General features: G+C 66.5%; 120 protein-coding genes, 1 tRNA gene and 1 riboswitch (2 of these 122 running past the window's edge). Of the genes, 38 read left to right on the top strand and 83 right to left on the bottom strand.

Annotated elements, in window-relative coordinates; all coding sequences use genetic code 11:
* Together ACZ6IE_RS04680 and ACZ6IE_RS04675 are read left to right on the top strand one after the other, a co-directional pair.
* A protein-coding gene (locus tag ACZ6IE_RS04680; protein WP_464606994.1) for an immunoglobulin-like domain-containing protein crosses the window boundary here: on the top strand, positions 1 to 1,612 show its 3' portion. Its footprint begins 1,115 nt before the window's first position; 1,612 of the gene's 2,727 nt are visible here — the last part of the coding sequence; the start codon falls outside the window, past its left edge; the stop codon is at positions 1,610 to 1,612.
* Between the two features lie 148 nt (positions 1,613 to 1,760).
* Positions 1,761 to 2,447, top strand: coding sequence for a BMP family ABC transporter substrate-binding protein (locus tag ACZ6IE_RS04675; protein WP_464606993.1), 687 nt, complete (start codon positions 1,761 to 1,763; stop codon positions 2,445 to 2,447).
* A gap of 52 nt (positions 2,448 to 2,499) precedes the next feature.
* On the opposite strand, the gene ACZ6IE_RS04670 is transcribed toward ACZ6IE_RS04675, so the two are convergent.
* The 4 genes from ACZ6IE_RS04670 to ACZ6IE_RS04655 all read right to left on the bottom strand — a co-directional run bounded on the left by ACZ6IE_RS04670 (position 2,500) and on the right by ACZ6IE_RS04655 (position 5,937).
* On the bottom strand, positions 2,500 to 2,700 hold the full coding sequence (locus ACZ6IE_RS04670) for a hypothetical protein (protein WP_464606992.1): 201 nt from the start codon (positions 2,698 to 2,700) through the stop codon (positions 2,500 to 2,502).
* Positions 2,701 to 2,766: 66 nt separating this feature from the next.
* Positions 2,767 to 3,171 carry an arsenate reductase ArsC gene (locus ACZ6IE_RS04665; RefSeq protein ID WP_464606991.1) on the bottom strand — a complete coding sequence of 135 codons (405 nt, stop codon included), beginning with the start codon at positions 3,169 to 3,171 and terminating at the stop codon, positions 2,767 to 2,769.
* Between the two features lie 9 nt (positions 3,172 to 3,180).
* Positions 3,181 to 5,484, bottom strand: coding sequence for a maltose alpha-D-glucosyltransferase (gene treS, locus ACZ6IE_RS04660; protein WP_464606990.1), 2,304 nt, complete (start codon positions 5,482 to 5,484; stop codon positions 3,181 to 3,183).
* 132 nt (positions 5,485 to 5,616) lie between these two features.
* Complete coding sequence (locus ACZ6IE_RS04655) at positions 5,617 to 5,937, bottom strand: DMT family transporter (RefSeq protein ID WP_464606989.1); 321 nt, start codon at positions 5,935 to 5,937, stop codon at positions 5,617 to 5,619.
* 17 nt (positions 5,938 to 5,954) lie between these two features.
* Positions 5,955 to 6,021: riboswitch (guanidine-III (ykkC-III) riboswitch) on the bottom strand.
* Positions 6,022 to 6,175: 154 nt separating this feature from the next.
* Between ACZ6IE_RS04655 and ACZ6IE_RS04650 the strand changes: the two genes are divergently transcribed.
* The 3 genes from ACZ6IE_RS04650 (at position 6,176) to ACZ6IE_RS04640 (ending at position 9,615) form a co-directional block, all read left to right on the top strand.
* Positions 6,176 to 7,465 (top strand): O-acetylhomoserine aminocarboxypropyltransferase/cysteine synthase family protein, encoded by a 1,290-nt coding sequence (locus tag ACZ6IE_RS04650; protein ID WP_464606988.1) that lies wholly within the window; start codon positions 6,176 to 6,178, stop codon positions 7,463 to 7,465.
* A gap of 173 nt (positions 7,466 to 7,638) precedes the next feature.
* Positions 7,639 to 8,130 carry a CoA-binding protein gene (locus ACZ6IE_RS04645; RefSeq protein ID WP_445997603.1) on the top strand — a complete coding sequence of 164 codons (492 nt, stop codon included), beginning with the start codon at positions 7,639 to 7,641 and terminating at the stop codon, positions 8,128 to 8,130.
* Between the two features lie 156 nt (positions 8,131 to 8,286).
* Positions 8,287 to 9,615 carry an NAD(P)/FAD-dependent oxidoreductase gene (locus ACZ6IE_RS04640; RefSeq protein WP_464606987.1) on the top strand — a complete coding sequence of 443 codons (1,329 nt, stop codon included), beginning with the start codon at positions 8,287 to 8,289 and terminating at the stop codon, positions 9,613 to 9,615.
* Positions 9,616 to 9,627: 12 nt separating this feature from the next.
* On the opposite strand, the gene ACZ6IE_RS04635 is transcribed toward ACZ6IE_RS04640, so the two are convergent.
* Entirely contained in the window at positions 9,628 to 10,113 is a 486-nt protein-coding gene (locus ACZ6IE_RS04635; RefSeq protein WP_464606986.1) for a glutathione peroxidase, read from the bottom strand.
* A gap of 194 nt (positions 10,114 to 10,307) precedes the next feature.
* Here ACZ6IE_RS04635 and ACZ6IE_RS04630 point away from each other — a divergent pair, with 194 nt between their 5' ends.
* From ACZ6IE_RS04630 to ACZ6IE_RS04620, 3 genes are all read left to right on the top strand, one after another.
* On the top strand, positions 10,308 to 11,912 hold the full coding sequence (locus tag ACZ6IE_RS04630) for an MFS transporter (protein ID WP_464606985.1): 1,605 nt from the start codon (positions 10,308 to 10,310) through the stop codon (positions 11,910 to 11,912).
* A gap of 254 nt (positions 11,913 to 12,166) precedes the next feature.
* Positions 12,167 to 12,538: a Cd(II)/Pb(II)-sensing metalloregulatory transcriptional regulator CmtR gene (cmtR, locus tag ACZ6IE_RS04625; RefSeq protein ID WP_464606984.1), complete on the top strand. Its 372-nt coding sequence runs from the start codon at positions 12,167 to 12,169 to the stop codon at positions 12,536 to 12,538.
* The gene (locus ACZ6IE_RS04620; RefSeq protein WP_464606983.1) at positions 12,535 to 13,212 is read left to right on the top strand and encodes a cation efflux transmembrane domain-containing protein; all 678 of its coding nucleotides are present in this window, start codon (positions 12,535 to 12,537) and stop codon (positions 13,210 to 13,212) included. Before cmtR ends, ACZ6IE_RS04620 begins: the two co-directional genes overlap by 4 nt.
* 19 nt (positions 13,213 to 13,231) lie before the next feature.
* On the opposite strand, the gene ACZ6IE_RS04615 is transcribed toward ACZ6IE_RS04620, so the two are convergent.
* The 3 genes from ACZ6IE_RS04615 to ACZ6IE_RS04605 are packed head-to-tail and all read right to left on the bottom strand — an operon-like array spanning position 13,232 to position 16,514.
* The gene (locus ACZ6IE_RS04615) at positions 13,232 to 14,542 is read right to left on the bottom strand and encodes a glycosyltransferase family 2 protein (protein ID WP_464606982.1); all 1,311 of its coding nucleotides are present in this window, start codon (positions 14,540 to 14,542) and stop codon (positions 13,232 to 13,234) included.
* Positions 14,543 to 14,595: 53 nt separating this feature from the next.
* Entirely contained in the window at positions 14,596 to 15,570 is a 975-nt protein-coding gene (locus ACZ6IE_RS04610) for a glycosyltransferase family protein (protein ID WP_464606981.1), read from the bottom strand.
* Positions 15,567 to 16,514 carry a WcbI family polysaccharide biosynthesis putative acetyltransferase gene (locus tag ACZ6IE_RS04605; RefSeq protein WP_464606980.1) on the bottom strand — a complete coding sequence of 316 codons (948 nt, stop codon included), beginning with the start codon at positions 16,512 to 16,514 and terminating at the stop codon, positions 15,567 to 15,569. The genes ACZ6IE_RS04610 and ACZ6IE_RS04605 overlap by 4 nt, the downstream gene beginning before the upstream one ends.
* Before the next feature lie 194 nt (positions 16,515 to 16,708).
* Between ACZ6IE_RS04605 and ACZ6IE_RS04600 the strand changes: the two genes are divergently transcribed.
* Both ACZ6IE_RS04600 and ACZ6IE_RS04595 read left to right on the top strand, forming a co-directional pair.
* Complete coding sequence (locus tag ACZ6IE_RS04600; protein ID WP_464606979.1) at positions 16,709 to 17,788, top strand: glycosyltransferase; 1,080 nt, start codon at positions 16,709 to 16,711, stop codon at positions 17,786 to 17,788.
* A gap of 143 nt (positions 17,789 to 17,931) precedes the next feature.
* Complete coding sequence (locus ACZ6IE_RS04595; protein WP_464606978.1) at positions 17,932 to 19,305, top strand: L-serine ammonia-lyase; 1,374 nt, start codon at positions 17,932 to 17,934, stop codon at positions 19,303 to 19,305.
* Position 19,306: 1 nt separating this feature from the next.
* On the opposite strand, the gene ACZ6IE_RS04590 is transcribed toward ACZ6IE_RS04595, so the two are convergent.
* Genes ACZ6IE_RS04590 through ACZ6IE_RS04580 form a run of 3 tightly spaced genes read right to left on the bottom strand, consistent with a single transcriptional unit; the run spans position 19,307 to position 23,342 of the window.
* Positions 19,307 to 21,292 carry a thioredoxin domain-containing protein gene (locus ACZ6IE_RS04590; protein WP_464606977.1) on the bottom strand — a complete coding sequence of 662 codons (1,986 nt, stop codon included), beginning with the start codon at positions 21,290 to 21,292 and terminating at the stop codon, positions 19,307 to 19,309.
* Positions 21,289 to 22,299 (bottom strand): citrulline utilization hydrolase CtlX, encoded by a 1,011-nt coding sequence (gene ctlX / locus ACZ6IE_RS04585; RefSeq protein ID WP_464606976.1) that lies wholly within the window; start codon positions 22,297 to 22,299, stop codon positions 21,289 to 21,291. The genes ACZ6IE_RS04590 and ctlX overlap by 4 nt, the downstream gene beginning before the upstream one ends.
* Positions 22,300 to 22,313: 14 nt before the next feature.
* On the bottom strand, positions 22,314 to 23,342 hold the full coding sequence (locus tag ACZ6IE_RS04580; protein WP_464606975.1) for an ornithine cyclodeaminase: 1,029 nt from the start codon (positions 23,340 to 23,342) through the stop codon (positions 22,314 to 22,316).
* Between the two features lie 143 nt (positions 23,343 to 23,485).
* Between ACZ6IE_RS04580 and ACZ6IE_RS04575 the strand changes: the two genes are divergently transcribed.
* Positions 23,486 to 23,917, top strand: a complete 432-nt coding sequence (locus ACZ6IE_RS04575) for an Lrp/AsnC family transcriptional regulator (RefSeq protein WP_077053663.1) — start codon at positions 23,486 to 23,488, stop codon at positions 23,915 to 23,917.
* Between the two features lie 19 nt (positions 23,918 to 23,936).
* Here the strand turns inward: ACZ6IE_RS04575 and ACZ6IE_RS04570 are convergent, their stop codons facing one another.
* A complete protein-coding gene (locus ACZ6IE_RS04570; protein WP_464606974.1) occupies positions 23,937 to 24,680 on the bottom strand; it encodes an NADPH-dependent F420 reductase in 744 nt (247 codons plus the stop codon).
* Positions 24,681 to 24,884: 204 nt separating this feature from the next.
* Between ACZ6IE_RS04570 and ACZ6IE_RS04565 the strand changes: the two genes are divergently transcribed.
* From ACZ6IE_RS04565 to ACZ6IE_RS04555, 3 genes are all read left to right on the top strand, one after another.
* Entirely contained in the window at positions 24,885 to 25,223 is a 339-nt protein-coding gene (locus tag ACZ6IE_RS04565) for an ArsR/SmtB family transcription factor (RefSeq protein ID WP_464606973.1), read from the top strand.
* A 102-nt stretch (positions 25,224 to 25,325) separates the two neighbouring features.
* The gene (locus ACZ6IE_RS04560) at positions 25,326 to 25,880 is read left to right on the top strand and encodes a hypothetical protein (protein ID WP_464606972.1); all 555 of its coding nucleotides are present in this window, start codon (positions 25,326 to 25,328) and stop codon (positions 25,878 to 25,880) included.
* 57 nt (positions 25,881 to 25,937) lie between these two features.
* Positions 25,938 to 26,213 carry a hypothetical protein gene (locus ACZ6IE_RS04555; RefSeq protein ID WP_464606971.1) on the top strand — a complete coding sequence of 92 codons (276 nt, stop codon included), beginning with the start codon at positions 25,938 to 25,940 and terminating at the stop codon, positions 26,211 to 26,213.
* Between the two features lie 105 nt (positions 26,214 to 26,318).
* On the opposite strand, the gene ACZ6IE_RS04550 is transcribed toward ACZ6IE_RS04555, so the two are convergent.
* The 6 genes from ACZ6IE_RS04550 to ACZ6IE_RS04525 all read right to left on the bottom strand — a co-directional run bounded on the left by ACZ6IE_RS04550 (position 26,319) and on the right by ACZ6IE_RS04525 (position 31,395).
* Positions 26,319 to 27,110 carry a hypothetical protein gene (locus ACZ6IE_RS04550; RefSeq protein WP_464606970.1) on the bottom strand — a complete coding sequence of 264 codons (792 nt, stop codon included), beginning with the start codon at positions 27,108 to 27,110 and terminating at the stop codon, positions 26,319 to 26,321.
* 12 nt (positions 27,111 to 27,122) lie between these two features.
* Positions 27,123 to 27,635: a hypothetical protein gene (locus ACZ6IE_RS04545; protein ID WP_464606969.1), complete on the bottom strand. Its 513-nt coding sequence runs from the start codon at positions 27,633 to 27,635 to the stop codon at positions 27,123 to 27,125.
* Between the two features lie 48 nt (positions 27,636 to 27,683).
* Entirely contained in the window at positions 27,684 to 28,277 is a 594-nt protein-coding gene (msuE, locus tag ACZ6IE_RS04540; protein WP_234990966.1) for an FMN reductase, read from the bottom strand.
* Between the two features lie 220 nt (positions 28,278 to 28,497).
* Entirely contained in the window at positions 28,498 to 29,337 is an 840-nt protein-coding gene (locus ACZ6IE_RS04535; protein ID WP_464606968.1) for a DUF1684 domain-containing protein, read from the bottom strand.
* A 109-nt stretch (positions 29,338 to 29,446) separates the two neighbouring features.
* Positions 29,447 to 30,370: an NADP-dependent oxidoreductase gene (locus ACZ6IE_RS04530; RefSeq protein ID WP_464606967.1), complete on the bottom strand. Its 924-nt coding sequence runs from the start codon at positions 30,368 to 30,370 to the stop codon at positions 29,447 to 29,449.
* A 185-nt stretch (positions 30,371 to 30,555) separates the two neighbouring features.
* A complete protein-coding gene (locus ACZ6IE_RS04525; RefSeq protein ID WP_077053674.1) occupies positions 30,556 to 31,395 on the bottom strand; it encodes an aldo/keto reductase in 840 nt (279 codons plus the stop codon).
* A 314-nt stretch (positions 31,396 to 31,709) separates the two neighbouring features.
* Between ACZ6IE_RS04525 and ACZ6IE_RS04520 the strand changes: the two genes are divergently transcribed.
* Complete coding sequence (locus ACZ6IE_RS04520; protein ID WP_464606966.1) at positions 31,710 to 33,230, top strand: LPXTG cell wall anchor domain-containing protein; 1,521 nt, start codon at positions 31,710 to 31,712, stop codon at positions 33,228 to 33,230.
* 114 nt (positions 33,231 to 33,344) lie between these two features.
* On the opposite strand, the gene ACZ6IE_RS04515 is transcribed toward ACZ6IE_RS04520, so the two are convergent.
* Both ACZ6IE_RS04515 and ACZ6IE_RS04510 read right to left on the bottom strand, forming a co-directional pair.
* Positions 33,345 to 33,641: a transcriptional regulator gene (locus tag ACZ6IE_RS04515; RefSeq protein WP_464606965.1), complete on the bottom strand. Its 297-nt coding sequence runs from the start codon at positions 33,639 to 33,641 to the stop codon at positions 33,345 to 33,347.
* A complete protein-coding gene (locus tag ACZ6IE_RS04510; protein ID WP_464606964.1) occupies positions 33,641 to 34,333 on the bottom strand; it encodes a hypothetical protein in 693 nt (230 codons plus the stop codon). The genes ACZ6IE_RS04515 and ACZ6IE_RS04510 overlap by 1 nt, the downstream gene beginning before the upstream one ends.
* 105 nt (positions 34,334 to 34,438) lie before the next feature.
* On the opposite strand from ACZ6IE_RS04510, the gene hrpA reads away from it, so the two are divergent.
* Together hrpA and ACZ6IE_RS04500 are read left to right on the top strand one after the other, a co-directional pair.
* The gene (gene hrpA / locus ACZ6IE_RS04505) at positions 34,439 to 38,359 is read left to right on the top strand and encodes an ATP-dependent RNA helicase HrpA (protein WP_464606963.1); all 3,921 of its coding nucleotides are present in this window, start codon (positions 34,439 to 34,441) and stop codon (positions 38,357 to 38,359) included.
* A 52-nt stretch (positions 38,360 to 38,411) separates the two neighbouring features.
* On the top strand, positions 38,412 to 39,530 hold the full coding sequence (locus ACZ6IE_RS04500; protein ID WP_464606962.1) for an SDR family oxidoreductase: 1,119 nt from the start codon (positions 38,412 to 38,414) through the stop codon (positions 39,528 to 39,530).
* Between the two features lie 160 nt (positions 39,531 to 39,690).
* On the opposite strand, the gene ACZ6IE_RS04495 is transcribed toward ACZ6IE_RS04500, so the two are convergent.
* On the bottom strand, positions 39,691 to 40,542 hold the full coding sequence (locus ACZ6IE_RS04495) for an NAD-dependent epimerase/dehydratase family protein (protein ID WP_464606961.1): 852 nt from the start codon (positions 40,540 to 40,542) through the stop codon (positions 39,691 to 39,693).
* A 391-nt stretch (positions 40,543 to 40,933) separates the two neighbouring features.
* On the opposite strand from ACZ6IE_RS04495, the gene ACZ6IE_RS04490 reads away from it, so the two are divergent.
* From ACZ6IE_RS04490 to ACZ6IE_RS04480, 3 genes are read left to right on the top strand one after another with little or no spacing between them, the layout of a single operon-like run.
* Complete coding sequence (locus ACZ6IE_RS04490; RefSeq protein WP_464606960.1) at positions 40,934 to 41,242, top strand: hypothetical protein; 309 nt, start codon at positions 40,934 to 40,936, stop codon at positions 41,240 to 41,242.
* A gap of 55 nt (positions 41,243 to 41,297) precedes the next feature.
* Positions 41,298 to 41,636, top strand: coding sequence for a hypothetical protein (locus ACZ6IE_RS04485; protein WP_464606959.1), 339 nt, complete (start codon positions 41,298 to 41,300; stop codon positions 41,634 to 41,636).
* Between the two features lie 25 nt (positions 41,637 to 41,661).
* The gene (locus ACZ6IE_RS04480) at positions 41,662 to 41,826 is read left to right on the top strand and encodes a hypothetical protein (protein ID WP_464606958.1); all 165 of its coding nucleotides are present in this window, start codon (positions 41,662 to 41,664) and stop codon (positions 41,824 to 41,826) included.
* On the opposite strand, the gene ACZ6IE_RS04475 is transcribed toward ACZ6IE_RS04480, so the two are convergent.
* Entirely contained in the window at positions 41,811 to 42,059 is a 249-nt protein-coding gene (locus ACZ6IE_RS04475; RefSeq protein ID WP_464606957.1) for a DUF3263 domain-containing protein, read from the bottom strand. The two genes, ACZ6IE_RS04480 and ACZ6IE_RS04475, sit on opposite strands and share 16 nt — an antisense overlap.
* Positions 42,060 to 42,201: 142 nt before the next feature.
* Between ACZ6IE_RS04475 and ACZ6IE_RS04470 the strand changes: the two genes are divergently transcribed.
* Both ACZ6IE_RS04470 and ACZ6IE_RS04465 read left to right on the top strand, forming a co-directional pair.
* Positions 42,202 to 42,915, top strand: coding sequence for a hypothetical protein (locus ACZ6IE_RS04470; protein ID WP_464606956.1), 714 nt, complete (start codon positions 42,202 to 42,204; stop codon positions 42,913 to 42,915).
* 155 nt (positions 42,916 to 43,070) lie between these two features.
* Positions 43,071 to 43,268, top strand: coding sequence for a hypothetical protein (locus ACZ6IE_RS04465; protein ID WP_464606955.1), 198 nt, complete (start codon positions 43,071 to 43,073; stop codon positions 43,266 to 43,268).
* Here ACZ6IE_RS04465 and ACZ6IE_RS04460 read toward each other — a convergent pair whose 3' ends face one another.
* The 26 genes from ACZ6IE_RS04460 to ACZ6IE_RS04335 form a co-directional block, all read right to left on the bottom strand.
* A complete protein-coding gene (locus ACZ6IE_RS04460) occupies positions 43,269 to 45,242 on the bottom strand; it encodes a GDSL-type esterase/lipase family protein (protein WP_464606954.1) in 1,974 nt (657 codons plus the stop codon).
* Positions 45,242 to 45,676, bottom strand: coding sequence for a hypothetical protein (locus ACZ6IE_RS04455; RefSeq protein WP_464606953.1), 435 nt, complete (start codon positions 45,674 to 45,676; stop codon positions 45,242 to 45,244). Before ACZ6IE_RS04455 ends, ACZ6IE_RS04460 begins: the two co-directional genes overlap by 1 nt.
* Positions 45,677 to 45,985, bottom strand: a complete 309-nt coding sequence (locus tag ACZ6IE_RS04450) for a hypothetical protein (RefSeq protein ID WP_464606952.1) — start codon at positions 45,983 to 45,985, stop codon at positions 45,677 to 45,679.
* Positions 45,978 to 46,385, bottom strand: a complete 408-nt coding sequence (locus tag ACZ6IE_RS04445; protein WP_464606951.1) for a hypothetical protein — start codon at positions 46,383 to 46,385, stop codon at positions 45,978 to 45,980. Before ACZ6IE_RS04445 ends, ACZ6IE_RS04450 begins: the two co-directional genes overlap by 8 nt.
* Positions 46,385 to 46,849 carry a hypothetical protein gene (locus ACZ6IE_RS04440; protein WP_464606950.1) on the bottom strand — a complete coding sequence of 155 codons (465 nt, stop codon included), beginning with the start codon at positions 46,847 to 46,849 and terminating at the stop codon, positions 46,385 to 46,387. Before ACZ6IE_RS04440 ends, ACZ6IE_RS04445 begins: the two co-directional genes overlap by 1 nt.
* 29 nt (positions 46,850 to 46,878) lie before the next feature.
* A complete protein-coding gene (locus ACZ6IE_RS04435) occupies positions 46,879 to 47,619 on the bottom strand; it encodes a hypothetical protein (protein ID WP_464606949.1) in 741 nt (246 codons plus the stop codon).
* Positions 47,620 to 47,629: 10 nt separating this feature from the next.
* Positions 47,630 to 48,574 carry a hypothetical protein gene (locus ACZ6IE_RS04430; RefSeq protein ID WP_464606948.1) on the bottom strand — a complete coding sequence of 315 codons (945 nt, stop codon included), beginning with the start codon at positions 48,572 to 48,574 and terminating at the stop codon, positions 47,630 to 47,632.
* Positions 48,574 to 49,293, bottom strand: coding sequence for a tail fiber domain-containing protein (locus tag ACZ6IE_RS04425; protein ID WP_464606947.1), 720 nt, complete (start codon positions 49,291 to 49,293; stop codon positions 48,574 to 48,576). The genes ACZ6IE_RS04430 and ACZ6IE_RS04425 overlap by 1 nt, the downstream gene beginning before the upstream one ends.
* Positions 49,286 to 50,413 (bottom strand): hypothetical protein, encoded by a 1,128-nt coding sequence (locus tag ACZ6IE_RS04420; RefSeq protein WP_464606946.1) that lies wholly within the window; start codon positions 50,411 to 50,413, stop codon positions 49,286 to 49,288. Before ACZ6IE_RS04420 ends, ACZ6IE_RS04425 begins: the two co-directional genes overlap by 8 nt.
* Before the next feature lie 2 nt (positions 50,414 to 50,415).
* Complete coding sequence (locus tag ACZ6IE_RS04415; RefSeq protein WP_464606945.1) at positions 50,416 to 51,249, bottom strand: hypothetical protein; 834 nt, start codon at positions 51,247 to 51,249, stop codon at positions 50,416 to 50,418.
* Positions 51,246 to 54,065, bottom strand: coding sequence for a phage tail protein (locus ACZ6IE_RS04410; RefSeq protein ID WP_464606944.1), 2,820 nt, complete (start codon positions 54,063 to 54,065; stop codon positions 51,246 to 51,248). Before ACZ6IE_RS04410 ends, ACZ6IE_RS04415 begins: the two co-directional genes overlap by 4 nt.
* Positions 54,066 to 54,080: 15 nt before the next feature.
* Positions 54,081 to 54,260, bottom strand: coding sequence for a hypothetical protein (locus tag ACZ6IE_RS04405; RefSeq protein ID WP_464606943.1), 180 nt, complete (start codon positions 54,258 to 54,260; stop codon positions 54,081 to 54,083).
* Between the two features lie 110 nt (positions 54,261 to 54,370).
* Positions 54,371 to 54,775, bottom strand: coding sequence for a hypothetical protein (locus ACZ6IE_RS04400; protein ID WP_464606942.1), 405 nt, complete (start codon positions 54,773 to 54,775; stop codon positions 54,371 to 54,373).
* 97 nt (positions 54,776 to 54,872) lie between these two features.
* Positions 54,873 to 55,451, bottom strand: coding sequence for a hypothetical protein (locus ACZ6IE_RS04395; RefSeq protein WP_464606941.1), 579 nt, complete (start codon positions 55,449 to 55,451; stop codon positions 54,873 to 54,875).
* A gap of 65 nt (positions 55,452 to 55,516) precedes the next feature.
* Positions 55,517 to 55,981, bottom strand: coding sequence for a hypothetical protein (locus tag ACZ6IE_RS04390; protein ID WP_464606940.1), 465 nt, complete (start codon positions 55,979 to 55,981; stop codon positions 55,517 to 55,519).
* 1 nt (position 55,982) lies between these two features.
* Positions 55,983 to 56,258: an HK97 gp10 family phage protein gene (locus ACZ6IE_RS04385; protein ID WP_464606939.1), complete on the bottom strand. Its 276-nt coding sequence runs from the start codon at positions 56,256 to 56,258 to the stop codon at positions 55,983 to 55,985.
* 3 nt (positions 56,259 to 56,261) lie between these two features.
* A complete protein-coding gene (locus ACZ6IE_RS04380; RefSeq protein WP_464606938.1) occupies positions 56,262 to 56,609 on the bottom strand; it encodes a hypothetical protein in 348 nt (115 codons plus the stop codon).
* Entirely contained in the window at positions 56,609 to 57,004 is a 396-nt protein-coding gene (locus ACZ6IE_RS04375) for a hypothetical protein (RefSeq protein WP_464606937.1), read from the bottom strand. Before ACZ6IE_RS04375 ends, ACZ6IE_RS04380 begins: the two co-directional genes overlap by 1 nt.
* Positions 57,005 to 57,070: 66 nt before the next feature.
* On the bottom strand, positions 57,071 to 57,361 hold the full coding sequence (locus ACZ6IE_RS04370; RefSeq protein ID WP_464606936.1) for a hypothetical protein: 291 nt from the start codon (positions 57,359 to 57,361) through the stop codon (positions 57,071 to 57,073).
* A 12-nt stretch (positions 57,362 to 57,373) separates the two neighbouring features.
* Positions 57,374 to 58,306: a phage major capsid protein gene (locus ACZ6IE_RS04365; RefSeq protein WP_464606935.1), complete on the bottom strand. Its 933-nt coding sequence runs from the start codon at positions 58,304 to 58,306 to the stop codon at positions 57,374 to 57,376.
* Positions 58,307 to 58,347: 41 nt separating this feature from the next.
* Complete coding sequence (locus ACZ6IE_RS04360) at positions 58,348 to 58,920, bottom strand: hypothetical protein (RefSeq protein ID WP_464606934.1); 573 nt, start codon at positions 58,918 to 58,920, stop codon at positions 58,348 to 58,350.
* Between the two features lie 81 nt (positions 58,921 to 59,001).
* On the bottom strand, positions 59,002 to 60,096 hold the full coding sequence (locus ACZ6IE_RS04355) for a phage portal protein (protein WP_464606933.1): 1,095 nt from the start codon (positions 60,094 to 60,096) through the stop codon (positions 59,002 to 59,004).
* A 203-nt stretch (positions 60,097 to 60,299) separates the two neighbouring features.
* Complete coding sequence (locus ACZ6IE_RS04350; RefSeq protein ID WP_464606932.1) at positions 60,300 to 61,688, bottom strand: hypothetical protein; 1,389 nt, start codon at positions 61,686 to 61,688, stop codon at positions 60,300 to 60,302.
* Between the two features lie 52 nt (positions 61,689 to 61,740).
* The gene (locus ACZ6IE_RS04345) at positions 61,741 to 62,049 is read right to left on the bottom strand and encodes a hypothetical protein (protein ID WP_464606931.1); all 309 of its coding nucleotides are present in this window, start codon (positions 62,047 to 62,049) and stop codon (positions 61,741 to 61,743) included.
* Positions 62,050 to 62,980: 931 nt separating this feature from the next.
* On the bottom strand, positions 62,981 to 63,196 hold the full coding sequence (locus ACZ6IE_RS04340) for a hypothetical protein (RefSeq protein ID WP_464606930.1): 216 nt from the start codon (positions 63,194 to 63,196) through the stop codon (positions 62,981 to 62,983).
* A 25-nt stretch (positions 63,197 to 63,221) separates the two neighbouring features.
* A complete protein-coding gene (locus ACZ6IE_RS04335; protein ID WP_464606929.1) occupies positions 63,222 to 63,521 on the bottom strand; it encodes an HNH endonuclease in 300 nt (99 codons plus the stop codon).
* A 28-nt stretch (positions 63,522 to 63,549) separates the two neighbouring features.
* On the opposite strand from ACZ6IE_RS04335, the gene ACZ6IE_RS04330 reads away from it, so the two are divergent.
* Positions 63,550 to 63,714, top strand: coding sequence for a hypothetical protein (locus ACZ6IE_RS04330; RefSeq protein WP_464606928.1), 165 nt, complete (start codon positions 63,550 to 63,552; stop codon positions 63,712 to 63,714).
* A 301-nt stretch (positions 63,715 to 64,015) separates the two neighbouring features.
* Here ACZ6IE_RS04330 and ACZ6IE_RS04325 read toward each other — a convergent pair whose 3' ends face one another.
* The 6 genes from ACZ6IE_RS04325 to ACZ6IE_RS04300 all read right to left on the bottom strand — a co-directional run bounded on the left by ACZ6IE_RS04325 (position 64,016) and on the right by ACZ6IE_RS04300 (position 68,900).
* Positions 64,016 to 64,213, bottom strand: a complete 198-nt coding sequence (locus tag ACZ6IE_RS04325; RefSeq protein ID WP_464606927.1) for a helix-turn-helix domain-containing protein — start codon at positions 64,211 to 64,213, stop codon at positions 64,016 to 64,018.
* Entirely contained in the window at positions 64,210 to 65,631 is a 1,422-nt protein-coding gene (locus tag ACZ6IE_RS04320; protein WP_464606926.1) for a DNA-methyltransferase, read from the bottom strand. Before ACZ6IE_RS04320 ends, ACZ6IE_RS04325 begins: the two co-directional genes overlap by 4 nt.
* Positions 65,628 to 66,338, bottom strand: coding sequence for a hypothetical protein (locus ACZ6IE_RS04315; RefSeq protein WP_464606925.1), 711 nt, complete (start codon positions 66,336 to 66,338; stop codon positions 65,628 to 65,630). The genes ACZ6IE_RS04320 and ACZ6IE_RS04315 overlap by 4 nt, the downstream gene beginning before the upstream one ends.
* A 223-nt stretch (positions 66,339 to 66,561) precedes the next feature.
* The gene (locus ACZ6IE_RS04310) at positions 66,562 to 66,939 is read right to left on the bottom strand and encodes a hypothetical protein (RefSeq protein ID WP_464606924.1); all 378 of its coding nucleotides are present in this window, start codon (positions 66,937 to 66,939) and stop codon (positions 66,562 to 66,564) included.
* Positions 66,940 to 66,951: 12 nt separating this feature from the next.
* Positions 66,952 to 68,127: an AAA family ATPase gene (locus ACZ6IE_RS04305; RefSeq protein WP_464606923.1), complete on the bottom strand. Its 1,176-nt coding sequence runs from the start codon at positions 68,125 to 68,127 to the stop codon at positions 66,952 to 66,954.
* Positions 68,124 to 68,900 (bottom strand): hypothetical protein, encoded by a 777-nt coding sequence (locus ACZ6IE_RS04300; protein ID WP_464606922.1) that lies wholly within the window; start codon positions 68,898 to 68,900, stop codon positions 68,124 to 68,126. Before ACZ6IE_RS04300 ends, ACZ6IE_RS04305 begins: the two co-directional genes overlap by 4 nt.
* 370 nt (positions 68,901 to 69,270) lie before the next feature.
* Between ACZ6IE_RS04300 and ACZ6IE_RS04295 the strand changes: the two genes are divergently transcribed.
* The gene (locus ACZ6IE_RS04295; protein ID WP_464606921.1) at positions 69,271 to 69,591 is read left to right on the top strand and encodes a hypothetical protein; all 321 of its coding nucleotides are present in this window, start codon (positions 69,271 to 69,273) and stop codon (positions 69,589 to 69,591) included.
* Between the two features lie 11 nt (positions 69,592 to 69,602).
* On the opposite strand, the gene ACZ6IE_RS04290 is transcribed toward ACZ6IE_RS04295, so the two are convergent.
* The 13 genes from ACZ6IE_RS04290 to ACZ6IE_RS04230 form a co-directional block, all read right to left on the bottom strand.
* Positions 69,603 to 70,079: a hypothetical protein gene (locus ACZ6IE_RS04290; protein WP_464606920.1), complete on the bottom strand. Its 477-nt coding sequence runs from the start codon at positions 70,077 to 70,079 to the stop codon at positions 69,603 to 69,605.
* Positions 70,076 to 70,411 (bottom strand): hypothetical protein, encoded by a 336-nt coding sequence (locus ACZ6IE_RS04285; RefSeq protein ID WP_464606919.1) that lies wholly within the window; start codon positions 70,409 to 70,411, stop codon positions 70,076 to 70,078. The genes ACZ6IE_RS04290 and ACZ6IE_RS04285 overlap by 4 nt, the downstream gene beginning before the upstream one ends.
* Positions 70,408 to 71,397, bottom strand: coding sequence for a phage recombination protein Bet (bet, locus tag ACZ6IE_RS04280; RefSeq protein WP_464606918.1), 990 nt, complete (start codon positions 71,395 to 71,397; stop codon positions 70,408 to 70,410). The genes ACZ6IE_RS04285 and bet overlap by 4 nt, the downstream gene beginning before the upstream one ends.
* Entirely contained in the window at positions 71,394 to 72,491 is a 1,098-nt protein-coding gene (locus ACZ6IE_RS04275; protein WP_464606917.1) for a YqaJ viral recombinase family protein, read from the bottom strand. Before ACZ6IE_RS04275 ends, bet begins: the two co-directional genes overlap by 4 nt.
* Complete coding sequence (locus tag ACZ6IE_RS04270) at positions 72,488 to 72,829, bottom strand: hypothetical protein (protein ID WP_464606916.1); 342 nt, start codon at positions 72,827 to 72,829, stop codon at positions 72,488 to 72,490. Before ACZ6IE_RS04270 ends, ACZ6IE_RS04275 begins: the two co-directional genes overlap by 4 nt.
* On the bottom strand, positions 72,826 to 73,377 hold the full coding sequence (locus ACZ6IE_RS04265) for a hypothetical protein (RefSeq protein WP_464606915.1): 552 nt from the start codon (positions 73,375 to 73,377) through the stop codon (positions 72,826 to 72,828). The genes ACZ6IE_RS04270 and ACZ6IE_RS04265 overlap by 4 nt, the downstream gene beginning before the upstream one ends.
* Positions 73,377 to 73,769 carry a hypothetical protein gene (locus ACZ6IE_RS04260; RefSeq protein ID WP_464606914.1) on the bottom strand — a complete coding sequence of 131 codons (393 nt, stop codon included), beginning with the start codon at positions 73,767 to 73,769 and terminating at the stop codon, positions 73,377 to 73,379. Before ACZ6IE_RS04260 ends, ACZ6IE_RS04265 begins: the two co-directional genes overlap by 1 nt.
* Positions 73,762 to 73,899 (bottom strand): hypothetical protein, encoded by a 138-nt coding sequence (locus ACZ6IE_RS04255; RefSeq protein WP_464606913.1) that lies wholly within the window; start codon positions 73,897 to 73,899, stop codon positions 73,762 to 73,764. Before ACZ6IE_RS04255 ends, ACZ6IE_RS04260 begins: the two co-directional genes overlap by 8 nt.
* Before the next feature lie 11 nt (positions 73,900 to 73,910).
* The gene (locus tag ACZ6IE_RS04250; protein ID WP_464606912.1) at positions 73,911 to 74,507 is read right to left on the bottom strand and encodes a hypothetical protein; all 597 of its coding nucleotides are present in this window, start codon (positions 74,505 to 74,507) and stop codon (positions 73,911 to 73,913) included.
* Positions 74,508 to 74,510: 3 nt separating this feature from the next.
* Positions 74,511 to 75,020: an HNH endonuclease signature motif containing protein gene (locus ACZ6IE_RS04245; RefSeq protein ID WP_464606911.1), complete on the bottom strand. Its 510-nt coding sequence runs from the start codon at positions 75,018 to 75,020 to the stop codon at positions 74,511 to 74,513.
* 46 nt (positions 75,021 to 75,066) lie between these two features.
* Positions 75,067 to 75,216 carry a hypothetical protein gene (locus tag ACZ6IE_RS04240; protein WP_464606910.1) on the bottom strand — a complete coding sequence of 50 codons (150 nt, stop codon included), beginning with the start codon at positions 75,214 to 75,216 and terminating at the stop codon, positions 75,067 to 75,069.
* Positions 75,213 to 75,704 carry a hypothetical protein gene (locus ACZ6IE_RS04235; protein WP_464606909.1) on the bottom strand — a complete coding sequence of 164 codons (492 nt, stop codon included), beginning with the start codon at positions 75,702 to 75,704 and terminating at the stop codon, positions 75,213 to 75,215. The genes ACZ6IE_RS04240 and ACZ6IE_RS04235 overlap by 4 nt, the downstream gene beginning before the upstream one ends.
* Positions 75,705 to 75,882: 178 nt before the next feature.
* Positions 75,883 to 76,158 (bottom strand): helix-turn-helix transcriptional regulator, encoded by a 276-nt coding sequence (locus ACZ6IE_RS04230; RefSeq protein ID WP_464606908.1) that lies wholly within the window; start codon positions 76,156 to 76,158, stop codon positions 75,883 to 75,885.
* A 136-nt stretch (positions 76,159 to 76,294) separates the two neighbouring features.
* Between ACZ6IE_RS04230 and ACZ6IE_RS04225 the strand changes: the two genes are divergently transcribed.
* Genes ACZ6IE_RS04225 through ACZ6IE_RS04215 form a run of 3 tightly spaced genes read left to right on the top strand, consistent with a single transcriptional unit; the run spans position 76,295 to position 78,213 of the window.
* Positions 76,295 to 76,741, top strand: a complete 447-nt coding sequence (locus ACZ6IE_RS04225) for a helix-turn-helix domain-containing protein (protein ID WP_464606907.1) — start codon at positions 76,295 to 76,297, stop codon at positions 76,739 to 76,741.
* A complete protein-coding gene (locus ACZ6IE_RS04220) occupies positions 76,738 to 77,115 on the top strand; it encodes an ImmA/IrrE family metallo-endopeptidase (protein ID WP_464606906.1) in 378 nt (125 codons plus the stop codon). The genes ACZ6IE_RS04225 and ACZ6IE_RS04220 overlap by 4 nt, the downstream gene beginning before the upstream one ends.
* Positions 77,116 to 77,124: 9 nt before the next feature.
* Positions 77,125 to 78,213: a tyrosine-type recombinase/integrase gene (locus tag ACZ6IE_RS04215; RefSeq protein ID WP_464606905.1), complete on the top strand. Its 1,089-nt coding sequence runs from the start codon at positions 77,125 to 77,127 to the stop codon at positions 78,211 to 78,213.
* Between the two features lie 110 nt (positions 78,214 to 78,323).
* Here ACZ6IE_RS04215 and nrdF read toward each other — a convergent pair whose 3' ends face one another.
* The 4 genes from nrdF to nrdH form a co-directional block, all read right to left on the bottom strand.
* Entirely contained in the window at positions 78,324 to 79,343 is a 1,020-nt protein-coding gene (nrdF, locus tag ACZ6IE_RS04210; protein WP_077053680.1) for a class 1b ribonucleoside-diphosphate reductase subunit beta, read from the bottom strand.
* 74 nt (positions 79,344 to 79,417) lie between these two features.
* Complete coding sequence (gene nrdE, locus ACZ6IE_RS04205) at positions 79,418 to 81,562, bottom strand: class 1b ribonucleoside-diphosphate reductase subunit alpha (RefSeq protein ID WP_077053681.1); 2,145 nt, start codon at positions 81,560 to 81,562, stop codon at positions 79,418 to 79,420.
* Entirely contained in the window at positions 81,547 to 81,948 is a 402-nt protein-coding gene (nrdI, locus tag ACZ6IE_RS04200; RefSeq protein WP_077053682.1) for a class Ib ribonucleoside-diphosphate reductase assembly flavoprotein NrdI, read from the bottom strand. The genes nrdE and nrdI overlap by 16 nt, the downstream gene beginning before the upstream one ends.
* Positions 81,949 to 82,048: 100 nt before the next feature.
* Positions 82,049 to 82,282 carry a glutaredoxin-like protein NrdH gene (nrdH, locus tag ACZ6IE_RS04195; protein WP_077053683.1) on the bottom strand — a complete coding sequence of 78 codons (234 nt, stop codon included), beginning with the start codon at positions 82,280 to 82,282 and terminating at the stop codon, positions 82,049 to 82,051.
* A 388-nt stretch (positions 82,283 to 82,670) separates the two neighbouring features.
* Here nrdH and ACZ6IE_RS04190 point away from each other — a divergent pair, with 388 nt between their 5' ends.
* Entirely contained in the window at positions 82,671 to 83,891 is a 1,221-nt protein-coding gene (locus ACZ6IE_RS04190) for an MFS transporter (RefSeq protein WP_464606904.1), read from the top strand.
* Between the two features lie 74 nt (positions 83,892 to 83,965).
* Complete coding sequence (locus ACZ6IE_RS04185; protein ID WP_464606903.1) at positions 83,966 to 85,180, top strand: acyl-CoA dehydrogenase family protein; 1,215 nt, start codon at positions 83,966 to 83,968, stop codon at positions 85,178 to 85,180.
* A gap of 132 nt (positions 85,181 to 85,312) precedes the next feature.
* Here ACZ6IE_RS04185 and ACZ6IE_RS04180 read toward each other — a convergent pair whose 3' ends face one another.
* Together ACZ6IE_RS04180 and ACZ6IE_RS04175 are read right to left on the bottom strand one after the other, a co-directional pair.
* Entirely contained in the window at positions 85,313 to 87,652 is a 2,340-nt protein-coding gene (locus ACZ6IE_RS04180) for a heavy metal translocating P-type ATPase (RefSeq protein ID WP_464606902.1), read from the bottom strand.
* Between the two features lie 39 nt (positions 87,653 to 87,691).
* Positions 87,692 to 87,970, bottom strand: coding sequence for a metal-sensitive transcriptional regulator (locus ACZ6IE_RS04175; protein WP_464606901.1), 279 nt, complete (start codon positions 87,968 to 87,970; stop codon positions 87,692 to 87,694).
* A gap of 140 nt (positions 87,971 to 88,110) precedes the next feature.
* Here ACZ6IE_RS04175 and ACZ6IE_RS04170 point away from each other — a divergent pair, with 140 nt between their 5' ends.
* Positions 88,111 to 88,536 (top strand): organic hydroperoxide resistance protein, encoded by a 426-nt coding sequence (locus tag ACZ6IE_RS04170; protein ID WP_464606900.1) that lies wholly within the window; start codon positions 88,111 to 88,113, stop codon positions 88,534 to 88,536.
* Positions 88,537 to 88,760: 224 nt separating this feature from the next.
* Positions 88,761 to 90,128, top strand: a complete 1,368-nt coding sequence (locus ACZ6IE_RS04165) for a GntR family transcriptional regulator (protein WP_464606899.1) — start codon at positions 88,761 to 88,763, stop codon at positions 90,126 to 90,128.
* Here the strand turns inward: ACZ6IE_RS04165 and ACZ6IE_RS04160 are convergent.
* On the bottom strand, positions 90,118 to 90,855 hold the full coding sequence (locus ACZ6IE_RS04160; RefSeq protein ID WP_464606898.1) for a hypothetical protein: 738 nt from the start codon (positions 90,853 to 90,855) through the stop codon (positions 90,118 to 90,120). The two genes, ACZ6IE_RS04165 and ACZ6IE_RS04160, sit on opposite strands and share 11 nt — an antisense overlap.
* 361 nt (positions 90,856 to 91,216) lie before the next feature.
* On the opposite strand from ACZ6IE_RS04160, the gene ACZ6IE_RS04155 reads away from it, so the two are divergent.
* Positions 91,217 to 91,456 (top strand): response regulator, encoded by a 240-nt coding sequence (locus ACZ6IE_RS04155; RefSeq protein ID WP_464606897.1) that lies wholly within the window; start codon positions 91,217 to 91,219, stop codon positions 91,454 to 91,456.
* Positions 91,457 to 91,582: 126 nt separating this feature from the next.
* Here ACZ6IE_RS04155 and ku read toward each other — a convergent pair whose 3' ends face one another.
* A complete protein-coding gene (gene ku / locus ACZ6IE_RS04150) occupies positions 91,583 to 92,629 on the bottom strand; it encodes a non-homologous end joining protein Ku (RefSeq protein ID WP_464606896.1) in 1,047 nt (348 codons plus the stop codon).
* Positions 92,630 to 92,729: 100 nt separating this feature from the next.
* Here ku and ACZ6IE_RS04145 point away from each other — a divergent pair, with 100 nt between their 5' ends.
* On the top strand, positions 92,730 to 95,441 hold the full coding sequence (locus ACZ6IE_RS04145; RefSeq protein WP_464606895.1) for an ATP-dependent DNA ligase: 2,712 nt from the start codon (positions 92,730 to 92,732) through the stop codon (positions 95,439 to 95,441).
* A 214-nt stretch (positions 95,442 to 95,655) separates the two neighbouring features.
* Here ACZ6IE_RS04145 and ACZ6IE_RS04140 read toward each other — a convergent pair whose 3' ends face one another.
* A complete protein-coding gene (locus ACZ6IE_RS04140; RefSeq protein WP_077053694.1) occupies positions 95,656 to 96,174 on the bottom strand; it encodes a VOC family protein in 519 nt (172 codons plus the stop codon).
* A gap of 285 nt (positions 96,175 to 96,459) precedes the next feature.
* Between ACZ6IE_RS04140 and ACZ6IE_RS04135 the strand changes: the two genes are divergently transcribed.
* Positions 96,460 to 97,620, top strand: coding sequence for a PQQ-dependent sugar dehydrogenase (locus ACZ6IE_RS04135; protein ID WP_464606894.1), 1,161 nt, complete (start codon positions 96,460 to 96,462; stop codon positions 97,618 to 97,620).
* A 46-nt stretch (positions 97,621 to 97,666) separates the two neighbouring features.
* On the opposite strand, the gene ACZ6IE_RS04130 is transcribed toward ACZ6IE_RS04135, so the two are convergent.
* The 5 genes from ACZ6IE_RS04130 to galU all read right to left on the bottom strand — a co-directional run bounded on the left by ACZ6IE_RS04130 (position 97,667) and on the right by galU (position 101,473).
* Positions 97,667 to 98,416, bottom strand: a complete 750-nt coding sequence (locus ACZ6IE_RS04130) for a DUF429 domain-containing protein (RefSeq protein ID WP_464606893.1) — start codon at positions 98,414 to 98,416, stop codon at positions 97,667 to 97,669.
* A gap of 125 nt (positions 98,417 to 98,541) precedes the next feature.
* Positions 98,542 to 98,617: transfer RNA gene (locus tag ACZ6IE_RS04125), tRNA-Ala, on the bottom strand.
* Between the two features lie 35 nt (positions 98,618 to 98,652).
* Positions 98,653 to 99,642 (bottom strand): hypothetical protein, encoded by a 990-nt coding sequence (locus ACZ6IE_RS04120; protein ID WP_464606892.1) that lies wholly within the window; start codon positions 99,640 to 99,642, stop codon positions 98,653 to 98,655.
* A gap of 172 nt (positions 99,643 to 99,814) precedes the next feature.
* Entirely contained in the window at positions 99,815 to 100,474 is a 660-nt protein-coding gene (locus ACZ6IE_RS04115; RefSeq protein WP_464606891.1) for a GNAT family N-acetyltransferase, read from the bottom strand.
* Between the two features lie 105 nt (positions 100,475 to 100,579).
* A complete protein-coding gene (galU, locus tag ACZ6IE_RS04110) occupies positions 100,580 to 101,473 on the bottom strand; it encodes a UTP--glucose-1-phosphate uridylyltransferase GalU (RefSeq protein ID WP_079727075.1) in 894 nt (297 codons plus the stop codon).
* Between the two features lie 105 nt (positions 101,474 to 101,578).
* On the opposite strand from galU, the gene ACZ6IE_RS04105 reads away from it, so the two are divergent.
* The 4 genes from ACZ6IE_RS04105 (at position 101,579) to ACZ6IE_RS04090 (ending at position 104,635) form a co-directional block, all read left to right on the top strand.
* Positions 101,579 to 102,157 (top strand): 5-formyltetrahydrofolate cyclo-ligase, encoded by a 579-nt coding sequence (locus ACZ6IE_RS04105; protein WP_464606890.1) that lies wholly within the window; start codon positions 101,579 to 101,581, stop codon positions 102,155 to 102,157.
* Between the two features lie 62 nt (positions 102,158 to 102,219).
* Positions 102,220 to 102,627 carry an FmdB family zinc ribbon protein gene (locus ACZ6IE_RS04100; RefSeq protein ID WP_464606889.1) on the top strand — a complete coding sequence of 136 codons (408 nt, stop codon included), beginning with the start codon at positions 102,220 to 102,222 and terminating at the stop codon, positions 102,625 to 102,627.
* A gap of 142 nt (positions 102,628 to 102,769) precedes the next feature.
* Positions 102,770 to 103,231 carry a large conductance mechanosensitive channel protein MscL gene (gene mscL / locus ACZ6IE_RS04095; RefSeq protein ID WP_464606888.1) on the top strand — a complete coding sequence of 154 codons (462 nt, stop codon included), beginning with the start codon at positions 102,770 to 102,772 and terminating at the stop codon, positions 103,229 to 103,231.
* A gap of 6 nt (positions 103,232 to 103,237) precedes the next feature.
* A complete protein-coding gene (locus ACZ6IE_RS04090; protein ID WP_464606887.1) occupies positions 103,238 to 104,635 on the top strand; it encodes an MFS transporter in 1,398 nt (465 codons plus the stop codon).
* A 15-nt stretch (positions 104,636 to 104,650) separates the two neighbouring features.
* Here ACZ6IE_RS04090 and ACZ6IE_RS04085 read toward each other — a convergent pair whose 3' ends face one another.
* Positions 104,651 to 104,884 (bottom strand): hypothetical protein, encoded by a 234-nt coding sequence (locus tag ACZ6IE_RS04085; protein WP_464606886.1) that lies wholly within the window; start codon positions 104,882 to 104,884, stop codon positions 104,651 to 104,653.
* A gap of 14 nt (positions 104,885 to 104,898) precedes the next feature.
* A protein-coding gene (locus ACZ6IE_RS04080) for a hypothetical protein (protein ID WP_464606885.1) crosses the window boundary here: on the bottom strand, positions 104,899 to 109,137 show its 3' portion. It continues 102 nt past the right edge of the window; only the last 4,239 of its 4,341 coding nucleotides appear in the window; its start codon lies off the right edge, out of view — the gene reads right to left on this strand; it ends in the stop codon at positions 104,899 to 104,901.

Here is a 109,137-nt window from a genome sequence, read left to right as displayed (position 1 = left end):
CTGGACCGACACCCTGAAGGTCGCCCAGGAGACCCGCCCCGACGCCGAAATGCTGTTCTCGGCCGGTGACCAGGTCGAGAGCGCCGGCAACGAGGCGCACTACCAGGCGTTCCTCGCCCCCGACGCCCTGCGCGAGCTTCCCCTCGTGCCCGTCAACGGCAACCACGACGTGGGCTCGAAGGCCTACGAGCAGCACTACAACGTGCCGAACTTCGACCCCAACTCCGGCGCGGCCGGTTCCGCCTCCTCCTCCGGCGGCGACTACTGGTTCATGTACAAGGACGTTCTGTACATGGTGCTGAACTCCAACAGCCAGGACACCGCCAGCCACAAGGCGTTCCTCGAGAAGGTCGTCGCCGAACAGGGCGCCAAGGCCAAGTGGAAGGTGCTCGCGTTCCACCACTCGATCTACTCCGTCGCATCGCACGTCGACGACGCCGACATCGAGGCGCGCCGCGCCGTGCTGCCGCAGATCATCTCGGGCCTCGACATCGACCTCGTGCTGATGGGCCACGACCACAACTACACCCGCACCTACCTGATCAAGGACGGTGTGGTCGCCAACCCCGACGAGGCCGCCGCCCAGGGCACCGTCGAAGCCAAGGATGGTGAGGTGCTCTACGTGACCGCCAACTCCGCCAGCGGTTCGAAGTACTACAACACCAACGAGACTTACCCGCACCCGTGGGCATCCGTCATCAACCAGGAGAAGGTGCGCAACTACTCCACCATCGACGTGACCGACGAGTCGATCACCGTCACCACCATGCGCAGCCAGCAGTCGGGTGCCGACAAGCCCGTGAACAGCGTCGTCGACAAGGTCACCCTCGAACGTGCGGATGTCACACCGCCCGTTCTGACGGTGCCCGCGGCCTCGTCCATCCAGACCGGTTCGACCTTCGACCCCGCCACGGGCGTCACCGCCACCGACGACAAGGATGGCGACCTGACGTCGGCCGTCACCGTCGCAGGCACCGTCGACACCGCCGCCGAGGGCACCTACACTCTCACCTACAGCGTGACGGATGCCGCCGGCAACACCGCGACGGCAACTCGCCAGGTCACCGTGGCCGACGGCGCGTTCACCCAGCGCGGGCTGCCCACCATCACGGGTGACGCCCGCGTCGGCGAGACCCTCACGGCTTCGGCCGGCGAGTGGACCCCTGCACCGACGGGTGTGGCCTACCAGTGGCTGCGTGCCGGTCAGCCGATCGACGGCGCCACCTCGGCCACCTACACCCCGGTTGCCGCGGATCTCGCCTCGGCGCTCTCGGTGCGCGTGACCGTCTCGGCAGCGAACTACGCCGACGCGGTGGCCACCTCCGCCGCCGTCGCTGTGGCACCCGCTATCGAGCCGACGCCTGCGCCGACCCCGGCGCCCACGACGGCTCCGACCGACGCACCGACCGCTGCTCCGACGGCCGCGCCCACCGCGCAGCCGACCGGCACTCCGGCCGCCGACCCGACGGCTACCCCGCTGCCGGGTGCGTCGAACGGCGCGCTGCCCTCGACCGGTAGCGAGACCGCTGCGGGCCTGAGCCTGTTGGCCGTGTTGCTTCTCGTCGCCGGCGGATCGTTCGTCGCCCTGCGTCGCACGCGTCGCCACAGCTAATCACCCGGGCGGTGGCCGGCCGGTGAGAACCGAGCCGGGCCACCGCCCTCCTGCACTACGCATCACGCACTTCGCTTCATCCGCATCATGCGCGGTGTCACCGGCCGATACGACCGGGGCACCGCGCCGCACTCGTTCTGAGGAAATCATGTCGATGTCTCCCCGCCCCTTCCCGCTTACCGTCGCCGGGACAATCGGCCTCGCCGGACTCCTCTTAGCGGCTACGACGGCTTGTACCAGCGCCGCGCCCTCGGACGGCGGCTCGCAGGCATCCACCTCTCTGAGCACCGAAGATAGCGCCGACGCGTCGGCCACTCGCCCCTCTCCCGGTGCGACGTTGCCGCCGGTCGCAGCGCCCCCCGCATCCGCCGACCGCCTCGCAAGTTTCACCGTGCGCATCGTCGCCGCCGACGACGCCCTCTCGGCATCCGGAACCGCGGCGGCCATCGCCTTCGCCGAACAGAACGGCGCGGATGTCGAAGCCTCCGTCTCGGCCGCGGGCGACGACGACGCCTTCGCCGCCCACCTCGAGGAAGCCGTCGCCGCGGCCCCGAGCGTGATCCTCACGGTCGGCCCGAACGCCGTCGACCTGGTCGACTCCGCTTCGGCCAACAACCTCGGCCAGCTCTTCCTGCTCGTCGGCGCTCAGCTGCCCGAACCGACCGCCAACGTCACCGCGGCGGTATGGCCGGGTGCCGACTCTCGGGGCACGGTGTCGATGGCTGAGACATCCCCCGATGCTTTCGCGGCCCACGTCGACGCGGGACTCGAGGCGGGTTTCGCCGCCATCCTCGCGGACGAGACGGGCTACGTCTACGAACTCCCCGTCCAGTAGCGCGACGGGCAACGACTCGGTCGTCTCCGTCAGGCGACCCGGGAGCGAGCAGCTACATCAAGCGGCGCACACCGTGCTGCGAGCGCTCGGCGTCGCGGTCGAGAAGGTCCTGCCGCAACTGCGGGTCGTCGTGGAGCTCCTGCTCGGTGCGACCCGCGCGACCCGTGCGGCGGCGCAGCCAGACGCCCAATCCGACGAGCAGGATGAATCCCACTAGGGCGAGCACGCCGGTCACGATCACTTCGATGGTCATTGTGCCTCCTCCCCACCCAGCCTAGACAGCGCGACTCCTCTTGAGAAGGGCCGACGAGAGCATGAACTAGGCGGGCAGGATCTCGGTCAGCAGCTGCTCGATGCGGCCCTTGATGTCGTCGCGGATCGGCCGGACAGACTCGATGCCCTGGCCCGCCGGGTCGTCGAGTTGCCAGTCCTCGTAGCGTTTGCCGGGGAAGATCGGGCACGCGTCGCCGCAGCCCATGGTGATGACCACGTCGGCCTGTTTGACGGCATCCACGGTCAGGATCTTGGGCACATTGCCCGCGATGTCGATGCCCTCTTCGGCCATGGCCTCGATGGCGACAGGGTTGATCTCGTCCTTCGGTTCGCTGCCGGCGCTGAAGACGTCGACGCGATCGCCCGCGAGGGCGCCCAGGTAGCCGGCCGCCATCTGCGAACGGCCGGCGTTGTGCACGCACACGAAGAGTACTGCGGGTTTGTTGGTCATGTGCTCGTTTTACTCGTCGTCCGAGACGGATTCGTCGTTGTCGAGCGCCTCTTCGTCGGGACCCATCAGCAGGAACAGGCCAGCGTAGGGCTCGAGGCGCACGCCGAAGGTCTGCAGGTCGTCGACCCGCCCGATCTCGAGACCGGATGCCGCATCGAAGACGGCGCGGCGCGGGATGAGCTCACTCGACCGCACGCTGCCCTCGATGGGCTGGTCGGTGAAGTTCAGCACCGTGACCTGCAAGGGTGCGTCATCCCAATCGGCCTTGCCACCGTCGAGACGATGCACCATGACGAGCATGCCGGGGTGCGAGACATCCGGAACGTCTACCTGCGTGCCGATGGCGATATCGTTGGCGTCGCGAATGGCGAGCAACTCTTTCAGCTGAGAGGCGAACGAGTCGGGGCGCTGCAGCTGGTCGGGCAAGTTGCCGTAGAGCGAGCGACCGCGGGGCATGCCGGATGCCGACGCCACCGCCTCCTCGTCGAAGCCCATCAGGTCGTGGGCGGCGCGTTCGATCCACCGCGTGTCACCCTCGGCGATGAGCTCGGAGACCTGTTCGGAGGGCAGCGGCAGCGCGCCCACGAGGTCCCAGGCGGAGAGCGCGAAGACGCCCGGCTGCCATGCGTTGAAACGCGCGAGCAGCAGGTGGGCGCGGGCGATCATGTCGACGTCGTCCTCGCGGATCTTGTCGAGCTCGTTGAAGCCCTGGGCCGCAGCGATGACCGAGGCCGTGGTGCAGGCGATGCCGTTGGTCGTGAACACACGGTTGTAGGGCGCGTTCTCGCCCGTGAGGCGTTCGATCATGTCGGCGCGGATCGTCTCGGCGAGGTCGCCGCCCGCCATCTGCTGGTCGCGGAACGTGTACTCGTCGGCGCAGTGCAGCGTGGCCCAGTGCACGAGCTCGTAGGTGAGCTCGTCGTGGTTCTGCAGGGCGTGCACGAGTTGAACGGGTTGCACATCGGTCTCGAGCGACGTGCGCAGCGTGAGGCGCAGGAACTCGGTGTCGCCCATGGCCAGCGCGTGCTGGTAGGCGGGCCGGTTGATGAAGTCGTAGGACAGGTCGGCACCCACACGGCCGGTGTTGCGGATGTCCTCGACCGTGAGGTTGAGCTCCTGGAACGTGAAGCCGCCCACCTTGCGCACCATGCTGGCGATGAGGTGGTTGGCGGCCTCGGACAGTGGGTGACCCTCTGACCAGGCCGGCATGCCCTCTGCGCTCTTCTCCACGCCGAGGAACCCGTTGGCGTCGAGGCGCAGGGCCGTCGAGCCGAGGTCGCCGAGCGAGTGCAGGGCGTCACCGATGACGAGGCGCATGCCCGCGAAGGTGGGGTCGAGCCAGTTGATGGAGGGCTGACCCTGCTTGAAGTAGTGCAGGTAGACCCAGCGGCGGGTGCGACCGTCGACGCCCAACACGGGTGCCGTGGCGCTCCAGTTGGTCTCCTTCACGCCGGGCGCATAGAAGATGACGCGCTGCAGGGCGCCGATGATGTAACCCTGGTCGGCCAGGCTCTGCTCGGCCGCGGCGTCGAGGTTGACGGCATCCCGGCCCTCGGGCACGTCGGGCAGCAGGGGCCAGTCCGCCTCGGGGATTTCGATCATGTGGTAGATGCCGGGGAAGTCTTTATAGGCCATCTCGGCGAGGCGGAAGTCGGCGCCCTTGCCCGTGTGACCGGGCACGATGTCGTCGATAACGCTGCCCGAGTACTGGTCGGCCACGTCGCACAGCGAACGGAACTCGTCTTCGGTGCCGAACGCCGGGTCGATCTGCGTGGAGATGCGGTCGAAGTGACCGTCGACGCTGGCCGTCTGGCGCCAGCCGGTCAGGCCGCCGGCGCGCTTGACGGGGCCGGTGTGCACGGCGTCGATGCCGATGCGCTCGAACGCGCGCCACAGGTCTTCGTCACCGAGGGCGCCGAGGTAGGACTGCCCGGGGCGCGTGATGAGCGAGATCGGGTAGGCGGTGAACCACACCGAAGCCGACTGGATGGCGCGGCGCGCGTCAGGCCGGGCATACGGGTTGCGCCACATGCTGGGCTGACCGGAGTGCTGGCGGCTGAGGACATCGGCGTCGCCGAGCATCGACTGACGCACCAACCAGGCCACGTAGGCGGGGTTCGAGCCGTCGGGTTCGCGGGGGTCGAGCTTCGACCGCGTGATGCCCGAGGTGCGCAGGTGGGCGCTCGGGCGCAGGCGCTTCGGGCGGGCCGGATAGCGCTCCTCGTCGTACGAAATCTCTGCCGCTTCCGGCACCGTGTCGGGCGTCGTCTCGGGGGTGACGTCAGTGCTGTCGTACTCGGGGGTTTCCGTCATGGTCTTAGTAGATCACGCCCGGGAGAACGCCCGCACCCCCTACCGGCCGCTGCCGCCGATGTGGTGGAATGCGGTGGCGGCGGCAGGGGCGGGGTGCGCGTCGTCAGCCGCCCACTTCGGATCGCTCGAGGCCTAGTGGCCGTCGACCATTTTGAGGCCGACGACGCAGCCGACGAGGCCCAGGATGAGGAGGATCTTGATGACCGAGATCGATTCGCCGCCGAACACCATGGCGTAGACGACCGTGAGGCTGGCGCCGATTCCGACCCAGACGGCGTAGGCCGTGCCGACCGAGATGTCGCGCATGGCGAAGGCGAGGCCGCCCATGCTGGCGATGAGGGCCACGCCGAAGATGATGGTCGGCCAGAGCTTCGTGAAGCCCTCCGACTTGCCGAGGGCCGTGGCCCAGACGGCCTCGAGGATGCCCGACACGATGAGGACGATCCAAGCCATGACTGTTACTCACTTTCGTGGTCAGTCTTGTCGCTTTCCGGGTACTGCGCCCTCGTCCGGATGCCGCTCTCGCTGCGGCACTCCCCCAGTATGCCAAACCGGCCTGATCACGGCCTGTGCAACCGGGTGCCCGCCAGCGTCGAGCGAAAAATAGGGCGTGGATGCGGCATCCCACCGTCTGTGACGGTGCGTTACGGCCGCGCCTCCACTGTCGGTGGCCACGACTAATCTGGGGCGTATGGCAGATCGCGAATACGGCTTCCGCACGCGTGCGATTCACGCGGGCAACATCCCCGACCAGGTGACGGGGGCGCGCGCGCTGCCCATTTACCAGTCGACCGCTTTCGTTTTCGATGACACGGCCGATGCCGCGGCTCGGTTTGCGCTGCAGAAGTACGGCAACATCTACTCGCGCCTGTCGAACCCCACGGTGGCGAGCTTCGAAGAGCGCGTGGCCAGCCTCGAGGGCGGGCTCGGCGCTGTGGCCACCGCATCCGGTCTTGCGGCCCAGTACATCGTGTTCGCCTCACTGGCGGGTGCCGGCGACCACATCGTCGCGTCGGCGAACCTCTACGGCGGATCGATCACGCAGTTGGATGTCACGCTGCGCCGTTTCGGGGTCGAGACCACGTTCGTGGGCTCCGCGAACGCCGAGGACTACGCCGCCGCCATCACGCCCCGCACCAAGGTGCTCTTCGCCGAGACCGTGGCCAACCCGTCGGGTGAGATCGCCGATATCGAGGCGCTCGCCGATGTGGCCCACGCCCATGGCATCCCGCTCGTCATCGACTCGACCATCGCCACGCCCTACCTCAACCGCCCGATCGAGTGGGGCGCCGACATCGTCACGCACTCGGCCACCAAGTTCTTGGGTGGGCACGGCACCACGGTGGGCGGCCTGGTCGTCGAGAGCGGTCGGTTCGACTACTCGGCCGACAAATTCCCCCTCTTCCACGAGCCCGTCGCCAGCTACGGCGGGCTGACGTGGGCCGGCAACTTCGGCGAATACGCCTTCCTCACGCGGCTGCGCGCCGAACAGCTGCGCGACATGGGACCCGTCTTGTCGGCCCAGTCCGCGTTCCAGCTGGCGCAGGGCGTCGAGACGTTGCCCTACCGGATCGACGCGCATGTGGCGAACGCCCGGGCCGTGGCCGAATGGCTCGACGCCGACCCGCGCATCGAGGCCGTCAACTGGGCGGGGCTGCCCGCGCATCCGCACCATGAGCGCGCCAACAAATACCTGCCGAAGGGGCCGGGCTCGGTCTTCACGTTCGAGGTCAAGGGCGGCCGTCCCGTCGGGCAGAAGCTCATCGAATCGGTCAACCTGGCCAGCCACCTCGCCAACATCGGCGACGCCAAGACGCTCATCATCCACCCGGCGTCCACCACGCACGCGCAGCTGACCGAGCAACAGCTGCTCGAGGCCGGCGTGCGACCCGGTGTCGTGCGTTTGAGCGTGGGCATCGAAGACCCCGACGACATCATCTACGACCTCGACCAGGCACTCGCCCAGGCAGTGGAGGCATGAGCATGAGCACCGCAACCAGCACCTCGAGCACCGACAACACCTCCAGCACCGTCGAGAGCACGTCGACCGGCATCGACGGCAGCGCCGCGGCATCCACCGGCGGCGACACCGTCAACGCCGTGCTCGCCAACGGCCTCAGCTGCCAGCTGCCCGCCGATTCGCCCCTCGCCCGCCTGCTGAAATCGCAGCGCACCTGGGAGGGCCCCGACGCCAAGAAGCGGCTCGGCATCCTGCGTCGCGCCAAGTCCATCGCCATCGTCGGCGCCTCGTCGAACCCGTCGCGCTCGAGCTACTTCGTCGGCACCTATCTGCTGCAGTCGACCGACTACCGCGTGTACTTCGTCAACCCGAACGCCACCGAGATCCTGGGCCAGAAGGCCTACCCCGACCTCGCGTCACTGCCCGAGGTGCCCGACATCGTCGACGTGTTCCGCAAGGCCAGCGATATCCCGTCGGTCGTCGACGAGGTCGCCGCGGTCGGCTCGCCCGTCATGTGGGTGCAGCTCGGCATCTGGAACGAGGATGCCGCCCGCGACGCCGAGGCCCGCGGCATCGAGGTCGTCATGGACCGCTGCGTGAAAATCGAACATGCCCGCTTCCACGGCGGCCTGCACCTCATGGGATTCGACACCGGACAGATCACGGCACGCAAGACGATTCGCTGAGCGCGGGCCCTCTCCTTCGCCTGCGATCGTGACGGGGGCTGGCCCACTTCGACCGCTGCGCCACAGGCCCAGGATGTCTTCCGGCCGATGATAACGGCAGGTCCAGCGGGAATCGAGCCCCTGGATTGCCGGATGCCTCGGGCGTAGGTTCGTAGGATGAGCCAAAGAATTCTGATCCTCGGCGGCGGATATGCCGGCCTCTACGCTGCGAAAAGCCTGCAGAACCAGAGCGATGCGCTCCTCGAGATCACCGTCGTCGACGCCAACCCCTACATGACCTACCAGCCGCTGCTGCCCGAAGTGGCCGGCGGACACGTCAACCCCGCCGACGTCACCATCGACCTGCGACGCACCCTGCGCCACTGCACCGTGCTGCGCGGCACCGTCACCGACCTCGACGTCGAACAGAAGACCGCGAACATCGACCTGCTCAACGATCAAGAAATCTCGATCGACTACGACCAGGTCATCCTGGCGCTCGGCGCCGTCACGCGCGTGTTCCCCACCCCCGGGCTGAAAGAAAACGCGGTCGGATTCAAGACCGTCGAAGAAGCCGTCTACACCCACAACCGGGTGCTCGAGCAGGTGGCACGCGCCGCCGAAACCACCGATGAGGCTGAGAAGCGCAAAGCCCTCACCTTCGTGTTCGTGGGCGGCGGCTACACCGGCGTCGAGGCGCTTAGCGAACTGTCCGACCTGTCGAAAAACGCCGTGCGCAATCATCCGTCGCTCGACGAATCAGACCTGCACTGGGTGCTCATCGAAGCGCTCGACCGCGTGGCGCCCGAAGTCGGCCCCGAGCTCTCGAAGTGGACACTGCAGGCGTTGCGCGACCGCGGGATCGACATCCGCCTCGAGACAACCATCGAGTCGTGCGAAAACGGCGACGTGGTCTTGAAGGGCGGCGAAGTCATCCCCGCGAACACCATCGTGTGGACCGCTGGCGTGCAGCCCAACCCGCTCTACAAGAGCACCAACGTGCCGCTCGGGCCCAAGGGTCACGTCATCGCCAACGCGCATTTGCAGGTCATGCGTGAGGATGGCTCGATCGTCGACGGCGCCTGGGCACTGGGCGACAATGCGCAGGTGCCCGACCTCACGGCCGCCAAGCAGCCCGCCTACTACCCGCCGAACGCGCAGAACGCCATGCGGCAGGCGCCCGTGGCCGCGAAGAACGTGGTGTCGAGCATCCTGTCGCGCCCGCTCGTCGAATACCGCCACGAGTCGCTCGGCACGATCGCCAGCTACGGCATCGGGCACGGCGCCGCGAACGTCAAGGGCATCAAGCTGAAGGAGCTTTCGGCCTGGCTGATGCACCGCGCCTATCACGGGGCCGTCATCCCGACCTTCAACCGCAAGATCCGCGTGTTCATCGGATGGTTCACCGAGGCGTTGACGTCCCGCGAAACGACGGCCATGACGGCGCTCGAGACGCCACGCAAGGCCTTCACGGCGGCGTTCGGAAAGTCGCGCGCGAAAAACTGACCGTGGCGGGGCTCAGGCGGGCAGCGACGACTCGATCAGCGAGACGATCTCGGGGGCGTCGGGCTCGACCGTGGGGCGGAAGCGGTGCACGCGACCGTCGGGCGTGATGACGAATTTTTCGAAGTTCCATTTCACGCGGCCCGCCTTGCCGTCGGCATCCTCGGCCTTCGTCAGCTCCTGGTAGAGCGGGTGAGCCGAGCGGCCGTTCACTTTGACCTTCTCGAACATGGGGAACGTGACGCCCCACGTCATCGAGCAGTACTCCTTGATCTTGTCCTCGTCGCTGAGCTCCTGCAGGAACTGGTTGCTCGGAAAACCGAGCACCGTGAAGCCGCGGTCGCCGTAGGTCTTCTGCAGCTGCTCGAGCTTCTCGTACTGTGGGGCGAGGCCGCACCGCGAGGCCACGTTGACGATGAGCTTCACGGGGGCGTAGTCGGCGAGGGTTGCCGCATCCCCGTCGATGGTGGTGAGTTCGATGGTGTCGAGGGCGTCGGTCACGGTGTCTTCTCTCTGAGTGGCGTCACGCGGTGAGCGTTGTTCGACTCTAACCCCGCGTGTTGCATGCCGAAGCGCACAGGGGTGTACAGTCGTGGCATCTGAGGTAAAAACGCAGGGTCTGGCCGATGGCCACTTGCGCAGGCACGCGGTATCGAGTGATCCGCCACTTCTTCGCCCAGAAGGAGTGTGCCCACATGTCATCCGAACTCTCACCCGTCGCCTCGAGCCCAGAGCGGGCAGCGAATCCCACGGGTTCCGGTCTACCGATCGTCGTGCACAGCGGTGCAGCCAACACCGGTGCCGGCACTCCGCCCGCAGCCGAGTCGCCCGCAGCCGAGTCGCTCGCAACCGAGCCACGCAAGGCGCCGGGGACGCTGCGCGAGGCGTGGGTCGCCATCGCCGGACTGTCGGCCGTGTTCCTCTTCGAGATGCTCGACAACTCGATCCTCAACGTCGCGTTGCCGACGATCGGGCGTGAACTGCACGCCTCGACAAGTGCGCTGCAACTCGTCACGAACTCGTATGCCATCGTCTTCGGTGGGCTCATGCTCGTGCTGAGCGCCCTCGCCGACCGGGTGGGGCGTCGCCGCATCATGCTCATCGGGCTGGTGCTCCTGGCGCTGGCGAGCCTGGCCACGGCCGTGGTGTCGACGCCCGAAGAGCTCATCGCCGTGCGCGCCGTGATGGGGGTTGCTGCGGCCATGACCACCCCGGGCTCGCTCGCGCTGGCGTTCCGGCTGTTCGAGGACGACACGTTGCGGGTGCGTGCAACGACCGTGATCTCGACGGTCGGGCTGGTCGGGCTGGCCATCGGGCCCACGGTCGGCGGCCTCGTGCTGGCGGTCGCGCCGTGGCAGGTGTTGCTGCTGATCAACGTTCCGATCGCGGCACTGGCCTTCATCGGCATCCGTCGCGGGGTGGTTGCGGACGATCCCGCGGGGCTGCACCGCGACCCCGTCGATATCGCGGGTGGCGTTCTCGGAACGGTCACGATCGTGGCCGCGCTCCTCGCCCCCACGCTCTTCGTCGAGGCGGGGTCGGCTTCGAGCTCGGGCGCTGGCTCGGATTCGGGAATTCGATCCTGGATGCCGTGGCTCACCCTCGCCGTGGCGGTCTGCGCCGGTGCACTCTTCGTTTGGCGCGAACGCACGGCCCAGCACCCGTTGCTCGACCTGCGACTGATCGCGCTCCCCCTCGTCTCGAGCGGCCTGGCCTTCAAGGCCGCATCCGGGCTCGCGACCGCGGGTCTCGGCTACCTCATCACCCTGCAGTTGCAGCTCGCGTGGGGCTGGTCGCCCGCCCAGGCGGCCCTCGGCATGTTGCCCCAGGTCGTCGTCCTGCTCGGCGGCGGTGTGCTCATCGGCCCGGTCGTCAAACGTGTGGGCCTCGCGAACGCCGCCTGGATGAGTGCCACCTCCGTCGTGGCGGGCTTGGCCGTCTTCGCCGCTTTCGGCCGCTTCGGCTATGGATGGGTGCTGCTCGCACTGGTTCTGGTCGCAGCCGGCATGCGGGTCGTCGGCATCGTCGCGGGCACGAATGTCATGCGAGGCCTCCCCTCGAACCGCACGACGATCGGAGCCGCGCTCGTCGATACGTCGAGCGAGGTGGCGACGGCCGTCGGGATCGCGGTGGCTGGCACCATCCTCGCGGCCCTCTTCACGGGTTCGATTACGGCCGGCGGATGGTCGGCTACCCAGGGGGTCGAGTTCGCGAACGCCGTCGAGATCGGCGGAGGTGTGCTGACGGTTCTGGCGGGGACGCTCGTCGTCGTCGGGATCGTGCGGGCTCGGCGAGCCTGAAGCGCGCGGGTGTCCGGGGGCTGCCAGCAGCGGCTCCCGGATTCCGGCTCCCGGCTTCCGGCTTCCGGCTTCCGGCTTCGGTTTCCGGTTTCCGGTTTCCGGTTTCGGTTTCCGGTTTCCGGTTTCCGGTTTCGGTTTCCGGTTTCCGGTTTTCGGTTTTCGGTTTTCGGTTTCGGTTTCCGGCGACGGGCTACCCACTACCGGGCGACCGCCTTCTCCTGTTCATTGGTCAGCGCACGCTGTATAGTCAGTGCATGCTGACCAGTGCTCCCCGACTCGACGTTCTCGGCCGCCTCGGGCGTGCGCTCGCCGACCCGACCCGCTCACGCATCCTCATGGCTCTGCTCGAACGGCCCGGATACCCCGCCCAGCTCGCGCGCGACCTCGACCTCACGCGGTCGAACGTGTCCAACCACCTGAGCTGCCTGCGCGGCTGCGGAATCGTCGTGGCACTTCCCGAGGGCCGGCAGACGCGCTACGAGATCTCGGACCCCCACCTGACTCGCGCGCTCGAGGCCCTCGTCGACGTCGTCCTGGCCGTCGACGACGGGCGCGACTGCGAAGACGATGCGTGCGATGTGCCGCTGTGCTGCGGAACCGGAGCCGCCGTGGAGTCGCGGCGATGAGCGCGGTGCTCGAGACATCGCGCCGCGACACGTTGCGTCGCCGCATCCGCTGGATTGTGGCAGGAACCATCGCCTACAACGTGGTCGAAGCGATCATCGCACTCGCGGCCGGATCGGTGGCGTCATCCGCTGCTCTGATCGGGTTCGGGCTGGATTCGATCGTCGAGGTGCTGTCGGCGGCGGCCGTGGCGTGGCAGTTCGCGGCCCCCGACCCCGAGCGGCGTGAGAAGACGGCCCTGCGCGTCATCGCCGTGTCGTTCTTCGGGCTCGCGGCATATGTGAGCGTCGACGCGGTCCTCTCGCTGGTGGGGATGCGCGAGGCCGATCACAGCCCCGTCGGCATCGTTCTCGCGGCCGTCAGCCTCGTCATCATGCCCGGCCTGAGCTGGCTCGAACGCCGCACGGGACGCGAGCTCGGCTCGGCATCCGCGATCGCCGATTCGAAACAGACACTCATCTGCAGCTACCTGTCGGCGGCCCTGCTCGTGGGCTTGCTGCTCAACGCGTTGCTCGGCTGGGCCTGGGCCGACTCGGTTGCGGCGCTCGTGATCGCCATCTTCGCGGTGCGCGAGGGGCTCGAGGCGTGGAAGGGCGAAAGTTGCACCGTGCCCGTCTCGGCACTCACGGGCGAACGCGAGGTCGAAGCCTGCGAGTGTTGCGCGCCGGCTCACTGATGGGCTCTGAGGGAACCGCCTAACCCCAGCCACCGAGGTAGCCGGCCACGCGAACGTCGGCGGCCACGGGGTGGATGTCGAGAGCCTCGACCCGCAGATCGCGCACGTGTGCGTCGGGGCCCCAGCGCTCGAGGCGCCGCTCGGACCGCTCAGAGACAACGCGCACCGTCGACCCGAGATGGACGGCCAGGATGCCCGAAGCCGACGCTTCTCGAAGTGCGCCGAGGAGGTCCAACGCGCGGCTGCTCGATTCCCCCTGCCGACCCGGCTCGACCCGCACGCACTCGTCCAGTTCGATACGCAAGCGACCGGTCGGCGCCTCCCCTGGGGCAACAACGCGCGGGTCGCCCGCACAGACGCTCGGCACCTCCGCGGGCACGACGACCCGGGCTTGCGGCAGCACCGCCAGAACGCTGTCGACGCACACGAAAGCAGAGGCGGCACTCGCGGCGGTCCGCAGAACCACGACGACGTCCGGCACGGCCGGCAAAAGCGCGCGCGGCCGCGATCCGTCCACCGCGATCACGCCACTCAGCAGCATGGCCTCGGCGTTCTCGGCGTCGCGGCGACGCCGATCGTTGTCGTCGCGGCCCGCCCAGTCGGCGCCGTCGTGCCACGCCACGGCGTCGGGCTCGTGGGCGAAGATGGCCCCGGCGAGCCAGGAGCGGTGCGCCCACTCCCAGTCCTCGCCGCCGTAGTTCGAGAAACCCTCGTCGAACCCGCCCGTTTCGGCGAAGAACCACGCCGTGCACGCGAAGACGGCGCCGATGATGTGACGGTAGGAGCGGTCGTCCGCGTCGAGGAGGTTGCGGGTGCGGCGGTATTCGTCGCGCAGCCACGCGGGTTCGGGCACCTCGCGGGCGGGCCCGGCCTGCTCCACGGGCGCCGAAACGGGGGTGTCGCCGAAGTCGGCGTGGAGGCGGTGGCCGGCAACCACGGTTTCGGGCAGCAGGGACGGGAGGCGCACCATCCGCTCGAGGTAGCGCGGTTCGGGCGAGGTGTCGGCGTCGAGGAAGCAGAGGATGTCGCCGGATGCGTGGGCGGCACCGAGGTTGCGGGCGGCGGCGGCCCTGAAACCCTGGTCCTCCTGCACGAGCAGGGTCACGCCCTCGGGGACGACGGGTGGCACGGGCGATCCGTCGTCGACGACGATGATCTCGACGAGCTCGGGGGCGAGCGTGTGGCGGGCGAGGGCGGCGAGCGTGCGGTCGAGTTCGCGCTGCTGATCGAAGTGCACCACGATCACCGAGACCGTGCGCGCGGGCGGCAGGACCCCATCCACGAGATCCCACCGATTGCCCGGAACGGTGCGGCCGAAGGGTGGCGGCATTACGGTTGGCGCGGCAGGGTCGGTCGACTCGGCAGGCGCGGTCGGTTTGGCGCTCACAGCGCGGCCCACCACTCGGCATACGCGCGAGCCGTGTCACTGATCGTCGGGGACGACGGCGTACCCGGTTCGACCCAGGTGGCGTCGGGGTCGTCGCGCAGCCCCGCTATGGCGGCGGCGAGCACCAGCGGATCGCCGTCGTCGAAGAGGGACAGGGTGCCGGGGCGCAGCTGCACCATCTCGGCGAAATAGGGCGAACGGATGGTGAGAGGACGCCGCCCGGCGCTGATCCAGTCGGTGAGCGAACCCGATGCCGAAACGTGTTGGTGCGCAATCACGGGCACGGCGACGGCCTGCACCAGGGCATCCCGGTCGGTGACGCTCAGGAAACCGGTGCTGCGGAAACGCACGCCCGAGGATGCGGCGTGCTCGGCCAACTCGGCGAGTTCGCGTTCGTGCCCGGGCGACGCGCCGCCCAGAGAGACGACCCCGGGACGACGATCGGCGGGAAGCAGCGCGACGGCGTCGACAACCTCGCGGTGACCCTTGCCGGGGTAGAAGAAGCCGAGAACGGCGACCTCGTCGAGCGGTTGCCAGGCGTCGGGGCGGGGCGCCGGGGGCTGAGCGGGCAACGGGATGATGTGGGCCACGACGGTCTCGCCGAGCGCCTGCTCGAGCAACCGCCGTTCGTGCTCGCTGTTGCAGACGACCCCGGATGCCGCGGCCACGACGCGCCCGTAGGATGCCGTGCGTCGGGCGAAACCCCGTGGCCCGTCGGAGGGCTGCGGCACGTCGTGCAACGTGACCGTCACGGGGCCCGATGCCGCGAGTCGCTCGATGCGGCTGGCAGCGTCCTCGGCGTCGACGCCCCAGAGGCGGTCGGTGAAGTGCACGTGCCGTGCGACCCTGTCGTCGGACACCTCGGGCGCGAGCTCGACGGGCACGCCGAGGGCATCCGCGATCGTGCGGGCATACTGGTCGACCCCGTGCAACGCGTCGCCGCGGTGCAGCAGGGCGGGCGGACCGCTCACAGGAGGCCCAGGGTGCTGAGCGCGGGGGCGTGCCGCGTGAGCCCGGATGTGACCGCGTCGGGGTGCTCGACATACCAAGCCAGGTGGGCCTCGCGCAGCTCGACGGGGTCGATGTCGAGGCCGCCGACGGTCCAGGTGGGTCGGGCTTCGGCATCCAGGCCCCAGGCGTCGATGACGGCTTGGTCGCGCGGTGCGTGGATGCTATTGAGCAGCTCGCGCGTGAGGGTGACGGAGACGTCGGCGAGACCGAGGCGCGCGCGCACCCGTTCGGCGAGCGCGGTCCAGACCGTGTTGCCCGGGTGGTTGATGGTGCGCATGAGCGAGAAGTCGGGCCGGAGGAAGAGGTCAGAGACGACGACCGTGTCATGGGCCTTCTCACGGGATCGCAGCTGGCGGATGGACTCGTTGGCGATCGCATGGATCTGAGGCGCCGTCACGCTGCCCGCCGAGAGAGCGACGAGACCCGCCCGCCGTGCAGCCTCGGCCACCAGTCGCAGGTCGTGGTAGGGCACGATGGGCGGCACGAGCGAGGTGTCGGAGGGCGGCCGGATGATCGCCTGGAACGGGTACAGCCCGGCGAAGCGGATGACCGGGACGGTTGTCGTCTTCGCCCCCGCCGGCAGGAGCGCCCGCATCTGCTCCGAGCCGAGCGGCAGCCCGCGGTAGTCGTCGCGGATGGGCTGCGTGATGAACACGTCGGTGCACGCCAGGATGCGTGCGAGGAGGGGCATGTCGTCCGCCTCGAGCTCGTGCACGGGCGGGACGCGGAGGAAGCGGACATCCTCGTCGCCGAGCGCCACCCGCAATGATTCGGCCTGACAGTTGCCCATGATGACGCCGATCGGACGGCCGTCGGCGGAACCGGAACCGGAACCGGATGTCTCGACCGACCCGGCACCGAAGAAGTCGTCGTAATGCGCGCGGTAGCCCTCGTCGTGGGACATCAGACCTGATCTTTCGTATCGAACAGCACGAAGTGTTCACCGCAAGGGGTACACCGCCGAGCTCTCGGTGTCGGGGGTGAGCACTACTGTGAATGGTATCCCGCTCACGTCTTCGGCCAGGAGTCCGCATCACCCATAACGCCCGCATTCGCACGCCCCTGCGCGTCGCGTCGGTCCCCGGCGCACACCCTTATATGGAGAGCCTTTTTCGGGCGCTTCCCGAGGTGATCCGGCTCGCCGACCCCATCCCCGACCCGTCGTTCCCGACGCGCTGGTGGCCGCCCGCGATGATCGACGCGGAATGGGTGCACCGGCACCACGACGACTTCGATGTGATGCACGTGCACTTCGGCCTCGAGTCGCTGCCCGCCGGCCGCCTGCTCGGCGCGCTCGACGCCCTCGACGCGGTCGGGCGTCCGCTCGTTTTCACGGTGCACGACCTCGAGAACCCCAACCTCGACGTGCAGACGGCGCATCTGCGCGACCTCGACGAGATCATCCCGCGGGCCGACGCCATCCTCACCCTGACCGGCACGGCCGCCGCCGAGATCACGCAGCGCTGGGGCCGCACGGCCATCGTCGCCCCGCACCCCGCCATCACCTCCGTCGGCGCATCCACCCCGCGCGGCCGCCTCTCCGCCGAGCGCATCGTCGGCATGCACCTGCGCGATGTGCGCCCCAACATCGATGCCATCGGCGCCGCCCGCACCCTGCTCGGCGCCCTCGACCTCCTGGCCGCCAATGGCACCCCCGTGCGCGGCCGCATCACGGTGCACGACCGCGTGCGCGACGCCCGTGCCCGCGATGCCGTTCTGGCGCTCGTCGTTGATCGCGCCGACGTCGACGTCGAGGTGGTCTCGCGGCCGAGCGATCAGGCCCTCGAGGCAGAGCTCGCCGGCCTCGACGTCGAGATCCTCCCCTACCGTCACGGCACACATTCGGGGTGGGTCGAGCTCTGTTACGACCTCGCCGTGCCCGTCGTGGGCACCTCGGCCGGGCACATGTCCGACCAGCATCCCGATGACTTCGAGTCCTACTCGCTGGGCGACAGCGCGTCGCTCGCCTCGGCCATCGACCGCTCCCTCGCGTCGGGCACCCGCCCGGGCACGGCCGAGCGGGGTCGAGCGATCGTCTCGCACGCTGCCCACCGCCGCAGGCAGCGCCAGCACGTGGCTGACGTGCACCTGGGTGTGTACCTGTCGGCGATCGCGGCGCGCCAATCGGTGGGCGACACGGTGTTCGCGGCGCTCGACGGCGACCAGCAGACGGCCTGACTCCAGCGCAACTCTGTGCGGTTAGCGCCCGTCGAACCGCGTCTTCGTTGTGCGCCACGACACAGTCTTGCGTCGTCGGGTCACACCCCTCTGCGCCCGGGAGCCCCCGCGTATAGTGGCAGCGGTACCAGGTAAGGAGCCCCATGGCGGTGTACGTTTCGGCGTTCGATCTCTTCTCGATCGGAATCGGCCCCTCGTCGTCGCACACGGTGGGCCCGATGCGGGCGGCCCTCGTTTTCGCCCAGCGACTGCGCGCCGCCGGCCTGCTCGAGAGTGTCGACCGCGTCACCTGCTCCCTCTACGGTTCGCTCGGCTCGACGGGAATCGGCCACGGCACGCCCGACGCCGTCGTCGCGGGCCTCGCCGGGTTCGCCCCCGAGACCTGCGACCCAGATGACGTCCGCGGCGCGTGGACCGCCCTCGGCGACGGCGGCCAGACCGTACTTCTCGCCGGCGAGCGCCCGGTCACGATGACCATGGGCGACGTGTCGTTCGAACCGCGAACGCGTCTGCCCGGTCATCCCAACGCCCTGGCCTTTCACGCCTGGCACGAGGGCGACGCACTGCCCCTCGTGAGCGAAACCTACTTCTCGGTCGGCGGCGGCTTCATCCATCGCGAGGGCGAAGACGGCGCGGATGCTGCAGAGCCCGTCTACCCGCACCCCTACCGCACGGCCGCCGAACTCCTGCAGATCTGCCGCGACACCGGGCTGAGCATCTGCCAGATCGCGCGCGCCAACGAAGAGGCCATCCGCCCGCGCGCCGAGGTGGACGCCGGGCTCGACGCCATCTGGTCCGCCATGGCGTCGTGCGTGGCGCACGGGCTCGAGACCGAGGGCGTGCTGCCCGGGGGCCTCAACGTGAAACGCCGAGCCAACCTCGTGAAGAAGCGCCTCGACGCCGTGACCAACCCGGCCGAACGCGACCTCGCGACCGAGTGGCTGCAGGCCTTCGCTCTGGCCGTCAACGAGGAGAACGCCTCGGGTGGGCGCGTGGTCACGGCTCCGACGAACGGGGCCGCGGGAATCATCCCGGCCGTCGCCAGCTACTACCTTCGTTTCGTGCCGGGCGCGTCGGCTGACGGCATCCGCCGCTTCCTGCTGACCGCCACGGCCATCGGCTCGCTGTTCAAGGCCAACGCCTCCATCTCGGGTGCCGAGGGCGGTTGCCAAGCCGAGGTCGGTTCGGCGTGCGCCATGGCCGCCGGAGCATTGTGCGCCGTGCTCGGCGGAACCCCCGCGCAGGTCGAGAACGCCGCCGAGATCGCCATGGAACACCACTTGGGCCTGACGTGCGATCCCGTCGCGGGCCTCGTGCAGATCCCCTGCATCGAGCGCAATGCCATCGCCTCGTCGACCGCCGTCAGTGCCGCGCGCCTCTCCCTGCACGGTGACGGAACGCACCTCGTGTCGCTCGACATGGTCATCGAGACCATGCGCCAGACCGGCATCGACATGTCGACGCGCTACAAGGAGACGAGCGAAGGCGGCCTCGCGGTCAACGTCACCGAGTGCTGATTCAGAGGGCGGACTCCAGCTCCTCGGGCGTGTGCACGGGCAGCCGGCAGACGAAGTCCTGGCAGAGGTAGGCCGTGGCGCGCGACTCCAGGGCCGTGCGGCCGGCGAAGAGTTCGAGGCCGATCAGGCCCAGCTCGATGGCCGCCGACTGACGCACCGCGATGCTGAGGCTCGTGGGCAGGCTGGCGAGGACGTCGAGGAACGGCGAGGCGTCGGCCGCGGCATCCGGAACCACCACCACCAGCTGCACGAGCGGCCGACGCAGGCGCTCGGCGAGTGCCAACGTCGCGCCGAACGACACGGGGTTGGCGAGGGCCAGCGGCGCGACCCGTCGCACGGTGCGCTCGGCCGCCTGCCGGTAGCGCTCTCCCGCGCCCAGTTCGTAGAGCCGCCAGCAGGCCTGTGCGATCGACGTCGGCCCCGACGGGTAGGCGCCCTCGGAGGGGTCGCCTGCCACCGCGAGCCCGTGCGCGCCGAGCAGCGGGTCGCCGCCCTCTGGCAGCACGAATGGGTCGTCGACATCGGCGGGCAACGTCGCATCGACAAGCCACCGGGCCGAGATGAAATAGACCGTCTGGCCGGTCGCGATGCCGAGCTCGAGCAGGCCGCCCGCGAGCATCCCATAGTCTTCGAGCGAGGCCGCCGCGTCGGATTTCTGCTCGGCCACCGAGGCGCGCACGAGCTTGCCGTTCAGTTGCACGTGGTTTTCGAGCAGATAGTCGGCGGCCCAGCGCGCCGACTCGATCCATTCGGGATGCCCGAGCAGACGCCCGGCGCGCGCCAGAGCCCCGATCGCCAAACCGTTCCAGCCCGTGAGCACCTTCTCGTCGAGCGCCGGTGCGGACTGGCTGGCCCGTTCGGCGGCGTCCAACGAGTAGTAGCCGCCCTCGACGCGCTGCCCGTCGACGTCGCTCTCCGAGTCCTGCGCGCTCGCGAAGCCTCCGGTCGGCAGCTGCATGACCTGCAGCAGGAATGCGCCGATGCCCTCGGCTGCCTCGCGGGCCCAGTCGGTGCCGCGCGTCGCATAGATGTCGAGCAGCAGCGCGTTGTCGTACAACATGCGCTCGTAGTGGGGGTCTGACCAGTCGCGCTGCGTGGCGTAGCGGAAGAAGCCGCCCTCGACGTCGTCGCGCAGGGGCGAGGATGCCATGGTGCGCAGCATGCGGTCGGCGAGCTCGCGGCCGTCGGCGCGCCCGGCGAGGAACCCGACGACGGGGGCGACGGGGAACTTGGCCTGCGTGCCCAGCCCGCCGAATTGCGGGTCTTCGTGGGCGGCGAGGGCGCGCACGGCCCGGGCGAGATCGTCGTCGCCGAGGGTTGGGTGCGACGCGTCGCCCGAGGCGTCCCCCGTCGGCAACCGCACGGCGCCGTCCGCCTCCGGACCGTCCGCGTGCGCCTCGCCCGCGTCCGCAGACGTTCCGGCACCCTCACCGGAGTCCGTGCCGCCGGCGGCGTTCGCGGCAGCCGTCTGCTCGGCGGGCATATCGGATGCCGCCTGAATCGCCTCGGTCAACTGCCGGGCGGTCTCTTCCACACCGTCGCGCCGCTCGGTCCACGCCTCGGTCACGGCCTGCAACACCTGCGAGAACGAAGGGTGCCCCTCGATGGGCACGGGCGGGTAGTAGGTGCCCGCGAAGAAAGGTCCGCCGTCGGGGGTCACGAAGACGGTGAGCGGCCAGCCGAGGTTGGGGGTGAAGGCACCGGCGGCGGCCAAGTAGCTGGCGTCGACATCCGGATGCTCTTCGCGGTCGACCTTCACGGCCACGAAGTTCTGGTCGAGGTAGGCCGCGATGCCCTCGTCCGAGAACGACTCGCGAGCCATGACGTGGCACCAGTGGCAGGTCGAATACCCGATCGAGACGAACAGCGGCACGTCACGCCGCTTGGCCTCGGCGAAGGCCTCCTCGCCCCACGGATACCAGTTGACCGGGTTCTCGGAGTGCTGGCGCAGGTACGGGCTGATGGCGGATGCGAGCCTGTTCGTCATACCCCCAGAGTAGGGACGGGCTCGGGTTGGGCCAAGGGACTTGCGTCGATCGAGTGAGCTTGCTTCAGGGCTGGCCGCGCCGGTCGCGCGTCGAGGTGGATGCCCGCCAACATGCAGCGCACCGACCCGCCCGCGAGCTCGATGGTGGGCACGTCGAGCGGCACCACGCGGCAGCTGCGTTCGATGACGGCGAGCTGGTCGGTCCGCAGGCTGCGATGCGCGCGCGCCGACAGGGCCAGGATGCGTTCGCCCGACGCCGTGCGCAACTCCATGGCGTTGCCCGCGAAGTCGCGCACCTGCTCGAAGTCGAGGGCTATGACATCCCGGCCGTGTGAGGTGATGCGCTCGGAGACGTCGGCCCGGCGCGCAACCGACGTGATGAGGTCGAGGCCGATGAGCGCGAAGTCGGTGGCGATGCACATCATGACGTTGGTGTGATAGATCGGCACACCCTCGGGGTCGGCCGCGTCGAAGACCATGGGCTCGTAGCCGAAATCGGCGCAGAACCGTTCGAGCGCGATCGGGTCGGCGCGGTGCGATCGGGCCACATAGGCGACCCGCGCGGCGTGGTCGAGCACCATGGCGCCCGTGCCCTCGAGGAACGTGTCGTCGTATTCGAGACCCGAATAATCGATCACGTTCTGCACGCGGTAGTCGCGCTTCAGCATCTCGACCACATCGCCGCGCCGCTCGCCGCGCCGGTTGGGCGCGTACATGGGGAACAGCCCGACGTGGCCGCCCGCGTGCGTCGACAACCAGTTGTTGGGGAACACGCTGTCGGGTCGGTCGGGTTGCGGGTCGTCGAACAGGTGCACGCGCACGCCGGCCGCCTCGAGGATGCCCGCGGCGCGCGTCACCTCGTCGTGCGCCGTGCTGGCGACGAGAGGTTCGGCCGCCTCGGGCACACCGCCCGTCACCTGGAACACGTTGTCGGCCGCGGTCAACGGGTTGGGTGTGAAGTGGTGCGGACGGATCATCACGACCGCCCGCGGAGCCTGGACGCTCACCGGTGTCGGCCGTTTCAGCCGACGGGCGAGAGCTGGCCGACGAGCCCGAACAGGTCCTTCGGGTCTTCGGGCGAGGCGACGAGGTCGATGTCCTCGAAGAACCGGGTGCCGTCGACGGCGTCGCGTAGGTAGCGCAGAGCCGAGAAGTCCTCGATAGCGAAGCCCACCGAGTCGAAGATCGTGATCTGCTCGGGCGACGTGCGGCCGGGGTGTTCGCCCGTGACGACGCGCCAGAACTCGGTCACCGGGAACGCGGGAGACATCTGCTGGATCTCGCCCTCGATGCGCGTCTGCGCCTCGAACTCGATGAACACGTCGCCGCGCTCGAGAATGGCGGGGTCGAGCTCGGTCTTGCCGGGGCAGTCGCCGCCGATGGCGTTGAGGTGCACGCCGGGGGCGACGAGGTCGTCGGTCAACACGGTCGCGAGGGCTTTGTCGGCCGTGCACGTGGTGATCACGTCGGCGCCATCGACCGCATCGGCGGCGCTCGTCGCGATGACGACGTCGAAGCCGAGGGGGGTCAGGTTGCGGGCGACCTTCTCCATGGCTGCGGGGTCGGTGTCCCAGAGGCGCACCTGCTCGATGCCGAGGGCCGCTCGCATGCCGAGCGCTTGGAATTCGGCCTGGCTGCCCGCGCCGATGAGGGCGAGGGTGCGCGAGTCGGGGCGCGCGAGGTGTTTTGCGAAGAAGCCGGATGTCGCGGCGGTGCGCAGCGCCGTGAGCAACGTCATCTCGGCCAGGAACGTGGGGTAGCCGTTGTGCACATCGGCGAGGACGCCGAAGGCGGTCACGGTCTGGAAGCCGCGCGCCGGGTTCGAGGGGTGTCCGTTGACGTACTTGAAGGCGTACGTTTCGCCGTCACTCGTCGGCATGAGTTCGATCACGCCGAAGGGCGTGTGACTGGCAACGCGCGGAGACTTGTCGAAGCTGTTCCAGCGCGCGAAGTCTACCTCTACATAGTCGATCATTCCTCGGATGATGCGTTCGGGCCCGGTGGTCGACACCCACCGCACCATGTTCTTCACGTCGACGAATCGGGTCATCGGGGTTCCCTTCTTCACGGCGGGGCCGGAGAACCCCGTCCCCTCGACGCTATTCCTAGGCGATATGCACGCTCAATATGCTGAGTGCGGTACATCTGCGCTATCACCGCGCACAATGCTCAGTGCCGACATACACTATGACAATGGCCCAGCTGGATGACCTCGACCGCCGCCTTCTCGCCGAACTCCGCGCCGACGGCCGAGCGCCCGTGGCCGAACTCGCGCGCACGCTGCATGTGGCCCGCGCGACCGTGACCAGCCGGCTCGATCGGCTCATCGCATCCGGAACCGTCGTCGGTTTCACCGTTCGGGTGCGCGACGAGGTCGAGGCGGGCAGCGTGCAGGCCGTGGCGTTCATCGAGGTCGAGGGTCGCTCGACCGATCACGTCATCCGCGAACTGCGCGGGTTTCCCGAGATCAGCTCGCTGCACACGACCAACGGCGGCTGGGACCTCGTGGCCGAACTGCGCGCCGAGACACTGCTCGACTTCGACCGCGTGCTGGGCGCCATCCGCCGCATCGAGGGCGTCATCAACAGCGAGACGAGCCTGCTGCTGAGCTCGGTGCTGCGCTGAACTCGCTCTCGCGGGAGGGCTAGAAGACGCGCTTCGACACGTCGACCGGGGTCGCCGCAGCGAGTGTCGACGAGACCTTGTCGGCCGTAGTGGCTCCGGGCACCGAGGACATCAGCTCGGAGTCGGGCGTGGCCGGGTCGGCGAGGTACATGCGCGTGTAAGCGGCCGACTCCGGTTCGAAGCGCCAGCTGTCGGCGATCGAGCCGGCATCCACCGTGTCGAAACCGAGCTCGTCGATGATGCGCGCCGCTTCGAGCTTGGCTTCGGCGTCATCCGACGCGATCGGCAGGGCTGAGCGATCTGCCGCGCCCTGCGGCCGAGCGAGCAGCGGGATGTGGTGGGCGAGGATGTTGTTGAACGCCTTCACGTAGCGCGCCTCCCCCAGCCATCCCCGCACGAGCTCACTCGTGGTCACATCGCCGGCGTCCAGTTCGGCAATCCGGCCGTCCCGCGAGGGGTAGTAGTTGCTGGTGTCGAGGACGATCTTGCCGCCGAGCACACCGTCGGCGAGGCCCCGCACCGCGGGAAGCGGGATCGAGAGGACGACGGCGTCGCCGACGCGGGCAGCCTCATCGACCTCGACGGCGCGGGCGAGCGGGCCGAGCTCGGCGATGAGGCCTGCGAGCGATTCGGGGCCCCGTGAGTTCGCGATGACGACGTTCATACCTGCCGCCACGGCGAGGCGCGCCACAGCCGATCCGATGTTGCCGCTTCCGATGATTGCCAGTGTCGACATGCGATCTTCCTTCTCCGTGGTGCGCATGATGCGCGCGGTGTGCGTTGGGTGCGTTTAGTGCGTTGGGCGTGTGGGGTGCGCGAGCCGTGCGACTCGGGGCACTGCGGCGTGCTGTCCAGTGGACGACATCCGCCTGATCGGGCAAGATGTACATGACCCCGCGTACATCAACCGTAACTCATGTACGCGACAATGTGTACATGTCTCCGGATGCTCGAGAAGGGAGCGTTGATGGCCAGCCGCTTGTCGAGCCCGCTCACGATCCCCGCCGAAGACGAGTTCGACCTCTTCGACGTCATGCGGGCGTTGAGCGATCCGGTGCGACGGGCCCTCGTCCTCAACATCGCCTCCACACCCGGCACGGCGTGCAGCACCTCCGATTTCGGGGTGTCGAAGTCGGCCCTCACCCGGCACTGGCGCATCCTCCGGGAGGCCGGCATCATCCGCCAGGAGGTCGACGGCACACGCCACCGCAACTGGCTGCGCGACGAAGAGCTCGACCGCCGCTTCCCCGGCCTGCTGACGCTCGTCCTGCAGGAACACGACGCTCAGGCAAATCGACCGAGCTAGCCGAGTGTCGGTTGGCATCGCATGCGGGCAGCCCTACCCATGTGCTCGGCGCGCGGGCCGCACTACGTTTGACCCAGTAGCCGCGAGCACGAGGAGCCGACAGTGACGAAGAACCGATCGGCCCTCGGCACCCTGGGCTGGGTGGCAGTCTTCCTCGGCGTCATCGGGATGCTCGGGGCCCTCGCCATCCTGGCCGCTCCCGGTTTGAGCACGGCCGCGCCCGTTGCCTTCGGCGAGCGCCTCACGGTCGACGTGTCGGCCGGCGGTCACGCCGTGTATGTCACACCGTCCGATGAGTGGGACTCGATCACCTGCACCGGCCGGGTCGGCGACGACGAACTCGGCCTGCGGCCGAGCATGACTCAGCAAGACCTCTGGATTCCGGCCCGGTGGGACGCCCAGGGCAGCTTCGACGCCCGGGCCGCCGGCACCGTCGTCCTCAGGTGCGACGGTCCCGTCGAGAGCGCGACCTTCACGATCGGCCCCGTCCTGTCGTTTTGGCATCTCGCGGCGGCAACCTTGATCGGCATCGCCTCCCTCATGGTGGCCCTGACGGGTATCGCACTCGTATTCAGCGACTCCGTAACACGCAGGCGCGCGCGGGCGTTGGACGCCTCGGTCACGCCCAAACAGGACCGAGCGAATTGGATCTCATGATTGACTTCTGCCTGGACGTGACGAGCGACAGCGCGCGCACGGTAAACGGGGTGGGCCATGTTCATGAGGCGCGGAAAGACCACGGACGGCTGGGCGATCATCGGATTCGGAATCTTCGCCATCATCTTTTCCGCCACCTGGTATGCCGGATGGTGGGGGTCACCGCCATCGGGCAGCCGCTCGCAGCTCTTCGCCTATCTCGGGCTTCCGCTCGGCATCGCTGCGATTATCGCCGGCATCGTGAGTCTCTACCGCGACGGCCGTCGTGCTCAAGAACAGCGCGAGCGCGAGGACGAGGATGAGCGGCCGTCCGGAGCGGCTGGCGGGCCCTGAGAGCCTGCCCAGTCGGTGGTCCCGCCGCCGAGAGCATCCGCCGCCCGGAGTCTGGTCGCAACCGCATCGCGCACGCGTGCACCGTCGGGCCGGCATCCGAGCGTGTCAGTGCACGTGTGCGGCGACGGGGTCGACGTGCCTGTCGGCCGTCAGGGCAACTGCTCGCCACCCGGCTGAGAAGTTCTGCGGCAGGTCGTCGTGACTCGGCCAATCCGGAAGGCGGGCGGCGAGGTCGAACCCGCAGTCGCGCCAGGTCACGTCCTTCCGGCGAAAACGCGTCACCGAGTAGATGAGCGGGCGGCGAGGCATGGATCGCGTCGCCGGCACCATGTGCGCGCTCAGACGACTCAGCACGGCGACAGTCGGCAGCTCGGGGCCCGACCAGTCCAGCCATTCGAGGCTGGGGGCGTCGCCGTATCGCGAACGCCGCACACCGGCCACGCGGAACAGGACCAGTCGGCCGTCCGCGGTCGTGTAGCTGAGCACGTCTCCGGCCGTCAGCTCGGTTTCGATGTGGCGCCAGGGGCGACGCAGGCGCTTCGGGGCCGGCTGCGGCCCGGTGAGCTGGGTCCGCAACTTCTGCAGGGCCGCCTGACGTCGAGCGAGTTCGGTGGTTCCCGCCTCGACCCAGACGTCGAGACCGTCGCCGCGATCGATGGCGGTCAGCGCGGCATCGCGCACGTCGTCATCCAAACGCCCCACCTGTGATTGCGCGGCGGCCAGGGCGATCCAGAACTCCCCCGCCGTGTCGTCGCCGACCAGGAGATACGAGAACAGTTCGAGGACTCGTTGCCGGGCCGCGTCATCCGGCAGCTCGTCTTCGAGCGCTTCCCGATACGCGCTCCGGATGTCGGCCGCCGTGTCGTTGGCGAAAACACCCGCACCCCATGCACCCATGGCGAGATTATGTCATCTCGGTCGGCGCCAGGACGTGCTCAGTAGCGCCAGCCCCGCCAGGCAGAACGCTAAACCGATGAAGGCCAGGAAGCCCGTGCTTCCGTTCAGAATGATGAGCGCCCCTCCGACGATGAGGGAGCCCGCGCCGACGCCGAGCTTCTGGGCTCGCAGCCTGCGCGAGTTGTCGGGGCGAGGAACCCCGGGTTCTTCATAGTCGACGCGACGCCCCAGCCCGGTTGGGGGCTCCACCGGCACATCGCCGATGACGGCATCGAGGTCGGAGCCGAAGTAGTCGATCCACGACCCGACACCCACCTCGGGGCAGGCCGCGTGCAGCTGCTTCTCGAAGACCGAATAGTCGGCCGGGTCGCGCTGGTACATGAGCGCGCTCGGGCTGATGTTCCGCTGCACCCAGCCGTTGGGCCAGAAGGCGTCGTAGTAACAGACGCGCCGGGGCCGACGCAGGATGAGCGACGGGCGAACGGATGCGATCGCGCGGATCGCCAGGGGCCGCGGCGAGGTCATCCCCACATCCTCGCAGAACCTCGAGCGGGCCTCACATCCAGAACGGATCTACCAGGCGCCGACGTAACTCGAGACGGGCTCGTCGAGCGACGCGCGCCTCGCGATGACCGGCAGACCGCGCGTGACGGCCAATTGGATGCGCTGGATGAGAGCCTCGGAGCGGATCTCGTAGCCGTCGAAGTCCGAGTTCGACGCATAGACGCCGATGGGCAATGTGAGCGCCTGGAAGAAACCGAAAAGTGGACGGAACGAGTGCTCGAGGATGAGGGCGTGCCGCTCTCCCCCGCCCGTCGCGGCCAGCAGGACGGGCGTGTCGACGAGCGCGTACTGGTCGACGAAATCGAAGAGGTGTTTGAAGAGGCCCGTGAACGAGCCGCGGTAGACGGGGCTGGCGACGACGAGCAGGTCGGCCTGCTCGATGCGCACCAGTTCCTGTTCCACGCTGTCGGGCAGTTGACCGCGGTTCAGGGCGCCCGCGAACTCGGGGCCGATCTTCGAGATCTCGATGAGGTGCACGTCGATGTCGATGCGTTCACCCAGCTCGGCGACGATGCGGCGAATCAGCGCCGTCGTCTTACTGGGCTCGTGCAGGCTTCCCGACACGGCAACGACTCGCAGGCGGGACGACACGTTTTCAGACATGTCTCGACGCTAGACCCGCCCGCCCCTGACCGCACGGCGGGCCGCAACACGGCGTAAAGAGCAGCTGTGCGGAGCACTGAGCGGTGCGTTGAAACGCCGATCTGCAATGCCCCCGACAGGATGACCGAGCGAAACGCTCAGACGACGACCCGAGCCTGCCTCGAAGTCGGGATGACCTGACCGCTTGTCGTTGTCACGGCTGTGCCGAGGAGCTGACTCGCTAGGCGGGCTGCTCGACCAGGTCGAGGCTCTTCTCGCCCGCGCGAATGGGCGTCGTCAGGCGGTTGCCGGCGGGCGGCAGCGGGCACACATAGAAGTCGCTGAACGCGCACGGCGGCAGGTAGAGCCGGTTGAAGTCCACACGCACACGGCCATCGGCACCCGGCGCGTCGATGCGCAGGAAGCGGAAACGGTAGGTCTCCGAGCCGCTCGTGCCGTCGGCCAACACGGCGCTGAAGCCGCGCGGCCCACCCGTGACCGTCAGTGACACGGCCTCACCGTTCAGGTCGAAGGACACGGTTCCGGCGGGGTGCTCCTCGGCCACGTGACCGTCGATGGCTTCGTTCCTGAAGCGGTGGTCGGCGTCGGCGGGGGTGAACTGTGCCTTGAACACCCAGTTCTCGTCGGGTTCGAAAGCGAGGATGTCGCGCACGGCGCTGCGAGTGGGGGCATCCGGGTCGATCAGGCGCAGGGCCAGCACGCCGTCGCGCTCGAAGTAGCGCAGCCGCTTGTCGCCCCAGGCGATCTCCTGGCCGGACCGCAGCGTCACGCCGTCGCCGCCCACGGTCGCATACGGCTCGCCGTCCTGCAGCACGGCCGAGCCGGTCAGCTCATCGGCCACACCACGCACGCCGTCGCGCGTCGCCGACCACACGCCGGGAACGCCGTCGTACGACGTCGGCTCGTTAGTCAGCCAGTGCGTGGCAGCGAGCGACGCCAGGCCGAGCGGTGACAGCGTGGCGCGCAGACGGGCCTGGTGCCAGGCCGCCCAGCTGCGCCGGAACGCGTCGTCGGTCGCCTCGCCCAAGAAGCTCTCGGTCTGTTCGATGCTGTCGCTCATGGCTGACTCCTCAAATCTCTGCGCCGGTCGGATCGCTGACCCGGCCACACTTCTCCGTCGACTTCCGCCGACCTCCTTATTCAACCCGATCCGGCCGGCGATTATGCCCTCAGGATGTCGTGAGCACGACCTTGCCGCGCACATGCCCGCCCTCGAGGAGACGGTAGGCCTCGCGCACGTCATCGAGCGCGAAGGCCCGCGCGATGGGCAGCACGAACGTTCCGTCGGCCAGGCGTTCGGCGATCTCGATCAGGTCGCCGGGTCCGGCGTCCGCGCCGCCAACGCCCTGCGCGCCGATGCGGGCGGCGTGCCCACGGTCGGCGATGGTGTTGATGCGGGCCGGGTTAACACCGAGCGCGATCCCGGCATCCTGCGTCTCGGCGCCCGCGTTGTCGAGCACGGCGTCGACGCCCTGCGGCGCCAGCTCGCGCACGCGCTCGACGAGACCCTCACCGTAGGCCACCGGGATGACCCCGATGGAACGCAGGAAGTCATGATTCGACGGGCTGGCCGTGCCGATGACCGTGGCGCCCCGCAGTCGAGCGACCTGGCAGGCCAGGATGCCGACGCCGCCGGCCGCAGCCGACACGAGCACCGTTTCGCCGCTGGCCACGCCTACCGCCCGAACGGATGCCTGAGCCGTGCGACCGGCTATCGCGAGCGTTCCCGCAACCTCATCGGGCAGCGCTTCGGGCGTTTCGTGCAATTCGTGTTCGGGCCCGACGATCACGTAGTCGGCCTGGGCGTAGAACCGGCGAGCGCCGAACACGCGTTGCCCGACCGTCCACTGCGTCACACCCTCTCCGACCGCGTCGACAACGCCGGCGAAGTCGTTCCCGTTGCCCGACGGCAGCTTCACACCGAAGGCTGCCGCGGCGGGCCCACCCTCGCGCAACTTGTAGTCCACGGGGTTGAGACCGGCGGCCGTCACCCGCACGCGCACCTCTCCGGCGGCGGGCTCGGGCTTCTCCACCTGGATCACCTCGAGGCGGTCGACGTCTCCATACTCGGTGAACTGAACGAAACGGGGCATGAGACTCCTTTCACGTACATGGCGGTTGTGTCGCAGGTCGAAGGTCGCGGTTCGCGGTTCGCGGTTCGCCGGTCGCGCGTCGTGCGGGAGCCGCGCGGACCCCGCCTGAAACAACCGAGGGCCGAAACATCCGGTCTGGATGCCTCGGCCCTCGTGAGGCAACCCTCGCGGGCCGCCGGATGAGACTAGTTGACCTCGTTGGGGTGAGCGCCCACGCGGCCGTCGCGCTCGAGCGCGTCGATCGCCGAAACCTCTTCAGGCGTCAGCTCGAAGTCGAAGATCTCAAAGTTCTGCTGGATGCGCTCGCGGCTGTTCGACTTGGGGAACACGATGTTGTCGTTCTGGATGTGCCAGCGCAGCACCACCTGGGCGGGCGACTTGCCGTGCGCCTCGGCGGCCGCGACGACGGCGTCCTCTTCGAACAAGGGGTACTTGCCCTGGCCGAGCGGACCCCAGGCCTCGATCTCGATGCCGTGCTGGCGCGCGAACTGCGTGAGTTCGAGCGACTGCAGGGCGGGGTGCAGCTCGATCTGGTTGACGGCCGGAACGGTGCCGCCGAGGTCGAGGATGTCTTGCAGGTGCTCGACGAGGAAGTTCGAGACGCCGATGGCGCGGGTCTTGCCGCTGGCCAGGATCTCTTCCATGGCCTTCCAGGTCTCGACGTAGAGACCCTTTTCGGGCGTCGGCCAGTGGATCAGGTAGAGGTCGACGTAGTCGAGGCCGAGCTTCTCGAGGCTCGTGTCGATGGCGGCGTGCGCCGACTCGGTGCCCTGGTCGCTGTTCCACAGCTTGGTGGTGATGAAGAGTTCGTCGCGCGGGATGCCGCTCTTGGCGATCGCGCGGCCGACACCCTCCTCGTTGCCATAGATGGCGGCGGTGTCGATGTGACGGTAGCCCACCTCGAGAGCGTCGGCGACGATGCGCTCGGTCTCGTCGGGGTCGACCTGGAAGACGCCGAACCCGAGCTGGGGAATGGTGGCTCCCGTGTTGAGCGTGAGCGTGGGGACAGTGGTCGATTCAGTCATGTTTCAAGCTAAGCACTCGCCCCACCGATTGATTCCGCGGATGTCTGAGAACCCGTCTTTTCTCGCTCTCAGCGAAAAGCGGCGACCTCCCTTGACAGGGCCGCACTCCCCCTCGGATGGGGTTCACATCGTGGCCGAGGATGATACGGTTCACACATACGATCCGCCAGTGCATCACTCGATCGAGCACCACATATCCCGGCACGTATAACTCGCATCCACCGACGGCTGCCGAGTGTCGGGAAGGGACAACAGTTTGCAATCCACAAGGGGAAACACTGTTGAGAACCACATCGTGGCGGAAACTCCTGGCCGTGCCGGCAGTTCTGTCCATCGCTTTCGGGGGCGCGCTCATCGCGACGACTCCCGCCAACGCAGCACCGGAGGACTTCTCCATCACCAGCCCGACGGCGAACCAGAAGGTCGCCTCGCGCGACTCGATCACGGTTTCGGGCACGGGCACCTCGGGCAGCATCGTCAACGTACTTCTGCCCGACGGTAGCCGCTTCGGCGGCAAGAACACCTCGGTACAGAACGGCCGCTGGTCGATCACCGGAAGCTACAGCGCTGATGCTGCGAGCTTCCAAACCTTGAACGCCAACCAGTCGACCGGTTTCTCGGGCGACGGCACGGCATCCATTCGATTCCAGCTGCCGAGCGTCGTGAACCTCAAGGTCGCGTCGCCCACCCAGGGCCAGGACTTCACCTCGCGCACCTTCCCGGTGTCGGGAACGGGTAACGCGGGCAACATTGTGACGGTCGTCGATGCGTCCGGCTCGAAGGTCACGCCCAACATCATCGTGGGCGAGAACGACTCGTGGTCGGGCACCGTCACACTGCCCGATACCGCTGCACGGAACCAGAAGCTCACGTTCTCGCAGATCGATGGCGGCGCTGGTCGTGGCCAGGTCACGGTGGATGTCACCATCCCGACGCCCGTGAACCTCGTCGTCACCTCGCCGAAGAACGGCGACACCACAGCCTCGAACACCGTCACCTTCACGGGCACCGGCAACCCGGGCAACATCGTCAACATCCTGGACGCCGACGGCAACAAGCTCGTCACGCCTTATGTGATCGTGGATGAGAACGGCAACTGGACCGCCGACGTCACGTTCGACGACGACGCTGCCCGCGCTCAGACCGTGCGCGTCACTCAGATCGACGGCGGCTCGGGCCGCGGCGACGTCCGTGTGACGTTCAACCTGCCCGCCGACGAGGTCGTTCCGCCCGTCACCCAGCTGGATGCCCCCGTCATCGTTCACCCCGAAGACGGCCAGACCATCCGTGAGGACACCGTCACGATCGACGGCACCGGAACCCCCGGAGCCTACGTCGTCGTCGCCGTCGCCACCGACAGCTTCTTCGACGAGTACAGCACCGACCTGCGTAATCTGCTGCTCGCCGCCGTCGAGGCATCGAACCCGGCCCTGGCCGACCAGATGAGCCTGCTCGCCGACGAGGACGCATCGGCAGCTGCCGAGCCGACCCCGCTCGACGAACCGATCCTCGTCGGTGCCGATGGAACGTGGACGGTCACGGTCGCGCTCGAAGACGGTTCCTACACCGCTGCAGCCCTGCAGGTTGCGGCCGACATGGAAGCCGGCACCGTGAGCGCCGTCTCCGGCTACTCCAACCAGGTCGACTTCATCGTCGCCCCGGCCCTGGTGCCTGCCCCCGCAGGCGCCGGAACCGTTCCGAGTAACGCCTCAGGCACCTCGGCTCTGCCCGAGACCGGCTCGAACGACGCTGGCCTGATCGGTCTCGCCGCCGCGCTCACCCTAGCGGGTGGCCTGCTCGTGGCCCTGCGCCGCAAGCGCGCGCTGAACAACTAACACGAACACCCCGATGGCCCGGCGCATGCACTGCGTCGGGCCATCGGTCTGTCTCCGGCGGTTCTTGGTCGCGCAGGCGGTCGCGCCCTCTGTCGTACCCGCGGCCGCGCTGGCTCAGGCGTGCGGGCCGAGCATTGCTCGCAGCGTCTCCATGTAGTCCTCGAACGCGCGCCGGCCCGTCTTGCTGAGCGCCAGGTAGGTCACGGGCGTGCGGCCGTGGTGGGTCTTCTCGACCGTCACATACTGGGCGTCTTCCAGCTTGCGCAGGTGAGTGGAGAGGTTGCCGGCCGTCATGTCGAGCAGCTCCTGCAGACGCGGGAAGGACAGGCTGCTGTCGGCGTCGAGGGCCGCGAGCGTCGACGTGATGCGCAGACGCGCCTGAGCGTGGATGACGGGATCGAGGTCGTCCATCAGTTGACCGCCGCTCGAGCATCCGTGCGGCTGTAGAGCGCCACACGACGGCGCTGGCGCAACACCAGCCACACGCCGTAGACGAGGAACGCGCCGCCGCCCAGCAACCCCATGACGAGATAGTTGGTGGGAGCGCCGAAGAAGGGTGCGCCGATGCCGACGACGATGATCCAGATGCCGACACCGAGCATGGGCTTGTCGTTCCAGAGCGCCGCGCCGGCCAGGTAGAGGATTCCCACGACGAGAGAATAGCCCGCCGGGTAGAAGAGTGCCGCGAGCTCGGGCGACATGCCGTTGGCGAGCAGGGCGCCGCCGAAGAAGGGGACGGCCATGCACGCGATGGCCCAGGAGATGCCGTAGACCGTGCCCTGGAACGCGACGGCACCGCGCATGCCGCGGCTCGTGCGCGAACCGACGACGGCCGAGACGATGATGCCAGCGACCATGAGCACCGTGAAGACGATGCCGGCCGGCACGATGGGCGTGCGGAACCAGGGGTTGCCCTCGGTGGCGGACCACAGGGTGAGGAAGCCGACGAACCAGGCGACCCCCCACGTGAGCACGATGATGGTGGTCGGGCGGTCGAAGACGAGGGACATCTTGTCGCTCTGTTGTTGGCTGAGCCGCAGCATCTCATGGATGTCGGCGGGGGCGTCATCGGCGCTCGAGGCGGCCGGTGTGCGGTTTGTCATGTCTACTTTGTATCGCAAACCACTTTGTTAAGTCAACAAGTTTGGGCTTCCGCATTTGCTCGGCCGGCCGCTCACTCCCCCGCCCGGCGCATAGAATGGAAGGCTATGTCTTCCACGATCACGTACCCGCCCGAGCTGCCCGTCAGCCAGATGCGCGAAGACATCCAGCGCGCCATCCGCGACAACCAGGTCATCATCATCGCGGGTGCCACGGGGTCGGGAAAGACCACGCAGCTGCCCAAGATGTGCCTCGAGCTGGGCCGCGAAAACATCGCGCACACGCAGCCGCGCCGTCTCGCCGCCCGCACCATCGCCGAGCGCATCGCCGACGAGATGGGCCAAGAGGTCGGCGAACTCGTGGGCTATCAGGTGCGCTTCACCGACAAGGTGTCGAAGAACACGCGCATCAAGCTCATGACCGACGGCATTCTGCTCAACGAGATCCACCGCGATCGCACGCTGTCGAAATACGACACCATCATCATCGACGAGGCGCACGAGCGCAGCCTCAACATCGACTTCCTGCTGGGCTATCTCAAGCAGCTGCTGCCCCAGCGGCCCGACCTCAAGCTCATCATCACGTCGGCCACCATCGACCCCGAGTCGTTCTCGAAGCACTTCGGCGGCGCCCCCATCGTCGAGGTGTCTGGCCGCACCTACCCGGTCGAGATCCGATATCGCCCGCTGGTCGCCGACGCGGATGCCGCAACCGACGACTCCTCGTCATCCGACGGCGAGGGCGGCACGCTCGACCCCGCGGATGCCTCGGCCACCGATGACCGCAACTACATCGACGGCATCGCCGACGCCCTCGACGAGCTCTCGCTCGAGTCATCCGGAGACGTGCTCGTCTTCCTGTCGGGCGAGGCAGAGATCCGCGACGCCGCCGACGCGCTCAACGCGAAATACAACGGGTCGCGCGTCGGGGCGACGGGCACCACCGAGATCCTGCCCCTCTATGGGCGCCTGTCGACCGCCGACCAGCAGAAGGTGTTCCAGCCGTCGAAGCGCGTCGGGGTGCGGCGCCGCGTCGTGCTCGCCACCAACGTGGCCGAGACGAGCATCACGGTTCCGGGCATCAAATACGTGATCGACGCGGGCACGGCGCGCATCTCGCGCTACAGCGTGCGGTCGAAGGTGCAGCGCCTGCCCATCGAGGCCATCTCGCAGGCCTCGGCGAATCAGCGCTCGGGGCGGTCGGGGCGCACGAGCGACGGCATCGCCATCCGGCTCTACAGCGAGCTGGACTTCGAGAAGCGGCCCGAGTTCACCGAACCCGAGATTCTGCGCACCAACCTGGCGGCCGTCATTTTGCAGATGGTATCGCTCAACCTGGGCGACCTCGAGGCGTTCCCCTTCTTGCAGCCGCCCGACTCGCGCGGTGTGAAGGACGGCGTCGACCTGCTGCTCGAGCTCGGCGCGCTGCAGAAGCCCGATTCGCCCAACGCCGCCGCCAGCGGCACGCGCGCGCACCGCCTGACGCGCGTGGGCCGCGACCTGGCCCGCCTGCCGATCGACCCGCGTTTCGCGCGCATGATCGTCGAGTCGAAGAAGCACAATACGTCGCGCGAGGTCATCGCGATCGTCGCGGCGCTCACCATCCAAGACCCGCGCGAACGCCCGCTCGAGAAGCGCCAGCAGGCCGATGAGCAGCACGCGCGGTTCGTCGACAAGACGAGCGACTTCCTCAGCTTGCTCAACCTCTGGAACTACCTCGAAGAGCAGCAGGCCGAGCTGTCGTCGAGCGCCTTCCGGCGGCTCTGCAAGGCCGAGTTCCTCAACTACATGCGTGTGCGCGAATGGCAGGACGTCTATCGGCAGCTGCGACAGTTGGCCAAACCGATCGGTCTCGACATCCACGAACCGGCCGTCAACCCGGATGGCATCCACCGCTCGCTGCTCGCCGGCCTGCTGTCGCATATCGGCCTGAAAGACCAGACCGTCGCGGCCCCCGTGAAGGGTCGCGGGGCAAAACCCCTGCCCGGCCAGAAGTCCGGCGCCGCGCGGAAGGGCGAGTACATCGGCGCCCGCCACACCCGCTTCACCCTGTTCCCGGGCAGCGCTCTCGCGAAGAAGCAGCCCGCCGCCGTGATGAGCGCCGAACTCGTCGAGACGAGCCGCTTGTTCGCGCGCACCAACGCCGTCATCGACCCGGCCTGGGCCGAGCCCATCGCGGGCGACCTCTGCAAACACAGCTACGGCGAGCCGCACTGGGAGAAGAAGCAGGGCTCGGTCGTCGCGTTCGAGAAGGTCACGCTCTACGGCGTGCCCATCATTCCCCGGCGGCGCATGCAGTACTCGCGCGTCGACCCCGAGCACTCGCGCGAACTATTCATCCGGCACGCGCTCGTCGAGGGCGAGTGGGAATCCCCGCAGCAGTTCGACCGCGCGAACCGCCAGCTGCGCAAAGAGCTGTCGCAGCTCGAGGAGCGCACACGCCGCCGCGACATCCTGTTCGACGACGAGGCCGTCTTCGAGTTCTATGACGCGCGCATTCCGGCCGACGTCTTCAGCACGCGCAGCTTCGAGGGATGGTGGCGCCAAGCCAAGCGCACCACCCCCGACCTGCTCACCATGCGCCGCGAAGACCTGCTGCCCGACGACGCGCCCGATGTGGACGAGTCGCTCTTCCCACCCGAGTGGCGCCAGGGCGACCAACGCCTCAAGCTGAGCTACCGTTTCGAACCGGGCACGGAGGACGACGGCGTGACCGTGACGGTGCCCATCGCCCTGCTGCCGCGCCTCTCCCCCGCCGGTTTCGACTGGCAGGTGCCGGGGCTTCGCCACGACCTCGTCACGGCCATGATCAAATCGCTGCCCAAGCACATCCGCAAGAACGTGGTGCCGGCCGCCGACTGGGCGACGCGCCTCATGAACGAGCTGCCCGAGGCGCCGCCGACGCCCGTGGCGACCGACGCCGACACGCTCGCGGCGCGGCTCACCGACTCGATCAAACGCCTCTCCTACATGGAGGTCGGCGCCGGCGACTTCGACCTCGAACGCGTGCCCGACCACCTGAAGGTCACCTTCAAGGTGGTCGACGAGCGCGGTCGGCGCATCGCCTCGGGCAAAGATCTGCGCGAGCTGCAGCGGCAACTGGCACACCGCAGCCGAGCGTCGGTGGCGAAGGCCGCCGAGGCCACGCCCAACGCGCTCGAACGCTCGGGCCTGACAAAGTGGGATCTCGACGAGCTGCCGCGCTTCGTCGACGTCAACCTGGGCGGCAACGTGATCCGCGGCTACCCGGCGCTCGTCGACGACGGCGACAGCGTGTCCATCCGCATCCTGGCGACGCCCGAAGAACAGGCCAAGGCGCTGCCCGCCGGTGTGCGCCGCCTGCTCCTGCTGTCGGTCGCCTCCCCCGCGGCCTATGTGCAGCAGCACCTCACGAGCGCCGAGAAGCTGACGCTCGCCACGAGCCCTTACACGACCACGGCCGCACTCTTCGACGACTGCCTCGCCGCGGCCGTCGACGATGTCCTGTTCCGCATGAAGCCCGACGGCGCCGTGCACCTGCGTGCCGAATTCGAATCCGTGCGAGACCGGGTGTCGGCTTCGGTGATGGACCTCATGTTCGAGATCGTCGCCCTCGTGGCCCGCATCCTCACGGCCGCGCGCAACGTCGACAAAGCGATCAAGGATGCCACGAGCATGACGCTCATCACAGCGCTCAGCGATGCCCGCGAACAACGCAACGGCCTCGTGTTCCCCGGTTTCGTGTCGGCGACGGGCCTCGAATATCTGCGCCACCTGCCGCGCTACCTCGCGGGCATCGCCTACCGCGTCGACCGCCTGCCCGACAACCCCAACCGCGACCGCGTGTGGATGACCGAGGTGCAGACCGCCACGCAACGCTTCACGGAGGCGGGCGGCCGTATCCCCCTGGCCCCGCACAGCCCGCCCAACCTGGCGCGCGCCCGCTGGATGCTCGAGGAGCTGCGCATCAGCCTGTTCGCCCAGCAACTCGGCACGGCGCAGAGCGTCTCGCTGCAGCGCATCTCGAAGGTGCTCGCCGGCGGCAAGTAGCTCCCGGGTGGCCCAGGGAATTCGACACGTGACGACCGGGTTACCCCTGGGGATGACTTCTTCAGCGACCACCTCACTGTCCCCGTCCTCCCCCGCCGTCCTCGACGGCACCGGCCGCACGGCGCTCGTCGTCGGCGCGACCGGCATCAGCGGCTCGGCGACCGTCGACCTGCTGGCCGCCAACGGGTGGACCGTGCTGGCCCTCTCCCGCCGCCCCGGCACGCCGCGCGACAACGTGCGCTGGGTCTCGGTCGACCTGCAGAACGCCGACGACCTCTCGCAAACGCTGGCCGCCGAAAAGCCCAGCCACGTGTACATCACGGCGTGGTCACGTCAGGCCACCGAGGAAGAGAACATCCGCGTCAATGGCGGGATGGTGCGCGATCTGCTCGCGGCCCTCGACCATGCGCCCCTCGAGCATGTCGCCCTCATGACGGGCCTGAAGCACTACCTCGGGTCGTTCGACGCCTACGGCCAGGGCGAAATCCCTGAGACACCTTTCCGGGAGGAGGAGCCGCGCCGAGCCGAGCAGAACTTCTACTACGCACAGGAGGACGAAGTGTTCGCCGCCGCCGCGCGACGCGGGTTCACCTGGTCGACCCACCGCTCGCACACCGTCGTGGGCCACGCCGTCGGCAACGCCATGAACATGGGCCTGACGCTCGCCGTCTACGCCACGATTTGCCGCGTTCTCGAGCGCCCCTTCATCTTCCCGGGCAGCGAGACGCAGTGGAACGGCCTCACCGACATGACCGATGCCACGGTGCTCGCCGAGCAGATGGTCTGGGCGTCGACGCACGAGGCCGGCCACAACGAGCCGTTCAACGTGGTCAACGGCGACGTCTTCCGGTGGCGCTGGATGTGGCAGAAGCTCGCCGACTACTTCGGTGTCGAGCCCGTCGGCCCGGGCGCCGAACCGCAGCCTCTCGAACAGCAGATGGCCGGCATCGAGTCGACCTGGTCGACCATCGCGCACGACCACGGCCTCGCCGAAGCGGATGTCTCGCGCCTCGCCTCCTGGTGGCACACCGACGCCGACCTCGGCCGCACCATGGAGGTCGTCACCGACATGTCGAAGAGCCGCCTCGCCGGTTTCACCACCCACCACCGCACGGTCGACTCGTTCACGGCCCTCTTCGACCAGTACCGCGCCGAAAAGCTCATCCCCTAGCGAGCACGGCTCGGCGCCAGATCAGGGCTCCCGCTCTGCGCGAGCAGTCCAACTGTGCGTCGTTGACCCGGCACTGACGTGATGGGCTGACCCTGTCCGATACCTCGAAGTACCTCTCTCGCGGCGAGGGCTCCAAAGCAGGCCGCCCACGGGAAGTTCTTTACGCGTGTCGAATGCCCTGGCCGGCCAACACAGCTCGGTAGCCCTCGCGGTAGGTCGGGTAGGCGAACTCGAAGTCCGTCGAGCGCAGCAGAGCGTTCGAGAGCCGCTTGTCGCCACCGGCCTGCCGCCCGTCGACCGCGCCGAACTCGGGCTCGGGCGACCCGGTCTCGCGCGCGATGAAACGCAGCACATCGTCCAATCGCGACGGCTCGTCGTCGGTGCCGAGGTACAGCGGCGCCGGATGCTGCAGCCCCGCGATGTGCACGAGTGCAGCGGCCGCGTCATCCCGGTGAATGCGGTTCGTGTGGGGCGACATGGCGGGTGAGCGGACAAGTGTCGCCGTGCCCCCGCGCACCTGCTCGATCAGCCGTTCGCGCCCCGGCCCGTAGATGCCCGACAACCGCAGGAGCGTCGCTTCGGGCTTTCGATCACGCAGCAACTCTTCGGCCTCGAGCAGAACGTCCGCGGTCGGGGTCCCTCCCCGAGCCGGAGTCTCTTCGGTGACGACGCCCCCGTCGGTCACGTCGTACACGGCGGTCGACGAGACCACGATGAGCCGCGGATCCGCCTGCGAAGCTTCGATGCCGTCGAGCACGCGCCGCAGCCCATCCACATAGGTCGCGCGGTACTCCTCCACGGTGCGGCGCCCGGCGGCCAACGGTACGATCACAACCGACGCATCGTCATCGAACACGGGCGTCTCGGCGCGCAGGTCTGCCGCCCGCCCCTCGATCTCAGCCGGCAGCACCCCCGGCCGGCGTCGCAACCCGACAACTCGCTCACCCAGCGCCGCGAATCGCAGTCCCGCCTCGGTGCCCAGGTCGCCGCATCCCGCAATGATCACGCTCATCCGGCAATCCTACGTTCCGCCGCTGACCGAGACTCCCGGCGGCCAGGGCCGGGCAGGCCAAATGCTTCCGGCACGACGAAGCGCCCCGTCTCCCCTAGTGAGGGATGCGGGTCGCTTCGTTCGACGGAAAATCGAGCGACCGGGCTCAGAAGTCCCAGTCCTCGTCTTCCGTGTTGACGGCCTTGCCGATGACGTACGACGAGCCAGACCCGCTGAAGAAGTCGTGGTTCTAACCTGTGCCTATTCGCGGCAAGCGCGCAGCGCGAGAGCCCAGTAAAACCGGGCCGAACGGGCCCTTGTTGCATGCGCAGAGTCCGAACGGGTGCTGGCAAAACGTGGGCAAAATGTGGGCACGGCGCCCGATGTCGGCGGTCCCGCATACCCTGCCGTCATGGCCGCACGCATCACCCTCGACACCAAAACGTGGATCGTCATGCGCACCCACCCCACCATGCCCGCCGGCATCATCGCGCACGTCGAAGTCACCACACCGGACGGCTCCCGCGTCTGGCGATACCGTGCCGTCCGATGGGCGCTCAACCCCGCCGACCGGACCCTGATCGGCTACTACGACACCGTCGACCAGGCCGACGAAGCGATACCCGTCGTGCGTCCCGTCATCGAAACGTCACGCTCCGACCGCTCCTTCGCCCGCTACCCCGACCACGCCGTGCATGCATCCCCACCTCGAGCTACTTGATCATTCGGCAGCTTCTTTGATTTATTTGAGTCGCCACATGTGTTATCTTTCTTCCATGCCTTTTGAAGTATTCGAACCCATGAACGGACCCCGCGGGGTTGCCACAGTCAGATTCGGCTCGAAGGGAGCGGTTCGCTTCAACGCCGCGGCCGTCAGGATGATCGAGGGGGTCCAGTACCTACGTCTGCTATGGGATGGTGAGGACATCCGGGTGGGATTCGAGCCCACCGACGAGAGCGACCGCAACGGTTGCAAAGTCACGGTGTCGCAGAGCCAGGCAATTCTCACTGCGACAGGCTTCGCTGAAAAGTACGGCGTCCCCCTGAATAAACGAATGCGGCTGGAGCCCGAGGACAATATCTTCGTAGCTGAACTCCCACCGCACACCGCCTGATTCACTCTCGCTGTAGAGTCGCCGGATGCAGTACCTCGGCCGCCTCCGCGACGACACCGGCCGCGAGCATCTGCTCGTGCTCCTCGAAGATGCCACCGACATTGTGCACGACGGGCGCACCTACACGTCCACCGGCCACACCGAGCAGCTGGGGCCCGCGCTGACCCTGATCGACTACGCAGCGAACTGACGCCGTGCACGCCGCTCACGACGCGCCAGACGGGCCGCAGACTGCCGCTCGAGGCGATGCACCAGCACAGGGAACGCCTCGATCACATCACGGCGCCGCACGAGCTCGTTCAACCTCTGCGCATGCTGTGTACGTGACAGGCCGAACCGTTGCCGCACCGCTTCATCGTGGTGCGCCTGGTCCATGTGCTGCGTCTCCTCGAAGGCGAGGATCGCTCGATCTTCCTCCGTCATGGCAACAGCATGCACCCGACCACCGACATTCCGGGCACGACAAAAAGCCCCTCCCTCGCGGCCGTGAGGCGTTGAGAGAGGGGCTATGCGTGGATGTCGTCGGGGCATATGGTTCGTAGATGATCGAAGGAGATATGAATCAATGAGCATGGCCGGCGGGTTAGTAGCATTCGGACGCGAACCATGGGGCGCCTTCATCAGCCAGAAAGCGGACGGCCGCTGGGTCGTCGACATCAATGGTCCGGTGAAGACGTCGCCGCGATTGCCGCTTTATGCGGTCTGCGCCGTGTGCATTCTTCCGGTCCGGATCGGCACTTTCCTCGCCAGAGACATTCCTTTGGACATACAGTCCACACCAGCGCGGTGCCCTAGTGGCCACGCCGTGGTCATCCCGGAATACCTGAACCTCATCGATAACACGCCGGGCGCCGAACCGCTAATCATGCACGTCTTCCGCCCGGCGTCAGAGCGAGTGTCAGGTGGTGAATGGTTCACCAACGCTCAGATGCAAAAGCTTCTCATCGCCGCCAGAGAAGCAGAAAAGGGTCGCCCTGCCCTGCTCGCGACGTTGATTGATAATGCACCCGAGCCTGTCCGAAAGTTGAAGCGCGAGAAGATGACGCGCGGAGATTGGATCGCCCTTGGCTCTCTGGTAGTCGCGCTCATTGCCCTCATCGTTCAAACGAATCAATCGCCAGAACAGATATCAAACGATGAACTTTCTCAGCTCCTCGTTCAGGTGCAAGTCAATGTGCAGAGCCCGGAGTCACCCTCGACTACGCGAGAGACTCCAGCCGAAAGCGAGCGTGCGCACTCCGAGACGCAACACTTCCTCGACCATTCCGGTGAACGTTGAGCACGTAACGCTCCGGAATCGTATAGCACCGAAGCGATGCGAAGCAGCGCCGAAAGACCCCCTCGGGCGCGGCCGGGAGGCTAGGTCCGAGGGGGTCAGAAGGTACTACATATTGAGGAGTTACGAGATAGGCGGCGATCCCCTATCCTGAGCAGATGAATCTCTTGGAGTGGGTGGGCGAGAAGATGCGCGATCGCGAAGTGCGTGACCGCCAGTGCGGCTACGGCAACACCTCGGGAGCCACCAGTAATTGCACGTCGACGATCACTCTCGAGCGAAGCGCCCAATTAGGGCACCGCGGTTTCTGCTCTGCAGAGCATGCGACGCTCGACCAAGAAGAAGCCGTGATGTAGCTAGGCCCCTGTCTCGATCTTGAAGTTGTCCAACGAGATCGAGCTGTTGAACGACTGCGTCGTGATACCCGATGCCAGGTTCGCGGTGATTGCGTCATCGAACACTTCACGAACAACAATGCCGTTGACGAGAATCCTGTGGCGCGTTTCGACCACTTCGAGAGCAACCACGTCGCCGAGAGCAAAAGCTACAGCCTCGCCCAAATACGTGGTCGCACCCATGACAGACTTCCGGATGCGGGCGGTCAAATCGGTGATCTCGAGTTGACGCTGCACGGCCGAAGATGATGTCAGGTTTGTGCGCTGCGCCACCAGCCAATATGTCTGAGCCGTGGCAGCGACAACCTTTGCACTCAAACGAATCTTTGTCGCGGTGAGCGGCACATATCCGAAGCTGGCCGCGCCTGATCCGCCCGAGACGAGTGCGCCGCCGAGTGTCTTGAGGCTGTTCGGCGTCGTCTCGACCCACGATTTGGCACTGCCGCCAAGACCTAGGTCCGCCGCCCGACCGTTGAGTTGTCCGTCGCCGGCAAAGATGTCTGACGTGTAGACGCTCCAGGTGGGCTCCGGAGTCGGGTCGGGCGGCAACGGCGTCACCGCCGGCGCAGTAACGCGAGCGCTCTTCCCAGAAGGCACGCCATCCAACTCCGCCAGAAGATCACCCGAGTAAATCTGCCCGAGGCTCGTCGGGTGGATGTTGTCGACGTCGATGAGGTCATAAACGTCTTCCGCCTGCGAGCCGGGATATCCGGGAGTCATGTCGATGAACGTTGCGTAGGCCGGACGTGCTGCGGCTGCGCTCCGCATTGCGTCGACGTAGGCACTGTATGGCACGGTCGGGTTCACCAGATCGAACGGGCGTGCCTGTGCGACGATGACGAACGATGGCGTGTAACCCAGTGCCGCGATGTGCTCGCTCATGAGGGTGAGCACATCAGCCTTGGTCTGTTCCGGGTCGCCCTGGTCGCGCCAGTCGTTCGATCCGAAGAACAGAAGGATGCGCTTTGGGGCTAGCTGCGCTAGGCGTGTGCGGTGAGCGGCCGCCTGCGCTCCGATCCATGAGGCGACACGCGTCGAAGATTTGCCGCAACCAAAGACCTGCACGCCCTGCGCCGAGTCCCCGCGGTGGACGTATACGCCATCGAGACGTGTCGTTCCAGTCGACGTGATCTTGAGCGTGTGATCACCGCGAGTAAGTACCCCACTTGACCACACACCGTCGTGGTTCCATCCGCTCCCGATATGCGAAGGGGTAACCGTGATTGGCACCCCGCCATCGATTTGCACCTGGAACGGCGCATCGGCGACGCCCCGAGCGAAGTAGATGGTGAACCCATCGCAGTCAGAGAAGGTGCGCGCCAGCGTCGCGCCGGCTGACAACGACCGGGCCAGCATATTGAATCCGTCGGCGGTCCCCGTGCTGCCGGTGACAACCCACTGAGGGGAGCTCACTTCATATGCTGGGCAGTACCAGCCGCCGTCGATGCCCTGTGGATTGTAGGCAGCTTGCAGGAGCGCCGCGTACCGGTTCACCATGTTCTCGGCGCGTACCGCCGCGTTCGCTCCCGTAACGGACGATGAGCCGACGATCACGGTGCGAGCCTGCGAAGTGTTTCGCTTCGTGAGTGACACGCGGTAGGCGATCTCGGCGAGGCGGCGCTGAGCCTCGATATCGAGAAGGGCGTCAGGGATGAGTGTCCCAATCGTGCCGGGTAGGGACGCCTCGAGCGCATCCAGATCCTCCTGCAGACCCGGCACAGCGGCCGCGGCTGCAACAGCCTGATCCTTCGCGGTCAACGCCGTGTCCCGCGCGCTCTCAGCAGCCGTCTTAGCCGCCAGAGCAGCAGGCGTGATATCCCCAGGCTCACCCTTCAGTGAAGCCAGCCACTCAGCCTCGGTGCCCGTGAAACCCCTGGCCACGGCGGCGTCGTATGGGGTCGGAATCTTGATCGTCGCGATCAGCTTTTTAGCCATCACAGCCCCTTTTCGTAAATGTAGACCTCGTTCACCGCGAGGCCGGATGTCCAATCGGAACCCTGCGCCCCAAGAGGTGCGTCATCCGGAAACTCTTTGCCGCCGTCGACGTTGTACAGGAAGGCGCCCGGCGTAGGCGGCAGCGCTTCGGAATACTCCAAAGTGCCCTCGCCCTCAGGCACCTGAAACACGGACGGCCCCGGTAGAGCGCCGGGGGCCTCAAAGACCTCCCAGCCGGCCGTCGTGCCCTCCTCGGTTGTGAGCAGCGGAACGGTCGCTTCGCCCTTCTCGTCGAGTTGCACCGGCTCCGCCACGACCGGCAGTGCCACGGTCGCGCCATCGATGATCCGCGCCACCGGCTTCAAACGGATCTGCGCATTCGCCGCAGGCTCACTCCCCCGCCAGAACTGGAAGTGAACCGGCCGAAGCCCCACCTACTCCCCCTCGACAGACGGCTTCGGCACCGAGCCCAGCCCGAGCTGCACCAGCCACCCGTTCACCGCCGGGATTGCCATCACGCGCGCGAGAGCCGCGCTCACACCAGCGAGCACCGCGATCGCCCCCGTCAGCCACGCCACCCACGGGCCCGGCAGCACCTCGGCCACCGCATCCAGCACCTGCGGCGCCACCACGACGATCGTGCCGAGCACCAGCGTCGCCGACACCAGCACCTGCACCGCCGTGCGCAGCGCGCGCTTCCCCTTGAACCAGATCTCCTGAACGTTTGCAGCGTGCTTAGCCATCGCTGGCCTCCTTCGGTTGTAGGTCTTCAATTTCGAGCTCCCGCATGTCCGCGGGTGACGGCATCGGCATCGGGCCGTTGCGTCCAGTGAGGTCCCAGAAAACGAGGCCCTGGAAGAAGCGACGCACGATGGTCTTCGTGGATCGTTCACGCGCCTCGAGGTCGGCAATGCGCTGCTCAAGAGGCGCTGTCGCCGCTTTCACCTCGTCGGCGATGAACTCGCGCAGCTCGAGGTTCTGAGCGAACGATTCTCGCCGAGCCTGCGCTTCAGCGGTCTTCTGCGCGATCTCGTTGGCGACCGCTTGGTTCTTGTTCTCGCCTCTACCTTTCACCCACGCGAACACGACGCCGGCAAGGGCTACGCCGGACGCGGCGAGGCTGACGATGGTGCCGCCGTCCACTAACGCACCTCGCTATCGGGGTGCCGCCGGTCCGCCCACTCGTAGCCGATGAGGCTGAGCCGCCACACCGGTGTGCAGGTGGCAATGAACGCGATCAGGAGGACGAACCCGCGGTTCGGGTCGCCCTCGGCGGTTAGGAGTAGAAGCGCGACAACGTATCCGGCCATCAGCCCGATCAGTGATGACTTCGCCGCGATCTCCAGTGGCCAGAACTGCGGGAAAGCGACACCGACCAGGCATGCTGCGGCTACTACGGCAAGTCCGATGGCGAACAGGTCCATCACGAACGGGTCGAAGAACTCACCAATGGCGGGCACACCATTGAGGGCAGCCGAGAGCCCAGCAATCACGTAGGCGAGATCGATGACCGGCAACAGGATGCGTTTCAGGTTGCGGTACTTCCACTCCGAGGCCGGGATTGCTCCCTTGGCCCAAATGGAAGCTCCGTAGATTTGCTTGAACAAGTGGCCCTCCCCAGGGTCAGAGAGGGTAGCTACCGGTTCGTGATGTCGGTGTAGCTGAGAATGAAGTGCGGCGGCTGATTGTCGAGGAACTTCACGCCCTGCTTCTGCAGCCACTCCTTGTACGCGTACGCATCTTTCGTGCTGCCGACCTTGCCGATGTTCCACCGCGTGCGCTGCGAGTGATCGACCATCCAGATGCCGCCCTGCGGGCCGCTGATACCGACGAGAACCGTGTTCATGTCTTCCTCTTCCGTAGGAATGGGTTTCGAAGCCGCGGCGGCCGGCGCCGGGCTGAGGTTGTTAGTCACCGTGTTGACGGTCGCGACATCGTGCCCGAGGAACGCGCCGGCCCCGAAGGCATATCCGGCGAACTTGAGGTGCGGCCACGTGCGCACGAACTGCGCCACCGACACCTGCCCGACCTTGCCGCGTGTCGGCTGGTCGATCGTGATCACCGTGTTGTTCGGACCCTTGATCGCGACGTGCCCGGCATCGCCGTACTTGCGACCGCCGTTGTAGGGCCACGTGCCCATCACGTTCGTCCAGTAGAGGACCGACCCCTCGGGAGCATCGTTGAGGTTGGTGCCTCTGATCGCGTTCTCCGCTCGAGCGCGCGCCAGTGCGTCTGTGGCCCACTGGTAGCCGTTGCCCTTGCCATCGGACTTGGGCGAGCCGAAAGCGCGCCACACGACCGCGAGGCAGGTGCCAGGGGTGACAGTGCCGAAGGCGGCCATCTTGTCGCCAGCGGACTTTCCATTCAGGACAGCCATGCTGGACCTCCTAGTACCCGAAGGCGATGTAAGGCAGGAACACCTGCGCGTCCGCTCGTCCGCCGAAGAAGGCTTGGAAGCCGTCCTTGTTCACCGAACCCTCGACGACAACGGGCGGCGAGCTCGCCAACTGGCCGGTGTTCTGGTGCGGCTGCAGAATCACGAAGAAGCACCCATTCGGGAACGGCTGGTCGAACTTCTCGGTCTGCACACCGGTCGAGCCAGTCTTGGCGTCGGCCTGCCCGTTCACGATGATTGGATTGAGGGCCCGAGCCGCGCCGTTCCAGTCCCCATACCTGCGCAGGAAGTTGCCGCCCGCGAAGTTCCGCCATGCACCATCGCGACGTTCATACGTCTTCCCCTGCTCGTCGAGCACCTGCGCCAGTGCACCGTTACCCGGCTGCCACGCATCCAGCTCCGACTTCTTGCGGAGCGGCACCGGAGAGCCCGAAGTGGAGGTGTAGGGGCACGTCGTTTCCACGACGACTCCGGTCGAGGATGTGTTGACGGCAGACGACGGGATACGGATCGTCCCGAGCTCGAGCGCGCCAGCGATGTTCAGCACCGGTTTCGCAGGCGAGACGGCAGGGTTACCCTTCACCACTCCGAACGTGGGTAGGTCACCTTCGCTCTCGACAAGCAGAGATTCGTTCTGCTTCACGTAGATCAGATCGATCCGTGTGTTCGCAGCCGGGGCAGGATCCAAAGTCACCTGCGTGACATCGTCGTTCGCGATCAGCAGAGGCCCGCCGCCTCGCACGAGCGCCGCCGCGAAAGGCAGCACGTCGACACGCATGTCAGTTCGCGGCGCCAACAGGTCGCCCGTGTGCGCCGGGAAGACCCCCGCCCGCGCGACACCGGCCGCGCTGCGGGCCACCAAGCCAGCGAGATCCTTCCGGGCCTGCACCGCATCCAGAACACCGGAAGGGCCGGGGAAGCTATATGTCAGAGCCATCAGGCACTCCGTTCCTCGAGCGCGGTCAGGCGCTCGTTCATTTCGTCTCGGTCATCCATCAGCTTCTGCAGGCCCATCCACAGCACAGGTGACAGGCGGTCGTAATTGATGCCCTCAGCGTCACCATCAGCGTTGAAGAACACGGGCTCCCGTACACCGGCATCCACCAGGTGCTCAGCGATGAACCCGAGATCGACACGGGCGCCGTCACCGTTCGCTGCCACGTCGGTGCGGTATCGGAACCGCTGCGCCCGGATCTTCCGGAACACGCTCTCGTCGAGCTCGGCCGGCACGATGTCCTGCTTCGTGCGCTCCGACGATGACGAGAAACCCATGTTGCCGTCGTCGTCCTGCACCACCGTGCGGAAATTGTTGATCGGGTTATTGCGGGTGCCCAGCGACTTGATGACGCCGCGCACATCCGCGTTCCCCTGCACGATCAAGAAACCGGACGCCTCGATGTTCACCGGATGCGCCACACGGTCGTCCGTGTAGTTCCGCTCATCCGTCAGCTTCTGATCGATGACCGCCCGCGTGTACGACTGGTTGTTGATGAAGTCGTCCACGCGCTCCTCGAGCCCGTCGACGATACTGCGCAACTCCGCGACCACGTTCGCCCGCTGAGTGCCAGACGGCGACTCCAACCGGTCAATGCGACGCCGCAACGTCCGGATCTCATCGAGGATCGCCCGTTCACCAGGCGGCTTCGGGTCAGCCATCATAAACCTCCCCGCACGTCACCGTCGCCCACTCGCCCAACCGGTCCACCTTCAACGCCGCGATACGCCGCGTGTACGTGCCGGCAGGGATGTAGCCGTGATCGGCAACCTTCAGCTCGCAGATGTCGCCCTCCGAAATGTCGCCGAGACGCACCAGCGCCAGGTTCACCTCGAACGACCAGAACTGGGCCTCGAGGTATGCCGTGCGCAGCGCCTCCGACGCGTAACCGTTCAGCGTCGACTGCACCGACACGTCCGAGTGCGAGGAGTCCAGCACCATCAGCAACGGCACGCCGGCGTCGCGGAGCACCGTGCTTCGCGCGCGAGCCACCAACGCGGTGTCCTCGTTCCGGCCGGCAGTTGCCCACGCAATGTCCGCCATGTTCGACGGGTCCGTGGTCACCTTCAGGCCCCGCGCAGACGGCTCATCGGCGGTCGTGTTGAATGAGTGCACGACGTCGGCCTGCAACCGCGGCTGCGCGTCCGTGCCCGTCTCCAACACCCACTCCACGAACCGGTCGTCACGGCGCCGCAACGGCATCCGCACATCCGGCCCGCCAATGACCTGCGTGATGTCCTCGATCGCCGAGAACACCGTCTTGAAGTCCAGCGCTTCATACGCGCGCTCGCGCGTTCCAGGCCGGTCTGCGGGATACGCCACCGGGATGCCGGCGCCCGGCCACGAGCACGCCTGCTGAATCAGCCGCTTCACGATCGTGCCGTACTCGAGACCCGACAGGTTCGTGTTCATACCCGGGATCGGCTTCTGCTCACCATCCACCAGCGGCTGCGTCTCCGCGGCCGGCGGCAACACGAACAGATGATCGAACCAAGTCAGGATGCCGCGCGCCGTCAGCTTCAACGTCTCCGCGTCATCGTCGAAGTCGTGCGGCATGATCGGACCGCCGAGCATCTTCCCGTCGCGCTCGTAAGCGATCGACATCTTCCACGCCTGGCCGAGGTTCCGCCAGTCACGAGCCGCCTCGACCTCGTCGGCCAGGTTGATCGTCACCTCCACCGTCTCCGGCGTGTTCACCGTGACATCGGCCGGCCCCTCGACAGGGTCGAACTCGTCAACGATGAGGCCCGTCATGGTTTCGAACAGCAGGTACTTCGGCATGCTCACCACCAAGTCGGGCGCAACTCGCCCATCAGAACCGGTGTGCCATCAGCACCCGTCGCATTGAACTGGATCTCCACACGGCCGCCCGGAGGCACCGACCACCACTCCCGCGATGTCAGATACATCGCCGGCACCGCGGACTCGCCATTCAGCAGCACCTGCTCGGTGCGCGCGTTGAACTCCGCCCACTGACCCGCCGGAACCGGCCGATCCAAGATCAGGCGGCGACCGCTGCCCACGTCCGTGAGCGTCGCCGTCGTGAAGCCGCCGAACGCCCGCAGGATCGGGAACGCCGGAGCCGAGCCCGTGTTCTGCAACACCAGCCGCCCAGGGTCACCAGGAAGGCCCCAATCGATCGGGTAGACCATCGGCCACACCAGGCCCGTGCCGAGCTGCGGCAGCCCCGTCTCGTCCGTCACCGGAGTGCCATACCGGCGCGGGTCATCCGCGAGCAGGTCGATCGCGAGATTGTCCACCCGCAGACGCCCATGCCAGTCAGGGAGATCCGAATGCTCCACCGTCACCATCCGCGACGACGGGCCATCCTCACCCATCACAGTCATCAGCACAGGGCCCTCGGCGCCGAGCGCTGACAGCTCGTTGCGGGCGAAGATCATGTCCTCACGACACGTGCCCAGGAACCCGACATTCACCGACATGGGCCGGGATGACCGGCGGACACGAGTGCGCGTAAACGACCCGTGCCCGTCCGGCTTCTCCGTGACCCCGTTCTTGTTGTCGGTGGCGCCGTCCCACCCCTCGATCTCGTTGTGGAACCAGCCGCGCTCCGCCCGCTCAGGGAAGAGCATGTGCCCGATCTGAATCATCCTCATGCGGCAGCCAATCCCTTCGAGAACTCACGGACCACTTGCTTCGCAGCGAGCACCGGGTTCGCCTGATCGATGAAGTTGTTCGTGATGTTTTGCGTAACGCCCCCTCGACCACTGCCACCGCCGTTCAGCGCGACGTCCAACAGCCGGTTCATCTTTCCCGTGTCCACGACAGACTCAGCGCGCCCCGCCTCAGCGAGGATCGCCATCGTGCCGCCCTTCCGAGGCAGCACCGTGGCACCCTGCGCGAGACGCGGGATCTTCGGCAGCGACAGACCCCAGGTCTGACCGCCCACGACAGGCACCCAGTCAGGGATCGACACCGACAGACCATTCAGGCCATCGATCGCCGAGTTCACCAGCGAGATGATCCCGTTTATCGGAGCCTTCACAGCGCCGAGCACACCGTTGAACGCCGTCGTCACGAACCCAGCGATACCGGAGAACGCGCCCTGGAAGAAATCACCAAACGACGAAACCGCCGACGTGATGCCCTTCCAAATGTTCTGGAAGAACGACGAGATGTTCGACCACACCGAGTTCCAGGTGCCGCTGATCGCATTGACCACGTTCGTGATGACCGTCTGCACGAGGTTGATGTACGTCGTGACGAACGCGACGATGCCAGACCAGATCGCTGCGAAGAACGAACTGATGCCGCCCCACACCGCAGTCCAGATGCCGACGATCACGTTCACGACCGTGGAGATGATCGTCTGCACCACGTTGATGTAGGTCGTCACGATGAGCACGATCGCGGCCCAGATCGTCCCGAAGAACGTACTGATGCCCGTCCACACCGTGTTCCAGATCGTCATGATCACGTTGATCACCGTCGTGATGATGGTCTGCACCACCGAGATGTACGTCTGCACGTACAAGACGATCAGGCCCCACACCGTCTGGAACACCGTGACGATGCCCTCCCACACCGTCACGAAGAAGGAGCTGATGTTCGTCCACGTCTCCATGAAGAACTGCGAGATGTTCGCCCACGCCTCGCCGAGGAACCGGGTGAAGTTCGCCCAGATCTCCTGACCCAGCTTCGTCTGCGTGAAGAACCACACCAGACCCGCGACCAGAGCTGCGATCGCCAACACCACCAACGCGATCGGGTTCGCCGACATCGCAGCGTTGAACGCCCACTGCGCCGCCGTAGCCACACCAGTCGCCACCGCGCCGGCCACCAGGACCGCCTTCTGAGCGACAAACGCGGCACCCTGACGGATAGCCGCACCCACGCTAGCCAACCGCGTAGCCAGGTTCGCCTTCTCGGCCGCCGTCGACGTCGTCGTAGCGCCCGTGCCCGCAATCGTCGCCGCCGTGTTCGCGCGCGTCGCACTCGCCTGAGCGAAGTTCGACGCCGCCAACGCGATGTTCGTCGGCACAGCACCCACCGCGGCGACAGACGCTGCAGCCTGAGCGGCCTTCAACGCCACGAACCCGCCAGCGAGCGTCACGATGACAGCCGTCAGGATGCCCGTGTTGTCCGCGAGGAAACTCATGACGCCCGCAGCGCCCTCCATCAGCGGTGTCAGCAGCGGCAGGGCCCCAGCGACCAGGGCGCCGATCTCACCCGACATCTCGCCGATCGACGCACCAACCTCGGCGATGATCGGCCCAGACGGTTGAGCGATCGCCATAAACCCGGAGAACACGTCCCCGAGCCCCTGCAGGCTACTCAGGTCGCCCGTGCGGAACGCCTCACCGATCGCCGTGCCGATAGGCGCCAGAGCCGCCTGCAGCTTGATCAGAGTGTCAGCGATGAACTCCGCCGGTTTCTCCAACCAGCCGATATCGACCGTTGACCCTTCACCGGACATGTAGCCGCGGATGTACGTGATCGAATCCGCGATCTTCTGCCCCGCAACACCCAAGAAGATGACCGTCTCAGCGATATACGTGGCCGGCTTCTCGAGCCACCCGATGTCCGCCGTCGACCCCTCACCCGAGATATACCCGCGGATGAAATCGAACGTCCCCACCAGCTTGTTCGAGACGCCAACAGCCTTCTCGATCGCCGCCGGCAGCTTGTCGACCAGCCACCCCGTGACCGTCGAAACGGCCGGGAGGAACGCGCCCACGATCGACGTCTTGCCGTTCTCCCAGATCGCGTTCAACCGCTGCTGCTTACCAGCCAGCGTGTCCGCCTCCGACGCGAAGTTGCCGTGCGCGTCCGCCGTCTGCTTCATGATCAGCGACAGCGTCGCCGCCTGGTTCGCCTCGGCCGACAGTGTGCCGCCAACCTTCTTGAACCCCAGCGACGCCGCCTCAGCGTCGATCTTCGCCTGGTTCAGCGACACACCGTAACGCTCGATCGGGTCGCGCTCACCCTTCAGCGCCGACGACAGCGCCTCGACAGCCGACTTCGTGTCGCCGCCGAACATCGACGACAAGTCGGCGCCGAGGGTGATCAGATCGTTCGTCTTCGGGGCCAGCTGATCCATCGCCGTGCCGCCGTTTTTCAGCTGCGCGCCGATCAAAGAACCGAGCTCGTTGAACTCGTTCTTCGTCAGACCCACATCCGTCGCGGCCGACGCGGACCACTGGTTCATCTGCCCGGCGCTGTCCTTGAAGATCGCGCCGATCGCGCCCACCGACTGTTCAAGCTCGCTGGCGCCGCGGATGCCCTCGGTGAAGAACTGCTTCACACCGATGGCAGCGAACGCGGTAGCGATACCGCCGATCGCGCCGCTGAACGCCGAAGCGAACTTGCCGCCTGACTCCTTGCCGACACTGTCGACCTCGCGCACCGTCTGCCCACGGAAGTTCTTGAACGTGGGGAAGATGGGCACTTCGCCGGTAGCGACCTGAGTCATGGCGGGCTCCGTTCATTACTCAGCGAACGCCGAATAGCGCCGCAGTCGATCGCGCAGTTCCGCGCGTTCCTCATCGGTGACATCGGCTTCGGGCTTCTTGTCCGGCCACGGCGCCGGCAGCTTGTACGGCTCCGGGCGCTCCTTCGGGTCACGGTTCGAGTTGAGGAACGCCGTCGCGTGAACGTGCGCGATCACCTCGCCGTAAGACGCCGCGATGTCCCACCCGTTCTCCGCCGCGTTCAGATGCGACCCGGACTCCCGACGCAGCTCATCGACCAGGTCGACGGCCTCGCGGTAGGAGACGGTTACGCCGACGTCGTCGAGGGCGAGTCCGAAGTAACGTCGGAAGTCGAATCGGAGGGCTGCTCGGTGGGCTCGGACTGTTCGTGCGAGCCCGAGGATTCCCCCATGTTGGCGCCCATCCGGTCGCCGATGATCTTCGCCATCTGGATGAGGATCTGGAACGCTTTCGCGCCGTCACGCATCTGCTCGAGCGTGGCCTTGTCCTCTTCCCACAGGATGTTGTCGATCATGTAGCGCGGGATCTTCTTCTGCTCGATCTGATCCATGTCCATGAACAGCTCGAGGCGGTCCAGCGGGATGCGGAGATCGAACGACTTCTCGCCCTCGGCGGTCTGCACCTTCAGGTGATCCTCGACAACGAGGTAGTCAGGCTTCGGGCCGGCAGTGGGCTTGCGGGGTGTGGTCATGGTGCGGGTGTCCTTTCAAACGTGGATGTGGAAGGTGTGGGTGTATGAGAAAAAGCCGGGCCGCGCGACACCCACGAACGCGCGGCCCGGCCGTTTACTACGGAGTGACGGCGTCCGTCGAGACGAGCCACTCACCGATGTGCTCGTTGCCGAGCTCAGGGGAACGCTCAGCCGAGAACGTGACCTCGAGGCCACGCACGTTGCCGCGCTCCGACTTGTCCTGCTTCGCGCTCTGCACACCGACGTTCGCGGTGCGGCGGACGATCACGCCGTTCTTGTAGATCTCTTCCGTGAACAGCACGAACCGGAGTGCGTGGCCGCCGGCATCGATCGTCATGTAGCCGTTCTCGTCCGGCGTCTTGCCGTACGAGAGCAGACGGGCCGTCTCGTCGTACTGCGCCAGCTTCACGACGCAGGTGGCGTTCGCGAGGCCCGAGGGGATCGAGTAGCCCTCCTGCCAGAACGTGATCGGGTCGCCGTCAGGCTCGAGGCTCCAATCGAAGCCGCCGTCCTCCGTCAGCAGACCGGCCTTCTTGTAGGCGGCGGGCAGGGCCAGTGTGGGGCTGCCGCCCTCGTCGGGGGCTACGAATGCCGTGCCCGCAGGTGCGAAGCCCAAGAACCCCGAGACGGGGACCCCAACAGCTCCGATGTCATTGCCGCGACTGTCAGCGACCATTGATCTCTCCTTCAAATAGAAACGGCCCCCGCGGTATGCGAGAGCCGTAATTGGGTTGTGGGGTGCTACAGGGCTTCACCGACATTCCCTGCGGTGAAGGTCATGTAGGCGCGCGCACGCAGCGCCGCCTCCGGCACCAGATACGGGCCGTTGAACTCGCGGATCACAGCGACCGGGTTACCGGCCTCCACACGCGGCGCCGTCTTCACGATCGCCTTCACGATCCGAGCAAGCGTTTTCGCGTCAGCGGGGTTCTCCCGGGAACCAGCGAGCACCGAGATGCCCATGCTCGTGTCGCCCGTAATGATCGACGTGTCAGTGGTGCCGTCGTCGCGGACCACGATCAGCTTCACCGGCATGGACATCGCTGACGACTCGGGTTCTTTCCGGTCGACGGTGACGCCGGCCGCCAGTGTGCGGATTCGCGCGGTCTTCGTCGTGTCGGCCGCCAGCTTCACGAGCTCGGCGCGGATGAAGCCCGTCCAGAACTGCTCGTGGTCGGCGTCGAGCACCGCCGGGTCGCTGTACACGTCAGCCACCCTTCGCCTCCGACCGGAGAGCGCGCGCCAGGTTGCCCGTCTTCGATTCCACGATCATCGACTTCTCATCCGTGGCCGTCACCACCGCGACGATGCGCTTCTGGCGTTTCTTCTTCACCACGATGCCGTCACGGTAGGCGCCAGTGTCCACCGGGGCTGTCGCGCGCGCCTTAGCTGCCACACGCTCGGCGGCGGCCGTCACAACCGCCTCCACGCCCGCCGACGTGGACAGCCCATCAATGAACTGGTCGTTGAACTTCGTAGCCATCGGTCACCCCTCCGCCAACGTCAACGGCACCTCGCGCACCGGCTGCCACCCCGTCCACGGATTCACATCCGCAGCGGGCCGGGCATCCACCGTGTACGTCACCCCATCAGCCACCACACGGTCACCCGTCTGCACATCCGCATCCGGCTCGCAGAACAGGCTCTTATCGGTCAACGTCTGCGCACGCGTCGCCGTCGTCACCGTCGAACTAGACGACGAAGCCACGAACGCGTTGTCCAGCACCAGTTCGTCCGGGTCGGACCAGTCCGAGGCTGTCTGAGCGCCCGAATACGGGTCCTCCACCAGCTTCGCCCGCAACCGGGTAACGTTCACGCCCTCGGGGAAATCCATCAGTCCTCCTCGAACGTCCGCGACATGTTCCCGAACCGCTGCGCATCCGGCGCCGCCGTCCGATACGAACGCGTCCCACCGACGCCCAACATGCTGTCCATCTCGCCGAGCTCCCCCGCGTCGAACCACGACAGGCTCACAGGCGGGTCATACTCGACCGACGCGCCGCCAATGCTCTGCCGGCGGACGCCGAACGGGCGCGGCTTCAGGCGCCGCGACACTGCGGCCCCCACGTTCGCGAACACGACCGGCTCGAGCGCCGACGTGATCCGGTCGCCGTACCGTGCGGTCAGGATCGCCGACAGGACCGGCAACCACGCCTCCACGATCGGCTGCTTCGACGGAGCCACAGTCACCGTGATGAACGGGAACACCTTCGCGTAGGTCAGTTCCACCGTGGCCTCCTTCGCCGAGAAAATTTGGGAGGCGGCGCGCCCACCAGGAACGCGCCGCCATGCCAGCTACTCGCTGACGGGAGGTTCGACCGGAGCCGGCGTCTTCGCTTTCGCGAGAACAGCCAGCACTTCAGCCTTTTTCTTCGCACCGCTCACATCGACGTTCTCGCGCTCCGCATAAGCGGCGAGCTCCTTCGCCGACCAGGCCTCGCTCGGGTCCCCCTCGGGGATCACCACGGGAGGTTCGACCGGAGCCGGCTTATCGCCCGCTACCGTCCAGCCGAGATCGGTGTACGACTTCACGACATCGTCGGGGACGACGACCGTGCGGCCCTTGGGATGGGTCAGGGTAGCCATGTTCTGTCCTTCCTAGACGGCGGCCGGGGTGACGGCGCCAACGGGCTCGGACAGGGTGCCCGCCGAGTTGATCGTGTTGCCCAGCGCGTAGGCGTAGCGCGCCTTAAAGCGCAGCGCCACCATGTCGCGCTCAGCGAGGTTGATCCCGCCGACCGTGGCCTGATCGAGGAACTTCACCGTGATGTCCTGACGGACACCGATCTTCACCTTCTCGCGGTCCGCGACGATCGCAGTCGCGAGGGCGTTGTCCCACGCGCCGTTCTTCACGAACTGGGCGTTCAGGCCGGCGATGTCGTCCGAGAACGAACCATCACCGCCGAGGGTGCGCGACAGGATCGCGGTGCCGTCCGACGCGCGGAGGTTCGCGAGGCGGAAGCGGAGGCCCGCGGCCGACAGGATCGTGGTCGGGTCAGCGCCCGAGTCAGCGACCGCACCGGCAGCCTGCATGATCGACCCAGCCAGGTCGTCCTCGCCCGGCGTGTTCGACACCTGGAAGATGTTCCCGGCGGCCGTCGCAGCAGCGAGCAGCGCGGCATCGGTCCATGTCGTCGGCTTGTCGACGCCGAAGAGAACCGCCTGGTCGAGCTTCTTACCGATCGCCGAACCACCGAGCGCGGTCAGGCTGGCGAGCAGGTCCTCGGTGGCGTCCTCGAGGGTGTCCTCGTGGATCGGGATGATCACGGCGACTTCCTCGACCACGAAGCGCTTGTTCGCCCAAATGGCCTGCGACGTCGGCTTGACGCCGGTCGACGCGGTCGCCGACTCCGACACCCAGCCAGCCTCGGGGAGGGTGGTGAGCACCGGAGCGTTCGTGATCTTCGTGCCGAGGGGCACGGTGCCGAAAGCGCGGATGGCCGCGGACTCGGTGGCGGCCGAGTCGAGAAATGCGTTGGTGTATTCCTCCTGGATGAGAGTCGCGACTTCTTCGCGGCTGATGTCTGCCATGATGGCGTCCTTTCAAAGGGTCAGATGATGAGATGGAAGGGCTAGCTTTTGCGGGTCGTCGCGTACTGGCGCAACGCCACAGCGGCCTTCCCCTTACCGGCCTTCGGGCCGTCCGTGTCTTCCTGGCGTTCACCCGCCGCCGGCTTCGGTCGGGTACGCGGCTTCCGCGTGCCCCCGTCCACCAGATGCGGCTTGTCCTCCGCTAACTTCTCCACGAGCTTCTTGATCGCGTCGACGTCAGGCTCGTCGTCCTTCACGGGCAGCTCGTCGCCGAGGACACGCAGGGCGTCGTCGGGATCGATGAAGTTCAGATCGCGCGCGACGCTCTTCGTCTCGGTGGACACGAGCCGGCGCAGGAACTTCTGCGTCACCTCCGTGGCCGCCGACGACTTCGCTTCGTCGATCGCTTTCTGATCGGGCGTCTTCTTGCCCTCCTCGAGCTCGTCGTACTTCGCGGCCTTGGCCTTGTAGTCGTCGTAGCCCTCGTACTTCTTCCGCTCGCGCGCCAGACGCTCCTCCACGATCCGGGACAGCTCCTCCTGCGACGCCGGGGGCGTGTAGGCGGAAGTCTCGGTGCTTTCGGTGTTCGGCTCAGTCGAGGTGGTGTCAGACATGGGTGATTCCTCCGTAAATCCGTCGATGCCGGCATGTTGAACAGGTGCCGTACCCTGCATCCCCGCGAACGCGGGTGAGTCCTATTGCTCGATCGCCCGCCGCTGCGAACGCGCCGCAGCAGCAGCCTCGAGAGCGTCGGTCTTCGACCAACCCGGCACGAGCGCGAACAGCATCTCGAGCGGCGCACTGATCGAATCGAGCTTGATAATGGAGTCCGTGATCTGCGCCAGGGAACGCGAAGACGCGTCCTTCCAGTGCATCTCCGACGACATGTCCGCCGCGGCCGCATCGTTCCCGAGGATCGCGGCGGCCGTGCGCAGCCACAGCTCGTAGCCCTCGCCGATCGCCATCTTCCGGTCCTCGATGTTTCGGAAGTACCCGGACTCGGCCGCCGCGATGCCCTCAGCGGACATGTTCACGATCGCGCCGAGCAGGTAATGCGGCGGCACCTGGCACACAGCCGACAGATGCTTGATATGCGCATCCAGCGCGGCCACGACCTTGTCGAGTTCAGCTGCAGCGAACGTGCCGAACCGGGCCGTCTCCCCCGACACACCAGAGGCATGAATGAGGCCATCGACCGCGGACCGCACGAGCGCGTTACCGTTCGCGTCAGTCGCGATCTCGCCGCCGGCCATCCACTTCTGCGGGAACGCGCCATACCGCTGCACCATCTGCAGAGTGAACGTCGCGTCCACGATCCGCTGATACACCGGGATCGCCTGCTCAACGGAACTCCGCGGGGCGCCGTCAATCGAGAGCGTGTTCGCGATCACGACAACAGGGGTAAACCCGAGGCCGTGCTCGCTCCGCCGCACGCTCGTCGGGGTGCGCGCGTCACCGCTCCACCGGTAGACCGCCTCCGCGTCGACGAACATCCAATCCGAGGACCAGAACGACGGCTTCCGGCCGCCGACACGCGCCAGCACGAATTCGGGGTACTCATCCCACGGATCAGCGAAAACCGCGAACGTGTTCAACGCCGACAGGGGCCGCATAACCACACCGCCATCAGCGGCCGGCAGAGACAGGCCGAACGACTTACCGAGCCCAATCACCTCACGGGTGACCTCGCCCTGACGCCCATCCATGCCATTCGCCTGCCACGCGTCACGCCACACGTCCTCCGACGAGTAACCGTCGAGGATGCAACCCTGAGCGATCGAATCGCGCACGAACGCGAGCCACGGAGACGAAGCCTTCCGCAGCAAGTCGCGGTACTCGAGGTCAGCGTTATCCGGCATCCATGTGCGGATCAGCTTCCCCTCGATCTTCTTCTGCAGAGTCGACAGGCGCGCCCACTCGTTGCGAGCGTCCGTCGTGATCTTCGAGATCAGTTCGCCGAGCTCAACATCTGATCTAGGCACCCAGACCTCCTCTACGCATAACCGCGCACCTTCGCCGGGGCCGGCGGTGGTGTCGCTTCAGACTTCTTCAGACCCCACAGCGCCCACGTGACCGCCTGAGCGTGACTGATCGGCTTCGTCGGCTCCGAAGCGGCCCACGTAATGCCTGCCTGGCCGATCGGGCGCGTCGTCGCGTGCTGCAGCGACGCCGTCAGCTCTTTCTGGCCCCGATGGACCGTCAGACCCTCGTTCACGTGCTCCACGAACATCGAATGGGCGCCCGCGACCTCGTTCAGGTTCATCGCGAGGTATTTGATGCCCTCGCGGTCCAAATCGGTGATGATCGCGGTCGCATTCTTGCCATCGATGACCACCAGAGCGTCGCCGAGGTCCTTTTTCAGCTGCTTCACGTACTTAGCGACCCACAGCGTCCACTTCTCGGTCTTCATGTGCTCCACGAAGACGTGATCGGTGTCGAAACGGCTCGCAGCGGCCACAGTCGCGAACGCGCCACCACGACCGACCGCAATCGCGATCACAGCGCCATCGCCGAGCTTCGCGTCACCGTCCTCCGAGCGCCTCCACCGGTCCATATCGAGCTCGGACAGCTTCACAGCCTCCTGCTCGCGCGGATTCGGCCAAATCGACAGACGCTCACGCCGTGGCTCATCCGGATCAGGTGCGCGCGTGATCTGCTCGAGCACCACCTCCGCGCCGATGCGCGTGTTCAGAGCCGGATTCGAGTCCACCCACGCCTGCGGGTCCATCGAATTGATCAGCGGCGCCCGTTTCGGGTCCTCCGAACCCTCCGGCGTCCACTCCATCCAGCCCGTGCGCCGTGCAATCCCGGAACGCCCGCGATCGCGGACACCCTCGAACACCTCAGCGTCGTTCTCCTCCGTGGGAACCGTGCCCACGTAAACCTCCTGGCGGTTCGGAACCGCGGACTGCGTGTAGGTCAACGCCGTCCGCGACGCCGCAGCGAGCTCCTGCGCCTCGTCGTACACCAGATTGTCGGCCGCGAAACCACGACCCGAGTTGCGCGACCGCGCAATGAAGCGAATCCGGTCCGGCAGCACCTGCCCCGGCCGAAGCTTCAGCGTGATGCCCTCTTTGCCGTTCGCCGTGTAGATGTTCCCGACCATCTCCATCAGACGATCGTTCGACTCCACCACACCAGCCAGCCGCGAGAACCCATCCTCAGCCGTCTTCACCTCATGCGCGGTGTGAATGATCGTCTTCCGACGCCCATCCGCACGAGGAAACAGGAACAGCTGAGCCAAGTCGTAAGCGACCAGGATCTCGCCCTTACCGTTCTGCCGAGCAACGAGCAGACCGAACTCGTTCGCAGCCCACCGGGCCCGCTCATCGACATCCAACATGCCCCACAGCACGTACTGCTGCCAGTCATCCAGCTGCACACCCGCAGCAGCCGCAAAAGCCACCGCACGGTCACCGAACGACCCGACAGACTCAGGCCTGCTTTCGAGACGGGGCCGCTGCGATCCCAGTAATGTTTCCAGCTCCGAAGAAGGCACTGAACGGGTCCCCCTTCGCCGGAACCGCAGGCTGCACACCATCGAGCGCCCGCAACTCCGCAATCAACTCCGAATGCCGCTTCGACAACGCCGCGATCTTCAACGGCTCCGTCTCAGCGATCTGCTGCATCGCCTGCTTCACCAACCGCGCGTTATCCAGCAACTCCTGACGAGCATCCAAATCGACCGGAGAAGACACAGACACGCTCGGCGCCGGCAACGACACCACCGGACCAGCAGCCACACCAGGACCCGCCTCATCACGCCGAGACGCAATCTCCACCGACATCGCCTCACGACAAGCCGCATCCACAGGCTCCCCACGACGCTTATGCCGCTTATACGCCGAGAACGTCCCACACGGGGCCAGAGGACGCGACATCACGACCTCCAATCAGTAACCGACCAATCAGTAACCCAGTTCGCAACCGTAAGGAGAGAGACACGCCAGGACCGGGCGGGAGGTGGGCGGGTGTCGGTGGGTTGAGGGGTACCCCCACCCTTGGGTGTTGAGCGTGTGTCTCAGGCTGCGGTCTTGTCGGGGTCACGGTCTATCGGGAACCAGCTGTACCCGGACAGTGACTCGTGGGGTCCGTTGTGACCCGTGTCCTTGATGCACCGCCGCGTGGGCTGGGTCCATCCATCAGGACGGCCCCGCTTGCGTTCGATCACGCGTGTCTCGGTGCACCTGTTCATGCTGCACGTCCCTCTGCTTGGTCAGCCTCGAAGTCGCACCAGTAGTAGCCGGGCTGTGACGGCTGCGTTCGCCCCGCATGCTGGGTGAGGTGGCCATCCTGGCGTTCGCACTGCACGCGCTGGTTGTCTACGGTCCGCGTGCTCGGGCAGTCGCTCATCGTCGCTTCGTCTCCATGCTGCGTGCGTACCTCGTCCACCGCGCAAGGTACGTGTGGATCATCGTCCGCTCGAACGCTCTCGTCGTCAGTGACCGGCGGTGACGCGGCATGTACACGCACCCGTGTGTCTGCACCATGCGGGCTATCTCGATGCCTGCGCGGATGGCTGCTGCCTGACGCTTCGTCACGGCTTGCTCAGCCGGTGCGCCAGGGCGGCATCGACTTCGGCCTGCCCATCCTCGCGTGCGGCACACGGTCCATCGTGGCCAGGAGTGCGTGAGCACCACCATCCGGCCGGCGGAACCTTGCATCGTGTCTCGCTCATGACCGCTCCTTCACGATGATCCGAAACTCCGCAGGATGAGACCGCAGCTTGCGAGGCTCGCCCAGATCGCCGGGGACAAAGCCCATGGTGTGCAAGATCGCGTAGAAGTCGTCACGGCCCATCGCGTCCAGGTCAGACGCCAGCACCCGAATCTCCCGGCCACCGCCGACCTTCTGCACCACACGCACACGCTCATCGATGACAGCAGCCATTGGTGTCTCCTCGAATTGGTAATTACTAACTGGCTTCCCAGATCTCCACCGCAGCGTGATCGCCCTTCGACGAATTGCAACTCCGATGCATCGGCACCAGGTCTTGATGAACCAGATGCCCGCCAGCCGCCAGAGCTTCGTCATGGTCGGCCGTGAAGCTCATCGCGTGCGTCGCCGGCAACGTCGTGTCGATCGGCCGGCCGCACCCGCTGTTCGACGGGGACCCGAAACCGCAGGGCAGGTTCTCCCGCGCCGTGCGCCGCTTCAGGGCTGCCTGCTTCCGCCGGTACGCCCTATGCCCGTGACCATTGCGCACGCTTGGCATGGCGACCTCCCAGCGGTACCCTCAGCGCATGGCCGAATACGACGTCAAAACCATCGACTACCTACCCGGACGCAAACACGGGCCCGGCAGCCGGAAGAAGTTCGATCAGCTCATCGCCGACGGATGGGAAGTCGTCTCCGAACGCCACCGCCTCGGCGCCGTCACCACAGCCACTCTCCGCAAACCGAAGTAGGTGTCTCGGGGCCGGCAGGTGGCGCAACAACACCCACCGGCCCCGAAAAGATGCCAGGACGCCCGCGAACCACGTATACGAGCTGCTGCTACCAACCCGGAGACTTCACGGGAAGACAGTGTTCGCTCGATCTTGATCGGAAGGGCTGACGTGCCTGGCAAGTCTCGGCTGTTGGTCCGCGGTTTCAGCCTCCGCGTCATCAGGGGCACCTGATGGAACAAGAAATGCCCCGCGGTTTCCCGGCGGGGCATGATCCTTGACTACGTCTAGCGTAGCACAACGGTATGACACTTTTGACACTTTAACTGTCGCTGACCACCTCTTTCTTCGGGCGGCCTCGGCGGGACCGCTGAGCCTCATCCGCGGCGAGCAGCTTCCGCTCGTCGATCATCCCGTTGGTGTGGACCTTCACCAGGTTCTTCTCGGCCCACCGGTAGATAGTGCGCTCTGACCGGCCCACCCGCTTCGCCGCTTCCGCGACGGTCAGCCACCCGATCATGCTGCGTCCCAATCCCCGAAGAGCGACTGCGCATGGTCCTTCTGAACGCGCTTCATAATGAGCGGCAGGTACTCGGACTCCCGCTCGATCGCGATGCAGCAGAATCCCTCCCGCAGCGCTGCCTCGGCTGTCGTCCCCGAGCCAGCGAACGGTTCGAGGACGGTCCCACCTGGCGGCGTCACGAGACGCACGAGCCAGCGCATCAGGTCGAGCGGCTTCACCGTCGGGTGCTGCACCCCACCGACATCGGGGCGCTCCGAAGACGGCGCTTTGGCCTGGTACTTGAAGGTCGGAAAGAACCGGGAAGGACCGCCCTCATCGTTGTACTCAGCGCCCGTTGCAGTCATCCCCCATCCAACGCCAGCCGCCGCCTTCCGCGGCCGGCCCTTGCGCGATCGAGAAGGCCGCGTCTGCGTATCGAGATCGGCCGCCTGGGTTTCATCGAGGGCAACATTCGGCGTGTGGCGGCCGTCTTCATGCGGTTTCTCACCGGCATGCGAACGTAAGTCGCTGCCGTACACGCCGTTGGAACGTGCAGCCGAATTCTGCACAGACGCGTACTTCTCGGCCAGCTGAGTGTCGTTCGCTGCGACTCTGGTGGCGTTGATGTTGATGGCACCCGTGCCGTACGCGAGGACGTTTGCAGCGGTGGTGCCGACCAGGGGTTTGCGCGCAACGACAATGGGTTCGAAGGCGGGTTTGAGCGCCGTGCCCCAGCCTTCCCACTGCTGGGCATCCTGCGTGGCGGGAGCGGTGATGTCCGACGCGTCGATCACCTCACCCGGCTTGCTGCCAAAGCGGCCTCCGCGGATGTCATTGGTCGGCTTAGCCCCGCGTCCTGTCTTCTTCCCCACCACTGTCCTTTCGGCTCCTGCGGCTTTGTCGATGACCTTGCTGATGTCCATCGACTTCGGGAAGCCGGAACCATAGAGCCACGCGATCGAGTCGCGGATCTCGAACCCCGCGTCTTCGATACCGGCTGTGAGACGGTGCGCGGTGCGTGGAGATCCGGAAGCGAGCAGGTGCCCGCCCGGTTTCAGTACACGCAGACACTCGGCCGCCCATGACTCGCACCATTCTTGGAACGCGCGGTTGGCAGCACCGGACTGGTTGTATCGGCCCGCCTCCGCCGCGGCCGAGCGGTAACCGCCCCGCGGGCCGCCAACTCCGTCCGGCATCGGCGACGTCTCACGACCGCGAGAAACGATCGACTCGATGTCCGCGCCGTCCCACGCCTGCCCCATGAAACGGATCCCATAGGGCGGGTCGGTCACAACCGCGTCGATGCTGCTATCCGGGAACGCCCGCACCGCCCCGTATCCGAGCTCGAAGTCGTAGCCGAGTTCATCGGCTCGCAACGCAGACAGGCAGTCGTCGTGCAGCACCGTCAGGTGCTCATCCTCGTAGTGAACGCTCATGCTGCCGCCACCACCTTTCCCTCGAAATACACAGCCCACAGCGCTCGCTCGAGGATGGGCGGCTGCCAACGGCATCCCATGCACTCGTAGCGGGCGTATTGCCCGAACAGGCGAGCCGGCGTCACCCTCACAGCGCGTTTGTCACACTCAGGGCAGGCCTCCTTCGCCCAGAACGGTCGATCGTCCATCGGGAATCTGACGAGCGCCTTCTGCACCGTCCACTCCTCCGGGTCCTCCGGAAAGTCGATGAACGCCTTCGCCATCAACCGCACGAAGCTGTCGTTCGCGATCTCCGGCAGGTGCTCGAGCAGGAACCCCTCGGGCACCGCGGCGACGTCGTAAGACTTCTCCGGCGTGATGGTCGATGGGAACCCGTTGCCCAGCCACCGGTAGTCCTCGGTGTCGCCGAAGTATGACGCCCAGTAGGTGAGGGCGGTGATGACGTGGTTGCCGGCGTCGATGAGGTCCACGTTCATCGGTGCTGGCGCCATCACGGCCTTGCCCGCGTTGAGCTTCTCCTGGTCGTAGACGGCTGCCTTGCGGGGGTCGATGAGTGTGCGGATGTGGCCGCAGAGGTCGGCTGAGTCTTCCAGGGTGCGGCGGAGGCGGCGGATGCAGCGTTCGCAGATGAGTGCGCCCTGGTAGGCGTCGGTGGGGCCGCCGGCGGTCTGGCACCCTCGGATGCACGGTCGCGTTGTCTCGTTCATGCTGCCCTCCTCGTGATTCTCGCCAGCCGAACATGAACCTGCCCGGCCCCATGACACTTCCCACACGTGAACGGGATCTCCGTCCGCGTATCCCAACCCGACCCGCCACACTCGCCGCACGTGATCATCGGCGGCGTGTGATCGTTCGGGCACCTGATAGCCGAGACACCGAACGGCGTTACGCACTGAGAGCAGCGGTGCGGCTGCAACAGCTCAACCATGGCTAGAAGGGCTCGTCCGCGCTCGGCGGCACATTCCATGCCGGCGTCTGCCCCGACCCACCCCACGGCTCCTCAGCCGCAGCAGGGGCAGGACCCTCCACCGAGAGAAGGCGAGCGCCGTTCACCGACACATCAGCCGAATGCCGCGTCTCCCCATCGTTGCCCTCATACTCACGCACCCGCACCCCATGGAAACCAGACGCAGACACCACGCTGCCCTCCACCACGTTCGGCTGCTCCTTCAGCCACAACGTGAACCAGTTCTTCCCCTCGCCGCCGTTATCGCGACGCTGGAACGTCTCGAACACCGACACACCCCAACCATTCCGCGTCTGAAAAACCCGCTGAACAGTCGCCTTCTCCACAATGATCTTCGCCATCTCAATCTCCTCCTACATGTCCACTGGCCGCCACGGCCATCTCTGATTCGTTCCCTTGCCCAACTTCGTCGGCCACGCCCGAGCGTCACGATCACCGCGCCACTTGACCATGTCGACATGCATCGCGTTCTTCGCGTTCCGCTTCAGCCCATAACCGAACTCCGGCCAACCCAGCAACGCCGACGAACCACGCGGCCGCAGATCACGCTCACCCTTCGGATTCGTCGCGTGCCCCGCATGCGCCTCGATCACGATCGCCAACCCGCGGTCCCGCAACGTGTCCAACGCCGCCAGCAACGGAGTCGCGTCGTCGTCGTTGTTGATCGCCCGAGAGATGAGGCGGTACAGCGGGCCGATGAAGAGAATGTCCGGCTTGTGCACGTCGATCAGACGGTGCACCTGCCCGAGATCCATGTCCTTCGTCAGGTCCAGGCGCCGCACGCACGCGAGCTGCATGTTCCCGGACGGCGAGTCGAGACCCACCTGCCCGGCCGCGTTCGCCCACTTCCGAACCTCGCGGCCCCACTGCTTCTCCGTGTTCTCCGCATCCACCACCAGCACCCGCGACGGCGGAATCGGATACTCGCGGAACGGGTGGATGCCCGACGCCGCCGTGATCGCCATCTGCCGGATGAACGTCGACTTCCCGGCACCCTCACCACCGGTCAACATCATCCGGTCACGACGCTCCAACAGGCCCTCGATCACCCAGTCGTACTCGACATCGGTTTCCTGCATCACATGCTCCAACGTCACCGTCCCGAGCTCGTCGATGATGTGATCCTCACGCAGCTCCCGCAGGTCATCGTTCGCCCTGCTGATCACCGCATCAGGTTCCATCTCATCGACGCCCTCCTCGATCCGAGCCGCCACCATCCGCAGACCCCGCTCGAGCGCCCCAGACCGCACCTGCGCCGCATAGAAGCCCACGTTCGACGCCGTCGGCACCTCACGAGTCCACGAGAACAGGTCCGCCGCGCTGATGCCGCGCACATCCCACTCCCGAAGATGACCCGACACCGTCAACGCATCGATCGGCTCCCCCGCAGCAACCATCCGAGCCATGCCCGAAAACATGAGCCCCAAACGTTTGTCGTTGAAGTCATTCGGGGTGCACTCCGAAGCTGCGTTCCGCCAATACCGGCCGTCCAACATCACGGCGCCCAAAACCATCTGCTCGATATTCATGTGCGGTACATCCACTCGTCGTTCCCGAAGTCCTGAACCCCAGCCGCCGAACCATGACGCGCCGGCAACGGTTCGTCATCCCAACGCTTCTGATTCAGCCACGTAGCCGGATGAGGGATGAAGCTCTTGTCCTCCGGCAGATTCGGATCGTTCGCGAACCGACGCGCACCAGCCATGACACGTTCCGCGCCCACCAAAGCAACCGCCTTCGCGAACGCCGTCTCAGCTTTCCCACGACCCTCACGACGCGGATAAACCAACCAAAACTCGGAGAACAGAACAGGCGTTTTGTCTTCTACCTGATCGTGTTCTTTAACCCTTGTGTTCTTAGTGGCGGATTCACCGTCCACGGCTGAACCGGCCACGGCTAACCCGACCCCGGCCGATCCGCCGCGCCCTGAGAATCCGGCCACGGTCACATCCGCGTCATTCAGCGGAAGTTGCAAATCCACCGTGACGGGTTTTCCGTCCTGGTCGAACGGGTCGCTCAACACGTACTCGATCTCGCCAAACTGCCCATGATCACCCCGCTGCTGCGCCGCAACCAGATAGCCGGCCTTCACCAGCTCGGCCAACATCGACCTCACCGCGTCGCGTCCCTCGACGCCGGCCTGAGTCAGCGAGCGCGTCGTAACGTGCCAGCCGATGCGGTGCGAAGCGATCTCCGCGAGCAGGCCGCGGGCCCGTCTACTGATGCGCGGATCGCGCGCCCACTCGTTCGGGATCTGCACGAACTTCCCCTCGAATGAGAGCTGTGTTCTTGTGATGCCCATCAGGCCACCTCCTTTCCGTTCTCCAAATAGCCGCCATCCTCAGACAGCAGAACCAAACCCCGACCAGCAACCGTCACCGGCACCGCGGCCGGGTCAGCGACCCACGAAGCCACCGCCCAACCGAATGCCGCACCCTCCATCGAGTGCGCCTTCCCGTGACAGCCGGTGTGATTACCCCACCCGCACAGGTGCAGCAGGTTCGACACCGTGTGTTGGCCGCCGCGGCTCCGGAACTTCCGGTGATGCATCTCCGTAGCCGCCGCCATCCCGCAGCCCTCACAGACGCCCTGCGAGCGCTCCACGACCTTTCGCGATACCGACGCCGGGATACCCGAACTCATGCCGCCACCGCCTGCGATAGAGTGCCGGCATGAGTGATGCACAGGCGCTTCCCGAACCGCTGACCAGTTGGAGAGACCTTCCTTTGGCTGGCGACAAGGTCTTCTTGATCAATGACCAGCAGGTCAGATTCACGAAGACCGATGATCCCCAGCCGAGCTGGCTGGTCACCACCGCCGATGCCGGCTACCACGGCCGCCTGACCTGGACGAATGACCAAGTTATGAGCAGCGCCGGGCTCGAAACCTGGGCTGCTTACGGCTTCACCCACGAGTCCGGACTGCAGTTCGGTCCCCATGACCTCTCGGTTGTCGAGTTGCGGCAGTTCTACTTCGGTGAGCCCCGCTCGTAATCGATAGGCGGTCACGTCCCGCTCCTCGCGTGGTCACGATCGCCGAACCGCTGATCCGCACGATTCGTCCGGTGATTATCCAAAGCCGCAGCCAACGTCTCCAAGAACTTCCGCATCGACCGCTCACGCTGCTCCGCCAACAGGAACCGCAACTTCAGCTCATACGCCTGATCCGAACCACGTGCGATCAGGTCAGCCTTCGCCACCGACATCTTCGGCTCCGTCAACAACTCGACAGCCTTACGCTCCACGTGATGCTCGAAATCAGCCTTCGCCTTCGCGAAAACCTGCCCGGCATCCTGCAACTCCCAGTTGAAGTCGAACCTGAGCGCCACGATCCGGTCACCGAACGAAGCGCCGGGGCCGAGCCTGTGCAGCGTCGCCACGAGCTTCGCGTGCAACGGCACGTCCAGGTCGGGGTTCTCGAGGCCGATGCCGCGGAGCACGTCGCGGAGTGCCGGCGGGATGTCGCTCTCCACGGCGCTCACGGCTTCACCGCCTGTGAGAGCGCAGAAGCCTTCCAGCAATTGCACTCTCCGAAGAAAATGCTCTCCGGCTCCCACTGCGAATCGCATCGCTCGCCGTGTGGCGCTTCCTCGATCGCCTTCCGCAGCCTCTCGACCTCATCCAGCAGGGCAGGCACGTCGGTGCGGGCATAGGCGGAGAATGTGGTGTCTTCGTAGCTATGCCAGACCGGCCCCCTCAACTCAGCCGGTGAGTAGTCCCCTGCTTCGTTCTGGACCACAGGCTCTATGACTTCCCACGGCCCAGGTGTTGCTGCGTCCGCTCGCGATCGGATCGCTGCCGTGTCGATGCTCATGCGGCCTGCTCCTCGCCCGGAATCGCAGCAGTCGCCCAACCCTCAGTAACACCCTCATCAGGCACCACCACAGCGTCCACCACATCCTCAGAAGGACCAGACTCAGCATCCAGCAGAACCTGACGCACAGCACGGAACAGCTGCTCAACCGTCACCCCGGCCGGCGGCGCATCCAAACCGAACTGCTCAGCCGCCGCAGCAACCTCACCCGCATCCGGCAACACCACACCGAGCTCACCCTGCGCATCCGCATACAACGACCGCAGCTGATCCACCGTCCGCACCTGAGTGCGCAACAGCACCGGCCAGTTATGCGACATCGTCGGCGCCGCAATCTGCTCCTGCACCACAGCCACCTCAGCAGGCGCCACAGCCGCCACCGGAGTGTCCGCCTGCGACATCTCCTCCGACGAATACAAGCCGCTCAGATCCTGCGGGAACGCCTTCCGAAGAGCCAACATCTCAGCGCACTTCGCGAGCATCAACGGGCCCATCTTCGACCACATGTCCGACACTTCACCGTTGAACTTCGTCTGCACGTACGCATCCCACAAAGCCACCGCATACAGCGGCTCACGGAACCCACGACGGAAAACACCCACGCGTGCAGCGGCCGGCGCATCCTTCGACAGCCACACCTGCGTCCACGTCACACCGTCACCCGTGAACTCCGGCGTCGTCTGCCCCTCGTACTGGCCAGATCGCTCCGCGACCAGACGTGCACCATCGATGCTGATCTGGATCTGCCACTTCAGCTGACCCCGCGACTTCCGGGCGATCGAGTAAATCTGACGGGCGATCGGGTCGAGGCCCGTGCGCTGGCAGTGCTGCAGGAACGCAGCCACCACCGGCCGCTCCGCCAACGTCTTCGCACCCGACTGAGAGTCCGTGTGCACGAGCCCAGCCGCCTCGACCAGGGCCCGCTCCTCGGGTGACCAGACGGTCGGGTCGCTGCTCTGAGGTAGAGCCACCACTGCGTTCGTCATGCTGCCATTCCCTTCTGCTTGATCGGCGTGACCCGCAAGGCCGCCTTCTTCGTCACCACACGCGTCGAGCCCGTGACAACCGTGAACTTCTTCTCGTGCTCAGCAACCGCCTCCTGCGCCCGCTTCAGCACAACCGCCGCATCCTCAGCCACAGCAGCCGCCACCTCGACGGCCTCGTACAGCTCGGGTGCAGCAGCCTCGGCCGCCTCCTCATCGACCGTCGACGTCTCTCGGTCCTCAGCGACCTCCGGCGAGAACGACACACGAGCCAAAGCCGACTCCTGCACCACCTGCTCACCGGCATCCACGAGAGCCCAGATCGCCTTGTACGCCGACTCCTTCAGCGTCTTCCCGTCTTTCTCCGCATCCAGACCACGGAGATAGTTCACGGCCAACGTGTCCAACTCCTCGTCGATCGCCACTTCCGGGGCGCCCGACTCGCGCTGACGATCCAACTCGGCAAGGAAACCGTCAGCGACCGCGACGAGCTCTTGGATCTGCTTCTCGTCGCGCTCGATCCAGTAGCTGTGAAGGTCACCCGGAATGAACGAGCCATCCTCGAGCGTGATGCGCTCCTCGACCGCAAAGCGGCAACGCACTGCGCCGAGGACGAACATGACCCACTGGCACTGGAAGCCGTAGCCCTTCGCATCGAACGCGGCCGAACCAGGCGGCAGATCGGCATACGCCGTCTTGATCTCCGAGACGATCAACTCCTCGTCGAAGTTGACACCCACGCCGTCAGGCGAGGCCAGGTGGCGCTTGTTTTCAGCGCGGTGGAAAACACGTGACTCCGGCTGGAACCCCTCGTACTTCAGCGCTTCAGCAATCACCGACTCCCGGTTCTTGCCCCACCCGATAACCGGAACCTTCGACAGATCAGCCACCTCCGGAATCCGACCCAGCTTCCGGTCAATTAGCTCCTGAGGTTTCGTGAACGTCGCGCGGCCGAGCGAAGCCAGCATCAGATCGCGAACCTCGGTAGCCGTAACTCCTTGTCGGCGCTCGGCCAACCACAGCTCACGGTCGGCATCCGACGCACCAGCACGCGACTCCAACTCGGCGAGCGCACTCACCGTCACCGCGGCGCTCATGCTGCGTCCCCACCATCGAAGTCCAGAACCGACGGTGCAGCGTTCTTCGAGAAATCCAACGCCACGACATTCAGACGACGATCCGACATCCCCTGAATGCGCTCGATCACCTCCGACGCATCCACCCGATCCGTCACCGGCTCGAAGCGCGTCAGCTGAATCGACACCGACTCCGTGCCCTTCGCGAAATCGCGGCTCTCACCGCCCGCTTGGAACGTCACCAGAGCGACATGCTGCATCTGCGGATTCGCCAGCAGATCGGCGTACCACGTGCCCGTCTTCAGACCGTTCGCCTCGTCGTCCTTCGGCAGCACAGCCTTCAGCTTCACAACACTCATTTCGATGCCCCTTTTCTCAATTCCGGCCAGCGCACCGAATGCACGCTGCCCATACCAGACGGCGCGAACACGCCGCCAAACTCTCGGCCCAAGTGCGCTGCACCCATCGCCGCCAACGCAGCCGCATCAGCCACGTCGTTGTTCTTGATGCCCCGGCCCGGGAAAGCCCCGATCGCCGCCGCGAGCATCGAATCCTTGTCAGCGCGACCATCACCGGTCGCGAACTTCTTCAACGTCCCCGGCTGCACCACGGCCACCGGAGCGGTCTTCTCCAACGCGTGAGCGAGCAACCACCAGAACCCCGCGAGCATGTGCGTCATCTGGTTGTTCGACCCGTAGGCCGGCCCCTCCATGACGACCAGGTCGACTCGGTCACCGTCGATCACGAACGCGTGTGTCCGCAGCGCCATCAGACGCAGGCGCTCGAGACGGGTGGACAAGCTGTCGTCGCCAGGCTTCGACTGCACCCGCTCGAACCGAATCTGCTCGCCGATGACGAACACGCCTGTGGATGAGATAGACGGGTCAATCCCGACCACGGCGCCCATCAGGCACCATCCAGAGGAGTGACCTTCATCGCGGACACCGGATGACGCCCCTGGCACTTCGTGCACCACACCGTCTCGAACTCCGGCAACTCGGCAACCCAGCCGGCGCAGACCAGCGTCGATCGGCACGGCGCGGTGACCAGGAACTTCGCGGGCCCGTCGTCGTGGCCCTCAGTGCCCGTCTCGTGGAACTTGAGCTCGCAGCGCGGCTCGAAGTCCAGGTGCGCAATGTTCTGCACCTCGAACCCATCAGCCGTCTCCACAGCCGACAACAACCGCTCCGCCTCCACCTGCAACGACGTCACAGCCGCCATCACCTGCGCGTAACTCACCGGCAACATCTCCGACGCGAACAACCGCGCCCCACCACGCATCCGAATCACCTCAGACATTCGCGGCCTCCAACTCCTGACGAAGCGTCACCAGCTGCTTCGACATGTCCTTCGACGACCCACGCGCCAAATCCGTGCGCACACCATCGACCGTTCTGGCCAGCACCCATTCGCCGTCCTCGCGGCGCATCCCGAACCGAGTCACAGGACACCGCCCATGACCATGCCGGGCGCCAGAGGGGCCGTGTGGCCGAAGCGTTCCAGCGGGTAGAAGCCGTATTTGTCGGGGCTCGCAGCGACGAGATTCACGACCTTGTGCACGTCCGCAAGGCCACGGCCATGCCACGGATAAGCGCGATCCGAGAAGTACTGACCGACCCACAGAATGCGGCCTGTCTCTCCGATGGTGAACCACGCCTTCCAGCGGCGGTCCGGGTGCTTCGGCTCATGACGAGGAACACCGAACACCTGCTCCACCAGAGCACCCATCTCATCCCGATACGTGTCCGCGATCAGCAGGAAATCCGAATGCCCCCGATACGCGTTCACCATGCGACCTGCGTCGTCATGCTCACGCGGCGGCAGATCACCGTGCACGGCCACGTAGCGTCGCTTCACCGCCTTACCGAACTCACCCACCACATGCACGATGTAGCGAGCCGGCCAACCCTCCTGAGCCAGGAACAACGCCAAATCGATGCGCGGCTCCTCCTCCTGCACGGCCAGCAACGCCTTCACGTCCGCCGCCAACTTGTCCTCGAACGCGTCTTTCTGGCGCGACGAATAATGCTGATCCATGGGTCATGCCTCCTTGGCATTCAGTGCGTCGATGTATGTCGAACCGAAGATCTCGACCCGCGCGGCTTCTGCTGCCTCATCTGCCTCCCGAGCGCTGTCGAAGTAGCCGATGTGATGGGTCACCCCTTCGTGCCGGACTCGGGCGCGCCACTTGTTTCGGTCGGCCACCCAGGCGACGCCTCGGATGCCAGCGACGTTCGTTATTGCAGCTCCGACTCGGTTCTGCGTGTTGACGGCCTGCGACACAGCCCTCAGATGCGCCGCATTCACACAGGCGCGGTTGTGGCAGAGGTGGTCCAGCACCATTCCTTCCGGAACTGGACCGACGAATAGCGCATAGCTGAGCCGGTGAGCTCGATACTGGTCTCGGCCGATCGTGAGGGTCCCGTAGCCGTTTGTGAGGGCGCCAGTCCAGACCCAGCAGTCTCCCGCTCGCACCACGCGGGAAAGGAAGTTGTTGCGGAGTTTCGCGACTGGGAACTGTCTTCCCGGCGCGACGAATAGTGCTTGCATTGATGCCCCAATGACTAGATGTGAAATGTGCCCAGAACGGGCGGAACTATCGCCGAGAGGCGAACGGCTGAGAGAGGGCCAGCCAAGCCCAAACGATGGCGAGAACGGCCAACATGATCGACTGCGGCAAGAACCACGCAGCCAGGAAAGCCATCACCACGACGGCGAAGAACAGTGCGGCGCCCCACATGTTCATGCGATGCCCTTACCGAGTGCGTTCCTCAGCCGTTCGACTTCTTCTCGCAGCAACCGGAGCTCGCTCGGAAGAGCCGAGGCGTTCTCGTAGGTGCGCTCGCGCCTTTCAAGTTCCGTCACGGCGGACGGAGAGTATGGCGGTAGAAAACTTCCGGCGCAGGAGCTGCAAGCCCAGAACTGGTACTCGGGGCCACGTTGGCCCTCACGCACCGCGTCACGAGTCTTGAAGAAGCCATCCGCATTTCGGTGCGTTGCTGAGATCCACCCGAGGGAATAGGCAGCCCGGAACCCGTCGCGGAAAGAGGAGTCCATTCTCACAACGACTGGCGTGGAAACCACCTCAGTCCTAAGGACAGATTTCGCACCGTCCCAGCGTTCCGCATGGAGCCTGGTGCGCTCTTTGGATTCGGTGAACTCGAAACCGTTGCCGACGGTTAGCTCGACACCGCATCCGTCACACACGGACAGGGCCATCTTCTGCATGCTCATGATGTGCTCACCTTCGAAGACTCGACCCAGACCGTTACGTCGGATTCTTTGTAGAGAACCGTCATCCGGGTGGGCTTGTAGTAAGCGGGCCCTTTGCCCTTGCCCCGAAGATCCTCGAGCTTCTTCTTCGTCATGCCGGGGACCAACTCGCAGACCTGTTCCGGCGATAGATACGAACTCATGCCGCCACCCCATCAGCGAGAGGAGCGAGGCGTTTCGCCGTGAAGAGCGAATCGAGGGATGCCATGGGGAAGGCCAGCTTCACTCGTGCAACGAACCCTGCGGAGGGCTGCACCTGGCCCATTGAGATGCGGTAGAGCGTCGACGGGGTAACCCCGATACGACGCGCCAGCTCGGCTTCAGTCTTGATGCCGTGCGCCCGGCGGAGCTCATCGAGCCGGGGACGATTGAGAGAGAGTGCAATTTCGCTAACTCCCGTGTTAGTCGCTGTCATGTCGGCCATGTTAGGCACAGCCCTATACGGCATGCAAGCCTACTTCAGACGCGACAGGACAAAAGTCCCGTGTTTGCAGGGGACTTGCATGAAAAGTAGTTGCACGCGTGCAATGTTTGAGGTTAATATCGTGGACGTGAACAACACGCACACATGGGACACATACCTCACCGCCCTACTGGGCTCAGACTCCAACGCAGAGGCAGCTCGGAAGAGCGGCATCACGGAGGCCACAATCGGCCGCTGGAAGAAAGGCAGCGTCGATCCGAAGCCCCGCCAGGTTGTCGTGATCGCTCGCGCCTACGACGCGTCACCCCTTGAGGCGCTCATCGCGTCGGGCTACCTCAACGCATCCGACATCGATGAACCGGCCGCCGCACCCCGACGCCTGCAGATCACGGAGTTCACTGAGCTCGAACTCGCACAGGAACTCGTCCGCCGCATCGAGGCCGGAGAAATCGTCGACGACCTCGACGATGATGACGATGTCAGTGGCATGGCTGAAGATGACGTCCGAAGCCGATACGCCACCGCCGCAAGCCGCGACAAGAGCGCCGACAGTTTGGACCCAGACCTGCAATGACCGCACCCGGGGGATACGACCCATACGCTCACGCCGAGCGCCTGGGGATCACAGTCGTGGAGGGCCGACTGCGCACCGACAACGGACTTTGGGTGCCAGAGAGGCGAACCATCATCCTCAAACGAGGCATGCGCCGCCTCCTCGAACGCTCCACGCTCGCGCACGAGCTCGGCCACGTTTGCCTCGGCCACCGCGACGACTCGCCCCGCAACGAACGCCAGGCCGACCGCTTCGCCGCCCGCCACCTCATCGACGACCAACGTCTCCGAGAAGCCGTGCGCCAGTCACCAGACCCCGGCCAGTGGTGCGTCGACCTCGACGTCACGCCCCACATCCTCAATACCTACCTTCGGGACAACCGACTGATCGCCTAGGAGCGCATCATGGCCACGATCACCCCGTACGACACCGCGGCCGGGAAACGGTACCGGGTGCGCTACCGCAAACCGAGCGGCGCCCAGACCGACAAACGTGGCTTCACCACGAAGAAGGCCGCCGAGCTCTTCCTCGCTGGCGTCACCGTGCAGAAGGCCACCGGGGATTACCTCGACCCCGCGGCCGGCAAGAAGACCGTCGAACTGTTCGCTCAGCAATGGCTGAACGGCCGCCTGAAGTCGCTCAAGCCATCTACACAGATGGTGATGGAAACGTCCTACCGCGTGCACGTCCGACCCGTCTGGGGCGCCCGCCAGGTCAGCAGCATCCGGCCATCCGAGGTCCAGGACTGGGTCGGCACCATGATCGGCACAGGGATGTCGGCACAGACCGCCCGCCGCGCCACCTTCGCGCTCTCGAGCGCACTAACCATCGCCCAACGCGACGGCATCCTGAGAGCCAATCCGGCCACCGGCCTCGAGCTACCAGCCAAGACCAAAAAGCCGAAGATCTACCTGTCACACCGGCAAGTCCGGGCCCTGGCTGAAGCGTCAACCCACCCCACGCACATCTACACGCTCGCCTACGTCGGCCTCCGATGGGGTGAAGCAGCGGCGCTCCGCGTGCGCCACCTCGACCTGCTGCGCAACCGGAGCAACATCGAAGAGAACGCGGTCCGCATGCAGGGCCGCTACGTCATGGGCACACCCAAGGACGGGAACGCGCGAGTCGTCCCGCTCCCCCCGTTCCTCGTCCCCATGATCGCGAAGCTGTGCGAGGGCAAGAGCCGAGACTCCTTCGTCTTCGGAGACACCGAGCCTCCGCCATACCCACACGCCACCAGTGGCTGGTTCACGGGCGCCGTGAAGCGCGCTCAGGCGGACGATGACACGTTCCCCCGAATCACACCCCACGATCTACGGCACTCGGCGGCGAGCTTCGCAGTCAGCGCCGGAGCCAACGTGAAGGCAGTGCAGCGGATGCTGGGCCACGCCTCCGCCGCGATGACGCTCGACGTCTACGCGGATCTCTTCGAGGCCGATCTCGACAGCGTTGCAGTCGCGATCGACACCGCACGCCGAGAGGCGATCGCTTAGAAGTGTGGGCAAAATGTGGGCAGACGCAGAAAAGCGCCCCGCCTCCCGGTCCGAAGACTGGGGTGCGGGGCGCTTCTTGTTTGTCGCTGATGTGGCGCTGACCAGGGGGTTTAGAAGTCCCAGTCCTCGTCTTCGGTGTTGACGGCCTTGCCGATGACGTACGACGAACCAGACCCGCTGAAGAAGTCGTGGTTCTCGTCGGCGTTGGGCGAGAGCGCCGACAGGATGGCCGGGCTCACGTCGGTGACGGTCTTGGGGAACATGGGCTCATAGCCGAGGTTCATGAGCGCCTTGTTGGCGTTGTAGTGCAGGAACTTCTTGACGTCTTCGGTGAGACCGACCTGGTCGTAGAGGTCTTGCGTGTACTGAACCTCGTTGTCGTAGAGCTCGAACAGGAGGTTGAACGTGTAGTCCTTGATCTCCTGGCGGCGCTCCTCGGTCTCTTTCTCGAGACCCTTCTGGAACTTGTAGCCGATGTAGTACCCGTGCACGGCCTCGTCGCGGATGATGAGGCGGATGAGGTCGGCCGTGTTGGTGAGCTTGGCGCGGCTCGACCAGTACATGGGCAGGTAGAAGCCCGAGTAGAAGAGGAACGATTCGAGCAGCGTGGAGGCGACCTTGCGCTTTAGCGGGTCGTCACCCCGGTAGTAGTTCATCACGATCTCTGCTTTTTTCTGCAGGTTCGGGTTCTCTACCGACCAGCGGAACGCGTCGTCGATCTCGGGGGTCGACGCGAGCGTCGAGAAGATCGAGGAGTAGCTCTTGGCGTGCACCGATTCCATGAACGCGATGTTCGTGTAGACGGCCTCTTCGTGCGGCGTGATCGCGTCGGGGATGAGCGACACGGCGCCGACGGTGCCCTGGATCGTGTCGAGCAGGGTGAGCCCTGTGAACACGCGCATGGTCAGCTGCTGCTCGTCGGGCGTCAGCGTGTTCCACGACTGCACGTCGTTCGACAGCGGCACCTTCTCGGGCAGCCAGAAGTTGTTGACCAGACGGTTCCACACTTCGACGTCTTTCTCGTCTTGGATGCGGTTCCAGTTGATCGCGTTGACCTGGCTCACCAGCGGGATGCGAACCTGGTGGGCAGGGTCGTTCGCCGCGGCGTTGACCTTGTCGGTGATGGTCATGTCGTCTCAGTCCTCGGTTGTGGTTCTCGGATGCTTCGCAGCTCGAATGCTTCTTCGGGGGTGTCGGCGGCCGGCTACAGCATGCAGCTGACGCAGCCGTCGACCTCGGTGCCTTCGAGGGCGAGCTGGCGCAGACGGATGTAGTAGATCGTCTTGATGCCCTTGCGCCATGCGTAGATCTGCGCCTTGTTGATGTCGCGCGTGGTGGCGGTGTCTTTGAAGAACAGCGTGAGCGAGAGGCCCTGGTCGACGTGCTGCGTTGCCGCGGCGTAGGTGTCGATGATCTTCTCGGCGCCGATCTCGTAGGCGTCCTGGTAGTAGTCCAGGTTGTCGTTGGTCATGAACGGCGCGGGGTAGTAGACGCGGCCGAGCTTGCCTTCCTTGCGGATCTCGATCTTCGAGGCGATCGGGTGGATCGACGAGGTCGAGTTGTTGATGTAGGAGATGGAACCGGTGGGCGGCACGGCCTGCAGGTTCTGGTTGTAGATGCCGTACTGCTGGATGGACGCCTTGAGCGCCTTCCAGTCGTCCTGCGTGGGGATGTGCACGTTCGACGTGGCGAACAGCTCGGCCACGCGGGCCGTTGCGGGCACCCAGGCCTGGTCGGTGTACTTGTCGAAGAACTCGCCAGAGGCGTAGGTGGAGTCGTCGAAGCCGTCGAACTTCTCACCGCGTTCGATCGAGATGTTGTTCGAGGCACGCAGGGCGTGGAACAGCACCGTGTAGAAGTAGATGTTGGTGAAGTCGATGCCTTCTTCGCTGCCGTAGTAGACGCGCTCGCGGGCGAGGTAGCCGTGCAGGTTCATCTGGCCGAGGCCGATGGCGTGCGACTTGTCGTTGCCGTCTTCGATCGAGCGCACGGAGCGGATGTGGCTCTGGTTGCTGACCGAGGTGAGGCCGCGGATGGCGGTCTCGACGGTGGCGCCGAAGTCGGGCGAGTCCATCGTGAGGGCGATGTTCAGCGAACCGAGGTTGCAGCTGATGTCCTTGCCGATCTGGTCGTACGACAGGTCGTCGTTGTACGTGGTCGGCGTGTTCACCTGCAGGATCTCGGAGCACAGGTTGGACATGTTGATGCGGCCCTTGATTGGGTTCGCCTTGTTGACGGTGTCTTCGTACATGATGTACGGGTAGCCGGACTCGAACTGGATCTCGGCGAGCGTCTGGAAGAAGTCGCGGGCCTTGATCTTGGTCTTCTTGATGGCCGGGTTGTCGACCATCTCGCGGTACTTCTCGGTCACCGAGATGTCGGCGAAGGGCACACCGTAGACGCGCTCGACGTCGTAGGGCGAGAAGAGGTACATGTCCTCGTCCTTCTTCGCCAGCTCGAACGTGATGTCGGGCACGACGACGCCGAGGGACAGCGTCTTGATGCGGATCTTCTCGTCGGCGTTCTCACGCTTGGTGTCGAGGAAGCGCAGGATGTCGGGGTGGTGCGCCTGCAGGTAGACGGCACCGGCGCCCTGACGGGCACCGAGCTGGTTGGCGTAGCTGAAGGAGTCTTCGAGCAGCTTCATGACGGGGATGATGCCCGAGGACTGGTTCTCGATCTGCTTGATCGGCGCGCCGGCCTCCCGGATGTTGGAGAGCAGCAGGGCCACGCCGCCGCCGCGCTTCGAGAGCTGCAGGGCGGAGTTGATGCCGCGGGCGATCGACTCCATGTTGTCTTCGATGCGCAGCAGGAAGCAGGAGACGAGCTCGCCGCGCTGGGCCTTGCCCGTGTTGAGGAACGTGGGCGTTGCGGGCTGGAAGCGGCCGGCGATGATCTCTTCGACCAGGCCGATAGCGAGCTTCTCGTCGCCCTGGGCCAGGCCGAGGGCCGTCATGACGACGCGGTCTTCGAAGCGCTCGAGGTAGCGCTTTCCGTCGAACGTCTTGAGCGTGTAGGACGTGTAGTACTTGAACGCGCCGAGGAAGGTCTGGAAACGGAACTTCTTCGAGTAGGCGAGGTCGTTGAGCTTGGTGATGAACTCGAACGAGTACTGGTCGAGCACGGCCTGCTCGTAGTACTCCTTCTCGACCAGGTAGTCGAGGCGCTCTTTGAGCGAGTGGAAGAAGACGGTGTTCTGGTTGACGTGCTGCAGGAAGTACTCGCGCGCGGCTTCACGGTCTTTGTCGAACTGGATCTCACCGTTGGGGCCGTAGAGGTTGAGCATCGCGTTGAGCGAGTGGTAATCGAGCGCCTGGGGCGCCGCCACCTCTGTCAGTGTGTTTGCCAAAATGATTCCAATCCGTCATGGACCACGCTCACGTCGTCCGGGGTTCCGAATACTTCGAACTTGTACAGGGTGGGAACCTTGCACTTGCTCGAGATGATGTCTCCGGCGATGCCATACGCTTCGCCGAAATTGGTGTTCCCCGCGGCGATGACACCGCGGATCAGGTTTCTGTTGTTCGCGTCGTTGAGAAAACGGATGACTTGTTTGGGCACGGCGCCGCCTTCGCCTCCTCCCCCGTAGGTGGGGGTGAGGAGGACGAAGGGCTCCTCGGCCGTGATGGCCGGGTCGCGTGCGTAGAGGGGGATTCGAGTGGCTTCGACACCGAGCTTCTGGACGAAGCGGTGCGTGTTGCCCGAAATGCTCGAGAAGTAGATCAGTTTGGTCAACGGACCGATGCCCCCTCGGGACTGCGCTGCGGATGAGCGCGGTGCGTGGTGTTGCGTGAAGCTGTGGTGCGTGTCGCTGTCGCGTGCGGCAGCGGCCGGATCAGGCGAGGCGGTCGGCCAGCTCGGAGATCTTGTCGGGGCGGAAACCGGACCAGTGGTCTTCGTCGGTGATGACGACGGGGGCCTGCAGGTAGCCGAGAGCCTTGACCTGCTCGAGAGCGTTTTCGTCGGCCGACAGGTCGAGGACTTCGTACTCGATGCCCTTGCTGTCGAGCGCACGGTAGGTAGCGGTGCACTGGACGCAGGAGGGCTTGGTGTAAACCGTGATTGTCATCGCCGGATGGCCTTTCGTTCTGAGAAATCTGATACCGCGAAAAAGACTCCGCTTTGTTCACGGTGGTGGGAGTAAAACGGTGACGCAGCGGAGCGTGTGAAGCAGTAACTCAATACTACATATAGTGTGCGATGACGGCTACACCCCCAGGGGTAGTAGTTACATCTGTGTAGTTATCCACGGGAGTTTCCACCGAAAAGCGGTAGTTATCCACCGGTTATCCACCGAAAGTGCACAGGTTCTCACGGCCCGACAACGCCGGAATACCGGCCTTCTCCCGGTGTCGGCGGGCGATCTCTCCACAGATTTCACGTTACGACCGACCACCGACATTTCCACCCTCCGCGACACCCGCACGGCGTGTCGCGGGACTCCTAGACTGGACACCATGAGCAGTTACTCGAGCCTTCTGAAAACACCCGGCGTGGCTCGGATCATCGCGGCTCAACTCGTGGCACGTTTCCCCTTCGGAATGCTGTCGCTCGCCATCCTGCTGCACGTCGAACGCCAGACCGGCAGCTACGGTGCGGCCGGCGCCGTGCTCGCGGCCGCCAGCATCGGCCAGGCCATCGCGGGCCCGCTCACGAGCCGCTGGATGGGCCAGTGGGGCATGCGGCGCGTGCTCTGGCTCACCCTCGCGGTCTGCGTCGTCACGGTCACGATCATCGCCGTCGTGCCCATGGGTGTCGTCTTCTATATGGTGCTCGCGTTCATCGCCGGGCTCAGCACTCCCCCCATCCAGCCCGCCGTCCGCACCATCTACCCCAAGATGGTCAACTCCACGCAGCTCACTCCCCTCTTCTCTCTGGATGCCTCGGCGCAAGAGATCATCTGGGTGCTCGGCCCCGTCATCACCACGTTCACATCCACGCAGGTGTCCACGGTCGCGGGCCTCGTGCTGGCCGTCGCCCTCATGATCGGCGGCGGCACCTGGTTCATCTCGAGCCCCGAGGTCGGCCGCGTGCGCATCCCCCGCAGCCGCCGCAAGCTCGGCGTCGTGCTCAAGAAGCCCGCCGTGCTCCTCGCCACCGTCGTCGGCTTCCTGCTCATCGGTGCTTGCTCGGCGCTCGAGGCGGGCGTCGTGGCCGTGTTCGGGCATTCGGGCCTCGAGGCCGGCATCGTGTTGGCCATCTTCGCGCTCGGCAGCCTGCTGGGCGGCCTGCTGCTCGGCCACATCCCCATCGGCCCGTGGGCCCTCGCCCGGCGCATGCTCATCGTGGCCGTCGGCATGACGGTGGCCTTCGCCATCCCCGGTTTCTTCCCCAACGTCATCTGGCTCTCGGTCACCCTGTTCGTGGCGGGCATCGGCATCGCGCCGGCCCTCGCCGTGCTGTTCGCCATCGTGTCGTCGTCGGTCAAGTTCAGCGACACGGCCGAGGCCTACGGATGGGTGGGCACCGGCCAGCTCATCGGTGCGGCCATCGGTTCGGCCGCGGCGGGTGTACTCATCGACGCGAACGGCGCCGTCGGGGCATTCTGGGCGGCATCCGTGCTGGCCATCGTCGGATTCGTCGTGCCGCTGCTGGGCCGCCGCTGGCACCCCGATCTGCGCGGGCGCGACGCGAGCCCCATTCCCGACACTGAGCCCATCCAGGTGCAGCCGTCCTAGACGGAGCACCGGGCCGACAGGCATAGCCGGCCCGCCAGACGCTCCCGCGCATTACGACACGAAACGAGGCAGGCATGACCTCCGACGCTTCAGCTCCACGCTCCGACCGGTCCGCGCGCGAAGACCCCGGGACGGCGACGGCGCCGACCCCGAACCCGCTCGACGACGAGTTGCTCGAACGTATTCGCGCGCGGGCGGTCGTGCACGATGCCGAGAACACGTTCTTCGACGACGATCTGGCCGAGCTGCAGACATCCGGATATCTGCGCGCGTTCGTGCCCCGCGAGTTCGGGGGCCTCGGGCTCGGCCTGCCCGAGATGGCCGTGCTGCAGGCCCGCCTGGCCGGAGCCGCACCCGCCACCGCGCTGGCCATCAACATGCACCTGGTCTGGACCGGGGTGGCGAAGCTGCTGCACGACCGCGGCGACGACTCGCTCGAATTCGTGTTGCGCGGCGCAGCGGCCGGCGAGGTCTATGCGTTCGGCGTGAGCGAGGCCGGCAACGACCTGGTGCTCTTCGGCAGCGACACCGAGGCGCGCCCCGACGGCGAGGGCGGCTATTCGTTCTACGGCACCAAGATCTTCACGTCGCTCTCCCCCGCCTGGACGGCTCTCGGCACCATGGGCCTCGACACGGTTTCGGCCGACGCCCCGAAGGTGGTCTACGGTTTCGTCGGCCGCGAGGGAACCTCGTCGAAGGATGACTGGAACACCCTCGGCATGCGGGCCAGCCAGAGCCGCACCACCATTCTCGACGGCGCGCACGCATCCGCCGACCGCGTGGTGCGCCGCCTCGACCCCGGCCCCAACCCCGACCCGATCGTGTTCGGCATCTTCGCCAACTTCGAGATCCTCATCGCCTCCGTCTACACGGGCATCGGTCAGCGCGCACTCGACCTCGCCGTCGAGACCGTGCTCAAGCGCACGTCGAAGAAGACGGGTGCCGCCTATGCCGCCGACCCGGACATCCGCTGGCAGATCGCCTCGGCCTCGATTGCTCAAGAGGGCATTCCGCCGCAGATCGAAGCGCTGGCCCGGGATGTCGAGGCTCAGGCCGCGCACGGTGCGGCGTGGTTCCCCAAACTGGTTGGCCTCAAGGTGCGCGCCACCGAGAACGCGCGCGTCGTCGTCGACCATGCGATCCGCGTATCGGGCGGCTCGAGCTATTTCGCCAGTTCCGAGCTGAGTCGGCTCTATCGGGACGTCCTGGCCGGCATGTTCCATCCCTCCGACGCCGAATCGGCGCACTCCACGGTGGCGTCGAGCCTGCTGGGGCCCCTCGAGCGATAACCGCCACCGCAGGCGAACTGGAGGCTTCACACGGCGACGAAGGCCGCGCACACGAACGCCGACACGGGTTTCACGCTCGCGGCCTCCGGCGCGCCGGACGGTCTCGTGCCGATCTTTGCCGCCGTCCTCGGACTACTCCTTGCGGGGAGTGCGCTCGCGATCATCGACGGGAGTCGCACCCGCCGTCGCCCCTGACGGAGACGGGATGCCCGCCGAAACCGGTGAGCCGGTAGCGGCCTTCGACCCGAGCAACGCTTCGGGTCGAAGGTCGAGCCGGCGGAGCAGCTGGGCGTTGACCGCGACGACGACCGTGGACAACGACATGAGCACCGCGCCCACCTCCATCGGCAGCACGAACCCAACCGGGGCGAGCACGCCGGCCGCCAACGGCACCGACAAGAGGTTGTATCCGGCCGCCCACCACAGGTTCTGTGTCATCTTGCGGTAGGCCCGGCGGGACATCTCGATCGCGCCGACGACCGCACGAGGGTCGCTCGAGGCCAGCACGAGGCCAGCACTCGCGATCGCGACATCCGTGCCCGCGCCGATCGCCAGGCCCACGTCGGCCTGAGCGAGGGCGGGGGCGTCGTTCACGCCGTCGCCGACCATGGCCACACGAGGGCCATCGGCCTGCAGGCCTGCGACGATGGACCCCTTGTCGGCCGGAAGGACGCCGGCGAAGACCTCGTCGATGCCGAGCTGAGTGGCTACCGACCGGGCCACGGGCTCGGCGTCTCCCGTGATCATGGCGACACGGATGCCCCGGGCGTGCAGTTCGTCGACCGCCTGACGGGACTCGGGCCGCACCTCATCCGCGAGCGCCACCGTGCCGAGCAGCTGCCCGTCGCGCAGCACACTCAAGATGGTCGACGCGCTCGAGTGACCGCTCCCCTGTGGCTCGGGAGCGGGTTGGAACCCGGCCCGGCGCAACATCTCGGGCCCGCCGACGCTGACCGTCTGATCGTCGATGCGGGCCGACACGCCCACCCCGTTCTCCGACTCGAACGAGGTCGAGTGCGGCACGGAGATTTCTCGCTCCGTCGCGGCGCGCACCAGGGCGCGTCCGAGCGGGTGCTCGCTGTCCTGCTCGGCGGCCGCGGCGGCAGCCAACAACTCGTCGTCGCCCACCCCCGGCGCGGGCATGACGCCGACCAGGGCGGGGCGCCCGACCGTGAGCGTGCCCGTCTTGTCGAACAGCACGGTGTCGATGGTTCGCATTCCCTCGAGCGCCATGCGGTTGGTCACGAGGATGCCGGCGCGAGCCGCGCGTTCGGTGGCGATCGACACGACGAGGGGGATGGCCAAACCGAGGGCGTGCGGGCAGGCGATGACGAGAACGGTCACGGTGCGCGTGACGACATCCTCGGGCGTGCCGAATATGGACCACGCGATGACCGTGAGTACGGCCGCACCCAGCGCATACCAGAACAGCAGGGCCGCAGCCCGGTCGGCGAGCGCCTGTGCCCGCGACTTCGACGACTGAGCGTCATCGACGAGGCGACGGATGCCGGCGAGCGCCGTCTCCTCCCCCACCGCCGTCACGGTCATGCGCACGCTTCCGTCGGCGGCCACCGTGCCCGCCACGACCTGGTCGCCCACCTCGTGCGGAACCGTCGCCGACTCGCCCGTGATCATCGATTCGTCGAAGGATGCGGCGCCCGCGACGATGCGCCCGTCGGCGGGAACCCGACCGCCCGGCCGGATGACGACGGTGTCGCCGACAACGAGGTCGGCGGGCGACACGGTCTCGACGGCATCCCCCGTCACGCGTTCCGCGGTGTCGGGCAGGAGTGAGGCGAGCGAATCGAGCGCACTGGCGGACTGGGCGAGCGACCCCATCTCGATCCAGTGACCGAGCAGCATGATCACGATGAGGAGGGCGAGCTCCCACCAGAAGTCGAGCTCATGACTCAGGATGCCGAGCGTCGCCCCCCATGAGGAGAGGAAGGCGACCGTGATGGCGAGGGCGATCAGCAGCATCATGCCGGGTTGACGCGAGCGGATCTCGGACCAGCCGCCCTGCAGGAACGGGATACCACCCCAGAAGAACATCACCGTCCCGAGCAGAGGAGAGATCCAGGCGACGGCCGGATTGTCGGGAAGGGTGTACCCCACGAGGGAAGCGAACATCGTGTTCGCGAGCACCACGGGAACCGCGATCGCCAACATGATCCAGAACAGGCGTCGGAATTGGACGACGTGATCGCCGTGGCCGCCGTGGCCGCCGTGGCCGCCGTGGCCGCCGTGGCCATGATGACCCCCATGACCCGCGTGCGCGTCGTGACCCGCGTGACCGCCGTGGGCCGAATGATCGCTCTGGGCCGCGTACGCGTCGGGATTCAGGTGACCCGCGTGTGCGTCGTGATCGGCATGACCGCCGTGGCTCGTGTGCGCATCGTGCCCTGCATGGGCGTCGTGGGTCGCATGGCCCTGGTCATGTGCGGAGTGCTCGTCGTGGTTCTGGTGGCTCATGCCCCCAAGGTATACCCCCCTGGGGTACTAACTCAAGCCCTAACCGCGGTTATTGCCCAGCTCGAACGCCTTGAGCAATTCGGCGACGGCGGCTTCGCGCGCATCCCCACCCTCTTCGAACATCTCGGTGACGTGGGTGCGCAGATGATTCTCGATGAGCAGCTTGTTGAGCGAACCGAGTGACTTCTGGATCGCCAGCGACTGCGTGATGATGTCCATGCAGTACTCCTCGTTGTCGACCATTTTCTCGATGCCTCGCATCTGGCCTTCGAGGATCTTGATGCGGTGCAGGGCGCGTTTCTTGATGTCGGCAATCACGCGCTCAGACTACCCCTGGCGGGTATCGGCGTTCTCAGGATGATGCGCGACAGTAGTGATTGCACGGTGACAACGCCGCTGCCGCGCAGGTAGACTTACTAGATCGTCTACCTGACGTCACGCTTCACGAAAGGACCACCATGAGCGCTCTCTACACCGCATCGGCCACCTCCACGGGCGACGCCCGCAGCGGCGGAAACACCCGTTCGAGCGACGGCATCCTGAACATCGACATGGCGGTCCCCACCGAGATGGGCGGGTCGGGCAAAGGCTCGAACCCCGAGCAGCTCTTCGCGGCCGGCTATGCCACATGCTTCCACTCCGCCGTCAAGCTCGTCGCCGGCCAGATGAAGGCCCCCATCACCGACTCGGCCGTCACCGCCGACGTCAACCTCTTCCCGACCGACGAGGGCGGCTTCCTGTTGGGCGTCGCGCTGCACGTCGAGCTCGGTAACGTCGACCAGGAGACCGCCGACGCGATCGTCGAGAAGGCCCACCAGGTGTGCCCCTACTCCAACGCCACGCGCGGCAACATCGAGGTCACGGTAGACGTCGAGGTCGGCTAGACCCCTTTCGGGCCGGCTCGGAAGATCATTCCCAGCAGCCTTTGAGGTCGCGGCCCTGCGGTGTGAAAACACTGCGGGGCCGCGATTCTTTGCGCGATCCCGGCGAGAGTTCGGGCAGGATGGTACATCGACACGCCGATATTCGAAACCGACGTGGTATCAGTTTGCGATTCTGAGTTAGCATATGAGAATTCTGCAATCGATTTCTCCCCGAAGGAGCCACCGTGCCGGTCCCTACCACTCCCCAAGCCGTAGCTCCCGTCTCACGCCTCCTGCGCGACCAGGTTTTCACGCGCGTACTCGACGCCATCCGCGCAGGTGATTACAAACCCGGTGACACGCTCGCCGACGAAGACCTCGAATCATGGCTCGGTGTCTCCCGCACGCCGATCCGTCAGGCCTTGGCCCGTCTCGTCTCGGTGGGGCTCGTCGAGATGGAGCCCAACCGTTACACACGAGTGGCCTCCATCGACGCCCGTGAATTCATGAACTCGACGGGCGCCCTCGTCGCGCTCTGGAAACTGGCGGCAGAATCGACCATCGGCAAGCTGTCCGGTTCAGACACGAAGAAGCTCAAGAACCTCTTCGACCAGGCCATCCAGGCACTCAAGTCAGCCACATCGGTCGGAGAGGTGATCGAGAAGACCCTCCAGCCGCTCGCCTTCCTGGCCGAGAAGTCGGGCAACGCCGAGCTGAAGCGCATCCACGACGACGTGATCATTCGTGAAGAATTCCAGGTGCGAGGCATCTCTGATCGCCTCTCGACCAAGAGCTACCGCAAACACCTCTCCGCCATTCGCGACGCCTACCTCGACAACGACGCCGCGGCCGTCTCATCCGCCTTGGACGACCTGCTGACCTCCTCGCTCGAGCGCGGCCAGGAATACCTCGATGAACTCGACGAGCCGGCATCGACGCATGTCGCATCGCGCCGGCGCCTTCTCCAGGACGACGTCTACGAGCGCATCGCCCGGGCAATCGTCGACGGCACGCTGCTGCCCGGCGAGGTGCTCCGCGACGACGAGCTCACGGCCTGGCTGCAGGTCTCCCGCACCCCGCTTCGCCAAGCGCTCGACCGACTGGCCGACAACGGCCTCGTCGAGACGGCACCCAACCGCTACACCCGCGTCGCCGTACCCACTCCCGAACGATTCCGCAACCAGTGCGAGGTGCTCGGCTCACTGTCCGCCTATTCCGCCGCCCGCGGAGCCGGTGATCTGCCCGACGAAGATCTGGCGCGGCTGACCGAGGTCGTCAAGACCCTGCAGAAGAAGCGCACCGACTCCGACGCGGCCGCGTTCGCCGACAGGCTGTCGCTCACCTCCGACATCGTCACCATGTTCCCCCGTGCTTTCGGGGACCGCCGCCTCGCCACGCTGCTCGCCGATATGACCCTCGGCATCAATCAGTTCCTGGTCGCGCACCACAGCGAACTCAACCCGGCCCGCCAGGCGGAGCTCTATCCGGCCTTTCTCGAGGCGGCGAAGAAGCGCGACGGCAACCGACTCGCCTCCTTGTCTCGCGATCTCTGGCTCGGTGGCGTCGAGACGACGCTCTCGCAGTTGCCGGCGACTGCGTCGGTCACGGCCTGAGACGCCGGCGCCCGCGTTCGCCGGCGGCCGCCGTCTCGGGCGTTCCGAGAGGTGCAGACCGGTCTGACGCGATCTCGCGGTGGCGCAGGCCTCGAGCTTCCGCCATGCGCCCGAGCTCGACATCGAAGCATCGCCAGGCCAGCTGGAACCCCTCCACGGCGATAAGGGGATCATTGTCGCGGATGCCGTCGCCCAAGATGGCAAATCCTCGCATGCCGGCCTCATAGCTGAACTCATCGACGAAGGGCCTGATGAAGAAGGCCATCTGCAGACGCACATCCGAGATCAGCGTGCGCAGAAGGGGGTTACGACACCGGACTTCCAAGCTGTCGAGGAAGGCCGTCCACTGGGGCAGTGCCGCCGTCGAACCGGTGCGGGAACCTTCGAGGGCGCACAACACCGCGAGCGTGTGTTCGAGGAATTCTGTTCGAGCATCCGCCTCGGCAAGGCATCGTTCGAGCACAGCGCAGTACAACACACCGGCGGTTTCGAAGACCCGACGCAGCGAGGCGGGACACACGCTCGCGATGATCACTCCGCCGTCGGCGTCCTCCGACGCGATGCCGAGCCGGATCAGGACGTCGTCGACGCGAGGAGCCTGAGCGGGGTGCAGGCCGAACTCCCTCCCGATGTCACCGGGGTCGAACGACCGGCCCGGCGACAACGACTCGAGAGCGAGCGGTGAACCTGCTCGATTCGATCGGACTTCGCGGCGCAGGTACTCCACGATGTCTCGATGAGTGTGTGGCAAAACGGTCAGCACGCTTGTCCCTTCTGATGCGCGGCACTGCCGCGCGGTGGAGCGTAACGGCGAGGCGCGCCCGATGGCGGTTCGGGGTTCGTGCGCTTTGTCGTTGATCAGTGAAGGCTTGGTCCGTGCGCCCAGCCCTCGTCGCTGAGGACGCGAACGACGCACGAGGGGTGCTGCAGCGCGCATGACTGCACGATCCGGCCCCCCAGCTCTTCGGACGTAAACAACATGTCTGAAAGGATGATATATCGATACCGGCACGCACACAACCACTCATACAAACAACCCCCTATTCGCGTGCGCTACGGGGATATAAGTTGGTTAGTTGGAGGAAATAATGTCATCTGAAGCAAAACTCGCCCATCTGCACAACGGTCCCCTCGACGGGCAGACCATCCCGCTCGAAAACGGTGCCGACGACGAACTCGTCCTGCCCTACAGCGAGGGGCAGCTCGTCTACCGCTTGGCCGAGACGCCTGCAGACGAAGAGGGCCCCGCCACGGCGCATTATCACTACGCCGAGACCACCGAGGTGCTCCTGCAGGGCGACGACCAGCCGCGCGACGACGCACGCTAAGCACAGCCATCGATAGCCCCGTCCCTTTCGAGGGGCGGGGCTATTTTGCGTGTCCCCTGTTGCGGGCCCGCACGGAACGGTATCGAACCGTCCATTTCTCCTCGAGGATCAGGATCGTCTCGAACGTCAGGATGCTTTCGACGCTGACTTGCGCGACGCCGGAGCTTTCTTGGCGGTGGTCGATTCTTTCGCCGCAGCCGTCTTCGACGGGGCTTTCTTGGCCGGGGACTTCTTGGCGGGACTCTTCGAGCTCGTGGAAGACGAACGGGACGACGAACTCTTCGTCCCGCGGCGGTCGGTCGTCGACGCCTCCGAATCATCCTCGTCGACATCTTCGGTATCGCTCTTCGACGATGACGCGGCAGAACCCGAACCCGCCTTCTTGGCCGAACGCGAGCGGTCCACACTCCGCCGCAGGGCTTCCATCAGGTCGATGACCTCGCCGCCGGAATCCTCATCGGATGCGTCGTCGTCGACATCCGTCTCGTGCACATCGGTGCCGCTCTCGGCCTTGCGGGCAATGAGCTCGCGCAGCTGCACCTGATACTCGTCGACGAACTCCTGCGGCTCGAAGTCGCCCGAGAACGATTCGACGAGCTGCTGCGACAGCGCCAACTCCTTGTCCGAGATCTTGACGGATGCCTTGAGCTTGTCGAACTCGGCATCCCGCACCTCGTCGCTCCACAGCAACGTCTGCAGCACGAGCACGTCGTCGCGCACGCGCAGGGCGGCGAGATGCGTCTTCTGCCGCATGGCGAACCGCACGATGGCCATGCGATCGGTGGCCTCGAGCGTGCGTCGCAGCAGCACATAGGACTTGGGCGACGTGCTGTCGGGTTCGAGGTAGTAGCTGCGGTCGAACATGAGGGGGTCGACTTGTTCGCTCGGCACGAATTCGACGACCTCGATCTCGCGGTCACGTTCGGCCGGCAGCGTTTTGAGGTCGTCGTCGGTGAGCATCACGCGCGTTCCGCCCTCTTCGTAGGCCTTGTCGATGTCGCGGAACTGCACGACCTCGTTGCACACCTCGCAGCGACGCTCATAGTGGATGCGGCCGCCATCCTTCTCGTGCACTTGATGCAGGGGGACGTCATGGCCTTCGGTGGCGCTGTACAACTTCACGGGAACGTTGACGAGCCCGAAGCTCAGCGATCCCTTCCAGATGGCGCGCATGTCCACTCCGATCCTTGGCGGCGTTGTCGAGTATCCAGTACATACCCGAACGGGCGTCAAGGGGTAACGATCGGGCAGGGGTTGCGGTAGACAAGGGGCCATGGCAGCAGCATCCGACAAGCAGATCGTGACGGTGGATGGCCGCCGGTTGCAGGTGACGAACCTCGGCAAGGTTCTCTACCCCGAGACCGGCACGACCAAGGCCGACGTGCTCGACTACTACACGCGCGTGGCGCCACTCATGCTGCCGCACAGCGCGTGGCGGCCCGCGACCCGCAAGCGCTGGGTGCACGGCGTCGGAACCGAGGATGCCCCGGGCCAGATGTTCTTTCAGAAGGACCTCGGCGACGGCACGCCCGAGTGGGTCAAGCGTTTCGAGATCGAGCACAGCGATCACACGAACACGTATCCCGTGGTGAACGACCGGGCGACGCTGGCGTGGCTCGCCCAGATCGCGGCGCTCGAGATCCATGTTCCGCAGTGGCGGTTCGGTCCGAGGGGTGCGCGCAAGAACCCCGATCGCATGGTGTTCGACCTCGACCCGGGCGAGGGCGTCGGGCTGCCCGAATGCGTCGAGGCCGCGCGGCTGTGCCGAAAGATCCTCGACGACATGGGGATGCCGGTGTTCCCCGTCACGAGCGGGAGCAAAGGCATCCATCTGTATGCGTCGCTCGACGGAAAGCAGACGTCGGATCAGGTGTCGCAGGTGGCCCACGAGCTGGCGCGGGCCCTCGAGGCCGACCACCCCGACCTGGTCGTGAGCGATATGAAGAAGACGCTGCGGGTGGGCAAGGTGCTGCTCGACTGGAGCCAGAACAATGGCGCGAAGACGACGATCGCTCCGTATTCTCTGCGTGGCCGGGCGCGGCCGACCGTCGCGGTCCCGCGCACGTGGGAGGAGCTGGAGTCGCCCGATCTGCGGCACCTCGAATACGACGAGGTGCTCGACCGCATCGAGTCCGCGGGCGACCCGATGGCCGCGATCGACAGCGACCTGGTCGGCGAGTTCGGGGACGGCGGCGGTCTCGGAATCGGTGACGAGGGAGGTGCGGGGCCGTCTGACACCGCGTCGCGGCGCGGGAGCTCGAAGCGCACATCCGACGCAAGCTCTGACAGACTCGAGACCCCGCGCGACCGCCTCCATATCTATCGCTCGAAACGGGATGCCGCGATCACGAGCGAGCCCGTGCCCGCCGAAAGCCCGGTCGACCGCGAGGGCAACAGCTTCGTCATCCAGGAGCACCATGCGTCACGCCTGCACTGGGATTTCCGCCTCGAACACGCGGGTGTGCTCGTGAGTTGGGCCCTGCCGAAGGGTGTGCCGACCGACACGAAGGGCAACCACCTGGCCGTGCAAACGGAAGACCACCCCATCGAATACGGATCCTTCGAGGGCAGCATTCCCGCGGGCGAATACGGCGCGGGCGAGGTCACGATCTGGGATGCCGGCACCTACGAACTCGAGAAGTGGCGCAAGGACGAGGTCATCGCGCGCCTCACGGGGCGACCGGACGGCGGCCTCGGCGGCACCGTGAAGCTCGCGCTCATCCGCACATCGGCGGGGCCGGGCGGGGAGGATGGCGGGGACGAGAACAGCGGCACCATTCCGAAGAGTTCGTGGCTCATTCACCGCATGAAGGATACGGGCGCGCACGCGGAGCATCACTCAGACGGAGACACAGCTGGCGCATCACGGTCGAAGGCGGGCGGTGCCCATGCGGGCGGCGCCTCGACGAAGGCACCTGCGAGCACGGCCGAGAGCGACTCTTCGAGGTCTGGTGACAGCGACTCGGACGACTCGACGACCGACGCCCCCGCGTCCGCCCCCGGCACCTACAAGCCCATGCTCGCGACCGCCGGCACGCGCACGGATCTGCGCTCGAGCAAGGAGTGGTCGCTCGAGATGAAGTGGGATGGCATCCGAGCGATCGTCACGGTCGACGACGGCGCCGTGACGATCACGAGTCGCAACGGGCACGACATCACGAAGCGGTATCCCGAACTGCTCGACGCCGCCGAGGGTGTGCACGCGACATCCGCCGTGCTCGATGGCGAGATCGTGGCGCTCGATGGGTCGGGCGTGCCCAGCTTCGGGTTGCTGCAGCAGCGCATGAACCTCGACAAGGCCGCCGAGATCGAGCGGGCCTCGACGAAGACACCCGCAACGCTCATGCTGTTCGACGTGCTCGAGGTGAATGGCGTGTCGATCATCGATCAGCCGTACCGCGAGCGGCGCGACCTGCTCGAGCGGCTGATCGCCGACGACCAGCGCGGCCGGGTGCGCGTGCCGCCCGCGTTCGACGGCGAGATCGATGACGCCGTCGAAACCAGCCGCCGACTCAAGCTCGAGGGTGTCGTCGCAAAGATCGTCGACTCTCGCTACGACCCGGGCCGCCGTTCCGACGACTGGGTGAAGCTGAAACACCAGAAGACGCAGGAAGTCGTGGTCGGCGGTTGGCGCCCGGGCAATGGCGGCCGCAGTGGGCAGATCGGGTCACTGCTCGTCGGCATCCCGGGCGAGGATGGCTTGACCTACGTCGGCCGCGTCGGCACGGGCTTCAGCCAGGCCGATCTTGCCGCGATCGGAAAGCGCCTCGACCCGCTCGACCGCAAGACGTCGCCTTTCATCGAGGTGCCCTCGGATGTCATGCGCGACGCCCACTGGGTCACGCCGAAGATCGTGGGCGAGGTGACTTTCAGCGACTGGACCGACTCGGGCCACCTGCGGCACCCGTCGTGGCGCGGCGTGCGCGTCGACAAGACGCCCGACGATGTCGTGCGCGAACCGAACCCCGACATCGACGGCGACTGACGGCCCACGGCTCACGGCTCACGGCTTGTCGCCCGCGGCTGACTGCTAGCTGCCGACTGCTGGCTGCTAACTGCTAACTGCTAACTGCTAACTGCTAACCGCTAACCGCTAACCGCTAACCGCTAACCGCTAACCGAATCAGATCTGGTCGCTCCCACACAGACGGACCCCGCGGAAACGATCTCCGCGGGGTCCGTACGTTCTGCTTTGTTGGCTAGAGAACGGCCGGGTTCGGCGCCGACGGATTGTCGGGCGCGTTGCCTTCACCCGCCAGGCCGGCCGGGGTTTCTGCGGTCGCCGGGGCCTGGCCCGCGGCATCCGCACCGGCGCCCGTGATGTTCACCATCCAGTTGACGTTGTACTTGTCGCGCAGCATGCCGAAGCTGTCGCCCCACGGCGACTTGGCGAGCGGCTCGACAATGGTGCCGTCTTCGACGAGACCGTTGTAGTAGCCCGTCAGCAGATCTTCATCGTCGCCGCTGAGCGCGATCGAGATGCTATCGCCGGGGTTGAAGTCCATCTTCGTGGGTGTGTCGGCGCCCATGAGCACCAGACCGTTGGGCGCGATGAGCTGGGCGTGCATGATCTTGAGCTTCTCGACCGGGTCGTTGCTCATCTCGAACTCCTCGAAGGTGCTCATGGTCAACTCACCGCCGAACACGCGCTGGTAGAAGCTCATGCCCTCGCGGGCGTCGTCTCGAAAGTGGAGGTAGGGGGTTATCTGGCTGGTCATGCTTCACGCTCCTCGTCGATCGTTCGTGGCACCGCGGCGCGTCTAAACGCGTCGGTGTTCGTGGACTGCTTCGAGTATGACCGTCGCGCCCGCCCGACGGGAGGGGTTGCCTCTCGCCGGGCGGGCACTTCGGTGCATGCGTGCATGGCGGCCCAACTCTCCGATTCTGACCTGCAAACCGGCGACACGCGGCAGGCAATTCGGAGGTAACTCACGTACTTTCGTCGGACCGGCACACCCGGACCGCGTCGTCCCCGGCGCCCCACCGCATTCGGAGAGGTAGATATGTCCCCGTCCTCACGTTTGGCTTCTGCGTCGCTCGGCGTGTCGCTCGTCGCGGCCCTCGTCGGATGCTCGGCGGCCGGCCCCGGCGGCAGCGAAACGCCTTCGCGCACGACCGCGACCTCCGCTCCCCCGGCTACTGCGTCTTCCGCGCCCGCACCTACCCCGATGGATGATGGCGCCGCAGCCCCCACGGGAACGCCCCGGGTCATCGCCACGGGCCTCGACCTGCCGTGGTCGCTCGTGCGCCTCGAATCGGGAGCCACCCTCGTCTCAGAGCGCGACACGGCCCTCGTGAAGGAGATATCGGCAGCCGGCGATGTGCGCACGGTCGGCGAGGTTCCCGGCGTCGCACCGGGTGGCGAGGGCGGCCTGCTCGGGCTCGCGGTTTCCTCCGACGACCCCGCGTCGCTCTACGCCTACACGTCCACGTCCTCCGACAACCGCGTGCTGCGCATCGACCTCACGGGCGACGCGGGCGGCTATGGCCTGGGCGACGCCGAAACGGTGATCGACGGCATCCCCCGCGCCGGCAACCACAACGGAGGCCGCCTCGCCTTCGGACCCGACAAGATGCTCTACGTCACGACGGGCGACGCGGGCAACACCGCCAACTCGCAGAACCCCGAGTCGCTCGGCGGAAAGATCTTGCGCCTCGACCCCTCGGGCGCCATCCCCGCTGACAACCCGTTCCCCGGCTCCCCCGTCTTCACCCTCGGCCACCGCAACCCGCAGGGCATCGCCTGGGATGCCGCCGGCAACATGTTCGCGTCAGAATTCGGCCAAAACACCTGGGACGAGTTCAACCAGATCACGCCCGGCTCGAACTACGGATGGCCCACTGCCGAGGGCATCGCCGGCAACCCCGACTTCGTCGACCCCCTCGTGCAGTGGTCGCCCCGCGACGCGAGCCCCAGCGGCCTCTCCTACGCCGACGGCACCTTCTTCCTGGCGGCGCTCCGCGGAGAACGCCTCTGGACCCTCGACACCACACCTCTCGACCCGCCAGCTGTGCCGCCCACCGCCGCGTTCTTCGAGGGCGACTACGGCCGCCTGCGCGACGTGATCCGCGGCCCGGGCGACACCCTGTGGCTCCTCACCAACAACACGGGCCGCTCCCCCCGCCCGGGCGACGACCAGATCCTCGAGGTCGACCTGGGCTAAGGCGGGTCGCTCCACGTCACCCTGCCCCCGGCAAGAACCGTCCGCGTCAGGCGATCAACGATTCGAGATCGCCGGTGGGCAGGGCGATCCAGCCTTCGCGCGTTGCACGCACCGCCACATCTGCCGGCGGCGGGATGTAACGACCGAGCGCCGCCGCTCGGGTGACGAGCGCCGCTACGACTGCGTCGAACGCGTCCCCAGAAGCGATCATGAGTTCGACGTGCGTCTCGGCTATGTCAAACCAGGGGGCACGCGAGCGGAGGACCGTGAGTAGCTCACGCCGGCGCTCGGGCTCTCGCCGGTACCCCGTCGTGTCGAAGCCCCACAGCCGCAGGCTCGCCCCGGGATACACCTCGGCGATGTCGCCGGCCCCCGCACGGTCGGTGTCGACTCCGGCTTCCGCCAGACGCCGAAGAAGACCGGCGCAGCGCATGGCCGTCAGCCCGAGGCGGTCCGTCGAGACGCTCAGCGGCCAGCGACCCGTCATCTCGTGGGCGAAACGGTCGGTCTCGCGGTAGGCGAGGGTGCGCCGCCAGACCATCCCGCCGTCGACGCTCGGGTCGCGTGTCGACAGATCGGCATGGCCGGAGACGAACGCCACGAACTCGTCGGGCCATCCGAACGCGCAATCGATTCCGAGCTTCGCAATATCGCCCGCGCTGGCGACGGCCACGATCGCCCCATCGTCGATGCCCAGGCGAAGGTCGATGAGACGGGCGCGGTCGTCGGCCCATTCGATGACGGCGAGGGCGGTGCCGGCGCTCCCGGCGGCGAGGTCTATTCCGGCGGTCAGCACTCTGACACCCTAACTCGACCCTCTGCGAGGTCCGGCTTGTCAGCGTTCGGATGCACGCTCCGATGCGTTACGAGCCGTGACCGAAAAAGCCCCTCCGCGCGAACGGAGGGGCTTTTCGTGGCTTCTGGTGGACCTAGGGGGATTCGAACCCCCGACCTCTTCATTGCGAACGAAGCGCGCTACCAACTGCGCCATAGGCCCAAAGCTCTACGAGACTATCACGCCTCGAGAGTCGGTTAGCTCGCCGCGCGACGCGCGCGCAGCATGGCGGCGACGTCGGGTCCGGCGATCTCTGAGTCGTCGATGATGCCCATTCCGGCGAACCGTGAATCAACCTCACGAGCACCCGGCGAAGCGGATGCTGCTGCGGCCCGTTCCTGGCCCGAAACCGCGGCGCGGGCGCCCGTCTCGGCCTGCGAACCCGTTTCGGCCGAAGCGGCGGCGTCGACCGTCGAACGTGCGGCGATCGTGGGAATCTGCGGCGCCAGCTGAGCGGCACGCTCCGCCATGACCTGCGCGATAGCGGCGCGTCGCAGCGCAGCCTGGGCGTCGGCTTTGGCCATCGCCTCGGCGGCCGCAGAACCCTGTGACTGGTAGAGGGGCTTGGGCAGGGGCTGCGGCGTCCAGGCGACGGCGGTCTCGGCGACCGGGGCATCCTCGAACTGCACGGGCTCGAAGGCCTGGGCGGCCGACTGGGCGGATGCGGGAACGGCGACGGGCACGGCGATGGTGCGGACGCGCGACATCCGACCGAGAAGGAGAACGGCGACAACCGCGACGACGGAACCCGAGGCCAGCAGGGCGACCGAGCCGCCCGCGGCGACCTGGAACCCGCCGACACCGGCAGCGATAACCGCGGCGAAAAGAATGAGGGTGGTGGTCAGGCGAGCGCGGCGACGGGCGCGGCGCATGTGCGCGGCGGCCGACGAGGTGGCCTGTTTGTGGGCGGCGAGGGCTTCGCGGCGGGCGCGTTCGGCCTGCTCGGCCTGCACGCGGCGCAGAACCTTCTGCTGCTCGGCGACCTCACGGGCGGTGGCTTCGACGCGGACCTCTTCGGGCGTCTCGGACGTCTCGGCCAGAATGCGCAGCGTCTGCTGCAGGCGCACGGCGTTGCGCTCGGTGGCCATGTACTCGTTGCGACGCACCCACGTGGGCATGAGGTAGATCACCCATAGCGCCGCGGCGATCGCGAGAACCACCCCGCCGCTCAGAAACCCAGTACCCATGCGTACACGGTATGAGCGCGCGTCGACGATTCGTCGCATTGCGCCGGTGTGTCACGCCAAGTCGAGCCAGATTGCCGGTCGGCGTTCCGAAACGGCCCGCTCACCCGCGTGTGCGCGAACGGCGAGAGGCAGACGGCATCCGCAAATCGGCCAGCGAGAACCGGTCAGGAAGTCAGGGGCGCGAGGGGATGAGCGGTGTCATGGACGCGCGGCGGTCGGCATCCGAAATCAGCGTGGCCCCGGGAGGCACCGCGCCGGCCCGCCACCGCCGCAGCACGCCCTGCGGGATCTCGTCGCGCACGAGCGCAAAGCTGAAGTGATCTCGCCAATCGCCGTTGATATGGATGAATCGGCGCCGCAGTCCCTCGTAACGGAACCCGAGCTTCTCGACCACGCGCAACGACGGCCCGTTCTCGGGGCGGATGCAGATCTCCATGCGGTGCAGGCCCAGCTGCTGGAAGCAGTAGTCGGTGGCCAGCGCCACGGATGCGGGCGTCACACCCTTGCCCGCGAACCCTTGCCCCACCCAGTAGCCGAGCGTGGCCGACGACAGCGACCCGTAGGTGATGCCCGACACGTTGAGCTGCCCGGCCATCTCGCCGTCGTACTCCATGACGAATGGCAGCCCGTTGCCCGAGCGCGCGTTGGCCTGCAGGGCTCGGATGCTCGAGCGCAGGTCGAACGCCACCGGCCCGTTGGGGCTCGTCGCCTCCCACTGCTGCAGCCAGCCGCGGTTCTCGAGCAGCAGGCGCTCCATCGGTTTGGCGTCGCGCACACGGATGGGTCGGATGCTGACGTGCCCGTCACTCAGCGTGGGGATGGGGAGTGGCACGACGGCCCCCTTCTGGAGAGGAGTGTGGTGAGGTGCGAACGGCCCGCCGGTGCAACCACGTCAGACGGGTCGAGCACCGGCGGGCCGGAACGGATGAATCGGAGCCTAGCTCAGCTTCGAGACGAACTCGGTGAGCCACGGCTTGAGGTCGGGGCCGAGGTCTTCGCGGTCGGACGCGAGCTGCACGATGGCCTTGATGTAGTCGAGACGGTCGCCCGTGTCGTAGCGACGGCCCTTGAAGACCACGCCGTAGACACCGCCGGCGATCTCGTCGTCGGCCGCGAGCACCTGCAGGGCGTCGGTCAGCTGAATCTCGCCACCCTTGCCGGGCTTCGTCTCTTCGAGGATGTCGAACACCTCGGGCTTCAACACGTAACGCCCGATGATCGCGAGGTTGGAGGGGGCATCTTCCTTGGCGGGCTTCTCGACGAGACCCTTCACCTTGACGACACCGTCTTCATCGGTGGGCTCGACATCGGCGGCACCGTAGAGGTGGATGCTGTCGGGGTCGACCTCCATGAGGGCGATGATCGTGGCATCGCGCTTCTCCTGCTGGTGCAGCATGACGCTGAGCAGCTCGTCGCGGGCGTCGATCAGGTCGTCACCGAGCAGAACCGCGAAGGGCTCGTCACCGATGTGCTTGCGGCCGCGCAGCACCGCGTGGCCGAGGCCGTGCGGGTCGCCCTGACGCAGGAAGTAGATGTCGGCCAGATCGCTCGAGGCCATCACGCGGTCGAGGCGATCCTGGTCGCCCTTCTTCTCGAGGTTCTGCTCGAGTTCGGTGACGCGGTCGAAGTGGTTGGCGAGGGCGTTCTTGTTGCGCCCGATGATCATGAGCACGTCCTTGAGGCCGGCGTTGACGGCCTCTTCGACGACGTATTGGATGGCCGGCTTGTCGACCACCGGCAGCATCTCTTTGGGCATCGCTTTTGTTGCGGGCAAGAATCGCGTTCCGAGGCCAGCGGCGGGAATGACGACCTTCGTGACAGGCTTAGACATAGGCAACACCCTAGCGGCCCCTGGTGACTTTTTAGAGGGCATTGCGCCGGGGTGCGACATCCGTCAATGCCGCACCATCCGTGAGAGCGGCTTACACTGGTCGGCATGGCAACCGAGGTGGACCACCAAAAACGCGCGCTCAGAGCCGAACTGCGTGAGAGGCGGCAGAACCTCACCCAGACCGAGAAGGACAACGCCACGATCGGCGTGACCGAGCACCTGCAGTCGCTCGTGACGGCCCTCGACGCTCGCTCGGTGGCGTGCTACCTGTCCACGCCCAGCGAACCCGATACGCGACCTTTCCTCAACTGGGCGCTCGAGCGCGGCATCCGGGTGCTGTTCCCCGTGAGCCGCGACGACGGCCTTCTCGACTGGACCGTCGGCGAGACGGGCGACGAGACGCAGGGCCTCTTCGGCATGCCAGAGCCGGTCGGCGAATTGCTCGGGCCCATTGCCATCAACCAGGTCGACCTCATCATCGTGCCCGCCGCCGCCATCGATCAGGGCGGCATGCGCATGGGCTGGGGCCGCGGCTACTTCGACAAGACGCTCGGCTCGATGGAGAAGTGCCCGCCCGTCTACGCCGTCGTCTATGACGCCGAGGTGCTGACCGACCTGCCGCGCGAGGTGCACGACCAGCCCGTCAACGGCGTCGTCACGCCCTCGCGTATCCTGGACTTTTAGGCACCGTAGCCTGCCCTTCTGTCGCCGGCCGGTTTCGCCGGCACCCGCGCCAAAGAGAGCACATGCCCACTTACTCCTATAAATGCACCGAATGCGGCAACGCGTTCGACATTCAGCAGGCCTTCACCGACGATTCGCTGACCGAATGCCCCGTGTGCGGCGGCAAGCTGCGCAAGATCTTCGCCGCCGTCGGTGTCACGTTCAATGGGTCGGGGTTCTACCGCACCGACTCGCGCGCGGGTTCGGGCAAGTCGTCGTCGATCCCGAAATCGGATGCCCCTGGCTCGTCGTCCTCGTCCGACTCCGGTTCGAAGGGCTCGGGCTCGGGCTCCTCCGGTTCCGGTTCCTCAGGCTCCGGAACATCCGGATCGGGATCGTCCGGTTCGGGTTCCGGCTCCTCCGGTTCCGGCTCCTCCGGCTCCGGCAGCGCGTCGTCCGGCAGCGGTTCGTCCGGCTCGTCGTCGTCCTAGGTCGACCACTCCTCCCCCGCCGGGTCGCTGCCCCGCGAAGTCGCCCGTCGGGCGTGCGCGGCGGGTGGGAGATCCGCAAGCGCTGGCGAACGATGGATGCGCCACCCTACGATCGAATGACGCCCCCACGGAAAGGTCCCTCATGTTCAAAGGTTTCAAGGAGTTCATCCTTCGCGGCAACGTGATGGATCTCGCGGTCGCTGTCGTCATCGGCGCGGCCTTCTCTGCCATCGTCACGGCCCTCGTGACGGCGGTGTTCAACCCGCTCCTCGGAGCGCTCTTCAACGCCGAGAGCCTGGCGAAGGCGCTCCCCCTCAGCATCCCGACCACCTCGGGTGGAACCGCAACGCTCTACTTCGGAGCCGTCATCGGGGCCGTCATCCAGTTCCTGCTCGTAGCCGCAGTCGTGTACTTCGTGCTCGTGGTGCCGATGAACAAGTTGAAGGAAGCCGCGTTCGCTAAGAAGAAGGCCGGCGAGGTGGACGCCAAGGCGACGCCGACCGAGCTCGAGATGCTGACCGACATCCGCGATCTGCTTGCGCGCCAGCAGGGGGCTGACACGTACACCGACAACAAGGGCGAAGACCCCCGCGCCCACAACTAGCGCTCGGTGTCGACACCTTCGGCGCCGGAAGAAAACGTCGGCGATCCTGAGAAGCCGGCCAGGCCAGCCGACCGACGTGCCACCGGCCGCGCCCGGGCCCGCGCCCTCTTCGTCGACCTGACGCCGCTGCGGCGCTCGCCCGCGTTCGCCCGGCTCTGGCTCGGCACCTCCATCGCCGCCATCGGCACGCAGATGACCACCGTCGCGGTCGGCCTCGAGATCTACGACATCACGGCATCGACGTTCGCCGTCGCGCTCGTCGGGGTCATCGCGCTCGTGCCCATGATCATCGCGGGGCTCTACGGCGGCATGCTCGCCGACGCCTTCGACCGCCGGGCCGTCGCCCTCGTCTCGGCCGTGCTGGCGTGGGCGTCGATCGCCGCCATCGCCTTGCACGCCTGGCTGGGCCTCGACAACGTGACGCTGCTCTATGTGCTCGTGACCGTCAACGCCGTCGCCGGAACGGTCGTGAGCGCCAGCCGTTCGGCCATCATCCCGCGCCTCATCGGCACCGACCTGTTGCCGGCCGCCGGCGCACTGAGCGGCATCGGCACGGGTTTCGCCGTCACCCTCGGGCCCGCGGTCGCCGGTGTGCTCGTGGCCGCCGTCGGTTTCGCGCCCACCTACACGGTCGACGTGGTGCTGTTCAGCTTCGCGTTCCTCGGCATCGTGGCGCTGCCCAGGATGGCGCCGGAGCACGACGCCCTGAGGCCCGGCCTGCGCAGCCTCGTCGAGGGCGCACGGTTCCTGCGCCGCTCCCCCACCATCACCATGACGTTCGTGCTCGACATCATCGCCATGACGTTCGGCCAGCCGCGCGTGCTCTTCCCCGCCATCGGCGCGCTCGTCATCGGCGGCGGCGCCATCACGGTCGGCGTTCTGACCTCGGCTTACGCGGCCGGCGCGCTGCTCTCGAGCATCTTCTCGGGGCCGCTCGGGCGCGTGCGGCGGCAGGGTGTCGCGGTCGGCTGGGCCATCACGGCGTATGGCGCGGCCATCATGGGCTTCGGTGTCGTCATCGCGGTCGCGCACCTGCTGGGCGGTCGCATGCAGGATGCCATGAGCCCCGACATCCTGCCCGCCCTGGCCCTGGCCGCCCTGTTCCTCGCCCTGGCGGGTGCAGCAGACAACGTGAGCGCGGTGTTCCGCAGCACGATCTTGCAGGCAGCGGCCCCCGACGGCATGCGCGGGCGGCTGCAGGGCATCTTCATCGTCGTGGTCACGGGCGGGCCGCGGCTGGGCGACCTCTACGCGGGTGTCGTCGTGGCCGCGGGTATCGCGTGGCCGCCGCTGCTCGGAGGCGCGCTCATCATCGTGCTCGTGGCCGTGCTGCTGCGGGCCGTCCCGTCCTTCCGGCAGTACGACGCGCGCATCCCGACAGGTCAGCTGCACGACAAGCGCTGACGAGCGGGCTGCCGGTCAGCCCCAGTGCGGCGGCTTGTCGCGGCGCAGTTGCTCGTCGTTGCCCGAGGGCGAGGCTCCGGGCCGTGAGCCCGTCTCGGCATCCTCTTCGAGCCGGGATGTCGTGTCGTGCGGCGTCGGGTCGGCGGCCTCGTTACCCGGGCGCACCACGCGGCGCGACCCGGCCACACGGCGCACCGGCGACTCGGCGGCGCGCGCGGGAACGAGGGGCTCGTCGCCCGATGAGCTCACGGCCGTGCCGCCGCTCAGTGACGACCCGACGAGACCACGGCAATGGGGCCCGTGGCGAGATCGTCGGGGTTCGAGGCATCCGGCTCGGAGACCGCACCGAGCATCGACATGACCTTGCGGGCCACGCCTTCCGGGTCGCTGAACAGGTCGAAGCTGTGCACGCGCAGGTAGTGCCAGCCGAGGCGGCGCAGCACATCGGGGCGCAGGCGCAGCGACTCGCGCAGAGAGTCTGAGGCGACCTCGGGATCGGACTCGATCGCCACGGCCTTGTTGCCGTACGAAGCGACGAGCGCGAGCTTGCCGCGGTAGCCGATCTCGACCTGCAGGCCGTTGCGGTAGAGGCGCTCGGCGAGGTCGAGCAGCATGGGCTCGGCACCATCCGTCACGGGCGGGGCCGGGCGGTGGATGTCGGGCTCGCGCAGGATCTCGGCCAGGGCCGCGATGCCGTGCTGCATGCGATCGGCGTCGAGGTCGTCGGGGCGGATGCACGAGACGATGACCATCGAGCGTCGGGCCCGCGTCATGCCGACCGCGAGGAGGCGGTCACCGCCGGGCCGACCGAGGGCACCGAAGTTCGAGAGCACGCGGCCGTGCGGGGTCACGCCGTAACCGAGTGAGAAGATGACGCGGTCTCGGCTCTCGGCGACGGACTGCTCGAGCGTCAAAACGGTGAACGGCTCAGCGCGCTCCTTCAGAATGAAGCCTGCGATGTCGCTGCGCTTGGCGAAGGCCGACAGCACGGCCTGGTGCACGCGCACGGCGTGCTTATCGCTGGCCGTGATGACCATGAGGGATTCTCGAGGGCGCTCGGTGGCGTGCTCGAGCACGAGGTTGACCACGCGCTCGACCTCGGCGTCGACGCTCTCCACGCCGCCCGTCTCGGGGTCGGGCATGCCGTGGCCGCGCGGAACGTAGTCGAGCGTCAGGCTGCCGTGGCCGAGGAACGAACCGGCCCAGGGCAGCGACTCGATCTCGCCGCCGTAGAAGCGGTGGTTCACGAGCTGCGCCAGGTCCTCGCCGCCCGCTCGGTAGCTGCGCGTGAGCGTGAGGGTGGGCAAGAGGCCCGAGAGTTTGGCGAGGGCCGATTCGGGGTGCAGCGCGTCGGCCATGACGCCGATGCTGCGCCCGGAGGCGGAAGCGGATGCGGCGTCCGAACCGGTGCCCGTGACGATCGCGTTGGGCACGGTCGACGACGAGACGGCGACGGGTCGCGCAACCTCGGGGGCACGGTTGGCGGCGTCGAAGCGCGGGGCTTCGGCGGCCGAGGACGAGCCGGTCGATGCGGTGCCTTCAGCGGTGCCTGAGGCGTCGGACGCCGAACCGGAACCCGAGCCAGCCTCAGACGTGGTGTCGGATGCCGTCTCGCTCGAGTCCGTCGACGCACCCGTCGACCCGGCGGGACGCCCGGCCGTCGCGGAGCCGCCACTCAGACGCTCCTCGGTGCGGATGGCATCGGCGCGCGCAGCGTTGGCGGGAGCCGCAACGGGCGTGGGGTTGGGATCGACGCGTGCAGCGTCCGGGGCACCGGTCAGCGGGTCGCGCCGAACCGAGCCGAACGCACCGAAGGCACCTGCAGCCCCGGTCTTCGCGGGGGCCGAGGAATCGGAAGCGGTCGAACCCGCACCAGAGGCACCGGCAGCGCCGGAGCCGGTGCCCGGACGCCCGACGCCGAAGGCGCCCAGCGCCCCCTGACCGTCGGTCACGGCGATCTCGAACGGCGTCGGCGACTGCGTCACGGGGTCACCCACGGCGATCACCTGACGGGCGCGGCGGATGGCGGCGGCGTTCTCGGCAAGGGTCGTGGCTCCGGCATCCACCAGGAAAACGGTGTCGAAGCGCACGGACGACGGAATCTGCGAGACCTCGTAGGGCGAGACCATCCATACCGGTGCGAGCACGCGCGACAGGTGCGGCGCCTGCTGCTCGAGCATGGTGGGGGTCACACGCTCCTGTTTGAGCATGCGGCGCAGGGCGTTGGCCTCGTCGTTCCAGTCGACCAGGCCGATCTTCCAGTTGTCCGACAGCAGCGCGCCGAGCAGGGCGCCGGATGCCGAGGCGTGCGCTTCGTCGACGAGGCGGAAGTCGCCCTCGAGCCGATCGATGACGCTCGTGTTGGCGCCGAGCAGCGCGCGGTCGGTCGCAAGCACGTGTTCGAGCACGGACTGCCACCAGGCGAGTTCGAGTTCGTCGGCCACACGCGACTCGGGCACGTGGCGCACCGACAGGTCGGTGATGAGCGGGTTGAGGCCCTTTTCGCGCAGCTCCTGAATCAGGGCCGTGCGCTCCTGCAGGTTCTCCATGACCTCGGAGTCGGCCGCGAGTCCCGACATCAGGCGCACGAGCGACTTGATGGGCAGGGTCTTCAGGCGATCGTTGCCGTCGGCACGCTTGAGGGGGACGTCGAGGCGCGCGAGGTCTTCGACGACGCGCTGGTAGGCCACCTGCACGTCGGCGATGCCGAGCGGAACCTCGGGCGTCACACCGGCGGCCACATAGCGCTGCCAGAGCGTGCGCTGCTGCTGAATGTTGCGCAGCGATTCGTTCAGGTCGGCGATGTGCACACCGGGGCGCACGTATTCGCGCGCCAGCTTCTTGAGGCGGCGGCGGTTGGCGCTCGTCATGGCGGGCGCGTCGCGGCGCGACGAGGTGGCGGCGATCAGTTCGCCGAGCGACCGGTCGAACACGGCCGGCTGGAACTTGTCGAGCGTCTCGCGGATGTCGAGCAGCAGTCGCAGATAGGTGCCCAGTTCTTCGATCGAGTCGAACGGGCGCATGCGCGTCTGACCGATGAGTTCGTAGCCGCGTTCGAGCAGGCGCGGCAGTTCGGCGCGGTGCAGGTTCTTGGCGAGCTCGTGCGTGGCCTTGGCGTCGCGCGTGCTGCTGAACGAGGCTCCGTACCAGGGCGAGTCGCCCGGACCGTACTGGAATTCGCCCAGTGCGGCGGCGTGCGCGAGCTTCTGAGCGACCTCGGGGCGGCCCGTTGCGAGCTTCTCGAGCGAGATCAGGTCGAGGCGCGCCGTGGTTGCGGGCGGCTCGGCCAGGTTGCCCAGGCGTGTGAGTGCCTCGAGGGCGTCGAGCACCGAGACACCGAGCGCGGGGTTCTTGTGGCCGAGTGCGCCGCGGTAGTCGAGCAGCACCTTGCGCAGGCGCACGAGCGCGTCGTCGACGTCGGCGACGCGCGGGGCGACGGCCTTCTCGTTGCGCGTGATGGCCTGGATGAGGTCGCGGCGAATGGAGCGCGGGTGCACGGTCAGGCCGGGCAGGCCCACTTTCTGGAAGCGGTGGCGGATGCCGTCGAGGCTCGAGCGGCGGGCGCTCACGACGAGCACGCGCTTGTGCTGCGACACGAGCGAACCGATGGCGTTGACGACGGTCTGCGTGCCACCCGTGCCTGGCAGGGTCTGCACCACGATCGAGTGGCCGTTCGTGATCTGCGCGATCACGTTCTCCTGCTCGGTGTCGGCGTCGAGCAGCAGCGTGTCGGTCGACGGCGGCCGGTCGTCCTGGCCGACGGCGTCGACGGGGCTGAAGAGTCCCTCGACGAGGCGCCGGGCGCCGGGGTTGCCCGCGAGGGCGTCGAGGATGGGGTGGTCGAGGTCGTCGGCGTCGCGCACGAGGGCGGTTCCGACATCCGCGAAGCTCGAGACGACGAGGCGCGGCTGCACGCTGAACCAGTCGAGGTGCGTGGTGAGGCCGCGCAGGCGGTCGATCACGGGCTGCGGTTTGAAGACGCCGTTGGTGGTGGCGAGTGCTTCGAAGGCGGCGGCGTCGAGCGTGATGCCGAACTGCTCTTTCAGGGCACGGGCGAGCTCGGGGTTGAGCACGGTCGAACCCGTGAGCTTGAGCTCGAAATCGCGGCCGTAACGACGGATGGCGAGGGGGCGCAGCAGCACCGGAGCCGAGTATTCTTCACCGTCGCGGCGCCATTCGGCCAGACCGACGGCCAGGTGGATGGAGTCGATGCCGCGCACGGTGCGCAATTCGACACCCTTGGCCGCGATGACCTCGGCGGCGCTCTTCGCGCGGCGCAGAGCCAGATCATCCCGAATCAGGTTCGAGAGCAGGGTCGATTTGCCCGAGATGAACTGGGGCAGACCACCCGGATGCGTCGAGCTCAGCTCGATGCGCGTGCGCGGTGCGTCGACGAAATGCAGCAGGGGTGAGCGCCCGCCGACCTGCGCGAGTTGCTCGCGCCACAGCCGCCGTTGCTCATCGGCCACGTTGCCGACGGGGTAGTCGGGGCTTCCCGCCGA

It is taken from the genome of Okibacterium sp. AC114 (assembly GCF_979253355.1).
Note: the sequence above shows the minus strand (reverse complement) of the source record. Positions and strands in the feature narration are given on the sequence as shown.

Excerpts from the sequence above, each read along its gene's own strand:
- ACZ6IE_RS04675 (WP_464606993.1), top strand. The coding sequence starts at position 1,761 with ATGTCGATGTCTCCCCGCCCCTTCCCGCTTACCGTCGCCGGGACAATC.
- ACZ6IE_RS04500 (WP_464606962.1), top strand. The coding sequence starts at position 38,412 with ATGACTTCTTCAGCGACCACCTCACTGTCCCCGTCCTCCCCCGCCGTC.
- ACZ6IE_RS04580 (WP_464606975.1), bottom strand. The coding sequence starts at position 23,342 with ATGACCCGATTCGTCGACGTGAAGAACATGGTGCGGTGGGTGTCGACC.
- ACZ6IE_RS04470 (WP_464606956.1), top strand. The coding sequence starts at position 42,202 with ATGAGCATGGCCGGCGGGTTAGTAGCATTCGGACGCGAACCATGGGGC.
- ACZ6IE_RS04425 (WP_464606947.1), bottom strand. The coding sequence starts at position 49,293 with ATGGCTGACCCGAAGCCGCCTGGTGAACGGGCGATCCTCGATGAGATC.
- treS (WP_464606990.1), bottom strand. The coding sequence starts at position 5,484 with ATGACGGAAACCCCCGAGTACGACAGCACTGACGTCACCCCCGAGACG.
- ACZ6IE_RS04530 (WP_464606967.1), bottom strand. The coding sequence starts at position 30,370 with ATGCCCCGTTTCGTTCAGTTCACCGAGTATGGAGACGTCGACCGCCTC.
- ACZ6IE_RS04235 (WP_464606909.1), bottom strand. The coding sequence starts at position 75,704 with ATGAGCATGCAGAAGATGGCCCTGTCCGTGTGTGACGGATGCGGTGTC.
- ACZ6IE_RS04600 (WP_464606979.1), top strand. The coding sequence starts at position 16,709 with ATGGAGAGCCTTTTTCGGGCGCTTCCCGAGGTGATCCGGCTCGCCGAC.
- ACZ6IE_RS04295 (WP_464606921.1), top strand. The coding sequence starts at position 69,271 with ATGAGTGATGCACAGGCGCTTCCCGAACCGCTGACCAGTTGGAGAGAC.
- ACZ6IE_RS04420 (WP_464606946.1), bottom strand. The coding sequence starts at position 50,413 with ATGCCGAAGTACCTGCTGTTCGAAACCATGACGGGCCTCATCGTTGAC.
- ACZ6IE_RS04220 (WP_464606906.1), top strand. The coding sequence starts at position 76,738 with ATGACCGCACCCGGGGGATACGACCCATACGCTCACGCCGAGCGCCTG.
- ACZ6IE_RS04415 (WP_464606945.1), bottom strand. The coding sequence starts at position 51,249 with ATGAGGATGATTCAGATCGGGCACATGCTCTTCCCTGAGCGGGCGGAG.
- ACZ6IE_RS04170 (WP_464606900.1), top strand. The coding sequence starts at position 88,111 with ATGAGCGCTCTCTACACCGCATCGGCCACCTCCACGGGCGACGCCCGC.
- ACZ6IE_RS04215 (WP_464606905.1), top strand. The coding sequence starts at position 77,125 with ATGGCCACGATCACCCCGTACGACACCGCGGCCGGGAAACGGTACCGG.
- ACZ6IE_RS04275 (WP_464606917.1), bottom strand. The coding sequence starts at position 72,491 with ATGAGCGCCGCGGTGACGGTGAGTGCGCTCGCCGAGTTGGAGTCGCGT.
- ACZ6IE_RS04435 (WP_464606949.1), bottom strand. The coding sequence starts at position 47,619 with ATGGCTGTCCTGAATGGAAAGTCCGCTGGCGACAAGATGGCCGCCTTC.
- ACZ6IE_RS04380 (WP_464606938.1), bottom strand. The coding sequence starts at position 56,609 with ATGGATTTCCCCGAGGGCGTGAACGTTACCCGGTTGCGGGCGAAGCTG.
- ACZ6IE_RS04575 (WP_077053663.1), top strand. The coding sequence starts at position 23,486 with ATGGCCCAGCTGGATGACCTCGACCGCCGCCTTCTCGCCGAACTCCGC.
- ACZ6IE_RS04320 (WP_464606926.1), bottom strand. The coding sequence starts at position 65,631 with ATGAGCGTTCACTACGAGGATGAGCACCTGACGGTGCTGCACGACGAC.
- ACZ6IE_RS04650 (WP_464606988.1), top strand. The coding sequence starts at position 6,176 with ATGGCAGATCGCGAATACGGCTTCCGCACGCGTGCGATTCACGCGGGC.
- ku (WP_464606896.1), bottom strand. The coding sequence starts at position 92,629 with ATGCGCGCCATCTGGAAGGGATCGCTGAGCTTCGGGCTCGTCAACGTT.
- ACZ6IE_RS04285 (WP_464606919.1), bottom strand. The coding sequence starts at position 70,411 with ATGAGCATCGACACGGCAGCGATCCGATCGCGAGCGGACGCAGCAACA.
- ACZ6IE_RS04640 (WP_464606987.1), top strand. The coding sequence starts at position 8,287 with ATGAGCCAAAGAATTCTGATCCTCGGCGGCGGATATGCCGGCCTCTAC.
- ACZ6IE_RS04310 (WP_464606924.1), bottom strand. The coding sequence starts at position 66,939 with ATGGCGAAGATCATTGTGGAGAAGGCGACTGTTCAGCGGGTTTTTCAG.
- ACZ6IE_RS04230 (WP_464606908.1), bottom strand. The coding sequence starts at position 76,158 with ATGACAGCGACTAACACGGGAGTTAGCGAAATTGCACTCTCTCTCAAT.
- ACZ6IE_RS04145 (WP_464606895.1), top strand. The coding sequence starts at position 92,730 with ATGGCAGCAGCATCCGACAAGCAGATCGTGACGGTGGATGGCCGCCGG.
- ACZ6IE_RS04620 (WP_464606983.1), top strand. The coding sequence starts at position 12,535 with ATGAGCGCGGTGCTCGAGACATCGCGCCGCGACACGTTGCGTCGCCGC.
- ACZ6IE_RS04430 (WP_464606948.1), bottom strand. The coding sequence starts at position 48,574 with ATGGCTCTGACATATAGCTTCCCCGGCCCTTCCGGTGTTCTGGATGCG.
- ACZ6IE_RS04240 (WP_464606910.1), bottom strand. The coding sequence starts at position 75,216 with ATGAACATGTGGGGCGCCGCACTGTTCTTCGCCGTCGTGGTGATGGCT.
- bet (WP_464606918.1), bottom strand. The coding sequence starts at position 71,397 with ATGACGAACGCAGTGGTGGCTCTACCTCAGAGCAGCGACCCGACCGTC.
- ACZ6IE_RS04260 (WP_464606914.1), bottom strand. The coding sequence starts at position 73,769 with ATGTCTGAGGTGATTCGGATGCGTGGTGGGGCGCGGTTGTTCGCGTCG.
- ACZ6IE_RS04510 (WP_464606964.1), bottom strand. The coding sequence starts at position 34,333 with ATGACAAACCGCACACCGGCCGCCTCGAGCGCCGATGACGCCCCCGCC.
- ACZ6IE_RS04105 (WP_464606890.1), top strand. The coding sequence starts at position 101,579 with ATGGCAACCGAGGTGGACCACCAAAAACGCGCGCTCAGAGCCGAACTG.
- ACZ6IE_RS04655 (WP_464606989.1), bottom strand. The coding sequence starts at position 5,937 with ATGGCTTGGATCGTCCTCATCGTGTCGGGCATCCTCGAGGCCGTCTGG.
- ACZ6IE_RS04335 (WP_464606929.1), bottom strand. The coding sequence starts at position 63,521 with ATGCCAAGCGTGCGCAATGGTCACGGGCATAGGGCGTACCGGCGGAAG.
- ACZ6IE_RS04315 (WP_464606925.1), bottom strand. The coding sequence starts at position 66,338 with ATGAACGAGACAACGCGACCGTGCATCCGAGGGTGCCAGACCGCCGGC.
- ACZ6IE_RS04185 (WP_464606903.1), top strand. The coding sequence starts at position 83,966 with ATGACCTCCGACGCTTCAGCTCCACGCTCCGACCGGTCCGCGCGCGAA.
- ACZ6IE_RS04120 (WP_464606892.1), bottom strand. The coding sequence starts at position 99,642 with ATGGGTACTGGGTTTCTGAGCGGCGGGGTGGTTCTCGCGATCGCCGCG.
- nrdH (WP_077053683.1), bottom strand. The coding sequence starts at position 82,282 with ATGACAATCACGGTTTACACCAAGCCCTCCTGCGTCCAGTGCACCGCT.
- ACZ6IE_RS04330 (WP_464606928.1), top strand. The coding sequence starts at position 63,550 with ATGGCCGAATACGACGTCAAAACCATCGACTACCTACCCGGACGCAAA.
- ACZ6IE_RS04365 (WP_464606935.1), bottom strand. The coding sequence starts at position 58,306 with ATGGCAGACATCAGCCGCGAAGAAGTCGCGACTCTCATCCAGGAGGAA.
- ACZ6IE_RS04525 (WP_077053674.1), bottom strand. The coding sequence starts at position 31,395 with ATGACTGAATCGACCACTGTCCCCACGCTCACGCTCAACACGGGAGCC.
- ACZ6IE_RS04370 (WP_464606936.1), bottom strand. The coding sequence starts at position 57,361 with ATGGCTACCCTGACCCATCCCAAGGGCCGCACGGTCGTCGTCCCCGAC.
- ACZ6IE_RS04395 (WP_464606941.1), bottom strand. The coding sequence starts at position 55,451 with ATGGTCGCTGACAGTCGCGGCAATGACATCGGAGCTGTTGGGGTCCCC.
- ACZ6IE_RS04255 (WP_464606913.1), bottom strand. The coding sequence starts at position 73,899 with ATGCGCCGCGAGGACGGCGAATGGGTGCTGGCCAGAACGGTCGATGGT.
- ACZ6IE_RS04515 (WP_464606965.1), bottom strand. The coding sequence starts at position 33,641 with ATGGACGACCTCGATCCCGTCATCCACGCTCAGGCGCGTCTGCGCATC.
- ACZ6IE_RS04400 (WP_464606942.1), bottom strand. The coding sequence starts at position 54,775 with ATGACCACACCCCGCAAGCCCACTGCCGGCCCGAAGCCTGACTACCTC.
- ACZ6IE_RS04630 (WP_464606985.1), top strand. The coding sequence starts at position 10,308 with ATGTCATCCGAACTCTCACCCGTCGCCTCGAGCCCAGAGCGGGCAGCG.
- ACZ6IE_RS04450 (WP_464606952.1), bottom strand. The coding sequence starts at position 45,985 with ATGGCTAAGCACGCTGCAAACGTTCAGGAGATCTGGTTCAAGGGGAAG.
- ACZ6IE_RS04300 (WP_464606922.1), bottom strand. The coding sequence starts at position 68,900 with ATGGGCATCACAAGAACACAGCTCTCATTCGAGGGGAAGTTCGTGCAG.
- ACZ6IE_RS04100 (WP_464606889.1), top strand. The coding sequence starts at position 102,220 with ATGCCCACTTACTCCTATAAATGCACCGAATGCGGCAACGCGTTCGAC.
- ACZ6IE_RS04325 (WP_464606927.1), bottom strand. The coding sequence starts at position 64,213 with ATGATCGGGTGGCTGACCGTCGCGGAAGCGGCGAAGCGGGTGGGCCGG.
- ACZ6IE_RS04270 (WP_464606916.1), bottom strand. The coding sequence starts at position 72,829 with ATGAGTGTTGTGAAGCTGAAGGCTGTGCTGCCGAAGGACGACGAGGCG.
- ACZ6IE_RS04250 (WP_464606912.1), bottom strand. The coding sequence starts at position 74,507 with ATGGATCAGCATTATTCGTCGCGCCAGAAAGACGCGTTCGAGGACAAG.
- ACZ6IE_RS04615 (WP_464606982.1), bottom strand. The coding sequence starts at position 14,542 with ATGCCGCCACCCTTCGGCCGCACCGTTCCGGGCAATCGGTGGGATCTC.
- ACZ6IE_RS04460 (WP_464606954.1), bottom strand. The coding sequence starts at position 45,242 with ATGGCTAAAAAGCTGATCGCGACGATCAAGATTCCGACCCCATACGAC.
- mscL (WP_464606888.1), top strand. The coding sequence starts at position 102,770 with ATGTTCAAAGGTTTCAAGGAGTTCATCCTTCGCGGCAACGTGATGGAT.
- ACZ6IE_RS04555 (WP_464606971.1), top strand. The coding sequence starts at position 25,938 with ATGTTCATGAGGCGCGGAAAGACCACGGACGGCTGGGCGATCATCGGA.
- galU (WP_079727075.1), bottom strand. The coding sequence starts at position 101,473 with ATGTCTAAGCCTGTCACGAAGGTCGTCATTCCCGCCGCTGGCCTCGGA.
- ACZ6IE_RS04135 (WP_464606894.1), top strand. The coding sequence starts at position 96,460 with ATGTCCCCGTCCTCACGTTTGGCTTCTGCGTCGCTCGGCGTGTCGCTC.
- ACZ6IE_RS04480 (WP_464606958.1), top strand. The coding sequence starts at position 41,662 with ATGCAGTACCTCGGCCGCCTCCGCGACGACACCGGCCGCGAGCATCTG.
- nrdF (WP_077053680.1), bottom strand. The coding sequence starts at position 79,343 with ATGACCATCACCGACAAGGTCAACGCCGCGGCGAACGACCCTGCCCAC.
- ACZ6IE_RS04410 (WP_464606944.1), bottom strand. The coding sequence starts at position 54,065 with ATGACTCAGGTCGCTACCGGCGAAGTGCCCATCTTCCCCACGTTCAAG.
- ACZ6IE_RS04340 (WP_464606930.1), bottom strand. The coding sequence starts at position 63,196 with ATGGCTGCTGTCATCGATGAGCGTGTGCGTGTGGTGCAGAAGGTCGGC.
- ACZ6IE_RS04155 (WP_464606897.1), top strand. The coding sequence starts at position 91,217 with ATGTCATCTGAAGCAAAACTCGCCCATCTGCACAACGGTCCCCTCGAC.
- ACZ6IE_RS04495 (WP_464606961.1), bottom strand. The coding sequence starts at position 40,542 with ATGAGCGTGATCATTGCGGGATGCGGCGACCTGGGCACCGAGGCGGGA.
- ACZ6IE_RS04535 (WP_464606968.1), bottom strand. The coding sequence starts at position 29,337 with ATGAGCGACAGCATCGAACAGACCGAGAGCTTCTTGGGCGAGGCGACC.
- ACZ6IE_RS04595 (WP_464606978.1), top strand. The coding sequence starts at position 17,932 with ATGGCGGTGTACGTTTCGGCGTTCGATCTCTTCTCGATCGGAATCGGC.
- ACZ6IE_RS04305 (WP_464606923.1), bottom strand. The coding sequence starts at position 68,127 with ATGAATATCGAGCAGATGGTTTTGGGCGCCGTGATGTTGGACGGCCGG.
- ACZ6IE_RS04550 (WP_464606970.1), bottom strand. The coding sequence starts at position 27,110 with ATGGGTGCATGGGGTGCGGGTGTTTTCGCCAACGACACGGCGGCCGAC.
- ACZ6IE_RS04360 (WP_464606934.1), bottom strand. The coding sequence starts at position 58,920 with ATGTCTGACACCACCTCGACTGAGCCGAACACCGAAAGCACCGAGACT.
- ACZ6IE_RS04245 (WP_464606911.1), bottom strand. The coding sequence starts at position 75,020 with ATGCAAGCACTATTCGTCGCGCCGGGAAGACAGTTCCCAGTCGCGAAA.
- hrpA (WP_464606963.1), top strand. The coding sequence starts at position 34,439 with ATGTCTTCCACGATCACGTACCCGCCCGAGCTGCCCGTCAGCCAGATG.
- ACZ6IE_RS04465 (WP_464606955.1), top strand. The coding sequence starts at position 43,071 with ATGAATCTCTTGGAGTGGGTGGGCGAGAAGATGCGCGATCGCGAAGTG.
- ACZ6IE_RS04490 (WP_464606960.1), top strand. The coding sequence starts at position 40,934 with ATGGCCGCACGCATCACCCTCGACACCAAAACGTGGATCGTCATGCGC.
- msuE (WP_234990966.1), bottom strand. The coding sequence starts at position 28,277 with ATGTCTGAAAACGTGTCGTCCCGCCTGCGAGTCGTTGCCGTGTCGGGA.
- ACZ6IE_RS04670 (WP_464606992.1), bottom strand. The coding sequence starts at position 2,700 with ATGACCATCGAAGTGATCGTGACCGGCGTGCTCGCCCTAGTGGGATTC.
- ACZ6IE_RS04545 (WP_464606969.1), bottom strand. The coding sequence starts at position 27,635 with ATGACCTCGCCGCGGCCCCTGGCGATCCGCGCGATCGCATCCGTTCGC.
- ACZ6IE_RS04190 (WP_464606904.1), top strand. The coding sequence starts at position 82,671 with ATGAGCAGTTACTCGAGCCTTCTGAAAACACCCGGCGTGGCTCGGATC.
- ACZ6IE_RS04605 (WP_464606980.1), bottom strand. The coding sequence starts at position 16,514 with ATGTCCCACGACGAGGGCTACCGCGCGCATTACGACGACTTCTTCGGT.
- ACZ6IE_RS04265 (WP_464606915.1), bottom strand. The coding sequence starts at position 73,377 with ATGGGCGCCGTGGTCGGGATTGACCCGTCTATCTCATCCACAGGCGTG.
- ACZ6IE_RS04570 (WP_464606974.1), bottom strand. The coding sequence starts at position 24,680 with ATGCGCACCACGGAGAAGGAAGATCGCATGTCGACACTGGCAATCATC.
- ACZ6IE_RS04485 (WP_464606959.1), top strand. The coding sequence starts at position 41,298 with ATGCCTTTTGAAGTATTCGAACCCATGAACGGACCCCGCGGGGTTGCC.
- ACZ6IE_RS04385 (WP_464606939.1), bottom strand. The coding sequence starts at position 56,258 with ATGGCTACGAAGTTCAACGACCAGTTCATTGATGGGCTGTCCACGTCG.
- ACZ6IE_RS04140 (WP_077053694.1), bottom strand. The coding sequence starts at position 96,174 with ATGACCAGCCAGATAACCCCCTACCTCCACTTTCGAGACGACGCCCGC.
- ACZ6IE_RS04565 (WP_464606973.1), top strand. The coding sequence starts at position 24,885 with ATGGCCAGCCGCTTGTCGAGCCCGCTCACGATCCCCGCCGAAGACGAG.
- cmtR (WP_464606984.1), top strand. The coding sequence starts at position 12,167 with ATGCTGACCAGTGCTCCCCGACTCGACGTTCTCGGCCGCCTCGGGCGT.
- ACZ6IE_RS04590 (WP_464606977.1), bottom strand. The coding sequence starts at position 21,292 with ATGACGAACAGGCTCGCATCCGCCATCAGCCCGTACCTGCGCCAGCAC.
- ACZ6IE_RS04665 (WP_464606991.1), bottom strand. The coding sequence starts at position 3,171 with ATGACCAACAAACCCGCAGTACTCTTCGTGTGCGTGCACAACGCCGGC.
- ACZ6IE_RS04475 (WP_464606957.1), bottom strand. The coding sequence starts at position 42,059 with ATGACGGAGGAAGATCGAGCGATCCTCGCCTTCGAGGAGACGCAGCAC.
- ACZ6IE_RS04180 (WP_464606902.1), bottom strand. The coding sequence starts at position 87,652 with ATGAGCCACCAGAACCACGACGAGCACTCCGCACATGACCAGGGCCAT.